General features: G+C 65.3%; 91 protein-coding genes and 1 tRNA gene (1 of these 92 running past the window's edge). 46 read left to right on the plus strand and 46 right to left on the minus strand.

Annotated features, from left to right (window positions below):
* Positions 1 to 140 precede the first annotated feature (140 nt).
* Positions 141 to 1301 (minus strand): hypothetical protein, encoded by a 1161-nt coding sequence (locus NU1_RS14820; RefSeq protein WP_067521762.1) that lies wholly within the window; start codon positions 1299 to 1301, stop codon positions 141 to 143.
* A gap of 57 nt (positions 1302 to 1358) precedes the next feature.
* A complete protein-coding gene (locus NU1_RS14825; protein WP_067521764.1) occupies positions 1359 to 2192 on the minus strand; it encodes a hypothetical protein in 834 nt (277 codons plus the stop codon).
* 133 nt (positions 2193 to 2325) lie between these two features.
* On the opposite strand from NU1_RS14825, the gene NU1_RS14830 reads away from it, so the two are divergent.
* The 6 genes from NU1_RS14830 (at position 2326) to NU1_RS42750 (ending at position 14731) form a co-directional block, all read left to right on the plus strand.
* A complete protein-coding gene (locus tag NU1_RS14830; RefSeq protein WP_067521766.1) occupies positions 2326 to 3651 on the plus strand; it encodes an exonuclease SbcCD subunit D in 1326 nt (441 codons plus the stop codon).
* Positions 3648 to 6833, plus strand: a complete 3186-nt coding sequence (locus NU1_RS14835) for an AAA family ATPase (RefSeq protein WP_067521769.1) — start codon at positions 3648 to 3650, stop codon at positions 6831 to 6833. The genes NU1_RS14830 and NU1_RS14835 overlap by 4 nt, the downstream gene beginning before the upstream one ends.
* 32 nt (positions 6834 to 6865) lie before the next feature.
* A complete protein-coding gene (locus NU1_RS14840) occupies positions 6866 to 8341 on the plus strand; it encodes a hypothetical protein (RefSeq protein ID WP_067521771.1) in 1476 nt (491 codons plus the stop codon).
* Positions 8338 to 9150: a hypothetical protein gene (locus NU1_RS14845; protein ID WP_067521773.1), complete on the plus strand. Its 813-nt coding sequence runs from the start codon at positions 8338 to 8340 to the stop codon at positions 9148 to 9150. The genes NU1_RS14840 and NU1_RS14845 overlap by 4 nt, the downstream gene beginning before the upstream one ends.
* Before the next feature lie 8 nt (positions 9151 to 9158).
* Positions 9159 to 13646, plus strand: a complete 4488-nt coding sequence (locus tag NU1_RS14850; protein ID WP_067521775.1) for a coiled-coil domain-containing protein — start codon at positions 9159 to 9161, stop codon at positions 13644 to 13646.
* Positions 13647 to 14110: 464 nt separating this feature from the next.
* Positions 14111 to 14731 carry a Wadjet anti-phage system protein JetD domain-containing protein gene (locus NU1_RS42750; RefSeq protein WP_212761968.1) on the plus strand — a complete coding sequence of 207 codons (621 nt, stop codon included), beginning with the start codon at positions 14111 to 14113 and terminating at the stop codon, positions 14729 to 14731.
* A 226-nt stretch (positions 14732 to 14957) separates the two neighbouring features.
* Here the strand turns inward: NU1_RS42750 and NU1_RS14860 are convergent, their stop codons facing one another.
* The 4 genes from NU1_RS14860 to NU1_RS14875 all read right to left on the minus strand — a co-directional run bounded on the left by NU1_RS14860 (position 14958) and on the right by NU1_RS14875 (position 23644).
* On the minus strand, positions 14958 to 15437 hold the full coding sequence (locus NU1_RS14860) for a hypothetical protein (protein WP_067521776.1): 480 nt from the start codon (positions 15435 to 15437) through the stop codon (positions 14958 to 14960).
* A gap of 269 nt (positions 15438 to 15706) precedes the next feature.
* Positions 15707 to 17443, minus strand: a complete 1737-nt coding sequence (locus NU1_RS14865; RefSeq protein ID WP_067521777.1) for a hypothetical protein — start codon at positions 17441 to 17443, stop codon at positions 15707 to 15709.
* A gap of 190 nt (positions 17444 to 17633) precedes the next feature.
* Complete coding sequence (locus NU1_RS14870; protein WP_084521405.1) at positions 17634 to 21464, minus strand: HEAT repeat domain-containing protein; 3831 nt, start codon at positions 21462 to 21464, stop codon at positions 17634 to 17636.
* Positions 21465 to 22246: 782 nt separating this feature from the next.
* Complete coding sequence (locus tag NU1_RS14875; RefSeq protein ID WP_067521781.1) at positions 22247 to 23644, minus strand: cytochrome P450; 1398 nt, start codon at positions 23642 to 23644, stop codon at positions 22247 to 22249.
* Between the two features lie 79 nt (positions 23645 to 23723).
* On the opposite strand from NU1_RS14875, the gene NU1_RS14880 reads away from it, so the two are divergent.
* A complete protein-coding gene (locus NU1_RS14880; RefSeq protein WP_157552264.1) occupies positions 23724 to 23984 on the plus strand; it encodes a hypothetical protein in 261 nt (86 codons plus the stop codon).
* Positions 23985 to 24030: 46 nt separating this feature from the next.
* Here the strand turns inward: NU1_RS14880 and NU1_RS14885 are convergent, their stop codons facing one another.
* The 3 genes from NU1_RS14885 to NU1_RS14895 form a co-directional block, all read right to left on the minus strand.
* Positions 24031 to 25113, minus strand: coding sequence for a GAF domain-containing protein (locus NU1_RS14885; RefSeq protein WP_067521785.1), 1083 nt, complete (start codon positions 25111 to 25113; stop codon positions 24031 to 24033).
* Entirely contained in the window at positions 25106 to 26194 is a 1089-nt protein-coding gene (gene pgfA / locus NU1_RS14890) for a cell envelope lipid trafficking protein PgfA (RefSeq protein ID WP_084521407.1), read from the minus strand. The genes NU1_RS14885 and pgfA overlap by 8 nt, the downstream gene beginning before the upstream one ends.
* A 727-nt stretch (positions 26195 to 26921) precedes the next feature.
* Positions 26922 to 27575: a class I SAM-dependent methyltransferase gene (locus tag NU1_RS14895; RefSeq protein WP_245720134.1), complete on the minus strand. Its 654-nt coding sequence runs from the start codon at positions 27573 to 27575 to the stop codon at positions 26922 to 26924.
* A 420-nt stretch (positions 27576 to 27995) separates the two neighbouring features.
* Between NU1_RS14895 and NU1_RS14900 the strand changes: the two genes are divergently transcribed.
* The 17 genes from NU1_RS14900 to NU1_RS14980 all read left to right on the plus strand — a co-directional run bounded on the left by NU1_RS14900 (position 27996) and on the right by NU1_RS14980 (position 47818).
* Positions 27996 to 29162 carry a GAF domain-containing protein gene (locus NU1_RS14900; RefSeq protein ID WP_157552266.1) on the plus strand — a complete coding sequence of 389 codons (1167 nt, stop codon included), beginning with the start codon at positions 27996 to 27998 and terminating at the stop codon, positions 29160 to 29162.
* Between the two features lie 194 nt (positions 29163 to 29356).
* The gene (locus tag NU1_RS14905; RefSeq protein ID WP_157552268.1) at positions 29357 to 29641 is read left to right on the plus strand and encodes a hypothetical protein; all 285 of its coding nucleotides are present in this window, start codon (positions 29357 to 29359) and stop codon (positions 29639 to 29641) included.
* A gap of 255 nt (positions 29642 to 29896) precedes the next feature.
* Positions 29897 to 30142 (plus strand): hypothetical protein, encoded by a 246-nt coding sequence (locus NU1_RS14910; protein WP_157552270.1) that lies wholly within the window; start codon positions 29897 to 29899, stop codon positions 30140 to 30142.
* Positions 30143 to 30201: 59 nt separating this feature from the next.
* Positions 30202 to 32073, plus strand: coding sequence for a cutinase family protein (locus NU1_RS14915; protein ID WP_169815060.1), 1872 nt, complete (start codon positions 30202 to 30204; stop codon positions 32071 to 32073).
* On the plus strand, positions 32073 to 33389 hold the full coding sequence (locus tag NU1_RS42225) for a M23 family metallopeptidase (protein WP_067521798.1): 1317 nt from the start codon (positions 32073 to 32075) through the stop codon (positions 33387 to 33389). The genes NU1_RS14915 and NU1_RS42225 overlap by 1 nt, the downstream gene beginning before the upstream one ends.
* Entirely contained in the window at positions 33389 to 34744 is a 1356-nt protein-coding gene (locus tag NU1_RS14925; protein WP_067521800.1) for a MinD/ParA family ATP-binding protein, read from the plus strand. Before NU1_RS42225 ends, NU1_RS14925 begins: the two co-directional genes overlap by 1 nt.
* Before the next feature lie 92 nt (positions 34745 to 34836).
* Positions 34837 to 35178: a hypothetical protein gene (locus tag NU1_RS14930; RefSeq protein WP_169815061.1), complete on the plus strand. Its 342-nt coding sequence runs from the start codon at positions 34837 to 34839 to the stop codon at positions 35176 to 35178.
* Between the two features lie 26 nt (positions 35179 to 35204).
* Positions 35205 to 35954 carry a DUF8175 domain-containg protein gene (locus NU1_RS14935; RefSeq protein ID WP_067521802.1) on the plus strand — a complete coding sequence of 250 codons (750 nt, stop codon included), beginning with the start codon at positions 35205 to 35207 and terminating at the stop codon, positions 35952 to 35954.
* 15 nt (positions 35955 to 35969) lie between these two features.
* Complete coding sequence (locus NU1_RS14940; RefSeq protein WP_067521803.1) at positions 35970 to 38120, plus strand: hypothetical protein; 2151 nt, start codon at positions 35970 to 35972, stop codon at positions 38118 to 38120.
* Positions 38117 to 39691, plus strand: coding sequence for an SCO6880 family protein (locus NU1_RS14945; RefSeq protein ID WP_084521416.1), 1575 nt, complete (start codon positions 38117 to 38119; stop codon positions 39689 to 39691). Before NU1_RS14940 ends, NU1_RS14945 begins: the two co-directional genes overlap by 4 nt.
* 17 nt (positions 39692 to 39708) lie before the next feature.
* Positions 39709 to 41235 carry a putative type IV secretion/conjugal transfer ATPase gene (locus NU1_RS14950; RefSeq protein WP_157552274.1) on the plus strand — a complete coding sequence of 509 codons (1527 nt, stop codon included), beginning with the start codon at positions 39709 to 39711 and terminating at the stop codon, positions 41233 to 41235.
* Positions 41232 to 41738: a hypothetical protein gene (locus NU1_RS14955; RefSeq protein ID WP_067521807.1), complete on the plus strand. Its 507-nt coding sequence runs from the start codon at positions 41232 to 41234 to the stop codon at positions 41736 to 41738. The genes NU1_RS14950 and NU1_RS14955 overlap by 4 nt, the downstream gene beginning before the upstream one ends.
* Complete coding sequence (locus NU1_RS14960) at positions 41735 to 43111, plus strand: type IV secretory system conjugative DNA transfer family protein (protein ID WP_067521809.1); 1377 nt, start codon at positions 41735 to 41737, stop codon at positions 43109 to 43111. Before NU1_RS14955 ends, NU1_RS14960 begins: the two co-directional genes overlap by 4 nt.
* A complete protein-coding gene (locus NU1_RS14965; RefSeq protein WP_067521811.1) occupies positions 43108 to 43593 on the plus strand; it encodes a hypothetical protein in 486 nt (161 codons plus the stop codon). Before NU1_RS14960 ends, NU1_RS14965 begins: the two co-directional genes overlap by 4 nt.
* Positions 43594 to 43599: 6 nt before the next feature.
* Entirely contained in the window at positions 43600 to 44988 is a 1389-nt protein-coding gene (locus NU1_RS14970; protein ID WP_067521815.1) for a DUF1173 family protein, read from the plus strand.
* On the plus strand, positions 44904 to 46493 hold the full coding sequence (locus tag NU1_RS14975) for a hypothetical protein (protein WP_067521817.1): 1590 nt from the start codon (positions 44904 to 44906) through the stop codon (positions 46491 to 46493). Before NU1_RS14970 ends, NU1_RS14975 begins: the two co-directional genes overlap by 85 nt.
* Positions 46494 to 46513: 20 nt before the next feature.
* Positions 46514 to 47818 (plus strand): hypothetical protein, encoded by a 1305-nt coding sequence (locus NU1_RS14980; RefSeq protein ID WP_067521819.1) that lies wholly within the window; start codon positions 46514 to 46516, stop codon positions 47816 to 47818.
* Positions 47819 to 48062: 244 nt separating this feature from the next.
* Here NU1_RS14980 and NU1_RS44220 read toward each other — a convergent pair whose 3' ends face one another.
* Positions 48063 to 48257 carry a helix-turn-helix domain-containing protein gene (locus NU1_RS44220; protein WP_067521822.1) on the minus strand — a complete coding sequence of 65 codons (195 nt, stop codon included), beginning with the start codon at positions 48255 to 48257 and terminating at the stop codon, positions 48063 to 48065.
* A 248-nt stretch (positions 48258 to 48505) separates the two neighbouring features.
* Here NU1_RS44220 and NU1_RS14995 point away from each other — a divergent pair, with 248 nt between their 5' ends.
* Positions 48506 to 48877, plus strand: a complete 372-nt coding sequence (locus tag NU1_RS14995; protein ID WP_067521824.1) for a hypothetical protein — start codon at positions 48506 to 48508, stop codon at positions 48875 to 48877.
* Between the two features lie 529 nt (positions 48878 to 49406).
* On the opposite strand, the gene NU1_RS15000 is transcribed toward NU1_RS14995, so the two are convergent.
* Together NU1_RS15000 and NU1_RS15005 are read right to left on the minus strand one after the other, a co-directional pair.
* The gene (locus NU1_RS15000; protein ID WP_067521826.1) at positions 49407 to 50198 is read right to left on the minus strand and encodes an ESX secretion-associated protein EspG; all 792 of its coding nucleotides are present in this window, start codon (positions 50196 to 50198) and stop codon (positions 49407 to 49409) included.
* A complete protein-coding gene (locus NU1_RS15005; protein ID WP_157552276.1) occupies positions 50195 to 51940 on the minus strand; it encodes a hypothetical protein in 1746 nt (581 codons plus the stop codon). Before NU1_RS15005 ends, NU1_RS15000 begins: the two co-directional genes overlap by 4 nt.
* Positions 51941 to 52225: 285 nt before the next feature.
* On the opposite strand from NU1_RS15005, the gene NU1_RS15010 reads away from it, so the two are divergent.
* The 7 genes from NU1_RS15010 to NU1_RS15030 all read left to right on the plus strand — a co-directional run bounded on the left by NU1_RS15010 (position 52226) and on the right by NU1_RS15030 (position 58426).
* Entirely contained in the window at positions 52226 to 52558 is a 333-nt protein-coding gene (locus NU1_RS15010) for a WXG100 family type VII secretion target (protein WP_067521831.1), read from the plus strand.
* Positions 52555 to 55110, plus strand: a complete 2556-nt coding sequence (locus tag NU1_RS15015) for a TPR repeat domain-containing protein (RefSeq protein WP_067521833.1) — start codon at positions 52555 to 52557, stop codon at positions 55108 to 55110. Before NU1_RS15010 ends, NU1_RS15015 begins: the two co-directional genes overlap by 4 nt.
* Positions 55092 to 55910: a hypothetical protein gene (locus NU1_RS15020; protein WP_157552278.1), complete on the plus strand. Its 819-nt coding sequence runs from the start codon at positions 55092 to 55094 to the stop codon at positions 55908 to 55910. Before NU1_RS15015 ends, NU1_RS15020 begins: the two co-directional genes overlap by 19 nt.
* A gap of 67 nt (positions 55911 to 55977) precedes the next feature.
* On the plus strand, positions 55978 to 56184 hold the full coding sequence (locus tag NU1_RS41425) for a hypothetical protein (RefSeq protein ID WP_157552280.1): 207 nt from the start codon (positions 55978 to 55980) through the stop codon (positions 56182 to 56184).
* Positions 56185 to 56190: 6 nt separating this feature from the next.
* Positions 56191 to 56415: a hypothetical protein gene (locus NU1_RS41430; protein ID WP_157552282.1), complete on the plus strand. Its 225-nt coding sequence runs from the start codon at positions 56191 to 56193 to the stop codon at positions 56413 to 56415.
* A gap of 17 nt (positions 56416 to 56432) precedes the next feature.
* Entirely contained in the window at positions 56433 to 57422 is a 990-nt protein-coding gene (locus NU1_RS15025) for a hypothetical protein (protein ID WP_157552284.1), read from the plus strand.
* A complete protein-coding gene (locus NU1_RS15030; protein ID WP_157552286.1) occupies positions 57419 to 58426 on the plus strand; it encodes a hypothetical protein in 1008 nt (335 codons plus the stop codon). Before NU1_RS15025 ends, NU1_RS15030 begins: the two co-directional genes overlap by 4 nt.
* Positions 58427 to 58558: 132 nt before the next feature.
* Here the strand turns inward: NU1_RS15030 and NU1_RS15035 are convergent, their stop codons facing one another.
* Positions 58559 to 58897 (minus strand): DUF397 domain-containing protein, encoded by a 339-nt coding sequence (locus NU1_RS15035; RefSeq protein WP_067521841.1) that lies wholly within the window; start codon positions 58895 to 58897, stop codon positions 58559 to 58561.
* Positions 58884 to 59774, minus strand: coding sequence for a helix-turn-helix domain-containing protein (locus NU1_RS43240; RefSeq protein ID WP_067521843.1), 891 nt, complete (start codon positions 59772 to 59774; stop codon positions 58884 to 58886). The genes NU1_RS15035 and NU1_RS43240 overlap by 14 nt, the downstream gene beginning before the upstream one ends.
* 423 nt (positions 59775 to 60197) lie before the next feature.
* Between NU1_RS43240 and NU1_RS15045 the strand changes: the two genes are divergently transcribed.
* The 3 genes from NU1_RS15045 (at position 60198) to NU1_RS15055 (ending at position 61414) form a co-directional block, all read left to right on the plus strand.
* Complete coding sequence (locus tag NU1_RS15045) at positions 60198 to 60620, plus strand: DUF4254 domain-containing protein (protein WP_067521845.1); 423 nt, start codon at positions 60198 to 60200, stop codon at positions 60618 to 60620.
* 140 nt (positions 60621 to 60760) lie between these two features.
* Entirely contained in the window at positions 60761 to 60949 is a 189-nt protein-coding gene (locus NU1_RS15050) for a hypothetical protein (protein ID WP_067521847.1), read from the plus strand.
* 129 nt (positions 60950 to 61078) lie between these two features.
* A complete protein-coding gene (locus tag NU1_RS15055) occupies positions 61079 to 61414 on the plus strand; it encodes a hypothetical protein (RefSeq protein ID WP_157552288.1) in 336 nt (111 codons plus the stop codon).
* A 127-nt stretch (positions 61415 to 61541) separates the two neighbouring features.
* Here NU1_RS15055 and NU1_RS15060 read toward each other — a convergent pair whose 3' ends face one another.
* A complete protein-coding gene (locus NU1_RS15060) occupies positions 61542 to 62747 on the minus strand; it encodes an FAD-dependent monooxygenase (RefSeq protein WP_067521850.1) in 1206 nt (401 codons plus the stop codon).
* A 59-nt stretch (positions 62748 to 62806) separates the two neighbouring features.
* On the opposite strand from NU1_RS15060, the gene NU1_RS15065 reads away from it, so the two are divergent.
* The 3 genes from NU1_RS15065 to fxsT all read left to right on the plus strand — a co-directional run bounded on the left by NU1_RS15065 (position 62807) and on the right by fxsT (position 66885).
* The gene (locus NU1_RS15065; protein WP_067521851.1) at positions 62807 to 63385 is read left to right on the plus strand and encodes a TetR/AcrR family transcriptional regulator; all 579 of its coding nucleotides are present in this window, start codon (positions 62807 to 62809) and stop codon (positions 63383 to 63385) included.
* 691 nt (positions 63386 to 64076) lie between these two features.
* Complete coding sequence (locus NU1_RS15070; RefSeq protein ID WP_067521853.1) at positions 64077 to 64313, plus strand: helix-turn-helix transcriptional regulator; 237 nt, start codon at positions 64077 to 64079, stop codon at positions 64311 to 64313.
* A 10-nt stretch (positions 64314 to 64323) separates the two neighbouring features.
* A complete protein-coding gene (fxsT, locus tag NU1_RS15075; protein WP_067521855.1) occupies positions 64324 to 66885 on the plus strand; it encodes an FxSxx-COOH system tetratricopeptide repeat protein in 2562 nt (853 codons plus the stop codon).
* Positions 66886 to 66894: 9 nt separating this feature from the next.
* Here the strand turns inward: fxsT and NU1_RS15080 are convergent, their stop codons facing one another.
* The 3 genes from NU1_RS15080 to NU1_RS15090 all read right to left on the minus strand — a co-directional run bounded on the left by NU1_RS15080 (position 66895) and on the right by NU1_RS15090 (position 69743).
* Positions 66895 to 67800 (minus strand): 2-hydroxyacid dehydrogenase, encoded by a 906-nt coding sequence (locus NU1_RS15080; RefSeq protein WP_067521857.1) that lies wholly within the window; start codon positions 67798 to 67800, stop codon positions 66895 to 66897.
* A 60-nt stretch (positions 67801 to 67860) separates the two neighbouring features.
* On the minus strand, positions 67861 to 68262 hold the full coding sequence (locus NU1_RS15085) for a DUF4231 domain-containing protein (RefSeq protein WP_067521859.1): 402 nt from the start codon (positions 68260 to 68262) through the stop codon (positions 67861 to 67863).
* A gap of 926 nt (positions 68263 to 69188) precedes the next feature.
* The gene (locus NU1_RS15090; protein WP_212761984.1) at positions 69189 to 69743 is read right to left on the minus strand and encodes an alpha/beta fold hydrolase; all 555 of its coding nucleotides are present in this window, start codon (positions 69741 to 69743) and stop codon (positions 69189 to 69191) included.
* Between the two features lie 511 nt (positions 69744 to 70254).
* On the opposite strand from NU1_RS15090, the gene NU1_RS40315 reads away from it, so the two are divergent.
* Both NU1_RS40315 and NU1_RS40320 read left to right on the plus strand, forming a co-directional pair.
* On the plus strand, positions 70255 to 71802 hold the full coding sequence (locus NU1_RS40315; RefSeq protein ID WP_084521434.1) for a DEAD/DEAH box helicase family protein: 1548 nt from the start codon (positions 70255 to 70257) through the stop codon (positions 71800 to 71802).
* Complete coding sequence (locus NU1_RS40320; RefSeq protein WP_212761966.1) at positions 71799 to 72359, plus strand: hypothetical protein; 561 nt, start codon at positions 71799 to 71801, stop codon at positions 72357 to 72359. Before NU1_RS40315 ends, NU1_RS40320 begins: the two co-directional genes overlap by 4 nt.
* A 732-nt stretch (positions 72360 to 73091) precedes the next feature.
* On the opposite strand, the gene NU1_RS15105 is transcribed toward NU1_RS40320, so the two are convergent.
* On the minus strand, positions 73092 to 73784 hold the full coding sequence (locus tag NU1_RS15105) for a hypothetical protein (RefSeq protein ID WP_157552290.1): 693 nt from the start codon (positions 73782 to 73784) through the stop codon (positions 73092 to 73094).
* Between the two features lie 133 nt (positions 73785 to 73917).
* Between NU1_RS15105 and NU1_RS15110 the strand changes: the two genes are divergently transcribed.
* The gene (locus tag NU1_RS15110; RefSeq protein WP_157552292.1) at positions 73918 to 74313 is read left to right on the plus strand and encodes a hypothetical protein; all 396 of its coding nucleotides are present in this window, start codon (positions 73918 to 73920) and stop codon (positions 74311 to 74313) included.
* Positions 74314 to 74423: 110 nt separating this feature from the next.
* On the opposite strand, the gene NU1_RS15115 is transcribed toward NU1_RS15110, so the two are convergent.
* From NU1_RS15115 to NU1_RS15215, 22 genes are all read right to left on the minus strand, one after another.
* Complete coding sequence (locus NU1_RS15115) at positions 74424 to 75602, minus strand: SMI1/KNR4 family protein (RefSeq protein ID WP_169815063.1); 1179 nt, start codon at positions 75600 to 75602, stop codon at positions 74424 to 74426.
* Between the two features lie 99 nt (positions 75603 to 75701).
* Entirely contained in the window at positions 75702 to 80507 is a 4806-nt protein-coding gene (mobF, locus tag NU1_RS15120; protein WP_169815064.1) for a MobF family relaxase, read from the minus strand.
* Between the two features lie 536 nt (positions 80508 to 81043).
* Positions 81044 to 81373: a hypothetical protein gene (locus NU1_RS15125; RefSeq protein ID WP_067521872.1), complete on the minus strand. Its 330-nt coding sequence runs from the start codon at positions 81371 to 81373 to the stop codon at positions 81044 to 81046.
* A 103-nt stretch (positions 81374 to 81476) separates the two neighbouring features.
* Positions 81477 to 81647, minus strand: a complete 171-nt coding sequence (locus NU1_RS41435; protein WP_157552294.1) for a hypothetical protein — start codon at positions 81645 to 81647, stop codon at positions 81477 to 81479.
* A gap of 87 nt (positions 81648 to 81734) precedes the next feature.
* Entirely contained in the window at positions 81735 to 82190 is a 456-nt protein-coding gene (gene ssb, locus NU1_RS15130; RefSeq protein WP_067521874.1) for a single-stranded DNA-binding protein, read from the minus strand.
* A 586-nt stretch (positions 82191 to 82776) separates the two neighbouring features.
* Positions 82777 to 83031, minus strand: a complete 255-nt coding sequence (locus NU1_RS15135) for a hypothetical protein (protein WP_067521876.1) — start codon at positions 83029 to 83031, stop codon at positions 82777 to 82779.
* A 75-nt stretch (positions 83032 to 83106) separates the two neighbouring features.
* Positions 83107 to 84489 (minus strand): DNA cytosine methyltransferase, encoded by a 1383-nt coding sequence (locus NU1_RS15140; RefSeq protein ID WP_245720135.1) that lies wholly within the window; start codon positions 84487 to 84489, stop codon positions 83107 to 83109.
* A gap of 13 nt (positions 84490 to 84502) precedes the next feature.
* Positions 84503 to 84772, minus strand: a complete 270-nt coding sequence (locus NU1_RS43245; protein WP_245720136.1) for a DNA cytosine methyltransferase — start codon at positions 84770 to 84772, stop codon at positions 84503 to 84505.
* Between the two features lie 105 nt (positions 84773 to 84877).
* Positions 84878 to 85300, minus strand: coding sequence for a DUF8317 domain-containing protein (locus NU1_RS15145; protein ID WP_067521878.1), 423 nt, complete (start codon positions 85298 to 85300; stop codon positions 84878 to 84880).
* Positions 85301 to 85418: 118 nt separating this feature from the next.
* On the minus strand, positions 85419 to 85982 hold the full coding sequence (locus tag NU1_RS15150; RefSeq protein WP_067521880.1) for a hypothetical protein: 564 nt from the start codon (positions 85980 to 85982) through the stop codon (positions 85419 to 85421).
* A 210-nt stretch (positions 85983 to 86192) separates the two neighbouring features.
* A complete protein-coding gene (locus NU1_RS15155; protein WP_067521882.1) occupies positions 86193 to 86843 on the minus strand; it encodes a hypothetical protein in 651 nt (216 codons plus the stop codon).
* Between the two features lie 158 nt (positions 86844 to 87001).
* Positions 87002 to 87583: a DUF7178 family protein gene (locus NU1_RS15160; RefSeq protein WP_067521884.1), complete on the minus strand. Its 582-nt coding sequence runs from the start codon at positions 87581 to 87583 to the stop codon at positions 87002 to 87004.
* A gap of 4 nt (positions 87584 to 87587) precedes the next feature.
* The gene (locus tag NU1_RS15165) at positions 87588 to 87773 is read right to left on the minus strand and encodes a hypothetical protein (protein WP_067521886.1); all 186 of its coding nucleotides are present in this window, start codon (positions 87771 to 87773) and stop codon (positions 87588 to 87590) included.
* Positions 87774 to 87828: 55 nt separating this feature from the next.
* On the minus strand, positions 87829 to 88674 hold the full coding sequence (locus tag NU1_RS15170; protein ID WP_067521888.1) for a bifunctional DNA primase/polymerase: 846 nt from the start codon (positions 88672 to 88674) through the stop codon (positions 87829 to 87831).
* 86 nt (positions 88675 to 88760) lie between these two features.
* Entirely contained in the window at positions 88761 to 90464 is a 1704-nt protein-coding gene (locus NU1_RS15175; protein WP_067521891.1) for a ParB/RepB/Spo0J family partition protein, read from the minus strand.
* A gap of 148 nt (positions 90465 to 90612) precedes the next feature.
* The gene (locus tag NU1_RS15180; protein ID WP_067521893.1) at positions 90613 to 90822 is read right to left on the minus strand and encodes a hypothetical protein; all 210 of its coding nucleotides are present in this window, start codon (positions 90820 to 90822) and stop codon (positions 90613 to 90615) included.
* Between the two features lie 137 nt (positions 90823 to 90959).
* Entirely contained in the window at positions 90960 to 92192 is a 1233-nt protein-coding gene (locus NU1_RS15185) for a hypothetical protein (protein WP_067521894.1), read from the minus strand.
* A gap of 80 nt (positions 92193 to 92272) precedes the next feature.
* On the minus strand, positions 92273 to 92854 hold the full coding sequence (locus NU1_RS15190) for a hypothetical protein (RefSeq protein ID WP_067521896.1): 582 nt from the start codon (positions 92852 to 92854) through the stop codon (positions 92273 to 92275).
* Between the two features lie 44 nt (positions 92855 to 92898).
* Positions 92899 to 93600, minus strand: coding sequence for a hypothetical protein (locus NU1_RS15195; RefSeq protein WP_157552296.1), 702 nt, complete (start codon positions 93598 to 93600; stop codon positions 92899 to 92901).
* A gap of 45 nt (positions 93601 to 93645) precedes the next feature.
* A complete protein-coding gene (locus tag NU1_RS15200) occupies positions 93646 to 94458 on the minus strand; it encodes a class I SAM-dependent methyltransferase (protein WP_067521900.1) in 813 nt (270 codons plus the stop codon).
* A 522-nt stretch (positions 94459 to 94980) separates the two neighbouring features.
* Positions 94981 to 95961, minus strand: a complete 981-nt coding sequence (dprA, locus tag NU1_RS15210; RefSeq protein WP_067521904.1) for a DNA-processing protein DprA — start codon at positions 95959 to 95961, stop codon at positions 94981 to 94983.
* Complete coding sequence (locus tag NU1_RS15215) at positions 95958 to 97064, minus strand: DUF4192 domain-containing protein (protein ID WP_067521906.1); 1107 nt, start codon at positions 97062 to 97064, stop codon at positions 95958 to 95960. Before NU1_RS15215 ends, dprA begins: the two co-directional genes overlap by 4 nt.
* Positions 97065 to 97688: 624 nt before the next feature.
* Here NU1_RS15215 and NU1_RS41440 point away from each other — a divergent pair.
* Complete coding sequence (locus NU1_RS41440) at positions 97689 to 99509, plus strand: NACHT domain-containing protein (RefSeq protein ID WP_169815065.1); 1821 nt, start codon at positions 97689 to 97691, stop codon at positions 99507 to 99509.
* A gap of 678 nt (positions 99510 to 100187) precedes the next feature.
* A complete protein-coding gene (locus NU1_RS41445) occupies positions 100188 to 100655 on the plus strand; it encodes a hypothetical protein (RefSeq protein ID WP_157552300.1) in 468 nt (155 codons plus the stop codon).
* A 15-nt stretch (positions 100656 to 100670) separates the two neighbouring features.
* On the opposite strand, the gene NU1_RS15225 is transcribed toward NU1_RS41445, so the two are convergent.
* The 4 genes from NU1_RS15225 to NU1_RS15240 all read right to left on the minus strand — a co-directional run bounded on the left by NU1_RS15225 (position 100671) and on the right by NU1_RS15240 (position 103393).
* Positions 100671 to 101630, minus strand: coding sequence for a helix-turn-helix domain-containing protein (locus NU1_RS15225; RefSeq protein WP_157552302.1), 960 nt, complete (start codon positions 101628 to 101630; stop codon positions 100671 to 100673).
* A 23-nt stretch (positions 101631 to 101653) separates the two neighbouring features.
* On the minus strand, positions 101654 to 102718 hold the full coding sequence (locus tag NU1_RS15230; RefSeq protein WP_067521911.1) for a tyrosine-type recombinase/integrase: 1065 nt from the start codon (positions 102716 to 102718) through the stop codon (positions 101654 to 101656).
* Positions 102715 to 103161 carry a hypothetical protein gene (locus tag NU1_RS15235; RefSeq protein ID WP_084521438.1) on the minus strand — a complete coding sequence of 149 codons (447 nt, stop codon included), beginning with the start codon at positions 103159 to 103161 and terminating at the stop codon, positions 102715 to 102717. The genes NU1_RS15230 and NU1_RS15235 overlap by 4 nt, the downstream gene beginning before the upstream one ends.
* Before the next feature lie 150 nt (positions 103162 to 103311).
* Positions 103312 to 103393: transfer RNA gene (locus NU1_RS15240), tRNA-Leu, on the minus strand.
* A 387-nt stretch (positions 103394 to 103780) separates the two neighbouring features.
* Here NU1_RS15240 and NU1_RS15245 point away from each other — a divergent pair.
* Entirely contained in the window at positions 103781 to 113131 is a 9351-nt protein-coding gene (locus NU1_RS15245) for a type I polyketide synthase (protein ID WP_067521913.1), read from the plus strand.
* Positions 113132 to 113585: 454 nt separating this feature from the next.
* A complete protein-coding gene (acpS, locus tag NU1_RS15250) occupies positions 113586 to 114008 on the plus strand; it encodes a holo-ACP synthase AcpS (protein ID WP_067521915.1) in 423 nt (140 codons plus the stop codon).
* 270 nt (positions 114009 to 114278) lie between these two features.
* Here acpS and NU1_RS15255 read toward each other — a convergent pair whose 3' ends face one another.
* The gene (locus tag NU1_RS15255) at positions 114279 to 114980 is read right to left on the minus strand and encodes a TetR/AcrR family transcriptional regulator (RefSeq protein WP_067522133.1); all 702 of its coding nucleotides are present in this window, start codon (positions 114978 to 114980) and stop codon (positions 114279 to 114281) included.
* Positions 114981 to 115182: 202 nt separating this feature from the next.
* Between NU1_RS15255 and NU1_RS15260 the strand changes: the two genes are divergently transcribed.
* A protein-coding gene (locus NU1_RS15260) for a DUF7159 family protein (protein ID WP_067521917.1) crosses the window boundary here: on the plus strand, positions 115183 to 115343 show its 5' end (the start). Its footprint extends 1120 nt past the window's final position; 161 of the gene's 1281 nt are visible here — the first part of the coding sequence; its start codon is at positions 115183 to 115185; the stop codon falls past the right edge of the window.

Genomic DNA, 115343 nt, shown 5'->3' on the forward strand with positions numbered 1-115343 from the left:
GGGAGATCCCGCTTCGCCCGCCATGACTAAAGGAATGACGACGAGCGGGTTTTCCGACAGTCGCCGGTGACGGAACCTTGTGATAGGCATGGCCCGCATGGACTCCATGGCCTCCAGGCGCGCCAGAGCCGAAACCTTACTCATCTCGAGCTCCCTATCGAGGTATTGCCGACCGCGCCGATCAGCTCGGCGCGTAGCCGTGCGGCGTGGCGCAGGGCGACGGCCATCTCGACCTGCTCATCGTTCGGCTCGATCGCACCGCGTGCCAGGCCCAAAGCCATTGTCACGGTGTCGATGCCACCCAGCGGCTCGGTCACGATCGACCCGAGCACATCGAGCGAACCCGCCGCCCGTGCCCGTGACCGGCAGAAGTAGGCCATCTCGCAATGGCTGAGGCAATCCGGCCGGTAAGAGGCCGGTACGGCGTCCAGCGCGGCCAGCAGTTCGTCGCGAGGACGCTGTGGACGGCCGCTCTCGTCCGGGGAAAGGTCGAAGGTCAGCCCGTCGGGTAGCAGGTCGAGCAGGTCGCCGATGCGACCGATGCGAGATAGCTGGCGGGCGAGATTGTTGACCTGATTCCGCGCGTCGACAAACGCGCCCGTCGGGCGGTTGGTGAAGTTCTTGGGCCCGATCAGCACAATCTTGTCAGATACGATGTCGGGGTCGTCGATGCCCGCGGCGGTCAGCATGGCACGCAGCGCGAGGATGTACGCGCAGGCCTGGGTCGTCGCCGACTTCACCAGTGCGGCGTCGGCCTGCCCGTCCACAACCGGGAAGCTCTTGATCTCGACCACATACAGGCGGTCGCCGAATTTGAATGCCACCAGGTCCGGCTCGAGATACACCGGGTGGCCGCCGACCTCCATGCGCAAGAGCGGGTGGTCGTACAGGTGGCCGTTGCCCTTGCCGCGGGCGGCGGCCACGAGTAGGGACTCGGTCTTGGTGTAGCGGGCCGAGAGGCTGCTGTCGCCACCGACGTCATTGAGGTCTCGGTATCCGACCTGTGGAATCGGGAGTTCGAGAACCTCGCGGAGGACCCGGAGCAACTCGGCGCAGCCGTTGTCCTTGACCATCTTCTCGAAGCTGTTGCCGCGGGTGATGGCGAAGATGGATCGACCGAAGGGCGTCGGGTATCCGGCGTGGTCCGCGATGGCGGCCTTGTCGGAACCGGAGGTGTCCAGGACCGCTCGCAGTGTGCATCGGGGGTTGTTCTCCAGCGCGGCAAGTGATCTGGCGTTGTATCTCAGACGCGGTGCGGATCCACGCAACGCGTCCAAGCGGATGTCGGGAGCTACCTTCACGGCAGTGTGATTCCTTGGGGAGGAGGGAATGGGGGTCTAGAGGGTTGAACGGCAGAGTCAGCCGTCGGCTTGGTTGAGTCGGGCCTGACGCAGGGAGGAACCGAAGAGCTGCTGCTCATCGCTCAGCTGCTTGCGGGCTCGCCGCGCTGACGCCGCTCGGGTCGCATGGTCGGCGTCGAGGTGAACCTCCAGCTCGGTGCGAGCCGCGGCGATCACCCGGTCGATATCGGGAACTATGAGGGTCGAGTTCGGCGGCATGGCTTCGGGGATATTGGTGGCGAAGCGCCACAGTAGGCGCATCGCGATCGGCGTGGGTTCCGAACCAGCCGACCGCATCCCGAGAATGGCTTCGGCGATTCGAACCGCGCCGGTCAGGAAGTTCACCCTGGGCGAGAGCGGGCCGACGATGCGCTGCTCCAGTGACCAGGTGCTGATCGTGATCAAAGCCCTTGCCGGGGAGAGCAAATCGTGATTGAGCGCTGGGCACAGGTAGTACGGCCGGGAACCGGGAGCTGAGCGGTAGGAGCGTTCCTCGTCGCGGCGCAGGCTCGACAGCTTCGACGCCGATAGATCACCGGGGAAGAATGCTTCGTGGACATCGACGATCAACTTGGGTGCGGCCGGAGCCTGGAGCAGGACCAATGCTCGCTGCACGTGTTCGCGGGCGGGCAGAGCCATCGAGCGCGGTTCGGCTGCCGTCGCCTCTTCGGTCACGACGGTCGCTGCGGGGGGCTCGTCGGCTTCGATGAGGGCATCCCAGGCGCGTTCGGCTCGGCGTAGCTGCGCCCGGAGTTCGCCGGCTCGCTCCGAATCCCGGGCGGTGGACGCGTCGCGGATAGCGCGACGCAGCTCGGCGATGCTCTTCTCCAGTGCGTCCAGTGGGTTGCTCATGGCACCGGAGCGTACCAGTGTTCCAGAGTTTTCCAGACTTCTTCCCGAGTATGGGGTAGCCTCGTGTTGCTCGACTCCACTCGACCGCGGCGGCGCACCGAATGCCCGCCCGCTACCTTCTTCGGAGAACCTCGTGACCGCACGCGTGTTCCATACCTCCGATTGGCATTTGGGCCGCCAGATCGCAGGACGCCATCGACGCGACGCCGAATTCGACGCCGTCCTACACGAAATCACTGAAATCGCAGTCGATTCTGCTCCCGACGTGATCGTGCACAGCGGCGATCTCTTCGACGGTCCCCGTCCTAGTCTGGACGACATGCGCCGCGCCGCGCACGCGCTTCGGGGACTCGGTAAAATCGCGCCGGTAGTAGTGGTGGCAGGCAATCACGACACGTCGTACGTGCTGTCCTTCCTGAAGTTCATGTTGAGCGATCTGGGGACCCGGCCCGATGATGAAGTCCGGGTGCGCTTCGCGACGGACGCTCGACCCGGTAGTCTTCTGGTGGCCGAGTATCCTACTGCGCGTGGGGAATTGGCAGTCCGTATCGGCGCACTGCCATATCTGCATCCAAATCGGTTCGCCTACGAATTCGCCGACCCCGCCACGGCGACGGCGACCTACGCCGAGCGGATGCGGGTCGTGCAGGCCGACGTCTACCGCCGCCTCGCCCACAATCGCGGTCCGCGTGACGTTCTGGTATTCGCCGCACACCTGTTCGTCGAGGGCGCCACGCCGTCCCGCTCCGAGCGACCGATCTCCATCGACTCGGACTACGCCGCCATCGCTACCAATTTGCCGCTGGTGGACTACGGCGCACTCGGGCACATTCACAAACCGCAGCGCATCGACGGGATCGGCTTCCCGGCCCACTACGCGGGTAGTCCGCTCCAAATGGACTTTGGCGAGACTCGTGATACCAAGAGTGTCATCCTGGCCGAGATCGCTCCGGGCAGGGAACCCCGAATCGAGGTCACCCCACTAGAATCCGGTCGGCGGCTGGTCAAGCTCGCCGGAACCCTGGACGAGATCAGACAGACCGCGGGTCGCGTTGGTGATGCCTGGGTGAAGGTCACGGTCCACACCGACGGTCCCACCCTCGCCCTGGCGGAGACCCTCACCGAGATGTTGCCGAAAGCGACGATTGTCGACATCGATGAACTTCGTCCGGGCGCCGAGGTCCACATTCTCGACCACGCGACGACCGCTGCGGACCTGCCCAGTGTCGAAGACTTACTGCGCGAATATCTTTCCGACGGTCGAGTCATGGGACCGGCCCTGGACCGCGTCATGTCCACGCTCTCCCACCTACAGGCGGACCCGGATCCGACCGACCGGACATCTTGCTGCGAGGAGAACCTGCTGACGGCCGCGATCGAAGGCCGCGGCTTCGACGGTATCGATCGATCCGGCGTGCTGACCGGTTCCGAGTCCACGGTCACGGAAGCCCTGTCATGAAGCCTGTCAACCTTGCTGTGCGGGGATTCCGCAGCTATCCCGATCCGGTCACCATCGACTTCACCGGCAAGGGTTTGACCGCAGCACTCGGTGACACCGGTGCCGGCAAGAGCAGTCTGCTGGAAGCGATCACGTTCGCCCTCTTTGGCAAGAGCTCCTGGGACGGCCGCGAGACCAAACATCTCATCGCCGACCAAGCGGTCGCGGGCAGTGTCGATCTCACCTTCACGCACGGAGGCCACCGGTGGCATGTGCACCGCACGATCCACGCCACCAATTCCAATGCGGGACGCCATCATCTGAAGAACATGGATACCGGCGACGAGGTCGACGGCGCGACGCCGGTGACCAACCGCATCGAAGCTGTCCTGCAACTGGGTTACGGCACGTTCCTTCGGGTCGGGCTCCTGCCACAAGGGAAGTTCGACCAGCTCCTGACCTCTGCTCCCAGGGACCGCACCAAACTTCTGCGCGAGCTGTTCGGTGCGGACTCACTGGCATCGGTCCAGGATGTCGCTCGAGACCGTTGCGCGAACTTGAAAGAGCTACTCGCCGTGGCGAAGTCCAAGCGTCTGGACATCCCGACACACCCGGAGGAGACCGCCGCGGAAGCCGGTGCGAAGGCCGCGGCGGCTGAGGACTTGGCGGCACGTCTGAGTGCATCCATCGACGCCATGAACAAACTGCAGGAACAGGTCTCGGCGGCGCGGACCGCAGCCGAAGCGGCGCAGGTGGCGGCGCGGAGACTTGCCGACGGGGTGGTGCACGACGTCGCCGCGACACTGGACAGGCTCGAACCGGTCGCCGAACGGCTCGAAACCCAACGTGCAACCCTCGAACACAGTGCTTCCGAAATCGCGGACCGTGAAGCGGGTTTCGCCGCGGAGATTCAACAGCGAGAACATCGTGGCGAGGGACTGGGTCCACTCACCAAGGCCGCGACGATTCTCGAACACCTCGCAGCACGCGTCGATACCCATCGCGTGGAGCGCCGCAATCTAGATGTCAACACGGCCCAACTCGCCGCCGACGGCGACCAAATTGCCTCGGATGAGGCAGAATTGAACATTCGGATCGAAAAGGCACGGCCGCTGATCGACGCGGCTGCTATGGCCACCGAGGTCGGTCGCGAAGTGCGAAGCCGCGAGGGTGCACTCCGTGGACAGATCGCCGACGCGATGAAGGCCGCACTCGGAATCACCGCCGCGGTCGCAGCGTGTGGGTCTGCGACTGGGGAGCTGGAAGAAGCGAACAAGGCTGTCGCCCGCCTCGAGCAGGAGATCATCGCCGTGGAAGACGCGGTAACCCGCGCCGAGGAGAGACAGAGCGCGCTCGACCTGCACAATCGCGCAGCTCTGGTCGCGGCCGATCTCCACCCGGGTGACGACTGTCCGGTGTGCCAGCAACAGGTACCGGATCCCTTCGAGGCCGGTTCGACCGCAAGCGCCGAAGAGATCCGAAAGGCGAAGGCCGCGACGCGCGATGCCAGGCGGCGGCGCGACAAGATCAGTGATGAGCTCGGGCAGTGCAAGGCAAGAGTCACAGCAGCTTTGCGCGCTGTATCGAATGGTGCGGAGAACCGGTGTGCCGCGGAGTCGGAGGCGCGGCGTTCCGCCGACGCCACGCGCGCGAAGTTCGACGAATTCTCCACTCTTGCAGCACGAGTCGGCGGATCGTTCGACGCTGCCGCCGCCTCCGCCGCCCTCGACGCCGCGATGGGCACACTGGCCGTGCAGTCCGACCGCCACGCTCCGCATCAGCACCTGGCCGAACCGATCATCTCGGCGCTCGTAGCGTGCGATGAGGCGGTCTCCGCCCACCTCATGAAACTACGTGACGCCGAATCACTGGCCACCAACACCATTACGGTCGAACGTGAGCTGCTTGTCAGTCGTCGGAGTGCCTACGCCGCCGCGACCGAGGCTGCCAGTTCATCGTCGTCCCGAGAAACCGATGCGATAGCCCGCACGGCCGCGGACATCCATGCGTTGCCCAGCCGCATACGATGCTTGTTGCCCAGCGAAGTAGTTGAAATAACAAGCGATTCCGTCGAAAAGGCACTATCGGCGGTCGCTGCCGGGAAGTCCGAGATCGAGAGTCTGCTCAGTGCCCTGGAAGCTGGGCGTGTCGCGAACTCCGCCATACTCACCCGGCAGCGCGACCTCGAACAGGAGACCAACCGGCTCCTGGCGCGGCCGCTCGCCACACTCCGAAGTGAACTCGACGCGTGGGGGAAGGAACTGCTCCGCGCGATCCACCATTTCGACCGCAGTCGCCAACATCAGGTACCCCGAACGCCCGCCGAACCGGGCATCTCCGAGGTCCGCGCGTTCGCCGCCGATCTGCTCGAAATCACAGCGGCCGTCGACACCGCCCTGTCCGGTGCCTGTGCCGCCCACGCCGCCGACCTCGAGAAGGCGACCGCCAATCTTGTCGGTGCAGCCGCGCAGCTGGCCGACGTGGCCGACTTCGACGCTGCAGCTGACATGACCACCGCAAAGGCCGTTCACCCGTTCATCGACGCGAGAGCGGTGGCGCGCGGAGACGCTGAGCGGTGGCGTGAGATACAGCGCGCCGTGACGGCCCAGATCCAGCAGGCCGCAGACCTCGACTTCGCGATCGCGGCCGGCCAAGCTCGAATCGAAGCGTTGGACGTGCTGCGACGGGAACTCGTCGACGCCAGGTTCCTCGGATACCTGACGAAGCTGAACACCCGCGCGCTGCTCGGCATTGCGAGCGCACTGCTCGGGCAGCTGACCGACAATCAGTTCGGGTTCGCCGACAACTGCGACATCGTCAGCCGCAACAGCAAGGTCGTCCATAGCGCGAATCGGCTCTCCGGCGGGGAGAAGTTCCTGGCATCGCTCGCGTTGGCGCTCGCCTTGTCGGAGTTGCATTCTCGTAGTGGACCGCGCCTGGGGTCACTGTTTCTCGACGAGGGCTTCGCGACCCTGGACACCGCGGCACTGCAATCGGCGCTCGATGTCCTGCGTGCCCAGACCGGCGGCGACCGCCTCGTCATGGTGATCAGTCACCTGCATGCGGTCGCCGAAGCTGTTGACGATGTTCTCTGGGTCGAGCGACCGATCGGGGGCGGCTCCGCGGCGCGGTGGCTCACCGCGGACGAACGCGACAGGTTGATAAACGCGGATCTGTCCAGCGGTCTGCAAATGCTGGCCTAGCCCGCACTGATAGGGGAGGGGCGAAAACCACGATGTCCGAAGCGAAGGGGCGTGGCCGGGACACTCTCGGCCTGGCGACGCGAGTGAAGGCACTCGCCGTGGCCGATCCGGTACTCGATTTGGAACGACGTAAGTCGTTGCTGACCTCACGAGACTGGACCGGCTATCAGATGGAGGAGCTTGCCCTGACCGCGATCGATACCGTCACTCTGAAGATGGATTTCGAAGACGGCGCCAAGCACGAGGACGTGGTGAGCGCGGTGGCCCGCGTGGCGGGGATCCATATGCCCGACCGCTCCACCGACGAGCACACCGAGGTGGCCAGGTGGGTCCTTGACAGCCTCGTGAACGTCGGAACCGTCGATCGAAGCTTCAGCCACGTATACGGCGTCATGTCGGACGGCTCCTACACGTCACATGTTTTCTCGTTCAAGCTGTTACGCGAGGTCGCCGGGCTCGATGGTCGTCCGCGGCTCCGTGCGTCGGACGAGGCGATCGCGGTGTTGGTGGGCGCGGTCGACATCGACATCGCGTCCGAGCAGGTGGCCGCCGACGCGAAGCTCGACGCATTGGTCAAGCGCGGCAGATTGATCGACGCACACCGCACAGCGGAGACCGCGCTGCGCCTCACCGCGCAGTACGCCGAACACATTCGCACCCAGCTGGACGGTATGCGTCGCGACATTCGCTCGGTGCGCTGGGAACGCGATGTCCAGCGCATCCAATCCGACGCGCTCGCGCATATCGAGGGGTGCATCAAAACCGAGAACACGATCAAGGGCAATGTGATCGGGCTGATGGAAAACGGCACCGAGGACGCGACACCGGCCCAAGCCGCAGACCTGATCACCATCCTAGAGGAATGCCTGCGACGGCACGCGGCGCTGCAAGCGAATCTGCAGGAGGTGGGCGACCGGTTTCGGGCCGAACAGGAGCGGCAAGCGTTCGTGCCGCCCCCTAGCCGTTCCTACGTCGATCTGGGTCACCAGTTGCTGGAGCCCGTCCTGAATCTGCCTGTGCAGCAGGCAGGTCCGTTGCTGGAGCGGTTCGCCACCGCGGCGACGCCACCTCGCCGCCCCACGGTCCTGTTCCTGCCGGACCTGATCACCAGCTTGCTGACCATACCGCCCGAGAGCGACGCCGACGACGGGTTGATTATTGAGCCCGAACTCGACGACGACGCTCTCCTACCCGCGTTCGTAGAGGACCAGTACATCGCCCTCGAAGGTGTGTTGAAGCGCGTGGATCACGACGGAATCCGCCTGTCCGCGCTGCTCGCCGAGGCGCGTGGCGTGGCGGTCGGTGCGTCGGGGCTGAGAAGTCTCGATCACCTTCTCGCCCTGCATGTGCTGGGGCTCTTCGGCGCACCGCGTTCTGATCCCGCACACGGCACCGTACTCGCGGCCGTGGCGGACCACTGTCAACTGGACGACGATGTCTTCGCTGGAGACGACCTGCTGGTGGTTCGCGGTCGAGTCTCCGGTAGGGCGAATGGAGAGGACTCATGAACTTCGACGACGCGGCCGCGGCGAACAAATTGCTCGCCTTCGGATTCCAGTCGGCACTGACACCCAGCCGGAGCGTCGAGTACCAGGGCCTGGTGAAGCGGTGTCGTACTGATCCCGAGTTCGTCCAGTTGGTGCACGCGGTCGCACGGGGATTCGAACTGACGATCATCGCGATAGACAACCGTGCCGGGCTCGTTCTGGGTACCACCGCCGACACCCAATTCGCCGTCAAGGTCGGCGATCACATATCGAAGACCGCCGACCGTCCCATCGCGGCATTGGCGCATTTGGCCATCGCCGCCCTCGCCTTCTATCGGCCCGAGGATCTCGACGACGACGTCCATGTCGGCCGGGTCACGATTCATCATGTCGACGTGATGGTGGAACAGGCCGCGAAGCAGTTGAATCGTCGTGCCGTGGAGGTCGGTGCCGATGAAGGTGTGCCGGTCGACAATCCGAACCTGTTGCAGCTGTGGCGCTACTACCAGCGTCGGAACCAGGTCAGTGCCACCGGTGATGATCGTGCGCTTGCCACCAGTCGGCGGGCCATCATCAAGCGCGTCGCAGAGTACTTGGCGGACAACGGAATGCTGCGTCGCGCTGGGAACGAGAACGGCGGCACCTACAACACCACCGCCAGATACCAGATTCAGGTGCGTGAACTTGCGGGTCAGCAGATGCTCGGCCAACTCGCCGAGCTCGGCGTCACGGTCGGCGCGGACGGCAATCCCACCGCCGCCGACCCCGACACGGATGAATCCGTCCCCCCGGCACCCTTGTCCGAGAACGTAATCGAGCCAGGAGTCTGATCCTCGCAATGTACGAGCTGAACCGTGTCCGTTTGTACAACATCGGCCCGACGAAGGCCCGCTATGACGATGTCCTGCTGGACCTTTCCGACGGCGGTCCGTCGATCCCGGCCGGTGCCTTGATCCCGTCCCCGGGGCAAGTGTTCAGGCGCCCCGCGCTGGCCAGCCTGCTAGTCCTCGAGAACGGCGGCGGCAAGTCGGTGTTCATCCGCATGCTGTTGTCGACCGTGTTGTCCGAGCGGCAGTCCCGCAAAGGCCGGGAAGCCCTACGCGCGTATGTGGTTTCGGCGGCCTCTCCTTCCCATATCGCGCTGGAGTGGGCGAACGTTCGAACCGGTGAGACACTGCTGACGGGTCAGGTGCTCGTGCCGACGTCGGACGGAAAGCTGGAGCGACTGTTCTACTCGCTCAACCCCACCGATGGCACCGGCTTGTCGACGTTGCCGTTCGCGGTGGACCGGCGCAGGCTGTCGATGAACGCATTCCACGACGCGCTGAAACGACTGGATGCGGAGGATCGGGGGCTGCGTCTGGAGGTCGAAAAGCGGCAAGGCGCGTGGGAGGGTCATCTACGTCGACTGGGCTTGGAACCAGACCTGTTCGCCGTGCAGCAGGCGATGAACGTCGACGAAGGCGATGCGGCGGAAGCGTTTAAGACCACCTCCGGCCGCCAGTTCGTCGAATGGCTGTTGAGCAAGGCCCTCGACGCCGAGAACTACGTTGAACTTGGAAAGGCCTTCAACGCGTACGCCAAGAACATCGGTCGCCGGGATCAGCTTCTCCTGGACCGCGACTTCTCCTCGGAAACCGCCGGTGCTGCGAGCAGGCTCGCCGCTGATCATGCCCGGCACACCTCGGCAATCAGCGCGGCCCACACCGCTGCGCTAACCCTGACCGACCTCGCCGGTGCGATCCACACATCGGTTCGGATGTCGGGGGATGCGCGGCACAAACTCGGGGAGGATCGTGATTCGGCAAATTCGAATGTTAAGGCCCACAAGACTATTCGTGACGAGGCCGAGTTGGTGGGCAAGGAGGTGCTGCGTCTGACCCTGCTGCTCCGACTCGAGGCCGCGCGGACCCTGGCCGGTGTGACGAGCGGGCAGCTCGACGACATACGTCTGGATATCGCGGGCTGGACCTTGGTTCCCAAAGTGTTGAAGCGCGCTACCGCCGACGAACAGTACCGTGTCGCCGTTGATCTGCTCGGAGCGGCGGAACAAGCCGCCGGTACGGCCCGCCGACGACGAGACAACGCCGGGGCCCGCTATGCCGGGGCGTTGACCAGTGCCGCGCAGAACTGCAAGAACCAGGCCGAGGATGTCGAGGGCAAGCGTGACGAAGCCGCCGAGGCGGCCGCTGCCGCCGATGGCCGGGCAACCGCCGATGAGCAGCAAGCGGCGAGAAAATCGGGAACCGCCGAACTCCTTGTCGAACAGGCCGACTCCGTTGACGGTCGCGTCGAGGACGCGCGAGCCAGCGGTCTGCTCCACGATGGCGAACTCGTCGCAGAGGCCAAGGATCGTCTGCGCGACAACGCGGAAAGACTCCAATCAGCCGCTATCCGAGTCAGCGAGATGCACAAGGAGCTGGAACGGGAGAGTCGGCAACTCGGCAAAGCGGCGGGAGAGCTCATCGAGCCCGAGGTCAACGCACGACGCGCGGCTGCGGACGCCGCTGGCGCTGCGCGCGAATCCGCCACTGCTGCAGCAATTCTCACCTCCGACGAGACGCTGCGCGCGCTGGCCGAACTCGATATCTCCGAGGCGGTACCCGGCGGAGACCCAGAGTTGTGGCTCGAGGAGAACGCGTCGACCTTTCACAACCTTGCTGCGGCAGCGGCCGCGGCGGCGAAGGACCGTCTCGAGGAATTGGCCGTCGGCAATAGGGCCGATCAGCGGCTCATCGAGGCTCTCACCATGCAAGACGAGGCCCTGCTCCCGCCCCGAGCGGAGGTCGGAGAGCTGATCGATCTGCTCGCAGACGGTGGAGTCAACGCGATGGCGGGGTGGCGGGCGCTGGAGCAGGTGGTGAACCCTCGGCGCCATGCCAACGCCATTCAAGCCTGGCCGGCACTCGTCGACGGAATCGTCGTGCCGGACCTGTCGAGCCTGGAGCGCGCCCGCGAGTTGCTGGCCGAGGCACGGCCACTCCCTGCGACGGCGGTCCTTGTGGCTACCACAGCAGCACTGGAAGCGGAGGTATCGGAGCCGCTGGACGGCTTCGTCGTCGAGCCGACACCGGCACTGCACGATCCGCAGGCGGCGGCGGAGCTGCGAGAACAGGCTCGGATACGCATCGACGAGCGACGTCATCCGATGGACGACCTGATCGAGCGTGAGTCCGCGGCCGCAGAACTGAGACTTCGGCTCGGCCAGTGGATACACGGGCACCCAGCGGGGACGATGGAACGATTGCGCCATACCGTGGCATCGACCGCCGCCGCCGCCCATCAAGCCAAGGCTGTCCTCGACGGTGCCAACGAGCTGCAGGCGCGGGCAGTGGATGCCTATGACCAACATGTAGCAACCGTTGCAGCAGCCGAATCCGCCGCACAGGCGGCGGTCCGTGCGGCCGAGTTCGTCGAACGGCTCGCGACCGACGCGGCGAAAGCCGCCGAAGCCCGCGCCGCGGCCGCATCACTGCTGGCCGAGGCCGCCGGACACCTGGAGACCGCTCGTGAACAACGCGCTACAGCGGGCCGACTACACGGACAGGCCACCGAATTCGCGGTCCGGGCCGAGTCCATCCGCGTCCGGGGCGACGCCCACACCGAACGACTCAGAAAAGTCGTCTACGGCACCGAGCCACTCGGCGGTGGTGTCGACGAAACAGACTTGGCCGCACTCGACATCGCCTACAGCGAAGCCGAAGCGGGATTCCGGGCAGTGATCGTGGGGGAGGATCTCGAGCAGCTGGTCCGGATTGCTCAACAATCGCTGCACGATATCGATGTGGAATTGGGGAGCGAGCCCGAGGAAGCTGTCGATCGGGCGAATTTCCTGGCAGGGACCTCCGAAGCGGGAAGTCCCGACTCGCTCGAGGCGGTGAAGCGACAACTCGGCCGGCACGCCCAGCAGCTGAGCACGGACTACGACGAGCAGAAGGAACAGATCGGCGCCCTGGCAGCCGAGACACGATCGGTCAGTAGACAGAACGAGTTGCCCTGGACTGATCTGGATGCGCAGTGGACACCGACCAACCCTGAGCATGGCACTGAGCTCGTTGCGCAAGCCGCGGCGAAACTGCACGATGCCGACGAGCTGCTCGAGGCGGCAACCGCGTTAGAAAGGACCGCGGAGCAGCGGCTACGAAATGCCGATGACACAGCACGCGAGATGGAGGCCGTGCACCGGGGACTCCGAGCGGCGACTCGAAAACTGCAGATACCGCAAGAGGCGACACCGTTCGCTGGTACAGCCGACGAAGCACAGCGCACCGCCGATGCCGCAGTCCGTGACTACGGGGAGACCGTCGACGAATTGAACGCGGCCGAGGGCGCGGTCCGGGACGCGACCAGCGAATTCCGGAGCACCACCGGCCATCCCCGATTCAATCGACTCAAAGCCCCCATCTACAAACAGATTACCGAGATCGACCAGGTGTCACTCGTGCAACGTGCTCAACAGTGGGCATCGCAGCTGGCAGAACGGGCCGCGAGCTTGACCAGCGATCTCGAGGACTCCGATCGCCACCGGAAGCTGCTGATCGAGCAACTACAGCACCAGGTCAATGAAGCATTGACCCTGCTGGACAAAGCCGAACGACTTTCCCGCCTGCCCGACGAGGCAGGAGTGTGGGCCGGACGCAGGGTCTTGAAGATCGGCTTCGTCAAGCCCGAGCCACAGCTGCTGGCAGCGCGCATCGCGGAAACTGTGGACGACAACGCTCGCAGCCAAGCCGCCATCGGTGGCAGAGACCTGGTGTTGCGCTGTGTGGGGACCGCAGTGCCCCGTGACTTCAAGGTGGAGGTTCTCAAACCCGACTCCGGCGACCGCGCCGAGTACGCCTCGATCAGCGAGATGGCAAAAGTCTTCTCCGGTGGTCAGGAGCTCACCGGCGCGATCATGCTGTACTGCACACTCGCCGCGCTACGGGGTAGCACAAGAACGACCCGGGGCAATCGCATGGGCGGAATGCTGATCTTGGACAACCCGATCGGCAAAGCGAGCGCGGACTACCTCCTGAATCTGCAGATGAACATGGCCGCGGCACTGGGCGTCCAACTCATCTACACCACCGGAAGCATGGAGGACCGGGTACTGGCCACCTTCCCACTGTGCATCCGACTGCGCAACGACGCCGATCAACGAACGGGGACAAGGCATCTGCACGTCGTGGATCGCGTGGTCAACGAGAACGACGATGACCAGGTGACGGGCCGAGTCTCGACCGCACGGCTCATGGTGAAACCACGCGAGCAGGTCCGAGATTCCGATGACAACCCATACATCGGACAGGGGGACCTCGACAGCCAAGTGGTTGGCGAATTGTGATGACCGACTCGGTGGGGAACCTCGAACTGAGCTCGCTCTCGGAGTCGGCGGCATATCTTGTGGCCCTCGTGAACTCGGCGGCGGAACGACGCCTCGAGCAGTCCGCGATTCTGTCGGCATTCGCTCGGGCATGTCCGGGAACAGCCGGAACGGTCCATGGCCGTCGCGTTCTGTCCGCGCTGTTGGACGAGCTTGCCGACCATGCTCTTGTGCAGCTGCCCAAAGGTCGTGACGGCTGGGATGACGTCCAGCCCCCGCTACCGCGATGGCTTCGGGTTCCCTCGGTATCGAAGACAGACGTGAACGTCGAACGTACTCGGGCACAGGTTCTTTGGCGTCGGGAACTCAACTGGGCGGCGTCTGAGAGGCTGACCGGCGGCCAGCTCGACGTCCTCAAAAGGATCAATCGCTGGCTGCGTGACACTGACACTGACGGCGACGGTGCTGGTCGGACCATCGTCCCAATGCGTGAGCGCTCCCTGGAGATCTTTGGTGACGAGAAGCGACTCGACGCACTGCTGGCAACCACCCTCTTCGCGCCCGGTCGACTAACTCTGGCCGCGCTGTTCGCGGAGCGGATTCCCCCGCCCCTGGCATACGAGCGGGTCGGTACCGGCGGCATCGTTCTCGTAATCGAGAACAGCGATACCTTCGAATCCGTCCGCACGGCTCTGACGAAAGACTGTGGCCACGTGAGTTATGTCGTGTTCGGAGGGGGCCACGCCTTTGCGGCGTCGGTTACACGGATCGCAGCACTGGACGATGTCACCGACATCGCCTACTACGGCGACCTCGACCGTGACGGACTGATAATCCCGCAGCGAGCCAACGCAGGTGCTCTCTCCGCTGGACTCCCGCCGGTCCGCCCCGCCCACGGGCTGTACCGACTCCTACTTCGTCGAAACCTCAGGGGTCGATCATTGGGCACAATGCCGACACTCGATGTCGAGCGCTGCGTCTCATGGCTTCCGGAGAACATTCGCCAACCAGTTGCCGAAGTATTTCTCGATGGGGGTCGATTGGCTCAGGAAGCGACGGGAGCAGTCATGCTTCGACACGACGATTCCTGGCGTGCCGACCTCTAATTGGCGAGCCTCACCGGGAAAACGATCCACGACGAACTCTAGACCGCCGTAAACCGGCATTGCCTGCTCACCCGCATCGAGTCGGCCAGCACCAAACATCCGCTCCTGCCGCGGGGGTGAGATCGCGTGTGGCGCAGCACATCCACTCTCCGGCTTGCAAGGAGTGCCGAACGGGGCACAGGTCGCGGGGGGTGACATCTCGGTTAAACATTCCTTGACTGCGGTGTCAGCTAAGCCCGAGTCTCTCTCGGAGTTCCGGACCGTGATGCACCACGTCGGTGTTGCCTGGCAGGGATTTGAAGTCAGACGGGACGAGTCGGCGACCGATTGCTTTCTCCAGACAGCGGAAGCAGACCCAGCCGTCGAGTCCTGAACTTGCCCACAACTCGTCGTGTACCACGTAGAGGTCCGCGTCGGGGCTACTGCACTCGTCGCACCGCATATCCATCGTGTAGGGCGTCCATTCGTACCGGTGAACCGCCCCGTTGTCCCACTCGATCTCGCGCCACCCATGGTCGCCGCGAATCCGCGTGGGGCGTGCCCTACGCAACTCGGCGTAGTCCGCTGTGAGGTCCTGGATCGATGATTCTACGTCGACAAGGTCACCGTCGGGCAGGTTCAGATCCCCGTCGAGTTCGTCGTCGTAGCCCGAGACGGTCAGGTCCCAGAGATTCAAGTCCTGCAGATGAAAGTCGAAGCCGGTCACAAGGGAGACAGTATCGAGCTGTCGGTCGGGAGACGTTCACGCGCGCCGACTTCGGCTGTCGGCACACGATTCTGGTCTGCTGCCCTCTCCTGCGCATCCCTGGCGTCAGGCCCCCTGTGCGCACTGCGCGAGTCGATCCTGTCGGCAAAGTCTATCGGCGAGCCACTCGGTCTGCAGGAAGTCCAGACAGTGGTCTACAGAGGTTGTTCCAGATTCGCTTTCCCGTACCGCGCTGATTATTGCGGTATCGGCTGTGTTGGATAGCTGGTCTACATCATCGGGACCGTTTGCGCCGCATCGTAAAATTCCCGTTTCCACACCCCGGGATCGGTGGGGCGGGGCTGGTCCGCCGCGTTTGTGGCAGATATCCACATCCCTGGCAAGTAGAGTGCTTTTTCCAGGTCGGGATGTTCCTTCAGCTTGGCGCGGAAGTATCGGATGACGTTCTTGCCGCGTTGCGGGTTATGGAATGCTACGGCCATATCGCACTCTTCATTGGTTGTGACACCGAGTTCGAGAAGGTGGCAACGGAATTTCAGGTAGTCACGGAGTTCCTGGAATGAAGTCATGGTGGTGAGGATGATGATCCACGCATGCAGGTCGGCCACGGCGATCCGTTTGTCCACGACCGCGGTGGGCAGCAACTGCAGCATCTCCGGGTAGGACAGTGATGCGCCGTAATTGTGCAGGACAATGCCCAGCGCAACCGTGTGACCGCTATCGGTGTATGTGACTCCGGCGCCGTCGACTATGGGGGTGCCGTTCTCGAGAGCTTCGAGCCGTTTGCGAAGCTGGTCGACGACTTTCGAAACCTGTTGCGTAAAGGCTCTATCCACGCTCGTCGTATTTGCAGGTACTTCCATTGCTTTAACTTCGCCGATGAGCTGCACCCGGCGGTTGATGAGCGCGCAGTCGATGTCAGGGTTGTTCTCACCGGGGATTGCGATCGTCATGGGGCGTGGAGGTTGTGGGCCGATCAGGTGGTGGAACGACTGCCGTAGGCATTCCTGGCTGACGCGCTCGTACAACTCGCCCTTGCTGAGTTGGTGCGAGCCGCGATTGCGGTGTTGTAGGAGCTTGTCGTCAACTGCTTTGAGTAGTGCTCGCTCCATGCCGAGCCGGATCGTTCCCAAGGCAATGGGTGCGATGCCGTCTGTGAATGCTATCCAAGGTCGGGTTTCGAGTTCGGGGGACAGAGCTATGTCAACGAACCGCTTCTTCGCGAACTCGCCAGCCTTTTTTGCCAGGTTTTCGGCGATGAATTCAGATACGGGATCGGTCCATGGTGTGACCACCAAGTCGCTGCCGTCGCTCAGTCTTCCGTACTGTACGGCAATCCCCATGGACCGGTCGATATTGGCGGCAGTGAACTGGGGCAGGGCCGCAAGATAGTGATCATCGGCCTCGATCTGACGCCCGATCTCCGTGCAGATCATTCGGGAGACCCAGTTGTATCGGATGACCTGCGAGCTTGTTCGGGACAGAAACTCTCGCCCTGGCGCCCTTTGCACCGCCATGGACATTCCGTCTGAGGGCACACGGTAGTCATCGGCAGTGTTCGAGGCTGTCCACCATCGGCCGGCATGGAGGAAGTACCGCTGTAGCACGGCGGGATCATCACTGTCGCCGGAGGCGCCGACCGCGAGTACCCACAAAAAGCGGTTGAGCAGGGTGTGTTGCGACAACAAGTGTCGGGCGTCGCTGTTTGCCGGCCACCAGGCCGAGACCGCCGCCTTCGGCGACAAGACAGTCAGCAATCGCTCACACACCTTGGCTGAGCGCTCGGCCACAGCCAGGAAAGGCCGCGGGTCCGGGCTCTCTACCGGGTTAGGCACAACCCCCTGCTGCCAGCTGTGGAGCCAGCGAGACATTCGTTCGGTGTGCTCGCGAGCGATCTGTTGTTCTGCTGGCGGCAAGAAGGCGGCATCGTCGAAACCTGCGTGCACTTGGCTCCCTCCGGGTAAGGGCTCATGCGTATCGAGCACCTCACTCTTGACCGGCGTCATCAGACGTCGACAGTATCGAACGAATGACACTGTCTACCAGTCGATTTCCGAGGCTTCTGGCCGTCGTCGGCGGCGGCCAGAAGCCTCGGGATCCGACGACACCAGGGATTGTTGCCTGGCGCGCATTTTCCGGTCCTTTGGCCGGAATTCTTCGGCTACCGTCAAGTTCCGTGGTGGGGGATCTGCCGATTTATTGCCGCTGTCGTCCTGGGTTTTGGTTCGTGTCGCGGATCGCCAGGATGAGGTGGGCGTTTTTTGCGTCGATGCTCGCGCAGATCAGAGCGGAACCGTCGGTCGCGATCCTGGCGAATTCTGTGATCGGTCGAGCGAGGCCGTGTCGTCGATTCTTGTGGCGCAGCAGTTGCGCGTAATCGGGTGTGCCGCTGAAGGTCACTTTCTGCCACGAACATTTTTCCGGTATTGCGAGGTAGGCGCTGGACTCGGCCTCGTGGGGGAATGAGTCTGCGATAAGACTGGCACAGGCGGAGGTGAAGCGTCTGTTGAAATCCGCTGCATCGTTGCCGAATTCGAGAATTTCAGTTGGTGTGGATTCTTGAGCGAGTGCCCAGGCTTCATGGTCGTGGATGCCGGCTACGGTGGCGGCGGTTCCGGTTACGGTGAATCCGGCTTCGCGCAGGACTCGTCGCACTGTCATGGCACGGTAGGCGGGTTCGGCTACTTCGCTGATCGCGTCCTCGTCGTTGTAGGCGTGTTCCACGATCACTTCGGGCAGTTCGTTCTCGGGAGCCCAGTTGACGAGGGCCTCTATCGCGGTCAATCGGACGTTGCTGCTGGGGTCGCCGACTGCACGCTCGCCCCACGCCTGCCATACGGAACGCTCTTCGGGCCAATGCTGGATCAACAATTTCGCCAGTTCATCGCGGAGGTACTCATCGTCATCGTCGGCCAGAGCGGTCAGCAGGCGCGGCAGTGTGGCGGCCTCGTGCGGCCAGTGCTGCGCCAGCGCACCGTAGGCGTCGAGACGGACTTGTGGGCTCGGATCGAGGGCACATCGGTGTATCAACTCGATCGTGTCGGGTAGATGCGGACACGAATCGGCGATGGCGGTCACAGCCATTGCGCGGATCTCCGCGAAAGCGTGCCCAGCGGCATGACGGCGCAGAATCTCTATGGTGTCGGGCTGCGCCGCGAACTCGGAAATCAGTTGCTGCAGCGCGAGACTGCACACCATCGGATCGCCCCCATTGGTCAGTGCGACAAGTGCCTGCAGGTTGTGGGGGTGATCGAGATACAGCTGAGCAGCCACCCGCCAACTCGTCGAATAGTCATCCGTAAACACTTCGCTGCTGCACAAAGGGCCGGCGCTAGGCCACCACTGTTCATACCAGCCGCGGTAGAGAGGACGATCTATCCACGTGGCGTCGTGCGGGAGAGTCGTGAGAAGTGAAGGTTCGTCCAGCATTCTCCACGATTCTGCGCGGTCGGCTTCGCGCAGCAGGCGAATGACTCCGACCGTCAGTGCGGTGCTGTGCGGTTCGAGCGCGGCGGCGCCGGAGCGGCCCTGAAGGTGGGCGAGGATGTTCAGGGCCTGACGGGTGTGGGCGGTGGGGGTGAATTCTTCCCAGAAGTAGTCGGCGGGATGGTCGCTGGGGGCACATCGATAGATGTACGCGGTGTCGCCATGGTTGAGCAGATGAGCAGCCAACATGGCAGCGAGTGGGGCGGGGACCATGGTCGCCAGCAGTGACAGCACTTCGTTCCACGTCGGGTCGTCGGCGTTGTCGTGAAACAGGCGGATGATCTGCTGGTCGGTCAACTTCTTGTCTGCCCACCGGTGATGAAGGTCGGCGGCGGTGAGATAGTCGAGGAATGCGCGGTGGATGAACCCGTAGATTTCGCCGCCGAGATGCGCAAGCAGGGAGTTGCGTATGCGGAAACGTGCCAGCATTGCGCGTGCGAGCAGGACGGCGCGGTCAGCGGGTAGGTGCAGCGTTCGGCGGAGGTAGGTGTAAAACGCCTCGACCAGGGCTGGCGCCGTGCAGTGGTTGCCCGGGTCGCTCTCGCGACGGCGATGCATCTGGCGCGTGGCCAACTGTAGTAGTTGCAGCTTGTCATGGAAGCTCAGCCCGTAGCTGGATTCGATGTCGGTGTCCGACAGAAGCTTGCTGGTATCCCATTGCTCGACCAACACGGCCACCGCATGCCGCAGCACCGATGCCCGGTCGCGGGGCAGGTCGTGGTGACGAGACATCGACGCCAGGATGGTCAGTAGCATCGGGTTTGCGGCAAGTTCGGCCGTCGCCGGTGATCGGTCGATTGCCCGGCGCAGCCGCTGTGCCATCGCGGTGGCCGCGACGAGATCGCGCGGAAACACTGTCGCCGCCCACGTCCGGGCGAACGTATCGATCTGGTCGTCTGTGAAGTCTTGCACAGTGAAATGGTCGAATCCCGCGTCGGCCAAGTGTTTTTGCCTGTACCCGAGAATTCTCGATGTGACAATGATGCGTGCGCGCGGGTGGCGGCGCGTGAATCCTTCGATCTGCCGGATTGCCCACAGCCGGGTCTGTGGGTCGAAGATCTCGTCGAGACCGTCGAAGACGACGACCGCCCGACCATCGGTGAGCAGATAATGCTCCAGATCGGCTTTGGCGAACCCGAATGCCTCACTGCGGTACTGGGCATCGAGGTAGTCCAGGACAGACTCATGCCGTGGCGCTGTTGACGCGAGGGCGCGCAACTCCACCCATATCGGTAGCCAGCCGGCCAGGTCTGCCAGTGCCGCGGGCGGACGTGCCCATCGGCGGGCCTGCACATCGACGGCGCCGTCATCGATTACAGGGTCGTCGATCACCGCATCCTCGGGTAACAACCAGCGGACGGTGTAGTGGCGGCCGAGGCTGCGTTCGATCGTGGCCTCCAGTGCACCGGTATGGCTCGAACCGGCCAGCCTCACCGCCAACTCCGCGTGCTGGTGACTGAGTTCGAGGACGTCGCCAAAGAGGGCGCAGGGCTGCCCTGCAGTCATCAACGCATGCGTGCGTGGGGCGGATAAAGCCACTGCTCTCCGGATGCCCGGCCACGCCTCGATGATTTGATCCAGTTCGCTCTTGCCCCGAGGCTTTGGAAGCCCAATTCCGGTAGCGGCCTCAGGCCCGGTGCCCGCGGGGTGCGCAATCCGGGATTGGTCTGCGGAGGCTGTCGTGGCCGAGGGATTGGTCATTGCGACGACGGTGTACTGGGCGATTGGTAGCCGAACTGCTGTCGTAGGAACCGGTGCCGTGTCCGGGCTTAGCGCGGGCGGATTGCCGAGCAGGGCCGCGATCTCAAGTAGGACATAGCGGGTGAGAGCGGATTTGCCGGCGCCGGGATTGCCGAGTATGACAACCCGCCGACGCGCGGCCAGGATGTCGACGCCGCTGCGTGGCCTGTTCTCGTCATAGGTGCGCTGCGCGGCCCGGAGATGGTGTCTATCGAGGAAGACAGGGGCGTCCTCAAACGGTATCTGCGCGGTCTCGGCCAATGCGCGCCGCAACGCCATGGGGAGCTCCAACTGTGGACCAGTCGGGCACAGCGAGGGCGAAACGAACACCGATTCCATCCGCATTCTCGGATGGTCGCCATGTTCTGAGGCTGGGGCCAAGACCTCCAGATCCACGCTCGACAACCGTTGCCGCAGCGTAGTGACGTAGTCACGACACATCGCCGAAAACGATGCAGGCCCGGCGGGGATCATCGAGTCGGACGCGGACCCGGCTGCCGCACGTACCGAACCGGGTCGGTCGGTGTCCTCGGCATAGGCCAGATGCCACGCTCTTCTCCAGCGTCGAAGCTCAGCGTCCATGAGCTGTCCGCCAGCGGCTTCGCGGCAGGCACGTAGAAACGCCTCGACGAAGGGCCATCGTGGACGAGCAGTCGGTTTCAGGTTGTCACTGAGGGTCGAGACAGGAAGCATGTCCTGCCGCCGCTGTGCTGCCCGGGAAATCTCACGTAAGGAGGGCCCGCCGCAATCAATTCGGAAACCCCGCAGTTGGTTGATGAACTCCGCCATCGAATCCGGCACCGTGTGAGTGTAATTCGAGGAAGCGACATCAAGCCCTGATCAACCGGCGCTGTCCGGGAGCGTCCGGGCAACGCACCGGACACCGCCCCTGTCCGCCAATGTGGCACCCATGGCACATCCCCTGCTTTCTCACTCACTCGCATCCGCAGTCCGGCTGCCGGCCCGATCTGTGGTTGCTGCTGCGGCTTACCTCCTCGGCCCGAATCCGTTGTTGGTCACGTGGGTGGTCGCCACAGCTGTGATGGTGGTCTTCGTCGGTGTCGTGCTTCCCGCTGTCTGGTCACGCAAGCCGACGCGACGACATGCCGCACTGACCGTAATACGAATCCTTGTCAGGTCTTCGCGCGATGACCGCTGATGTGCTGGCAGCAGGCTGGGTTGCGTCCACGGAGATGGTGTAGCAGCAGCGATCAGCTGCTGAGTCTGGCGTAATCCCCGGACAGACGTCGAGTCGACGACGGACCGTGAGAGCGACCGGGATCTGGGTGCGGAGACTCGCGCCGAGCGCGGGCGCGGCCAGTCTATCGACCGGATGCCGGGTGGGTCCAAGAGCGCAGAGCTGACGAGCTGCTCGTCGACGGTAGCGATCCGGATGCCTCCCATGCGGTTGTGATGGTGACACAGCGCGGTGGCGAAATAGCGGGTCCGCCGTGGGGCGTGCGGCACGGTGTCCGACCAGACTGGCCATCGCCGGGTCGGCGTGGAATGCCTTCGTCGGCGGTGACGCCACGAGCGGTAGATCGGTTGGCTCGGCGGTCCGGATGACGAAGACGCTCATCAGCTCACGCCCTGGGGGACAGGCGGATCCGCAACCCGCGCGGCTTCAGCGTGAGCTGCTCGGAGACCCGTAACCGGAGGTAGGTGGGGTCGGGCGCCAGGTCGAACGCCGACACGATGTGTGCCAGGGTCAGGACAAGTTCGTGGAGTGCGAAGGCGCGGCCGAGACATGCCCGTGCACCGGTGCCGAAGGGCTTGTACACGTGCTCGCCGAGCGGCCGGATACGGTCGGGGCCCCATCGATCGGGATCGAACCGGTCGGCGTCGGGCCCCCATGCCGCTGGATCCCGATGCGCGGCGAGGGTGAGCACCAGTACCCATTGGTCGGGGGTGAACGGGTACCGGTCGGCGAGCATGGTCGGCTGGCGAGGGCGGCGGAAATATCCCGGTGCGACCGGGTACAGCCGCAGGGTTTCGTCGACGACACGACGTAGGTATCGCAACCGCGCCACCTGCTCGAAGTCCAGCCGCAGGGGCGCGGGCCCGCAGTGCTCGGCCAGCTCCGCGCGAATCCGCGCCACGATCTCGGGGCGCCGCGACAGCTCCCACATGGCGAACGCCGCTGCCCCGGCGGAGGTTTCGTGCCCGGCGACCAACATGGTCAAGCATTCCGCGCGGATTGCCTCCGGGCTCATCCGCTCGCCGGTCTCCGGGTCGACGCTGGTCAGCATCAGCCCGAGCAGGTCGGTCGGGTCGGCGTTGCCTTCGCGTCGCCGGGCCGCGATCACGTCGTCGACCGTGGCGTGCAAGAGCGCGATATCCTGCTCGACCTGCATCAGCTGGCGGCGAAAAACGGTGTGCTGCACCGCCGTCGGCAGATTGATTGTGCGATGCACCCACGTCAGTCCGCGCAACATCGCTTCCACGAAGGGATGCGGACCGTCGGCGCCGGTGAACGATCCGAATCCCATGCCGAACGCTGACCTGCCGATGATCTCCAATGTGAGGCTGTTCATGTCCGCGCCGATGTCAGCGCGTCGAGGGTGGGCACGCCACTCGTCGAGTAGTTCGCCGACGGCCGCGGTCATGGTGTCGTGGTAGCGCGCCATGGCGGGACGGGTGAATCCGGGCGCGAGCACGTGGTGTGCCAGTCGCCAGGATGGGGAGTCGTTGTCGCTGGTGAAAAGCCCGGCGGCTACCTCACGCAATGGCAGGAAGATCGGCGCGATCTTCTTGCACCACGCTGCGTCGTCGTTGATCTCCGCGATCAACTCGGCTCCGGACACGATCACGACGGGCTGGGTGAAGACACGTCGTTCGAAGATCGGCCCGAGCCTGGCGGCATCACGAGCGGCCTGTTGAGTGGGGGAGCCCAGGTTCAGGGTTGTCACATCGCCGAGAATGGGCAGCCGCCCGCGTGGATGCGGGATTGCCTCCGGGGCGTCACGACGTGTGCGGATCATGCTGGCCTCCCCTGGATCTCGGTCCACGCGGCGATTCGACTCCCGGCCGCAATGGCGTGCTCACCTACGATTGTCGATCATGCGGCATCTCCGCAGATTCGGCGGATGTTCGGCGCCGCTGGTCGCGTCGTTGACGATGGCAGCGACCATCGCTGCGGTTTTCGCGTCCGCCATGGGCACCGCCGTGGGCGCGGTGATCATGACCAGCAATCTGCACCCATCGGTCGCGATGGCACCGATGGCCATCTCGCCGTTGACGATGCGGCCCGCCCAGCCAGGATCCGAAATTCGCCGATACCCAGCCTGGACGGCGGCGCGCGAGTTCCTGATGTCGGTGTAGGTCGCGGCGCGGTGGTTCGCCGGCCGAGACTCTCGCGAATGATCTGTTAGCCGGCGTCCCGAGACACGGAATCGCTCGCCGAGACTGGATCCAGGACCGCGACGTCGGCGGGATACACGAGTGTGAGGCCGATCGTGGGGAAGAACTCCGGGTCGAGGAGGCTGGCGTGGAAGGTCATCTTCAGCCATCCGCCACCGCCGCGACGGACACGGCCCTGGCCGATGACGGTGCGGCCCTGCTTAGCTTCGTTGATCCATTGGAGCACGTTGGCGAAGTCGTCGGGGTGGATGGCAACGGTTTGGCCGGTCGATACGCCGTGCCCGATGTCGGGGACCAGCGGTGTCAGCCACTTGAGAATGAGCGGGGCGTACGGGTAGGAGATGTCGCCGATCACGCCGAAAGCGTCCTGCAGGCGCAGCGACTCGGTGCCGACACGGTTCTCCAGTAGTTCGAGCCGCATCTCCGCGGTGGTGACGGTGTCGGTGACATCGCGCAGCAGTCCTCGCATGCGCGGCCCTGCGTCGGTCGATACGCAGCGTTGCGCCCAGTGCATGCGCTTGAGCGGACCTTCGTCGATACGGGTGAGCACCGTGCCGATCTTCGCGGTGTCCGGAGTGGCGCGGCGCAGGTCCTCCCACAGCTCGACGATGTCGCGGATCCGGATGATAGGTCGGAAAAAGTCCTGCGGGCCGAAGATCGCGCGGTCTCGGAACTCCTTGCCGGTGTTGGTGAGGTCGAGCCAGCGGTCGTCCAGCAGGAGCCGCGGCGGTAACTCCTCGAGCCCCAGTTCCCATTCGTAGGCGGCGATCGTGCTCGCCCGTTGTTCGGCCTCGGCAAGTGTCGGAGAGAACTGGACCGCGAACATGGGCGCCCCGCTGCCAACACCCCTTACCGGCGTGGCCGCCAAGGTGGGTCCCAGTACCGCGGCCGCGATGCCGGTGTCGAAGACCTGTACCGGTTCGCCGGTGCGTTTGACCTGGGCGGTGGTGTCTTCGACCAATCGCTCTGCCTCGCCCCGCAACGACTGTGCCAGTCGTCGAAATTCGCGGTCTCGCCCGGATTCGGCGAGGATCGTGGGCCTACCGGGGCCCATGGTTTCCACGAGCAAGTCCACCGGGTGTTCACTCATGGTCGGCTCCCTTCTGTGTGCGTGGTGCGGTATCGGGTCCGGTCGGATCTTCGCTGCCGGGCACGGTGCGCGCAGGGCGGGCCGTGCGGCGCAGGATCAGGATTCCCGCGAGCAGCGTGAGTGCGCCGACGACGCCCAGTACTGCAGGCCCGTAGAAACGACCCCACATGATCTGGGTACGGGCGGTGCGGGCGAGATCGAGTGTCTCGGCGAGGGTTTGCTCGTCGAAGCGGGTGTGCGCGTCCAGGGTCGTCACGGCGGCCGGGTCCGATGGTCCGAGGTCGCGGCGGGCCAGTTCCCGATGCAGGTGCGCGCGTATTTCCACGATCATCCCCGACTGCGGTTCCACCCAGATATCGCGTTGGGCGCTGTAGTGCAGGTCGAACTGGATCTCGTCGTCGCCGGGCAGGCCCCAGTAGGAGGCCGGCAGGGTGAGGAACATGTCCGGCTGGCGGGGGAACAGGTTGGTGGGCGCGACTTCGGATCGGAAGTGCAGCAACCGCATCCCGTTCTCATGGCGGGCGCCGTCGACGTAGGTCAGTGGCACATCGACTCGCGCCACGTCGTCGTACATCAGATAGCGCCCGGAGTCGGTGGTGCCGAAGGGAAGTTTGTACTGGAATCCTCGCCTCGGCGTCGTGTCGACTATCCCGGCGGTGATCGAGGTCAGCCCGGGCGGCCCGGTCGGGGACGAGGAGTACCGGTCGAGGGTGACCTTGTCCACGCTGGCCGACACAGTCGCCTCGGCTCCGGTGCGGTCGGCGCGGTACATGCGGGTGGCGCCCTGCATGGTGACGGTCCGGTCGGTGGTGGGGCCGATCGAGGATACGAGCATCGAGATACGCAGCGGGACACCGGTTTCGGTGCGAGCCCGTCCGGCCATAGTCGCTGTGACATCGATGAGTTGGGCGTCGTCGACCACACTGAGGGTGTCGGCGCGGATGTCGGCCGGGATCCGTTGGAAGTGCGGCACCAGAAGGGTGGGCAGCGCGATCGCGGTCGTGATCGCCGCGGCTGCCACTGCGATCGAGGCAAACCCTATCGCCCGCCGTGTCCGGCGTGCCCCCAGCATGCCCTTCATGAACTCGATTTTAGTCCGAGATTGCTGCGCGATTGCGGGACTGGACGCGGAACCACGGGGCTCGCATTATTCCTATTCTGACGCAGGGATTGCCCGGATTGCGAAAATTGTGGACAAGCCGGATCGGCAGGCGAATAATGAACTTCACCACAGCAAGATCACTTGCCATGAATTTGGTCGACCGCCCCGCTCTGGCGGATGTGCCCGGCAGGTGAGTTTGCTGAGCGTACCGCCGCCCTGGCGGTTTGGAGCAGCGCCCCTCTGGCGTCCTCCCGCGCATGGCGTAGACGCGCCACCAGCGGCATCAGCCGTTGTGTGTGCCGCGCGCGCCTTCCGCGATCGGACCAGGGAGGCTTCGATGACCGCAGTCGTCACGTTCTCGGAATCGGAATTCACTTCCACAGGAATCACTCCAGAACAAATACGTGTCTCAAAGTTGCAGACAGTTTCGAAGAATGGTGCCCCGCGAATTCGCAATGATCGACTGGCGGTCACGCGCCTCGCAGCAGGACTCACTCAATCAGAGCTGGCCGAGTTGCTGTGCGCGCATATCTGGCGAGAGACCGGAAACCGCGTCGCTATCGACGCCGATTACGTCTCGCGACTGGAGCGGGGCTTGATCTGCTGGCCCGCCAAATCCACTCGCAATGCGCTGTCCGCGGTGCTGCAGGCCACCTCGTCCGCGCTCGGACTGATCAACAGCCGGCTGGGTGGCGGCCCCCGGCGGCTAGAGCCCTGCGGAGTGCTCGGCGGTCAGGACATGGAAGGCTCGGTAACTTGTGCCAACCCGGGTGTGCGCGGTGACGGTGAACCCGGCCGCCGCCAGGGCGTCGACGATCGCCGTCACCGGCCGCAGGCGAAGCACACCGACCGAAAAGGGCAGTTCGGCCATGTAGTCGGGGTCGCCGAGGCCGAGCACCAGCCGCCCGCCCGGCCGCAATATCCGCGCCAGCTCACCCAGCGACGCCGCCAACGCGGTGTCCGGCACGTAGTAGATCGTGTTCACCGTCCCCAGGGCGTCGACACTGCTGTCCGGCAAGGGAATCCGGTCCATCGACGCACGCAGCAGACGCAGCCGACCCGTCCGCAGCGGCCCGCGGAAGCGGCGGCGCGCATCGGCGATGGCGGTGGCGGACATGTCCACGCCGTACACGCTGCCGTGTTGTCCTACCTGTTCCAACAGCAACCGCAGGCTCAGGCCGCCGCCGAAACCCACATCGGCGACGATCTCGCCGGGCGCGACCTGGAGCGCGGCGAGACTGCCGGTGATCGGGCCGTGATTGCGGCGGTTGAGCACCCAGCCAATAACCCGCCCGGGGACGCCGCGGGGATGGCCGAGCTGAGCCGCGAACAGGCGCATAGCCATATCTGTGATCCCCACAGCGGCCAGTCTGACACGCCGCCGGGCAACGCGCGGGCCGATGACACCCGCTTGGGCGATCATCCGGGCATTCCTCCGGGTGTTCGTCCGGGCGATCATCCGTTCTCACCTCGCCGTCCGGCGAGTCGAATTCAGACAACAGATGATCACACCAGGCCAGGAGAGGAGATGGGCCCGATGACGAGAACCGGGTTGCCAGCGCAATGCCAGTCCCGGCCGATGCAGTTCCGGGGTGAGCTCGGTGCGTTTATCCGGGCGGCCACCGCGTACTACCTCGGCGCATCGGCCGACAACAGTCCGGGGTTATCCGAGTTGGGCAGTCCTGAGGAGCGACCGCGCAGAAATAGCCACGAACCAGCACACGACCCCTTGTGGATCGATCCGCAATTCATCCGCGCGCATTCCAATGGAGATAACGAGATGGCCGCCCCTTCATCCGACTCGGCAGACAACGAGTCGCCACGTCCTGTGTCGCCGGTCGATATGCCGACGCAGATCAACCGATGCCAGCATTCGCACGAAGCCCACGACCATGCGCCACAGTACTGGGCGATCGCCGAACGACTCAATGGCAGCGGGCAGGATCCGACCGTGGTGCTCGACAGTGGGAGGCCGCGAAAGTTCGCGCACCTTCACCGTGTCACCATCGCCCCGGGTCTGGGGATCGCGCAGCGGCTCGGGCCTTTGATCGCGCGTTGTGCCGCCATGCGCCGGATGGTCACCGAGCGAGCTGGTATGGCTTGTGGCGCGCCGATGGAGATCGTCGCCGTCCCGGTACCAGGACCCTACGGCGATACCCGGGCGGTGTCCCTGTGGGCAGGCGCTGCCGGGGAGCCGATGCCACCACTACCGGCAGTCGGGATCGTCGAATGCGATGCTGCGGTCGTGGTCGCCGCATGCCCCACCGCTCGGGCGATCTTGTTCGACGGCCAGTTCCCCGAGGGGCTGGTCCTTCCGGAGATGCTGTCACGTTTCGATCGCTTCGACGACCGATCCGACTTCCTCGCCCTACTGAGCCTGCACAACCCCGTCGATTCCTGGATCGGCTGCGCAACAAGGACTTTCGCCGACGGTACAACTCACCGGCTCCATATCGCAGCACGCGCGTCGGGGCAGGGAATCACCCGTAGCCTGCGCGCGGTGGTATGCGATATCACCAATTCCGAGAGCGCACCGGCGAAACCGGACATGTACTCTAGCGCGCTCAAGCACACGCCGATACTTCCGGGACATGCGGTGGCCCTGATCGACCTCTCCTCGATGGTCGTGCACGACTGGGTAGCGAACAAGGGCGACCGGATAGGCGGGTGGCGACACCACCGCCCCCTGCTCCACCCCGCCGATCAGGCATTGATCATCGAAACCTGCCATGAGATGCGTGTCGGCACCCGAGCCGATGCCAGGATTTGCGCGCGGGTCCGCTTCGACCCGTCCGATCAATGGATCACCCTGGAATCACGGTGGACGCGCATCATCACCGGCGATCAACCACAGGCACTGGTCGACATCGAAGTGGTCGCACCCGTACCAGCCTCGGTTGTCGACCACTGCCCGTGGTGTGAAGAAATAGCGGACGAAGCTGCATGAGCCAACGAAATGCCATGAAATACCCGCAGAAACCATAATCTATCCGAACAGTACGATAAATTTCCTTGCCGTGACATCTAGAATGAGCTAAATTATTCAGTAAGACCTTCTTCGGAGGTCACTCCCGGCACCCGCCGTGCGGAACCGGATGAATAACCAAACATTCCCCTGCGCCCCAGTCGAGCGATGACCGAGTGCTGCAATTCACGGAATGCACGGTAAACCCTGAGAGACCCTCGATGAATTCCGGGCAGATTGGCGACAATCCCGGATCGGCGACGGGTCGGATGGGAGATGATGCGATGAAGATCCTCGACCACGGGTGCCGCCGATCCCATCGGCCCGGCACCGACCGGCCAGTACTGGTCTGGGACCCGGCGCTGAGCGAGCGATTCGAGCGACTCTACGATGAAATGATCGACCGCGAATTGCGATGGCGCCGCCGTGCCAGGCCTCCCCGGATGCTCGACGACGAATAATGCGGACCATCCCTCGATTGCGCGATTATTTCGGCTCGTAAGCCCATACGGTCAACGGGCAGTCGTGAGCTGCCCTCGAATTCAGACAAACAATTTCCGCCCCGTTGCTGCGCTTTCGTTTGGAGCTGACGCAATTCAGGGTGCGGGATCGACTCTGCCGTCAACCAAACGGGTGATGAGAATCCGGCGACGATATTTCCTGGCCGAGAGTCGCATGCTCAGCCCTGCGTCCGGCAGGTGGAATGGAGGTGCGCGGTGACAGATAAACCGTGTATTTACTGCGGCCGTATGGGCCGTGATCGAGTCCTGAATATTCACCAGATCAGCGAACGGACCGGACATTCACCGGACCGGATCAGGCATCTGCGTGCGCAAGGGCATCCCCTGTATTCGCGTGCCTGGAAAAGCGGTGACGCCGCGAACGCCCCGATCTTCCTCGAAGCGTCGGTGGTCGAGGAATGGATCCGGGCACGCAAATCCGCACAGGAGCAGCGGCGATGAGGATCGGCGACCTGTTCAGGAGGAGCCGTGGCCGCAGCGACCGCACACGACGTTGGCCTGTGACGGTGGCGTTGACCGCGGCGTGGGCCACTGGACTGGCACTGACCGCATGCCCTGGATTGGCTGCCCCGGCACTGGCCAGCAGCGAGTCCGGGTGTCCAGCCGTGATGGGGGTGTTCCTGCCGGGGACCTGGGAGACGAACACCGGAGCCGACGAAACCCGCGCCGTGGGGCTGCTGGCCCCGGTCGCGACGACGCTCGCCGAGCGGTACGGCGGCGATTTCGAGTTCCGATTCCCGGCGTATGCAGCGGCCGCGTTTGACGGCATGGCCTACGGCGACAGCAAAGACACCGGCGTGGCCGCAGCACGGCGGGTCATCGGTGACGCAGCGACTCGTTGCCCGGCAACGAAATTTGTCCTGGCCGGATACAGCCAAGGCGCCGACGCCATGGGCGATGTCGCCGCCTCGGCCGGATGCTCGGGCGACCCCGTCAGCGCCGATCGTGTCCTGGCTGTCGGTCTGATCGCTGATCCGCGACAAGGCACCGCGGGCGGCAAACTCGTCGGCCCGCAGGTCGACGGGCAAGGCATCGCCGGCCCCCGCGATAGCGGGTTCTGCGCGCTGTCGGCGGTGACCGCCGAGATCTGCGCGACCGGGGACAAATACTGCGCCACCAACGCCACCGAGAACCCGATCACCGCAGGTATCGGGCAGGCGTTGACCCAAGCAGGAGTCGAGCACAACGACCTCGCCAGCGCACTGACCACGGACCTGTCCACTGCCGATATCACCGAGCTGCCCACCGCCGTCGAACAACTCGGTTCGACCTCGGGCACCGAACTGGGGTCGGCTACCAAGACTGTCACCGACTCGCTGGGTTCACTGGCCGCGCTCGGTAACTGGGTCGAGGACAATCCCTCGGCACGCGCACGCTTGGACCAGGCAGCCGACGGCACCGCGGAGAAAGCCGCCGCCGGAATCCTCGACGGCCTGCGCGAGTCGAACATCGGCGCTGCGCTGGACTCGCTGGCCCAGGTCGGACTCCGCCTGGCCGAGACCCACGCCGCCGATACCGCGGCAGCCACCGCGGCGCAGGCCGCCGACTCGGTCACCCCACTGACCGATGCGGTCACCTCGACTGAATCGGAAACCATCGCCCAGGCCGCGCAGGTGCTGGCGGTGCTCAAACCGTCGGTGGTGTTCGACCAGCTGATGAACGTGGTTGATCACGGACTGGAGTTCGCGGTCGACATCCCCGCCTTGGTCGACGCATTGAACCGGATGCTCGGCGTGCTGGGCGATCCCGCGACCGACATCCCTGGCAAGGTCCGTGCATTGCACGGGGTGATCGGGGAAGTGAACACCCTGTTCGAGCCGCTGGTGGCGCTGGCCGACGGCGTCGACCTGCATACGGTGTCGCGGTTGATCGCGATGATCCCGGACACCACCGGGACCGCGCAGGTCGCCTCGATACTGGTCGGCCTTCTCGCGAATCTGGACGTCAAACAGCTGGCGTCACAGGTCGGGCGGCTCCAGGAGAACGTGTGGGCGCTGGCCGAAACCATCGCCGCGGGAGGCGATCTCCTCGCCATCGGTGCCCGGCTGCTGGAATTCGCCCCCACCGCACTGGGATTCGCCACCCTCGCGGTGCAGACCCTGACCGGTGAATCGACGACATCCTCAGACACCACAAGCACCGACATCGCCAGTGCCGCAAGGACTCTGGTCGCCTCCGCCGGAGGCGGCCAGGACGGCGCGGATGCGGTGGGACAGCTGTTGTCGGAGGGCCTGGAGGCGGTGGAGTTCCTGCTGTCGGGTGTGCATCAGGACTACGGCAACTATGTCGTGGACTCCGATGGCCGGACCGCGGTGGTGTGGCTGACCGACTGGTTCAGCAACCGCATCCGCCAAGTCGTCGTGGTGCGGTGATGGCCGCGCCGTGGGCGGTGCTCGTGCCGGTCGTGGCCATTGTCGCGATGACCGCGTTGATCCTCGGGTCCGGCGACCGAGCACCGGAGCGCGACGGGTGCCTGCCGGACATGCCCCGGCCTGTGCGACAGCCGACCGCGCGCGTGGTGATGCCGCTACCGGAGGGCACCTACTCGGTGTCTTCCGGCTTCGGCCCCAGGGAGGGCGAGTTCCACCAAGGCGTGGATCTGGCTGCGGCACAAGGCACTGCGATCCTGGCCGCCACCGATGGAGAGGTGACCGCGGCCGGTCCGGCGGACGGTTTCGGCAACTGGATCATCGTCGATACCGACTTCGACGGGCAACGGCTCTCCACCGTGTACGGACACATATTCGACGACGACGTGAATGTGTCTGTCGGAGACCAGGTGTCGGCCGGGCAGCGGATCGCAGCGGTGGGGTCGGCCGGGATATCGAGCGGCCCGCACCTGCATTTCGAGGTGGTGCCGGGCGGTCGCCTGCAAGGCGGTGACCGCATCGACCCAATGGCTTGGCTCGAACGCGCAGGCGCCCCCACCTCGACCACGCACACCACCCTCGCCGCCGAGCGGCGCGACGGGCCGGTGTCGTCGCGGGCACGGCTGCGCTGGGCCGCCGCCGCGGGTTTCGACACCGGGTGCGAACCGGTCGCCGTCGCGGCACCGGGGCCAGAGCTACGACCAGGCGTGGTGCCGCCGGAATACGAACCGTGGATTCGCCGCGCGGCAGGCACGTGCCCGGAGATCACCGCACCGCTGCTGGGTGGCCTGCTGCGCCAGGAGTCAGGATTCAACCGGTTCGCGGTGTCCCCGGCCGGCGCAGCAGGTCCCGCGCAGTTCATGCCCGGCACCTGGGCGTCGAACGGCATCGACGGCGACGGCGACGGTCGCATCGAGGTGACCTCGATACCGGACGCGGTGATGTCGGCGGCCCGACACAGCTGCGACCTGATAGAGATCGCGAAATCCGGTGTGGCAGACGGCCGTCTGCGCGGTGACCTCATCGAGTTGTGGCTGAGCATGTACAACTGCGGGCCGGGCGGAACCTTCGACGCCGGCGGTGTGTGCCAGAACGCGGAAACACAGCACTACGTCAAAGCCGTCCCCGAATGGGCGGCCGGCTACGCACTCACCGGTGACACCACCAGCACAAGCTATCGACGCCACTACCGATCCGGCCACCACAGCAGTCCACGGTCTTACCGAGCTGCCCCGTGTTCCGCACGCAGAGCCCGCCGCCTGGCCCCGCATGGCGAAAATGGCACGCCCGCACAGCAACTGGGAAAGGAGGGTTCGTGATGGATACCGAACTCGAGAGTGTTGAGCGCGACGATTACAGCGCTGAGCAGCCGGTGGACCTGCGGCGCCAGCGCCTGCGCATCGGCAGCGACGACGGTGGCCCCGGTATCGGCGCCGACAGCGACGAACCGCGGACACAGGAGCAGGACGAGACCGACCGGGACGACGGTGACGACCCCTACGGCATCGGGGCCGCGAGCCTGGGTGGGCCTGCGGAACCGTCCGCGGATGAGATCGCCGCGGTGCGGGAAGCACGGTTGGCGATGCTGCTCAAACCTGCCCCCGGCGTGCACACCGACCCCGCACAGTGGGGGTGGCGCGGCCGGGTCAACGCACTGGGATTGTGGGTCCGTCCACGCCGCCGCAGCCCGGAAGTGACGTATCGGCAAGCGGTGGAACGCATTCGGCAGCCGCTGGCGGGCACCTCGGTGATCGTGGTGGCCAACCCGAAGGGCGGATCGGGGAAAACCCCGGCGACGGTGTTGCTGTCGGCGCTGCTCGGCCGCCATCGCGGGGGCCGGGTGGTGGCGTGGGACGCACACGAATCCTGCGGCACCCTCGCCGCCCGTGCCGCGCGCTGCCCCGGTCAGCACACCGTGTGGGACGTCCTGGCACATGCCCGGGAGCTGTGCACCGCCAACACCGATGCCTCGGGGCTGGCGCGGTTTCTGCAACGCCAGCCCACCCTGGACGAGGTGCTGGCCTCGGACCAGACCCCCGGCGGCAGTGTCTGCGTCGGCCGCGAGGAATGCGCCGCGATCCTGGCCGTCTTGCGTCGGCATCGGGAAATGGTGGTGATCGACACCGGCACCAACGACCGCGCCGACGGTTTCCGATGGGCGATAGCGCATGCCACCCAGCTGGTGGTGCCGGTGATCGGCCGCCGTGACGTGATCGTCTCGGCTCTGCGCCTGCTCGACGGGCTCGCCGAGGACGGGTACGAGGAGCTGGCGTCGCGGGCGGTGATCGCCCTGTGCGACGCCGGACCGCAATGCCGGGACGTCGCCGACACCCTGACTGCGGCGGGCATTACCCGGATCGTACGGACGCCGTTCGATCCGGTACTGGCCTCCGGTGACCGGATCGTACTCACACGGCTGGCACGCCACTCGGTGCGGGCATGGACTGAAGTCACCGCGACCGTCGTCGACGCCGTCGCGGAAAACCTTGTCGCGCGTCACCTTCCGATGGAATCGGGCTTCGTTCCCGAGGCCCGCTGGGCGGGCGGTACCGACGACGCGGCCCACCATCGGCTGTTGGCCTATGCCCTGCGGGAGGGGCAGCTCTCGCGCACACAGAAGATCCGTATCCCCGCCCCGGCTACCACGGTCGACGACCTCGACCCGGGCTGGTGAGTGGCGTGATCACCCAGCAAGGAGGTGGCATCACGATGAACACGAAAACTCGTGCCAGACAGTGTATCCAGGCAGTAGTCAGCGTCAGTGCGGTGTGCGCAGGTGCGGTGGCGCTGGCCTGCGTGGCGGCGGCTCCGGTATCGGCGCAGATACCGAATCCGTTGGGTGGCATCAAACCGGATTTCGGATTGTTCGACGGCGCACTGGATGCGTCGTGGAAACGGATCGTGGCGTTCCTGTGGGCGCTGGTCGTCATCGGGGCCGCGGTGCGGGTGATCGTCGGTGCGTTCAAGGTCAAACGCGCCAAGTCCCGTGGCTACACCAACGACCTCGCCGAAGGCAGCGAAGAGCTGCAGGACGCGTTGGTCTCCCTTGGCCTGGTCGGGCTCGCGTCCCCGATCGTGGCCACCGTGCTGTTCGTCGTCGGCGGTTGAGACGACCGAAACAGGAGGTCGAAGCGATGTACAAGCACAGGAATCGATTCGCTGCTCTGACACCGGAATCGGTCAACGCACCCACCCCCAACCAGTCGACCGGGCAGAAGGAGCCTCGGGCGCGGCGGATGCTGTCGCGGCGGTGGCTGATCGCGGCGATGGTGGCGATCTCGGTGGGTGCGGTAGGGCTGCTCGCGGCCCACTCGTGCAGTCCACAACCGGGCGGTGACCCCGATCCGATGAACACCGTGCGCGTAGCTCACGGCCCCACTGCGACCACAGAAGGTGTGCCGGTCGGGTATTCGCGTGATCGGGCCGGTGCGGCGACCGCAGCAGTCAACACGATCCAAGCACTGACCCAGGCCGGGCAGGGCCGGCTCCGGATGGCCACGGTCGAACACGCGATCGTCGCGCGCGATCCGGGGCCGGGACTGCGGCGGTCGCTGGGCATCGGCGCGAACCGCGCACCGGACCGCGGTGTGGTCAACCTCGTTCCCGCCGCGGTGTCGGTCCCGGAATTCTCCCCGTTCTCGGCGCGGGTGACGGTGTGGACGGTCGCGGTCTCGCGCGCGGCGATCAGCGACGGCGACCGGGTCTCGGTGATCACCGCGTGGGCCACCCACACCGTGTCGCTGGTGTGGGAGGCCGAGGACTGGAAAGCCAAAGAGCTTGTCTCCCAGGTCGGTCCGACACCGGAGCAGACCGTGGCCCCCGACACGGGGTCACCGCTGAACGGAACCTTCGAATCCGGCTACTACAGCTTCTACGTGAACTGACAGGCGGTGAACAGGATGAGGATACGACGGGTCATCGCCGGATTGGCCGCCATGACAGCACTCGTGGCCGCACTGTTGAGCACCGCCGGTCCGGCCCTCGCCCAGCCGACCACACCACCGGCAGCGGCGACAGGCTCACTGCCGGAAGGTTTTCCGGACGATCTGCGCCGATACGTGGACGGGACCGACGAATTCCGGGCCGCGCCGTGGTTTTCCGGGGCCTGCGCCGACCGCGGCGGCGATATCGGCGCGTACGTGAACGCGGTCATGCCGGTCGAGGACCGGCTCATGTACTGGACCGCAAGCGACGAGCAGAAAACCGTGATGCTGGGAGCCGGTCTGACACCCGGTGAGGCCAGCATCGCACGCCGCATCGTGGCCGAGCGGTCTGAGCCGCCGAAAGAGATGCTGCCCAATGTATTTCCCGCCGGAGATTCTGACTATCGGCTTCCGGAGCCGACCTGCGCGGACGACGTGCAGCGGTGGACGGGCGGCTCGGCGTGGAATACGTGGGGGTTCGAATGGTCCCCGCGCCCGGACGCGCAATCGATGGTCGAGATCGGCAAAGAACTCGGCGATCGCTCTGTTCCCGACCAGGCGTGGATCCAACCGTGTGCCGTGCATTTCAGCTACTGCTCGCACGCCTTCTTCGTCGATTGCGACAACTCCGACCCGGCTACCGGCGATCAGACCCGGTGCCTGGCGTGGAATCGCGCGGTCGGCAACCTGTTCGGCGGCACGGCGGTATGGATCGATGCGAACACCAGCCTCAGCGACCGCATCCAGCAGTTCACCGACGGCGCTTTCGAAGCACAGTACGCGGGCGGCCAAGCCGTGGCCCGAGGGTTCGCGTGGGCGTGGGACAAAGGTGCCGCGGTGGCGCGGTTCGTCACCGATCCGCAGAGCGTGATCGACGACTGGGCCAACAGCTCCCGAGACAGCGCGGTCGAATTGTCCGCCCGCGTGCTCGACGGCCTGGCCAGCGTCGGCCGCTTCGACCCGAGCGCGGACTGGTTCCTGCGCTGGTACGCCTACAGCACCGGGATCGGCATCATCGTCATGGGCGCGATGACACTGCTCGCCCTGTGGCGCGCCGCCGCGAAGGGCGAAACGATCAAGACCATCAGCGGCGACCTGTTCGGCTACATGCCCGCCGGCATAGTGCTGATGCTGTTCGCGCCGATGTTCGCGACCTTGCTGGTCACCGTCGCCAACAACGCGTCCGATTCCATCTCCCGCACGGTCGGTCCCGACATGGGCGAGTTGATCACCAACCTGCAACTGTTCACCGGAGAACTCACCGCCACCGATCTCGCGGGTGGCGTGCTCGTCGGTCTGATCCTGTTCCTGTTGTTGATCGCGGGAGCGTTGGCGGTGTTCTTCGGGCTGCTCATGCACCAGGTGGCGTTGCCGATGCTGGCCGTGGCGTCGGGGATCGGGTTCGGCATGTGGGTGCACCCGCAGTGGCGCAAGAAGGCGCTACGCCCGGTGCTGGTGTTCATCGCGATCGTATTCTCCAAACCCCTGCTGTTCCTGCTGCTGGGCACCGTGACCGGGCTGCTCAACTCCGCCATGACCGAAGGCGGTGACGGGAAACTCGGCGCGCTGGGGCAACTGTGCCTGGTCGTGGTCGCGTTCCTGGTGGTAGGACTCGCCCCCTGGTCGCTGCTGCGGTACGCGCCGCTGCTGCCCTCGCGCGCGGATTCGGCCGGATTCGGACAATCGAGCTCCTTGATGGCCGGAGCGATCGGCGGCGCGGGGACCGCCATGTGGTGGACCGGCCGCGGCGGACCCGGCCGCAACGGAGCAACGGGCCGCCACGGAGGCAGCGAACGGCTCCCCGCCGGTGGTGGAGGCGATGGCGGGGGCGGCGGAGGAGGGTCGGGTTCGCACGGTACTCGAGACGGGGATGGTGGTTCGGCGGGATCGCCGACAGCCGCGCGGTTCGCCGATTCTCTCGGCTCCGACGCCGGAACACGGACCCACCGTGGTACGGGTGCGGCGCGCCGAGTGACTTCGGGGCTGGGCAGCGCCGCGCGGGGCATGGGTAAGGCGGCGATGGTAGCGACTCCGATTGCCGCGCAAGCGGCTTCGGGTGCGTTGAACAAGGCGCGCAGCACCGCCGAATCCGCCCCCGGTGACGCCGAATCCGGGAGCGGGGAATGAGCACCGCCATGCGCACCTGCATCCTGGGCGGGGAGATCGCGCGCCGCAGCTGGCTGGGCCTGTCACGACCGGTCCTGACCGCGTGGGCACTCAGTATCGGTGCGGCGCTGGCGATCTACCTACTCGGCGGCGGACAAGCCTGGACCATCGCCACCGCACTGGCGCTGCTGGCCGTGGTGTTCGCCACCACCATGGAATGGCGCGACAAACCGTCGCTGGCCGCGCGCCGCGCACACGACCTGCGCAACTGGAGCAGAACCCGCCGTGGGGAACACACTTACCGCAACCCTGACGACCCGGCCCACGGTGACCCGGCACTGGATCCCGGATGGGCATTCCCGCCACCGTTGGGCAATACCGCGCCGCTGGCTGTAGCCGGTACAGGTTTGGATGACATGTTCATCGTGCGGACCGCTAATCCCGGTGAGCGCCCGTACTATTCGGTGACCGTCGCGGTCGACGGCATCGCCGACGGGCTGCGCGGTGATGCCGCCTACGCGGCGATGTCGGCGGCGTTCGGGTCGTTCCTGGCGCAGATGGCGCGCACCAGCTCGCACGTACGTGGCCTGCAACTGCTGCATCGCAGCGTCCCGCACGACATGACGCGGCACACCCGCTGGGCGCACACCCGCGTCAAACGCTTGCGTGATGCTCGCCTGCTGCCCGCGGTCGAGTCCTATGGCACGCTCATCGACACTCTGGCCCCGCTCGCCGAAGAACATCGGACGTTCGTGGTGTTGCGGTTTCCGCAGACCGAGGCGTTCATGGCCGACACCGCACGGCTGGCCCGCAGCAAGAACGCACCCATCGCCGGCGGTATCGCCCAAGTCGTGCGCGACGAAACCGAGCGCGCCACCAGGCTTTTGGCCATGGCTGGGATGGGCCGGGTGGACGTGCTCGGGGAACGGCGGATGTGCGCGGTCATCCGCGCCCTGCTGGATCCGAGTTTCGCGATCGACCGCCATCGCAACGCCACCTGGAATACATGCTGGCCCAGCTACATCGGTGGCCGCGACTGTGTAGCCGTCGGCACCGACCCACGCTGGTGGACCCGGGTCGGGCACATCCGGCCCCGCGCGATCGAACCCGTGGCACTGGGACCGCTGTGGCTGGCGCCGCTGCTCACCGGAGTCGACGCCGATCCCGGCGACGACGACATAGCCCCGACGCCCACGATCCGAACCCTGAGCGTCCGCATGGATTTCGTGCCCGCCCACCGCGCCCGCGCGGCCACCAAAGGCGACGTCACCGCCGACCAAGCCCGCAAAGCCAAAGAACGCGAGAAGGGCAAACTCGACGACGGCAGCACCGAAGTCCTCGCCGACGCCTCCGAACGCCGCCGCCAAGACCTCATGCCCGGCTCAGGCCACCACGGCGTCGTCTACACCGCTTCCATCGCCGTCACCGGCCGCGGGCCCGACGACCTCGATCGCGCGTGCCTGCGCGTCACCGAAGCTGCCGGAGAATCCGCGATCACCGAAATCGACTGGTGTTCCGGCGATCACGATGTCGCGATGTTCACCACCCTGCCCTTGGCGCGGGGACTGGCCGCGACCCCGCACACCCGATAAGCGAGGAGGTGCTCGCCATGCCGCTACGACGCCACAGACTCCGAACGCGACCATCCGTTGCCGACGACAACGCGACCGAACCCTGCGCGAGCACGACGCACCGAAACCGATCACCGCGACGGTCGCGGTGGCTGGACCGTCACGGCTGGTACGAGCCACGCAGCGAAGGTGCGTGGAGCACCACCCGCCAAGCCGAAGCTTGGAACCTGGCCACCAGCCGCCGCCGCGTACGCCACGACGGCGTACTCGCCGGACTGAACACCATCTCCGGCGAACTCGAGATCGTCGACGCGTTCGCCGCCTACGGCACCGAGACCTCCGGCATCAACGTGTGCGTCATCGGCGATATCGGGCGCGGCAAATCCTCCTGGATCAAAACCGTGTGCGTGCTACGCCAGCTCGTCGCCGGCCGCCAAGTCGTGGTGCTGGACAAGAAACCCCAAGCCGGCCGCGGAGAATACACACCCCTGGCCCAAGCCCTCGGCGCGGAAAGCATCCGGTTCCGCACCGGCGGCGCCGGTGCGCGACTGAATCTGTTGGACCCGGCGATCAGCGCGGGCGGTGAACGTCGTGGTGGCCTCGACGGTGTCGTCCCCGCCGGGCAGGAAGCCTTGGTGCTGGCCGTGCTGACCGACGCGATGGGCCGCGCGCTGGATGAACGGGAAAAGGCCGCAGTCGGTGCAGGTCTGGGGCTGGTCAACGCCGCCGCCCGCGCACAGGACAGGGACCCGGTGATCCGAGAACTGGCCATGCGGCTACTGGACCCACACGCCGAGGACGGACATGGATTCGGCGACCGCTGGAGCGAGCGGGCCCTGGAATGGGGCCTGGAACCCGGCCTGGCGCTGTTGCGGCTGGCCGACCGCGATCTGCGTGGCCTCGTCGATGCCCCGACCAGCCCGGCCGTGCGCGACGCGCTGGAGACCCATCCGCTGGTCCATATGGACCTGTCCGCGCTACCGACCGACGGACCGGCTTTGCGGGTGGTGATGACCACTGCCAACACCTGGTTAGCGAACAAGCTGGCGGCTCGCTCGGCAGTGCACGAACAAACGATCCTCGTGGTCGAGGAAGGCTGGCACGTCGCGGTCGGCTCCACCGGTGAGGTGTTCCGGTCGAACTCCAAACTCTCACGCGGCCTGGCCCTGTCGACGGTCAGCGCCTTCCACCACCCCGCCGACACACCCCTGGACTCTCCGGCGCGCGCGTTGATGGCCGAGGCGTCGATCGTGGTGATGTTCGGCCAAGCCCGCGCCGACGACGCCGCCGAAACCGTGCGAATGTACCGGCTGCCCGCCGGCACCGAGGACACGCTGATGCGGCTGGGCCGCGGGCAAGCCCTGGTCAAGATCGGGTCCCGCGATCCGATCCTGGTCACCCACATCCGCACCCCGGCTGAAATCGCCCTCACTGACACCGACGCCGCGATTACCGGCAACTCCCGTGGGTTCACTGCTACTGAAGGTTTTCCGGAGACCGGGACTCTGTCGATCGGCGACATCGCCCGGACGCGAACCGAGCACGACGCTGGGGAGCAGCTGTGAATCCGCGACAGCGCATCCCCGCACCCGGGCAGCGAGAACCACTCCTCCCCGCCGGGATGCTGCTCGCCAGCCACTGCGTCGCCGTCGTGGTGGTCGCTGTCTTCGGCGGCGGCGCCGTATCGGGAGTGATCAGCGGCCACGGTGCAAGAATCGTTGCCCCCGAACATATGTCGGCGACGCTAGTACTGCTGGCAATGAACCCTGCCGATCCGGCCGCAGCATGGCCGAATGACCCGAGACCGGGGCCGGCATGGCTGACATGGCTATGCATCGTCGCGGTCGCCACCGTGTGGTGTGTGGGGATCTCCGCCGCGAGCGACTTCTACACACAGCATGTCCGCCACCGCCGCCGCAACGGACTCGCCAGCGCGACCGACCTACGCGTCGTCGGTCTTGATCACCGTGCCGCGGTGGACAAGGCCACCCGCGAATACCCGCAATTGGCGGCCAACACCTCGCCGCGACACCGGCATCGCTGGAGGCGGAGGCGGTGGATGAGATGAGAAGAATTGGGCGGCAACAGAAACCGAACACGCCGCTGGCAATCGACATCGGCGCGCTGGCCGATCAGCCGCGACGGCACGTGTGGCTGCAGCACTGCGACGGAGTAATCGTGCACGGCCCCACCGGCGCGGGCAAAACCTGGCGCGTGGCCTGGCAGCGCGTCATCGACGCACCCGGGTTCGTGCTGGCCACCACCACCAAAGCCGACCTGGTCGCGGCCACCCTCACCACACGTGCGGCCCGTGGTCGGATCGCGGTGTTCGATCCCGAACATCTCACCGGTTGGCCGAACGGCATTGCCTGGTCCATCCTGACCGGCTGCGCCGACCCGGACACCGCTATCCGTCGCGCCGACGCCCTGGCCCGCGCTATGCCCCTGGAGGGCACTCGCAACGGCGCCTACTTCGAGCAGAAGGCCGCGACCATGTTGCGCTGCTGCCTGCACGCGGCCGCGTTGCGCGGGCTCTCCATTCGTGAAGTGCGGGTGTGGGTTTCGGCGCGCACCAACCACACCGCAGTCGACATCCTCGCCGAGTCCATGCCCGACTGGGCCAGCGAACTCGACCAAATCCAGTCCTCGGCCAGCGAATCCAGCGACGACGTCCTCGCCGCCGCCGCGCGACTACTCGAGCCCCTGGCCTCCCCGACCCTGCTGGCCGCAGTGGACGTGCCTATCGACAAGTCCTTCGATGTCGCCGAATTCGTGCTGTCGGGGGCGAACACCCTGTATCTGGTATCCAAGGGCACCACGAGATCGATGGCACCTTTCGTGGCGGCGCTGGCGGCGGAAGTCCACTATGTCGCCGACCGGGCCTCCCAACGCGCACCTGGCAAACGGCTCGACCCGCCGGTGCGGCTGGTGCTCGATGAGATGAACAACGTTGCCCCGATTCCTGATCTGCCGCAGATCATGACCGACTCCGGCGGCAAAGGCATCAATGTGTGGGCCTTCGCCCACAACCAGGACCAAAACGAACTGCGGTGGGGCACCGAAGGCGGCAAGGTGCTGTCGCAGTCCGCGCCCGCCATGCTCGTGCTGCCCGGACTCCGTGGCGTGGAGGAACTCTCGGCGCTGTCACGACTGATCGGGGAACGCCGCCGCTGGGAAGCCACCCTGCATCAAGGCTCCCGCAGTTACGCCCTGCACGACGACACCGTGCTGCGCACCGACGAAATCCGGGAACTGGCCACCGATCAGGCGGTGCTGATCTACCGCAACGCCCCCGCCATGGTGCTGCGACTGCCCAGCGTCTGGGAACACCCGCCCTGGTGCGCCGCCGTGAACCGCTCCATCGAGGCGTTCGACGACGTCGTCGCCGGGCGTAAACCCCATCACGCCGCACGCGGCATTCGGGACGGAGGACGACGATGAAGGATGAAGCGGCACACAATGATCAGGACGTGGCTCGCCCGACTGTGCGGCTGGAGCCCTGCCGGTACCGCTGGCGCGACCTCGACCAGCACGATGCGGCCTTGCTGTGGACGGAATTGATCGAATGGGCGCAATGGCTGCGGCGCCGCTATCAGCTGGGTTCCCGGGTCCCGGCGTGCTGGTACCGCCACGAGCCGGTCGTCGAGGAACTCACCGCCCTGATGGCCGCCCACACCGCCGCCTACTGGTGCGACCCCGACACCGTCGATCTGCCTCGCGAGGACATGACCGCCTGGCACACCCAATGGCTGTGGCCGACCATCGAACGCCTCACCCGCATCAGCGACTTCTCCGGCTGCCGCCCACACCACTGCCGCTACCACGCTCACCCGCAGCCTGTGCACGCCGGTGTGCAGGACTACCTCGACGAACAACTCGCCAGCTGGCCCCCGCGCAGCGCGGCACCCGAGCCCGGGAGGTGAAGCGGTATGTATGCGATCGACGATCAGGTCATCGACCGAGCTCGCATCGGCGACGACTATCTGCAGCCGCTGCTGGCCGCTGTGCACCGCAACCGGTCGCAGCGGCCCCGATGTTTGTGCAGCGCAAGCGAAACCGGTGGCGTCGACATGTACGTGGCACGCGTCGGCGGACGCTACGTGCTCAAAAGGATGCCTGGCACCGGACCCCACCACGCGCCGGGCTGCTCGTCGTATGCCCCACCGGCCGAACTGACCGGATTGGCACCGCTGATCGGCACCGCGATCCGTGAACAACCCAATACGGGCCTGACCCGACTCACCCTGGGTTTCCCGCTCACCCACCGCCCGGCACGGGCAGCCGCCACGACGAGCGATCCCTGTGCTGAAACCGAGGCGGACGAGCACATCGACGAAGCAAAGCTGACGTTGCGTGCGGTGCTTCACCTTCTGTGGGACGACGCAGGCTTTGTTCGCTGGGTGCCCGCCATGGCGGGCCGCCGGAACTGGGCCGCGATACGCCGCCACACCTACCTCGCCGCACACGCGAAGACGACGAAATCCAGAGAACTCTCCGAACTGCTCTGGCTGCCAGAACCATTCACCGTCGCCGACAAGAACGAGATCGCCGCGCGCCGCAGCGCGGTCTTCGCGCCTTTCACCGGCACGACCACCACGCGCCGGCTCATGCTCGGGCTCGGTGAGGTCAAAGACCTCACGCCAGCTCGATTCGGACGACACAAGCTGATTATCAAGCACGCCCCGGACTGCCCGTTCATCGTCGAAGCCGACACCGCCGCCGCTCTGCGGCGCACCCACGCCACCGAACTCGCACTGCGGCAGGCTATTCCGGATTCCAAACTGATCGCGCTGCTCACCTTCGGCGTCACCGCGGCGGGAGTCGCCGTGGCCGACCGCATCGCGGTGATGAATGTGAGCGCCGACTGGATCCCGTTCGAATCGGTCTTCGAGCACACGCTGCTCGCCAGCCTGATCTCCCACCGGCGCAGATTCACCAAAACGTTGCGCTACAACCAGTCGGCGGCCACACCGCTGGCCTCGCTGATCCTCACCGACACCGACCCACCCACCGCCTGCTACCTCACCAGCGCGACAACCCACGGACCGCCACCCCAGCCCAATCCGGATCTCCCGCTAGCGCAATGGATCTGGAACACCTCGGTCGACGCCATGCCCCCCATCCCGCCGCCGATCAGCCGCCCCGTGAACCACACCCGACCACACCGCACCCCGCTCACGCACCCCACCGCCGAGGAGGCACACCACTCGACCGACACAAAGGAGGCCCCACCATGGCCGAAACCCGACACAATGCCGACGACGGGCACTACGACGAAGACACCCTGCGCACCGACTTCCGCCACTACCACCGAATGAACCGGATGCGCGGCTGGGCAATCGTCTGCGACACCGAACGGCAACTGCTCACCCGCGAAATCGACATCGTCACAACCAGATGGGCCACCGCGCCCTCGCCATGGAAAGACCACTGGGACCACCTGGTCACCGTAGCGGCGGACTGGGAAACAGATCCGCAATCCATGCAGCACAGACTCGATCGGATCGCCAGCGACTACGAGCGCAGCGGCACCACCGATCTAGCCAGCCCCATCCAGATCCGCAACCTACTACTGGCCGGCGAGCTGGTCGAATCGCGGCGGATCGACCTCGGGATCGCCTACGACCCATATACTCCCGACCGCGTCGACCAAACTTACGGATACCTCACCAGCTACCGAACCGCCGGCAACACCACCATGTGGGAGTCGCTGCCCAGCTGGTCGACTGCCCGCCGCTGGCTGCGAGCCCGAGCCGGAGACACCGACCCGCGAGCCTTCGTCGATGTGACCGTCACCGGACCCGACCCGGTCACCGGCGCCGCGACCAGACCGCTGATGACCGGCACCGGCCTCACCGCCGCCGAACTCACTGACCAGCTCCACCGCATCGATGAACTGCTCGGCACCACACCGATTCCCGCCGACCCCAGCGCACACTCCTGGCTCGACGAACTGCGCTACGACGTGCTCTGCGACGCCTACCGCGCCACCCTGCTCGAACACCGCAACCCCTGGTCGATAGGCCGCCGCTACGAACACCACCTCCACGCGGACGACCTCCGCACCGAGATCACCGACCACACCAGCCGGGCCGGACTCCACACCGCCGCACCACAACCCGACGGCGACGAGGTGCCCGACCTCGTCGAGGCACGCCTGGACGACATACGGCGCAGCATCGGCGAACACGGCCCCGACTGGACAATCGCGCCACGGGCCAGCACATGGCTCGACGACGCCGTCACCGACGCCCAGCGCCGACTCGCCGACATGACCACCCACGGGCTCGCACTGACCTACACCGACCCGACGCAACCGAACCAACTCACCGCCATCGGCTTCGACGGCGACCGCTGGTACCTCCAACACGCGCAGACCGCGACGGACGGCCGCACGATCACCTACGACACTCCACCACGGACCTATCGCACCTGCAACGAGCTGCTCGCCGCCGCAACAGCCCCAGACGTCGCGACACCACAATCACCGAACCCGGTGACGGTGCCAGAGACCATCAGGCAGCGGCTCCACGAGCTCGACAACGATCTCCACGCACTACGCCACGACCTGACCTGCGTGCGACAACTTCGTGACGCCGTCCGCACCGGCACGCCCTACACCCTGCGGCGAGATCACCACCCCGCCGTGTCCAGCACACGGATCCCGCGACACAGCGGTCTGAGCCGGGACGCGAACCACCTGAACCTGACCGAAACCCCGGACAGCGAAAAGCCCACGCCAGCACCAGAACCCACCAAACCGCCACGGGCCAAGCGCAGGCAGCAGCCCAAGCCGGGCCGACAACACCGACGACGGCTGTGACCAGGCAAGGAGGTCCTCACATGAACACACCCACGCAACCGGACCCTTCCGAGTCCCTGCGCGCGATCCGCACCCTCGTCCAGGCCCAAGACCTGCGCACCGCCAAACAACAACTCCGCCAACTACAGAGCGGTGCCGATGACCCAACATGGGCAATGATCGTGGAGATCGCCAACACCCTCCGGTTCAAGACCCACGCCGTGGCACTGACCAAGCTCCGCAAACTCTGGCGAGACAACGAGCAATTCCGTCCCCTGATCGAAGCCTGCGTACCAAAAGCCAATGAACGCCAACACATTCCACCGAACACCCCAGCGCAATCGTTCGCAGCTACAGGAGATAGAACGAACGCGACCCGGGCGAGCAAGGTCAAGACACGAACCGAACCAGATCGACGGGTCGAGCCGGGCCGCCGAGTCCGCAATCCGAATGCGAAGGTCGTCGACGACTACGAGAAGGCCCTCGCGCGCGACGAGCGCGACGAACCCGGCACACCGCGATCCGAACCCATCATCGACCGCCACGACTACGACATCGACGTCCTCACCCACGTCGCCACCACGCTGTGCGTGTCCTGCAGGCTCGAACGCGCAGCAATCGACCGGCACACCGAACGGGTCCAGGACGGCCACGGCGACGACGGACTGTGCGGCGAATGCCGCAGCCTCGGCCGCCCCGGGCTCCCCGAACTCCCCTCAGGCCATACGCTCGCCGACCAAGTACACGCTCGACTCGACTACCTCGCCGAACACTTCACTGCCGAGGACCGCGGCATCTTCCGACAGGAATGGCGCTACGCCGATCGCCACGCCCGCCCCATCATCAGCGCCTGGGTAAAGGCCAACACCACCGCAGGACCGGAACCAGCCCCACTCACCGCCGAATCGTCAACCCTGAACGACTGGTGCACTCAATGCGGCGAGTACCGCTACATCGCCCACACCGCCGCCGACGAGGTGACGAAACTCTGCATCGACTGCGACCCGCGTAACCAGCAAACACTCGTTCCGGCAGGAAGCATCGAAGTTCGACACAACCAATACGATCGCGAAATACGCGACACAGCAAGCCAAGTCGACGCAGTACGAGTAGCTGACAGCGTGTCGGGTAGAGGCGGACAGAAAGAACGGCCACGGCCTCGCGAGACATCGAAGGGCGCTGCGGTCGGGCAGCTATCACCCACGAAGAGTCCGGCACCGAAGCCTCAGACGACAGGAGCCAATACCCCGTTCGAGAAGGCAAGGGTTGTCGCGCAGGAGCGCCGCCGCGCGATAGGTCGATCCACCGGAGGTGGGATCGTGGCGAAGCGATCGATTCGCCGATAACACTGGCGATGCAGTCACTCAGAGCGTCCTCGGTCGGTCGCGGCGTCGTTCTCGTCGCTTGACGAACTTCGCCACTCGACACAATGTCTGCGGTCGGCCCGACTGTAGGTTCGCATCGAACTGATAGCCGCGTACAGGTCGCCGGGCTTGAACGTCTTCTTCTGTTCGTCGATCCACGTCTGCATCGCGGGATTCACGTGCGCTGAGTACGAGGCAGAACCGACAGCGGCGTTCCGTTCGGTGGTCACAGCATGCCGCGATTCGCTGCGACTTCGCGGTCGACTTGCCTCTCGCTGGGAAGTGAGTTGTAGTACCGCCGCAGGCTTTCGGCGTCGATCAGCACCCTCGACCCGTAGTACCGCGCCGCGAGGTGTCCCTGCCGGACAAGACTGCGGAGGGTGGACTCGCCTATGCCGGTCGCCTCGTACGCTTGGTGCACGCTGTAGCTGATCTGCTGGACTTCTGCCGTATCGATATGGGGGTCCTTCGCACCACATCACCGCCCTTATTTGGGGTTGAGCTGCCGGTCGCTGCGTCGAGGATGCCAGCACGCATCAACACCTGGAGATCGAACGCACGAATCCACACGATGAGGCGGCGGCCTTCGGCCGCGTCCACACGCGGAGGGGATCCGACACGCCGCGGCGATGACGTCGGTACCACCTGGCCGTCGTACTGTCTGCGCTTGTGAACGACGCACCCCGTGAGCAGGCTGATGTCGGCGAGACGATGACGCACTCCCTGGAGTACGCGGTCGCGCGGATCGGTGGGCCTTCCGAGGACTGGCTCAGGGCACAGTTGCGCGCCCGGAAGCTGCCGGGCCGCAAGGCCGGGCGATCCTGGCGCATGACCGACAGCGATATCGCCGAAGCGATCCGCCTGCTGGCGATGCCCGCCCTAGTCGCGACCGCGCCCCCGAATCCGACGGGGCTCTCAGCACGAAGCCGCACGCACCTCGAGCGCGCCCGTGCCCAAACACAGCAGACCACCAACATGGTCGATGGGCTCACCCCGACCAGTCGGCGACACCTGCTCGCCCGGATGGCCAAGGACGGCTGAAAGCTTCCTCGGTGGCCTTCCGTCGGACACCATCGAGGGCGGGTTGCCACGGAGAGGAGGACCGCCGCAGACTCCCCTCACTGCGCTCTTCGGGGGCAACACATGGCGAAGGCGGGTGCCCAATAGCGGGCACCTGCCTTCAGCAAGTCGAGGTTCAACTGGTTCCGGACTCCCCTTTCCGGGGCACAGAAACCACTCAAATGAGCACAGCCGGGTCGCCAGGTCTACGGTCTCGGCATTGGTCATCGCTCGCCATTCCGCCATAGGAACCCCCTATCGCTTCGGGCCATGAGTGTGGTCGGATCCTCCTCCGACTGCCACCGATGCGCTTTCGGTATCCGTCTGCGCGGAATCGACTGTGCCACAATCCAGCCGGAGGGCCAGCAGGCTCAGCGCAGAATTATGTGCCCCCGGCCATTCAGTGGTCGGCGGCGTGGGTCGTGTCCCACTGTGTTCGAGCGGCCGCGATCGCGTCCATGTGGTCGCGGGACAGTCGGCCAGGAGGCGGACATCTGCAGCGCTGCGTCGTTCACGCCCCGCGTTCGTCCTTGATCGCGCGGATGATGTCGGCGACGCATATGTTGATCATCGACGTGAACTTCGTGGCGTCGACGCCGAGGGCTCTCCAGGGTCCCGCGTGCCGGATCGCGTACCGGCCGTGGCCGGGCAAGTCGCGCCATTCCAGGCGGCGGCGGGTGATACCGCGAGGACCGAAGACCGAGCTGCCTTGCACGACGTCGATGGCACCCATCATCGCGGGCTGGACCCGGAAGAACCGTGCGGACCGCACGCTCACCAGGCTGCCGTACTCGGCGGCGGTGGGTGATTTCTGTAGCAGCTGATCGACGTCGTCGTTGCCCGAACCTGGTGTTGCGAGCGGGATTTCGGCGGGGGATCCCGGTGCGGTGTCCGGCAGAGCGGCGACGATGGTGTCGGCCAATGCGAGGGGATCGCAGGCGGTGATGGTGAAACCGTCACTGTCGTCCGGGGTGTCACCGGGCAGTTGCCGCACCACGTAACCGTGGCTTCCGGCGCGGGCAGCCAGGATGCGGAGACGCCCATCCGCACCGCCTGAATCATCTGTGTCCCAACCGTTCACGGTGATCCGCAGGTCGGGTCGCGCGATCGAAGTCAGGACATGGTCGAACGAACCGCGCAATGTGGTGCGCAGCCGCTCGCTGGTTTCGCGCTTCTCACGCAGGTAGTCGTAATACAAGGGGATAGTGCTGGTGACAGTGAACGGCGGCGGGAGCAGTTCGCCGGTCAGGTTCTCCCACAACACGACGAATTCCAGATCAGTGAACGTCCACGTGCGGTTCATGAGTCGGCGACCGGCTTCACGACCTTCGGTGGGGCGCCGTAGGCCTCGAGGATGTGCTCGGTGGAGTCCAGATACTTCGCTCGTTCATGCTGCTTGGCTTGGCCTTGTCCCGCCCCGGCCGCTCCAGCACCGGGGGACATCGGCCCCATCGCACCCGGCGTGGTGGAGGTGGCGCCGGAGGCGAGACCCGCCCGTGTCGAGGTGTTCGAATCACCCTCGGCGGCTGCGGCTCTGGGAAACGATTGAGGGGAGACGGTGGTCGTCCGCAATTCCGGGGTCGGTGAGCTCGGAGTTCCGCCGACACCGGTGGGGATACCCGCCCGGGGGGTCCCGTCCAGCGTCGTTGTTGGGAGTGTGGTGACCGGGACCTGGTCGACGACTGGTTCCGCTATCGGCTGCGTCGCCGACTCGATGCCCTGCTGCACCGTCTGCGTGACCTGCTGCGCGATCTGCTGAGCGGCCGCAATGCCTTGCTGTACAACCTGAGCGCCCTGCTGGATGAGTGTCTGCGCGACTTGCTGCGCGGCTGCGAGCGCCTGCTGTTCCGTTGTCTGCTGCTGCGTATTCTGCGGCTGCTGCGTGGTTTTCGGTGTTTCGGGTGTCTCGGGTTGTGTTGTCGGGGAGGGCGTATCGGTCGGGGTGTCGCCGGTTGGTTGGGTCGTAACCTGCGGGGCTGGTGTGGTCGTCGGTTGTGTGCTGGGTGTGGGCAGGGTGACGAGTGCGGTGTTGTAGCCGATGAGTCCGGTGCAGTAATGGATCTCGCAGGCATGCTGGTAGGTACTCAGCGGCAGTAACGCGGTCTCCTTGCCGTCGAGCATGTACCCCTGCGGGTTACTGGGGAGCGCGGGATCGTTCGGCAGCGGTGGCATGGCGGCTTTGGTCTTCTCCAACCAGTCCGCGATCGTCGCCAACCCGGCACTGACGGTGGTCACCGTGTTGGCCAGTGCGGTGCCGTCGTCCACACGGGCCTGCACGGCACGCCGCGCCATCTCCGCGGATTGGCCGACCCATCCGGACTGGATCGAATACTCGAGTCCTTGACCACCCTCACCCAGGGCGGTGCGGGTGAATTCGTCGACTCCGGCCCCGATCTCGGTTCCCATCCACTGCCAGAACGTCGATACCGCGGTCACGGTCGAGTGATTGATGCTGACACCCAAGTCGTAGAGCGGCTTCCACTTCTTGGAGTACGGATTCTCCGGATCCACCGCCCGCCGGTCATCGGGTTTCGCGTAGTTTCCGATGACGCTCCCCGGACCCATACCGAGTATTGCCGCTGCTGTGGGGTCGATGGCCACGGGATTGATGTTGAGTGGGGGCGCTGGAACATCCAGGCTCGGGCGCGATTGGTAGGAGTCACCGATCGCACCGGAGATGGTGAGTCCTTCGAAGGCCTGCGCGGATTCGGCTTCGGCGTTCTCAAAGACCCGTGCGGCGGCCTTGAACGTGTCGGCCATGTTCCCCAGCAACGCGATATGGGTGGTGAGGATCTTCTCCAATTCGCCGGCCAGGGTGGAGTATTCGTCGGCGAGTTTCGTCCCGGAGGGGAAATCGGCGTGCGGCCCCGCGAACGGTTGCAGGCTCGCCACATCGGCGGTGCTCTTCTGCACGGCGAGAAGGCGACTGACCAAGGCGTCGCATGCCCTCACCCCGATGGCCGCCGCCTCCGGGTCGAATTGCACAGTGCCTTGCGCGATTTCGCCCTGGACATCGCCGAATGAGGGAGTTCCTTCGCCGGCCACCACAATCTCCGCCCTACCCCGATCCCCACCGCGCGCCACCCTCGCGATGCGGTCCGACGGTATCACTGCAGTCGACTTCGAAGAATTCGTGACGCCGCTGGCGGTGGTGTGACATCGGGAGACAGCACCGGCTGCCCGAGCAGGACAAAAATAGCAGCGTCACCGACCCCGGCTACCGCGCAAACCGGTACGTGACCGGCGGGTCCATCGCTGGATCAGGTCGGTTGGCGAGGCGAGGCACGCAGGCGTTTCTGATATTGTCGCCGCGACGGATGACAGGGGGCAATGATGCAGGTGTCGGCGGAGGAATTGCGCAAGGCGGCGGGGGTGTTCGACGGTCTGGTGGAATCGGTGGGGCGACTGCCGGTGATCGAATCGACCGACGGCCCGCTGGCGGGGTGGACCCGGTCGGCGTTCATGGCGGGCTCGCAGACCGCGCCGGAACTCGACCGCATCGAGACGGTCCGGACTGCGGCGATGAAGACCGTCGCCGACCGATACACCCAGTTCGCGAGTCTGCTGCGGGTGTCGGCGGATACCTACACCAATACTGATACCGACGCGGCGGCGTGGTTCCTCGCGATCGGGGACTTCAACAGCGGAGAAAAGCCCGCATGACCGAGGGACCGGTGCCCACGGTCAGTCAGGTGGTCGGCGTGCCGGGCGCTGCGGGCTGGAATGTCGACCTCGCCTCGATCGCCACGAAGGCCGATGAGATCGCCAAAGGCTTGCAGGATTCGGCCACCACCATGGACTCGACGATCGACGCCATGACCTGGTCCGGCGAAGGCCGCAACGGCGCAGACTACCGTTCCAACCGCGAACGTGACCAGATGAACCTGCTCGCCGATCAATGGACCAACCTCGCCATCGTCAGCCGAGCCCACCAAGAAACGCTCGGCGGACTGGTGTCCACCGCGATCACCAATGTGAGAGCTGTGCGCGATGATGGATTCGACGTCGCCGAGGACTGGAAGGTCACCGACCGCTACAACTATCAGAAGGCGTTCGCGGCGATCACCGACGACTCGGCGCTGAGCCAGTCCTACCGAGACACGCTGACAGAAATGCAGACCAGCCGAGGCAACGACGCGACAAACAACACCGTGCTGCTGCAACGCCTCGCCGAGAGCCTGCGTGACGAGGACGCCGCCACCGCCACCGACATCCGCAACACCCTCAACGCCATCGAAGCACTGGCACCAGCCTCGACGACCGAACTCACCCCCACCGCGGCCGAACAAGACGGCAAAGCCATCGCCGACGGCACCGCCACCAAGGAAGAGATCGCTCGAATCTCCGCGCGGCTGGGGGAGATCAACCTCACCCCGGACCAGTTGCAGGCGCTCGAACGCGGCGAGACCGTGAACCTACCGCCGGGCGAGCTGGCCTACCTGCAGGCTTTCTATGGTTACGCCGGCAAGGACGGGCTGCTGGGCCTTTCCGAGCAGCTCAGCTCCGATAACTCCGTCGAGGGACGGGCGTTGCAAACGCGCCTCGCCAATGGGCTGATGACGCTGTCGGATGAGAATGTCGTCGCCAGCGACGGAGCCGGAAATGTGTTGATGAGCGGCGGCTGGAACGCCCTGCCCGCCGATGTCCGGGATCTGGTCAGCAACCGTCGTGAACCCGGCGAGCGTTACCCGGAGGGGTACCAGCGTGATGTCGAACAGTTCGCCGCGCTGGTCAGTGCGGGGGATGCGCAACATCAGCCCGGCGACCGCTTCGCCGTGGAGATGATCGGGCTGGCCTCCAACGAGGCCACGATCTCCCACAACACGGTCACCCTGTGGGCCGATTCCGCCGCCTCCGACACGGCGATGCAGAATCTGATGCGGGCCGGGTCGCGCAATGAGGACGCCATGCACGCGCTGCTCACCGGTACCGGCGAAGGCCTGCTCGGTAGCGACTACAACCGCAATGAGGTGATGGCGCCGTTGATCACCCACGACTGGGACGACGGCGGTGTCGCGTTGGGCAACATGTTCTCCTGGATCGGGGAGGACGCGAAGGTCGAGCCGGGACCGGACGGTTCACCAGGCGAGCCCACCGACGCGAACAAGCGAGCGGGTCAGGCTGCGTTCGGGCTCTCGGAGATCCTGACCAGCACCGAATCCGTCAACGGCAAACCTTTGTTCGAGACGTGGCTCGATATGCCCCTCAACGGCGACCTCTCCGCCGAACGCGACCAATCGCTCGGGCAGGTCAACCCGCAGGCCGTTCAGGCGATGGCCTCGGCGTTGTCGCCGTATGTCGGCAACTTGGTCGAGATGCCCTCTGACCTGGCGGGTACGGCGGGGTTCGGGGATCTCGGCGGTCCGCTCGAATCGGTGCGGTTGATGACGGTCCTCTCTAGTGATGAGACAGCCAGCGCCATTATCAACGGGGCCGGATTAGCCGAATCCATGCGCATGGACGAGGTTTTCGCGGGAATGGAATCCGCGGGCGAGGGCAGACCCAACGGCGGTGAATACGCCAACCGGCTCAACTGGCTGGTCCAGGAAGGCATCAACGCCGAAGCCGGTGAGCGCCAAGGCGATAACAATCAGCGAGCCGAGGACGCGACTACCGCGCTGAACCGTGCCTACACCGCCGCGCAGATCGCGATCGGTGGTTTCGGCCCGCAACAGGCCGCCGCCATGGCGGTCGCGGAAATCGTGCGACCCGACGGGTTGGAACCGGACACGGCCAACCCCCACGGGACACGGACCTTCCCCGGCGTCGGTGACGTCGAAACCGTCTACAACGAGACCACATTCGGCAAAGAGTCGTTCCGCAAGTACACGATCCTGGAGTCCCTCACCCAGCAAGGCGTGATCAGCCTCGACTCGCTGCCACCGGAATTCAAGACCAAGGTCGACGACAACACCTACGCCTTCAAAACCTTCACCGACTACACCAAAGAAAATCCCGAGCGTAGCTTCTACGGTGAGACGAACTCGACGGATCCGATCGGTGCTGTGCTCACGAACGCGGGCATCGACAGCACGCGACTTCAGACATACTTGGACGCCGCCGATAAGAAGGAATACACCGACTCCTACACCGACCTGACCCGTCCACAGCCGCCCAGCGGCCCCCGTCTGAGTCCCGCCGAATCGGTGGATCAGGTACTCAACGACCCGGACAAGGCGAAGAACGAGAACAACACATGGATTCCGAAGCTGTGAACACGCGCGGTGCGGCCCGGATTGCCGCCGCGGTCCTCGCCACGATGGTGTCGGTCGCCGGATGCGGCAGTCCCGACACGGGCACCGACGCCACACCCGAACCCGCCAGCCCTTGTGCGGATGGTTCGGGTGGCTATCGACCACCGGCACAGGTGTGTGAGTCCACGGTGGTGTGGTCGGCCGAGCCGGGAATCGACTTGTACTCCTCGGAAGCGACCTTAGCCCGTGCGGGCGCGGAAGCGGACTTCATTTCCGGCTTCGCTGGGCCGCAATACGCCTACCCCGGATATTCCGACGCCATCGACCCGGAGCGCGCCAAACGCTACAAGAACGACATCTACCGGGGAATACACTCGGGCACACTGCTCACCCATCTCCAGGAGATTCAACCCACTCAGGACGGGTTTCACGTCAAATACTGCGTCGTGTTCAACGAGATCGCCGTCCGTCGCGACGTAGTCGGCGATGACCTCATAGGCTCGTACGACCGAGGGTCCGCTGTCGGTGTCCGGTTCACTCGCGCCGCCTCGGATCCGGGGGCACCCGCCACGACGGCGGCTCCGGCGACCAGGTATTCCCCGGCCCCGGACCGATTGCATTGGCAGGCACCGACATCCAATGTCTTCGACGGCTGGACCGTTTCCTTCCCCGAGGGGGAGGACGTCACCGACCGCGCGGGCTGCGATGCATGGGCGTTGAGCCTGTATCCCGACGCGCCCGAGAAGAACGAGTCGATCGATCTCGCCACCGCGCCGCCGGTCCAGCCTGCCTATCCCGGCTGGCCCGCTCCTCCGGACTGATGACCGTGCGATACCGAATCCCGACAGCCGGACGGCGGCCGCACCGCCTCCAGCGGAGCAGGACACGATGAGTTCGCTGGATCTCCCACCCGAGCTCATGGCCGCGTTGAACACACCGGCGCCAGACCCCGCCACCACGCCCGAACCGGAAAGCGAATCGCCTGGTAAAGACGGCGGGCAAGGTGTCGACCCCAGTTGGGCCGGTGAAATGAGTTACGAGGAGCGGATGTTCCGGGCGGAGAACTCCCGCATCGCCGCAGAACCACCCTGGTGACGTTGAGTGGGGCGAGGACACGCGGCGGCAAACAACGAGCGCGAGGGGCCGGTGTCGATAACCGGCGCGGGTATCGACCCGATGATGGTGGCTGCGCGAACCTCGACCTCCCAGGTCGTTGCCGTGCGAACCCTCACCGCCCCGCCGGTTTCGAAACAGGATCTGGCCGAGGACGAGCGCCTGCTCACCGCACGGTGGTCATGGACGGCGAGAACGCCGAGCGATGGATAGAGCACGGAGGAAGAGCAGTGGGGTCGGTGTGGCGATGGGTGTGGGCAATGGTCGGGGTGGCGGTTGTCGCGCTACCCGGGTGTGGGACCGAGGTGCCGGGTACACCCGAGGCCGCACCGGTCGACCTGTGTTCGGCGCTGTCCCTGGATGAGGCACGAGACCTTCTCGATACCGGAGCGCAGACACACGACGACCGGTCGAAGATCGTGCTGCAGAAGGGAATCGACTGGGATTCCTACTACCAGGGCCCGGTCGCGGAATGCCGATATGCGCCATTGATCGGGGCCAGCGACGGGATCGTGGTGTCGTATCCGCTCGGCGATCCGGCCCTCGATATCGCGGACTTGATCAAGGGTGTCTACGACACCGGGGTGCAGGATATCGAGATCGGGCCCGACAAGGCGGTGCTGGTGCGGCGCGATCGATTGGCGGGGGCCGCGGTCGAACATGGCACGACGCAAGTCGCGGTCAGCTGGCAACGCCTCAGCCTCGACGATGACTCGATCAGCGAGGAGGAGATGACGGACCTGACTGCGAAGGTCGCCGGACGTCTTCCGGAGCGAATGGTGTTGGCCGAGAACGATTCTCCGATCGAATGCGAGCAGGTGCGATCCGCCGACCGGCTCGTGGGCGCGGTGTCGTTCGGGTTCGGAAATATCGTGGACAACATCATGACCTGCGATTTCGCTGGGCCCGACGGGCTGCTGCAGGTCGAGGCGCGGGCAGAGAGCCGAGCTGGTGATATCGCCAGGCGCGCCGAGAGCGCGCGCGATGTACGGCAGGAGGAAGAGGTGACCCCGCCGGTCTCCGACGACGCGGTCACCTTCCTATGGCCTCCCGCCAACGCCAGATTCGAGATCACGACCTTCCTCATCGACCGCGCGGAGATTCGGATCGAGTTCCGGCACACGCAGTACGACCACACCATCGCCACCGAGTTCGACGAGGACAAGCGCACGATCACCGAAGACTCGATCGCCGCGGTGCGGGCATGGGAGCCGCGATGAACACCGGAATGCGGCAGTGGCCGCTCGTGGCGGCCCTCGTTCTCGCGGCCGGATGCTCGACCAGCATCAGTGGTGACGCAATGCCGATCAATGCGGACGGCGATCTGCCATATGCGCGTTCGCTGACCGAGACCGACCGGGATCGGCTCGGCTACTACGCGATGATCCGATCGTTGGATCCCTGTGGCCTCCTGGATATGGCGGCGCTGCGCGATCTCGGCGCGTTACGCCGCTTCGACGCCGAGAACACGGTCAACGGATGCCGGGCCGAAATCGAGGTCGACCGGAGCGATCCCACGCGCAGCAGGCTCGAGGTCGAGCTGTCGTTCGTCGACGACTGGGACCGCACGGACTGGACGACCATCACCGTCGGCGGTCAGTCGATCGGGGAAAGCGTGCAGAACTCGCCGGACCAAGCCCTTGGTAGCAACACCTGCCGAAGCAAGATCCCGTTCGACGGCGAGTACGACCTGCTACTCACGGTATCCCGGCGAACCGACGAGGCCGCGTGTCCTCAAGCCCGCACCATCGTGGCGGCCACTCTGCCGCTGCTGTCCCAGCGGCCACTCCGTGAGAGCTCCGAACGTAAAGCACGGCACGCGATCTCGATGCACGACCCGTGTGGATCATTCGAACCCTTGGCAGCGGCGCACACGATCACCCTCGATCGTAGGACCACACCATGGAGCTGCGTCTTCTACCTCGACGGAGACGATGACCAGGCTAAACGAACCATAACGATGAGTTCGACCGCCATGAGCCGTCTCGAACGGTCCTCCGGCGGCGCCACTGCGACTTCGGTGGCGGGCAACGCCGCGATCCGTTCTCCTCTCGCCACTGTCTGCGAGGTCGAGGTCGCTGTCGGCGATCCTCCCGATGGCAACAACTACGACCCGATCGCGGGCTCGAAATCAGTGACCAGCACCATTGTTGTCAGGGGACCCGACTGCGATTCGGCGGCGGAGCTCGCCGATATCGCTGTCACCACCTACCTACACGGCTGAACCGATGGGGTGGTCATGATCTGCGCCGATGTGCTGGTGACCCTGTCTGGTCTGGCTGGGTGATTCTCGCTTCTCGACGAAACCGACATCCACTTTGCTGTATAGACCGTGTCCACAGTCGGGCGAGGAGGCTCAGAGGGGAAAGTCGAATTCGCCGTCGGCGGTTGCGGCGAGGAAGGCACGCCACTCGTCTTGGTCGAAGTGGAGCGTGACAGGGGCGTCCAAAGCTTCGATGAGCGTGCCGGTGCCGTTGAGGGATACGGTGACCGTACCGTTCGCGCTGGGTCGGCCCGCGCCGACTTCGGAGAGCAGCGTGACCCAAGCGTCCTTGGTGAAGGTGATGGTGCCGTCGTCGGGGCGCTTACTGTGCCTCAGATACACGCGTTCTCCGGCGGGCGCTACCTCAACGCAATTCTCGCCCGCGCCACTGTAACTGGACTTGCGCCAGTGGAGGCGATCACTGTTGCTCACCCGCTGCTCCCTGATCTTCTTGTGCTGCAAGAATTTCGATGCGGCTTTGGATGAAATCGGCGGAGTCGGCCGTCGACAGCGCCGTTCTGCAAAGCCGATCAGCCACCATCCTATACTCCTCGACCAGGTCTTCCTCTTGCACATACAGTGCGCCAGAGGGGTATTCGATATAGCCGATGGATTGAGCCTGGCAGAAGTCGAGGAGCATGAAGTCGCCGTCGAGGCCGTCGTGTACCGCGACGGCAGTGGGCATTACGTGCAACTCGACATTGTCCAGCCTCATCAGCTCGATCAGGTGCTCGAGCTGGCCGCGCATCACCTGCGGACCGCCGATCATCCGCTCGAGGACATGTTCCTCGATCACTGCACGGAACCGCAGGTTGTCTACCCCCGCGAGGCGCTGTCGGGCCATGCGTGCCCGAACGACCTGTGGGACATCCCGGGGTGCTACGCGAAGATCTCCGTCAAGTTGCGCCGTTGCGTAGTCGGCGGTCTGCAGCTGACCCGGCAACAACTGGGGCTCGTAGGTGAAGGCGGCGGTGGCAAGTCCTTCGAGTCCGACGAACGTTTTGAACCATCCGGGCAGTACGTCCCGGAATGGCGCCCACCAGGTGGTTTGGTCGGCGCGGGCCGCCAATGACGTGATCCGGTCCCGGTGTGCAACGCCGACACCATAGAAGGTCAGCAGCTTGTCGACCTCATCGGGTTGTTGCTGGATCTTGGCGGTTTCGAGTGAGTTGATACGCGATTGCGCGCAGCCGAGGATTCTGGCTGCTTCGACCTGGGTCTTGCTGACGCGTTCGCGGGCGACGCGCAGATCGTGGCCGATCAGGAAACGCAGCGCGGACGGGTCGAAGCGCTTATCGGGCTCGGGCATCGGATTCCTCCTTGATGGATGCACGATAGCCAATCGGCACATTCAAGATTGAAACACCGACGGATCTCTCACAGTAGAGATTGTGATCGAGATATATCTGAGCTAGAGTCTGAGTATCAGGAAATGAGACCTGCATCACAGTGGGGATCAGGTAGTCGATGTCTCCGATGCGGGTTCGCTGCGAGAGCAGATGGGCGGACGTGACCGATGCGGAAACGGAGACTGCGGCAACGAACGCAGGTTCGGTCGGCCTGTGGAACTCCTTCGTCTTCCGCCAGACATCTCAGGATTGCCGAACGGCTCGGAGTAGATATCCGGGGCGAGGCGAGCAGGAGAGATGCGCAAATGCGGATTCTGCTGGAAATCAATAAGAACCATGCCGGTGCCGCGCGGTCGGCTACCAGCGACAGGGGATGAGTGCACATGGACCTGTTACCTGCGAAGAACCGCGTCTTGGCTGCCTGCCGGGGCGACATTCAGGAGGACCATCCGCTGCTGCGTTGGGCCGAAGCCCTCGCGGATCTTCATCAGGAGCGGTTGAGTACCGAACCGGTGGCACGCGCAGCGGTCGATCAACGGCGTGCTGCACTGGTGGACAGCATCGATCAATGGGCGAACCGGGGGCTTCCGCCCTCTCTTGGCGGTGCTCGGCTACACACGGAAAGCCTCGGTTCGGTCGTCGACCGCCTTGCCATGTTCACCGCGTGCGCGTACGCGGCGCTGGCCAGTACCTCCGAGTGGGAGCTCTGGGATGCGTGGGAGCGCTTGGCCGAGTTGGCCGTTGGCTACGACGACTTGAAGGACGAAGTCGCTACCGGGCGACGCCGGTTGCCCGGTGGGCGGTGATCGAAACCGACCGAAAGCGGGTGCACAACAATGAATTTCAGACCAGTATCCCCTGATCAAGAGCCTTTAGTTGGAAGTCCCGGACAGCAGGTCCAGCATGCGGGGAGGCGAGCGTGATGTCGATGGTATGGCCTTTTCTCATGGGTGTTGTTCTCGGTGGCCTGGTGGTATGGATCCTCATCTTGGCCCTTGCTGCCATCGACTCTCCCCGCACGGCGACCGCGCGGCACGAGGGCTGGACGGTGCGGAGCATCCAAGCCCGAATCGAACGTGAGCAAAACGAACGGCAACGCCGCGAACCCGGCCTCGGGTATCGGCGTGCTGCGTGAGGCTGAGGAACACAGTGTCTGCTTTCGTGGCATTGGCGATGCGAAACACCGCCGGGCCACGGCGATTCCGGAACAGCCGCAACGACAGGACAGGAGCACATGATGGTGAGCCGATGGGCGGGCGCCGATATGCGGCTGCGCGCCTACGGAATCGTCCTCAGTGATGAGCCGGGACTGCGAACCGATGCTGATGTCGGCGCGATCCGTACACTCGCTCGTCGTAATGGCATGCATCTGTGCGCGATTTCGGTCGTGGGCTCCGATGCTGACCTCAGCCTTCTGCTGGCAAGCTTCCCCTCGTCCGGAATCGGTGCGGTTCTCGTTCCCAGCGTGCGCCAATTGATGGGCTGGCTCGACGCCCTGCGTGCAGAAGCCGATGTGTGGACCGTTGCCCCGCGGGGATATTGGCCGAGGCGAAGCTCCGGCAAGGCTTGCAGCTTCATCTCGGCATCCGCTGTGAATTGATCCACACTCGTCCGGCCAGCCGGGGACGGCCGCGGTGTCGGCCGTTTGGCCGCCGCGGACTGGGCACGGCTCGCGAAGCGCGACTTCGCGCTCGAACTTCTCAGTAGAAGCATTCTGTGTCAGTGGGTTACCCGTCGCCGCGTATACGGGTGGTGTAGTCCGGGACCGTCATCGAGTCGTGCAGCCGTATACCTCTGGTGTTGAGCTTGGCCACCGCACGGCTGAGTGCGGCAGGCAATGCGTTGATGAGCCGGGCACCCTGGGTGAGTGCCCAGACCCCGGTGGCGGAGGCCGGAACGATTGTCTTGGCCGTGCGCAGGGCGAAGGCCCGGCTGCCCGCCACCGAGTCGGCCATCGCGGCCTCGTAGGCGGGGAAGGCGATGATGTGGTCACCTTGGGCTGCGGCGAGTTCCCCGGCGAGGGTGTAGGCGCCGAGCACGGCCAGGCTGGTGCTGCCACCGACTGCTGGTCCTGGGCAGTAGGCGGCGTCGCCGACGAGGGTGACGCGCCCGCGTGACCAGTGGTCGGTGCGTAGTTGGGTGATCGAGTCGAAGTAGAAGGCCGGGGTGTGGTCGAGTTCGGTCAGCCAGCGGTCCACCTGCGGCGCGATGCTGGTGAATGCCTCGCGGATCAACTCCTTCTGTCGCGAGACGTCGCGGTGATGGTAGTCGAGAGGTTGGTCGGCGCGGAACAGGAACGTCAGGCGGGCGTCGGGAAGGTGCTCGGCGGTGTAGATCCCGGTCACCCGGCCGATATCGAGGTAGCTCACGAACTCGCCGACATCGGCGAGTTCTCGTGGTGCCGAGATCACAGCGAAGTAGCCACCCAGATAATGCTCGGCGACCTCACCGAAGATCAGGCGCCGGACATTCGAGCGCAACCCGTCCGCACCGATCACCAGATCGAACACACGCTCCGGCCCGTTCTCGAAGCCGACTCGGCCGTCTTCGGAGATGTCGGTGATGGAATCACCGAACAGGTATTCCACATCGTTTTCGGTGGCACCGTAGTAGATCTCGCTCAGATCGTCGCGCATGATCTCCACGTGCCGGTCCGACGTCGCGGAGAACAGTTTGGCCAGGTTCAGCCCGACCGTGCGCCGCCGGGTGTGGATGGTCATCTGGTCGGTGGCGGTGGCCAGCTCCAAGATCTGGGGCAGTACGCCCATCTGTTCGGAGATCGTCATGGATGGTGTGAATAGATCCACCGCGTGGCCACCGGTCTTACGCAGGCCCGGTGCCTTCTCCACCACGGTGACGGTGAAGCCGTATCGGGTCAGCCAGTACGCCAGAACAGGACCGGCGATGGAAGCACCCGAGATGAGGACCCGCATGTCGCACCCGCTTACTTAACGGAAGGTAGAATTGCTTACTTAACGGATGGTAAGTCATTGTGGAGGTCGTGACAACGGATACCAAGCAGCGGATCCAGGCGGTGGCCAGAGAGTTGTTCGCCCAGAAGGGTGTGACGAACACCAGCCTGCAGGACATCGCCGATCGGCTGTCGATCACCAAACCCGCGCTCTACTACCATTTTTCCTCACGCGAGGAACTGGTGCGCAGCATTGTGGAGCCGCTGTTGGCCGATGGTGAGGCCGGGGTCGAGGAGTTGGAGCAGACGCCAGACGTCCAGGTACGCACGGCGTTCGAGGTGTTCTTCGACTTCCACTTCCGTCATCGGGATGTGGTGCGGTTCCTGCTGGTCGAACCAGCCGCGCTGGCCGAACTGGGGTTGCTCGATCGCGTTTTCGACTGGCGGGAACGGCTCGCGACGATTTTGCACGGCCCTGATCCCACCGTGGCGCAGCAGATTCGAGCCGCGGTGGCACTGGGTGGCCTAGCCGACGCGACCGTCCTGTTCCCCGATGTGCCCGAGGCGCAGCTACGAGAGGTGGCGGTAGAGGCAGCGCTGGGTGCACTCTCATCGGCGCAAACCCCAGGTTCGGGCCGCCGAACACGACGGCGCAGTTGAGCTTCTCGCTCACACGCCTGACTGTTTGATGCCGCGCGAGGCTGGGTCCCATTCCCTTCGGAGCATCGGTTGGGGGAGGCTCTGTCCTCGCCACACACCCGGCGCCTTGCTGCTGAACCCGGTTGAAGGCTTGCTGTGTGCCGTAGGCCGCCCATGCCACCTGTTGTGCTGCCTCATCGACTCGCGCCTGTGCGGCTTACTTCTTCAGCGGTGGGAACCGCTGCCATCCGCTTCCACAGCGGATTCGAGCGGCGGCAGCCTCTCATAGGTCCGAGCTTAATAGCCTTGCCACGCGGCCTGATTCACCGAAGCGTCGTCAAGTCGATGCTCGGACAGATGTAGCTGCTCGCCTCCATGGTCGGACAGAACCTTGATCCGCATCCCGGCCCGCCTTCTTCACGCGACCACCCCGATCTAAGCGTGACTGAACGGTCGAAGCGGGGGTGACGATACAAAGTCCTCTCCAAACCCATCGGCTTCAGACAGTTCGGCTGTTGCACAGCGAGTTTCGGCAAGTACGCTACGCCAGACACGACAGTCCGGCGATCGGTTCCAGAGAATGCTAGCGCGAAATATGCTGGGGTGGTGTGGGATTCAACACGACACGCCTTCGGGCGAATGCTCGCGGCCCCACGCGAATGCTACTTATCGTCTGTCGACTCATAGTCATCCGAGCCCGAGGCTATGAGAGGTGGGTCCATCCTCCGAGTCCGTCCAGCCGCATCGTGCGGCGTTCGGCGGCAGGGTGCGACAACTTCGGGCCGCGCTGGGCTTGTCCCAGGAGAAGCTCGCCGACATCGCCGGATTGCACAGGACCTATGTCGGGTCGCTGGAACGCGGTGAGCGCAATGTTTCCCTCGATCAAATCTACCGCTTGGCCAAGGGCTTGAACGTCCAGGTGTCCGACCTCTTCCCAGTCGACATGTAGTGGGTGCGGGATGGCGGCCGAGGTGCGGGATTTCTTCATCAGCTATACGGGTAGGGATCGGCCGTGGGCGGAGTGGATCGCCTGGCAACTGGAGGCCGACGGCCATTCGGTCGCCTTGCAGGCCTGGGACTTCCATCCGGGCGAGAACTTCGTCGTTCGAATGCAGGAGGTCCTCGAGCACTGCACGAGGACGGTGTGCGTCGTCTCCGCCGCGTACCTCGAGTCGCGGTATTGCATCGATGAATGGACCGCGGGGTTCCTCAAGTCGAACGATACGCAGGCGCGGCTGCTGCTGGTACGGGTGGAGGACTGCACGCTACCGAGGCTGTTGAGAACCCGGATCGCCATCGATTTGTTCTCGCTGTCGAGCTCCGAGGCACGCGAGAAGCTGACGGTCGGCGTGCGAACCGGACGTCGTAAACCGTTGGCCGAGCCGCGACTTCCCGATACCGGCCGATCGCCTCGCTTCCCGGTCCCTCGGATCTGCAACCTGCCCAGCCGCTCAATGAAATTCGTCGGCCGCGACGACATCCTGATCGCCCTCGATCGCCAATTGACACACCAGTTCACCGCTGCGGTGATTCAGCCGACGACGATCGCGGGTATGGGCGGGGTCGGCAAGACACAGCTCGCGTTGACGTTCGCGCACCGGAATTCGGCCCGATACGAGATCATCTGGTGGATCCCGGGCGAGCGTTCCATGGTGGTGAGCGAGTCGCTGCATCAGTTGGCGACCAGGCTCGGCGTGCAGGGCGCCGGCGGAGCGAGCGACAGCATGGGTCCGCTGTGGGATTGGCTACGAGCACACGATAATTGGCTGATCATCTACGACAATGTGGAGGATCCGCGGGACCTCATGCCGTTCCGCCCTCCGGATACCAGGGGACACGTCATCGTGACATCCAGAAATCCATCATGGCGTGGCTACGCGGCAACGTTCAAGCTCGACGTGCTGAGCCGAGCCGAATCCATTCAATTCCTGCTGTCGCGTACAGATTTGACAGATCGCGACGCCGCCGACGAGATAGCGGGTCTCCTCGGGGATCTGCCGCTCGCGCTGGAACAGGCAGGCGCCTACATCGAGGAATCGAACATCTCGCTCGCCGCGTATGGCGAGCTGTGGCGTTCCAGTGCCGCCGCGCTGGTGCGGCGTGGGAGATCGGCGAACTACGAGGACACCGTGGCCACCACATGGGCCGTGTCGCTGGAGAAGCTGCGCACCGTCGCGCCGAACGCGGAGTTGCTCCTGAATCTGCTGTCGTACTTGTCCGCCGACAGCGTGGGCCGTGCCCTCCTACCGAAAGCCGCCTCGACAACGCCGGCGGTTCTGCGGGCGAGTCTGGTCGATCCCCTGGACTACAACGACCTCGTGTCCGCCCTCACTCGGTACTCCCTGGTGACCGCGTCCGAGACCGACCTGTCGACACACCGTCTGGTCCAACTGGTAATCCGAGACGGCTTGAGCCCAGCCCAGCGCCAGGAGTGGTCGGGCGCGGCGATTCGACTGGTGAACGCGGCGTTCCCGAAAGATGTGGCCGATATCGATAATTGGGGTGAGTGCTCCCGCTTGCTGCCCCACGCGCTCACCGTCCTTGACCACGGTGTGCGGGAGAAGGCCGAACTCGCCACCGCCAAGGCATTGGTTGAACGTGTCGCGGGGTACTTGGCGATCCACAATCAGTACGGTCAGTCCCAGCTGCGCCAAGCCCGATGGATCTCGCAACGCACCGTCGATATCGCCACCGCGCTGGGCGATGAGGATTCCCTGTCGCTGGCAACCAGCCTCAACAGCCTCGGCCTGGTGCAACGCGACCTCGGCGAGCTGGACAAGGCGCGTGACGGCCACACCCGCGCACTCGACATCTTCACGCGTCTTCTCGGCAATCGAGATCCAGCCGTTGCCGCCACATTGAACGCGATTGGGTTGGTCAACCACGCATCCGGTCACCTTCCCGAAGCCGAAGTCGCCTACCGCGAAGCACTGGCCATCAACGAGCAGACCTACGGCCCCGAACATCCCGCCGTCGCACGCACTTTGAGCAATCTCGGTCGCGTTCATCGCGCCATGCGCCACCTGGACCAGGCGCTCACTGAACAGGAGCGCGGCCTATCGATTCGCGTGGCCAACTACGGCGACCGACATGCCGATGTCGGGTGGAGCCTCGACGGTCTGGGACTTACCAAGACGGCGCTGGGGATGCTCGAGGCCGCTGAACACGACCATCGTCGAGCCGAAGCGATCTTCACCGCCACCTACGGCGACAATCACCCTTACACCGCGCGGTGTCTGGACGGCCTCGGGCGAGTCCTGTTCCTCAAAGGTGACGCGGCCGCGTCTCGCGAGGTGCACGAGCGTGCTCTGCACATCCTCGATAGCTATTACGACCCGCAGCACCCGCACATCGCGCGGTCCCTACGTGGTCTCGCGGAGGCCCACGTCGGGTTGGGTGACAAGACCGAAGCCGTCCGGCTGCTGGCTCGAGCCTATGAGATCGACAAACAGGTATTCGGCGAATCTCATCCTTTGACACGGCGATTGGATGCAGAAATCAAGACGTTGGAAGCCTGCTGACGTACCCGCTTATCGGGCCACGACATTCTCCGGCTCGTCCCCGTTCAGCATTCTGACCAGTTGCGCGCGGATACGCCGATACGAGCTCGGCAGAAACGACGGCACCACCGAGGCGACGTGAGGGGTGATGATCACCCCAGGCATACGCCACAGCTCATGATCAGTCGGCAGCGGCTCCGGATCGGTCACATCGAGCACAGCGCGAATCCGATCCACTTTCAGCTCCGCGACAAGCGCATCGGTGTCGACCACCGCACCGCGGGCGACATTCACCAGGATGCTCCCGTCACGCATCCGCGCAAGAAAACGCTCGTCGACCATCGCGGTGGTCTCCGTATTCAGCGGCACCGCCACCACAACGATATCGGCGGCACGCAGCAAGTCCACGACATCCGCCGGCCCGAAAACGCCAGGCCGACTCGCACTTGCCACGACCGCGACGTCGACATCGAAAGCCCGCAGCAGCGCCGCCACACGCTGTCCGACCTGCCCGTACCCGAGAACGACAGCCCTGCTGCCACCCAGTTCTCCTGCCATCCGCTGGTCCCAGCGCGCCTCGAGTTGATCGCGATAAAACCCAGGGAAGCCGCGAACGGTGTTCAAAATGCCCCCGAGCACCCATTCCGCCACCGGCCGTGCATTGACACCCGACGCGTTCGCCAACAACACCCCCGGCGGAAGCCCCCCAATGATCCAGTCGTACCCGGCACCGAGGGTCTGAACCAACTGCAACTTCGGCATCCGCGCCATCTCGCGCGCAGCCCGCTGTTTCGCCCACCATGGGGGAACGAACACCTCGGCACGCTCGAACCCGGCAGGAAGTTCCTCCGTACCGGGCCAGAAGATCAGCTCCACACCCTCAGGCACGCCTCCCATGTGCTGGGCGGCGTCGGCATGCGGTACCAGAACGTGCATGACCTAGACCTTATCGCCGAACGCCGCGCGATCAGGTCAGTTGGAGCGAAGGACCGGTTGCTACGGCGTTGTCGGAGGCGGGACGGATCGTTGCGATTCGTGCTCGTCGATCCACCGCAGATTCTGTTGTGAGAGAAGCTGTTCCAGCCGCTCGGCGAGTACGGTTCGCCGGTCGCCGTCACGGTAGTTCCCGGCGTGGGCGAGATACAGATACTTTTCGCCCTTGAGCGCTTCCGCGATCGATCGATACCCGAGCCAATTGTTCTGCCACTGGAACAACTGCTGCGCGCCCTCCGCGATCACCACCGTTGCGGCGACAATGGCGGTAAGCCAGTTCCATCCCGGGACAACGGCCAGCACCGGAACCATCCCGCCGACCACGATCTGCCCGAACTTCACTCGCTTGTACATCTGTTGCGCGACCGAACTCTTGCCCCGGTACCACGCCAACTGGTCTTGCAGACGCTGCCACGTGGGTCGCCCTCGTCGCCCTCCATGTCCCGCAGTGTAGGACGAGTGTCATTGGGGAGTCGGCGAATTCGGGCAGACGGTAGGAAGTCGACACTCGTGAACACCACGCGGCGTGGCTGGGCAAGCGCCCCCTCGGCGAAATGGGCATTGCGGCAGCCTGCAAGGTTCGGGGACATAGAGAGCGACGGCGGGTTCGTCTCGAGGTGAACGTCGCCGGGTAGCGCTATCGGGGTGGAGGCGAAGGCCCGGCGTCGGGCAGCTCGCGAGCTGGTCACGACCTATTAAGAGACCCGGGCGGGGAGCTGATCAGGCAGATCGAGCACACTATAGTCCGGTTGACCGGCTCGGCAAGGCCGCTAACTGGCCGATGCCTTGGCAACATCCGGCAGCCGGAAGGACAGGCGAAGCGATCATCACCGCACGCTCGGTGCCCACACGGGAGATTGTGCACTGCAACTATTCTCGTCATCTAGACCGGATAGTCCGGCCTCTTTCAAGCCCGAGTAGCGTAACAATCCGCTTAAGTCTGCTTCGGCGGACGAATTGCTCGCAGCGATCGATGAGATGGCATAATTCGACAACATCGCGCTGAAACATATGTCGGTCGTGCTCATCGGATCAACCGCTCTATCTCCAGCTGTGCTCTGCTGAGAAGCGCGCAGCGAAGTGCAACGCCCGCAACTACTTTCGGATCAAACACCGTGCTGGGTGGGCTCGGGCCGTTCGGTTCGTGTAGGTCGCAGGGCGGATGAGGGGGATCCATGGCTCTAAGGACAACGTCGGCTCCGAAGCGCCGGCAGCGGCACCTGCAACCAGCACCGTGATCATGCGCAAGGGTCGACGACGGGGCGAACGGCCCTGCTGCAGGCGTCTTCTGCGGGCTGGAACTGGGAATGTAGATGATCGCACCGCCTGCGCTATCTCCGCGGTGCTCCCATCACCGCCGTGAGAATGCGCGCGACGCCGTCCGGATCGCTCACGTGTGGGCAGTGGCCCGTGTCCAGGACTGCCGCATGCACTCCCAGGCGGCGCGCCGCGACATCAGCACACCACCATGGTTTGAGTGTGCGATCCAGTGAGCAGGCGACGTACGTCGATGGGATCTCCTCGACCAGCGAAATCGGGTGGGCGTAGGCGTAATTGGGGATGAAGCGCCGCAGTGTCGTCAGCGCCCACGACTGGGTCGAGGGCGGACAGTCGTGAAACAGGAACCGGACAGCGGCCTGGTGGTCGTCGATTGGATCCACGCCGAGCCATTCGGGATTGACGATCTCGGTCGCCACCTCCCGCAACTCACTGAGCAGCGAGCAACGTCCATCGGGCACCATTGAGTCGAGCCACACTTGATGTTTCGCGCCGAGCGCTCGCGCGGTGGCGGGGAGGAGCAGCCCTGCCCCCCCGAGTGCGCGACCACCACCGGCGAGCCTTGCAGGTCGATCTGCCCAGCTACCGCGTATGCATAGTCCTCGCAGGTCAACTCGTCACTGCTGTCCAACTCATCCGCATGTGTCCGATGACCCGTCGCGGCCAGTCGCGCCGTCAACAGATCCCAACCGGCAGGTCCCTGCGAAGTGCCATGTATGAAGAACGACATCCGTCATCTTGGCCTCCTCCTCTCATCCGGCGGTGGCGAGACGATCGCAACACCAGCACCACCGATCGCGAGACCGACAACGATGTGCAACGGGGATTGGTAACACGCTTATCTCCAGTCAAGCAGGCCCCGCATCCGTCATCTTCGAGTATGGACTTAGCAGGTGCCCTCGAACCCGTTCTCGTGCAGTCCGATTCGAGACGACCTTCCGGGCGTGGCGACGAGCCGGGCGTAACGCTTGTGGTGCCGGCTTCCCTTGGCACAGCCCGATCAGCTTGTTGGAGCTGTCGGTGGTTCGGCGTACTGTGCCCGGCATCTGCGAAACTCAAGCAGGGACCACGGGTTCCCGCACGGGGAGCTCATGAGACCACTGCGGGTGAACAGTTCGCATGAAGGGAAGCAAGGTGGTTCGGGATAGTGATGCGCTCGACCGGTTGAAAGCGTTGCCAGTCCAACATGACCTAAGGCCGCACCAGGCTCAGCTGATTGCCCGGGTCGAGCATGCGATAGCCTCGGGAACTCGCACCTTGACGGTGTACATGCCACCAGGCACGGGAAAGGCCAGAACAGCATTTCGGCTGATCGACCGACTCGGGGAATCCGGAGTAGCCAATCGAGTCTTGTATCTCGCTCGCGCCAGAGCAATGGCGCTCCAAGCCGTCGATGTGGCACGGCGGTTCACCGGGCCAGGGAATAGCAACTACCTGAGTAGGTGTCGGATACTTTCCGGAGCTGAGGGACTTGCCTCGACTGCTTCGATTCATGAGGAGGATCGAACCTCTGAATTGCTCTGTGTCTCGTCGCTTTTCGAATTGAATCGATCTATCGCAGATGGCCAATCGAACGAGAGCCGTGATTTCGACTCAAGGACGCTGGATTCGGGTGACATGTTCGATCTCGTCGTCGTAGATGAATGGAGCGGTGATGAATTCGCTGGATACGATCGCGTCGCCGGATTCTTGGATAACATGACCGATGTAGTCATCGTGCGATTCGCTACATCGTCTGGTGCTTCGATAGAGGATCGAGAATTCGAGTACACATTCGATCAAGCACTGGCAGAAAGCGTCGTCGTCGATCACCGATCTATCCGAGCCCTGCCGTCGTTCGGCTGGGGTAAGAAAGCCCCGGTCACCGACGGAAGAATCTTCATTGTCTGCGCAGACGAGGACCGGCCGGAGGGTTCTCAACTCCACTCCGAAGTGCTCAATTCGGGCTTCGATTCTAGAATCTACTTTGCTAGCACGGCTAGCGTGGATGATCCTGTTGCCGAGGTTCAGTTCGAGATGCGGAAGGGCGACATTGTCATATATTGCCTGTCGCCGAACAGTGTCGATGACCCGCGCCTGCAGGGTGATTTGGACAGACTCTTTGCGCGCCGTGGTACCACTCTATTATTTGCAATTCTCAAGCCATGCGCTATACCTCAATCGCTCTCTGGTCACGCCGTGGTCGACGCGACCGACAGCCTTGATGGGGTGGTCAACACCTTGAAATGGGTTGATATCGTCGACCTGCCTGACCTTCGACCAACGGAATTCTCTAACCTAATAGGCGAGTTGCTGTTGCGAATAGGGTTTTCGCTGAAAAAGCAGCCTGAATACTTCGACACAGGAATCGACTTCCGTGGCGTCTATCACGATCGCCTCGGGCTCTCCGATCCAACCGAGTACGTCATTCAGGTGAAGTACGGACAGAGCGACCGAATCTCGGTTCGAGACCTCTGGATGGCCGCAGATAGTGCACGCAATACGGCCGCACATATACTGCTAGTTACCAATTTTCAATTGACGAGCCTGGCAATGGCCAGCCTTGTTGATGCCAATAGTCAGCATGCGAAACTGCGCGTATTCGATGGCTTGCGAATCAAGAACTTGCTGCTGAACGAGCCTGACCTCGTGGCGAAATATTTCCCAGCGAGCGAGGTTGGTCGGTGACCATTCTGGGAGGGGCTCGAATCGACGTACCCGGGATCCGTCGACGTCTCACCACATGCCCTGCGGGGAGGCTGGGGTGGCAGGAGTATGAAAATGTTGGAGTACAGGCGTTGACGTATCTGCTGGTCCCCCCGCTCTCGCGCCCGCAGGTCCAAGCCAAAACCCTGTCAGGAATAGATCGTCGCGACGCCATTTTTCCGAACCGGATAACAGATTCAAGGAGTCCATGGGGCCTTCTCTACCAGGAGCTAAAAGCAAGACTCATCCTAGTGGAGTTCAAGAACTACGACCGAATCGAAATCGGAAAAGACGAAGTCGACCAGACTCGAAATTACATGAAGACTGCAATGGGAAGATTGGCCATCGTTTGCTGCAATAAATTGCCTTCCGATGCCGCATTGAGACGTCGAAACATTGTATTTTCTGACGAAGGTAAGGTGATATTGTTTCTGACAACTAGCCACTTATTAGAGATGATCGACATGAAGGAACGCGGAGAGGATCCATCCGAATTCATTATCGACAGCTATGAAACATTCCTCATTCAACATGAGTGAGGACGTAGCGCAACGCTATGGTTCGTAAATCCGGTTACGCGCGCTGGCTTGTGGCACTACTACTTGTTTGACGGAGAAGTTGCGCGAGTACACCAGGTGTGCGAGTGATGGATCGAACTGTTGGAGGGGAACGAGGCGCCCACCCCCCATAGCGGTTAGGCATCTCCGTCAGGCCGAATGCCGTTGCGGCCCCCGATGTTAGCGATCGTCATCGGTGGTGCGGCCTGGCAGGGTGCAGTGCGCGTTGTGGGTGCCACGCGCCACAAGGTCCTCTGCGCCGACAATCCAGTCAGCCTGATGTCGACCCGCGACCGCGATCAAGTGATGGTTGGCTCAGAGTGTGCAGGCCGCCACTCTGGAAACCTCAATAGTCGCCGGACCGGTGGTGTGTCCGTCGCGCAACCTCCATTTCAGCAGAAATCCGCAGTTCACACGGGTCCGGGATGTTGTGGATGCTGTACGTGCCGCCCCGGGAGATGGACGCCTCCGGCGTCGAGGTGATTTACTGGTATCACCGTGCCGTGCAGCGGCTTTGGGTGTTTTGTGATCAGTCTGGCCCGTAGGTGGAATCGACTGCGGCGCTGATCGAACGCATAAGTGTCGGGGTGAAGCGATCGACTGGTGGGAACGTGGCAGCCAGACTCAGCACTGAGCATCCGCAGTGGGTACCGGGTCCGGACCGCGTGTACGACATCGTCGTTGAAGCGTGAATCCCTGCTGGAATCGGCTGGATTACACCTCGTTTCGGAGCTGACGTATGTTGTCCTCCAGCGCCGCTCGAAGTTCGTCGGGGTCGCCGCCATCATAAGGAACAGTGCCGCTATCGAGGCGATGGATGCCCCTGGCGAGTTCACGGATCGTGCGATGGATGAGTGCCTCCGGCACAGCGACCATTCCGGGGAGGCTGCTGGAGCGCTCGGTCATGATTCCCCAGGTGCAGATCAGTGCGATCGCTTGGTGCATGGTGTCCGCAGCGTTCTCGTCGAGATTGGGCAGGTCTGCCGTGGCCGCGAGTTCAGCGACGATCGCCAGGCCGGCACTGGTGCGCCCGGCGATGGCGGTCGGCACCGTATGGGTTGGCGGCAGGGTCAATAGATCGGAACCCGGCTTCTCCGCTTCGAGAACAGTCGACATCCGGCGTGCCATCTCGCGGATCGTGTGGTCGTCGAACTCGCGCTGGGCTGTGGCCTCGCTGACCCTCAGGGTCGCGGCGACAGCGCTGACACGCATCTCGATCTCGTGCCTGACGGGGTCGCGCGAGCAGGTGAGGCCGAGGTGGCGGGACTCGTCCAGGAAAACGTCAACTCTGCCGTCCAGCCACGTCTTTCGAGGACTCACGGGCCACAGTGTGCCAGAGCGACAGCGAAAGCTGTCGGACTCAGGGTCAGCGAATGGGCTCGGCGTGGAGTGGTCGACAATATCCAAGGTTGGGGCGCGCATTATGCCCAGTTGTGGCGGCTGGGCGTCGTTCCCAGCGGCCAGGACCGGACACGCGTAATGACGGCTGTTTCATCCTGGCCCGTCGTCGCGAGTGTTCGTGGTGGTGTACTTCTCGGCTATGACCGATGCGGAGCCGGCCTGGCTGCCCTGCGCGCGGGCGGCGCTAGGTGAGGCGATCGCAGGCGACCACGTGCAAGCGGCGCGCCATATTGTGCGGATGATCAACGTCGACGATGTTGGCACCGCGCTGATCGGTGCGCCGCTGATGTGGATCGACACTCTCTTCACCACGGTCGGTCGCCCGCCGACACCAACGTATGTGCCGGTGTTCGTCGCCGGTGCCAGCCCGGACCAGTTGTGGGCGTTGCGGATGGTGGCCGCCCGCGCGAACGGCGATATGGATGCCGCACGAAAACTGTTCGCTGAGGCCGCATCCGCAGACAGCGACTACCTCACTGAGCGGTTGATGGCTCTACTCGCGCTGGTGGCCATGAAGCTGGGCGGAAGACTTTAGCGGGGCGCGTCCTCCAGCAAACGGTCACTCTGACGTCGAGACCGCGCTGCTGATCCTGAGTCAGCACCACATCCGTGCCGTCGGCGATATCAGCGGTGACTGTTCCCAGATCATGCGTCCCGTTCGGTGTTCGATGGGCGATTGGCGATGCCCAAGCCCCGAAGGCGATCGCAAACGGTGAGTAGGTGTTCGCGGACGGTGCCGTAGGAGATGGCATAGCCGGGGAAGGCTCCGGGGATGAAGGCGTCGTCGAGCAGTTCGCGCACCATGCCGGTACCGGTGTCGATTCCGTAGACGCGTCCCTCGTGTACGGAGAACGGGACGGCGGGGACGCGAAGAATGCGTTCGCGCACCGGAGGTTTCGGCGGTGGTCGATGCCCACCTGTGCGGGTCGCTTCGCCGGCGAGGCCGCCGAAGTAGTCGTCTTCGATGTGCTGGGCGTGGGTGAGGGCGTTGTGCCAATGGGTGCCGTCACCGAGGTCGTCGACGGCGAGCACGCGGCCGAGCATCGGTTCCGGGGTGGAGAGGCCGTCGGTGATCGACAGCAGTTCCCGATGCTCGGGATGTAGGGCTCCGGCGAGGTCGCGGTCGAGTGCGTCCAGACGCGCCGGGTCCGCGCCGCGGTTGGGCTGTACGGGCTGGTCGGGGTAGGCGTGGACGCTCAGGTCGACGAGTTTGGCGATGATGTCGGTGAGGGTGGGTGGATCGATGCGGATGTCGCGGTCCCAGGTCTCCGAGTGGGGGCCGAGCACTGCCTCGTCGGTCAGTCGGACGATGAACCGGAGCTCTGCCATCAGGTAGGAGTGCAGGTCGCCCCAGATGCCGCCGCCGAAGTCGACGTAGAGGGAGAAGATCGATCCCGCTGGGCCTTGGGCGGTGTCGCGGAGAAGCAGGCACAGACGGTCGGCGATCGGCAGGTAGCTGCTGGCGTAGTCGTCGGGGATGCCGAGTCGTCGTGCGGTGTCGGGTCCGATGTCATCGACGAACCAGTGCAGCGATTCGACAGCTTCGTCCCAGCGCGGCCCGATACCGAGGTCACCGGTTCCGAGGAGATCGGTGCAGAGGTCGTACCGGTTCCAGCCGTCGGCGATGGACAGGAATTCGCGATACTGCGGGTCCAATCGGAAACCGAGCCGGTCCTCGGCATCTCGAAGCTGCTGCTCGGTAGCGCCAGGATTCGGCAGGGTCAGCGGATACCGCTCAGGATTGAGGCGCGCCCTGCGGCGATGTTGCTCGAGAAGGAGATCGAGGAATTCGCGCCAAGTGCGGCCTCCGACCGGTTCTGCCACGGTGCCTCCTTGCATAGTCGCAGGAACTTCACCTCAAACCCTAGTGCGGCAACTTTCCTGCAAACTTCAATGGGGGAACTCATTCGCGACCTGCGGCAATCACATACCGCGACGACGTGGTCGCCGGGCAGCACTGGCAGGTTGGATGCGACGGCGCGCCGACACGGCGGTCTTTCGGGGAGCCGGTGAACGCGGCGCGGGGGTGGTTGGGGGTGCGGGTGGGGACGTTGCAGATCCCGAGATAGCGCTGCGGTGGCGCGACTGGGCCTCTGTGATTCGAGTGCGGAGTTCGCGGGCGAAGTCGGCCAGATTGTCGTCGCGGCCGGGGTAATTGGGTATCGGCCGGAACTGGGCGGTGTAGGGCAGGTCGATCAGCGCGCGAAACTCCCGGTTCTGGGGTTCGGGGTTGGGGGTGTGGTCGAGGATCCAGGCGCCGGTGTAGTGGTGGTCGTGTGCGGTGTCGGCGAGGCGGAAACGGCGGGTTTTCGGTGTGGGTTGTGGGTCTGGGAGGTGGTCGAGGATCCAGATATCTGCGCGGTCGCGGAGTTCTCGTGCTGTGTCGGGGACGAGCAGGAGCGAGGCGCCTAGGTCGTTGCCGTTGTCGGTAGCGATCGCGGCGATCAAGGCAGTGGTGTCGAGGCGGTGGGCGGCGGCGAGGGCGATGGTGTCCAGCAGGGCATTCCAGTGTCGGGAGTTGGCGGCTAATCGGTACAGGACCGCCGGCATCGCGCGGTAGAGCGTGCGCTCTGTGTGGGTGTCGGCGAGTTGTTTGACGTAGGTGTGGTAGTCAGCGTGCATACGGGCCAGACGCTCGGCGCTGACCGGCGTGGGCTGACTGCGGGCGTCGGCTTCTTGTACAAGCTCTGGCTCGGTGGTGAGGGTCTCGATGGCGTTGATCCGCGTGATGAACGCGGTTGAGTCGTAACTATCGGTAGCGGTAAGGGTTTCGGCTTGGCCGAGAACGGTGGTGGGGTGGTGGAGCCGTTGACTTTCTTTGGGGTCCGGGAGATTGCGGGCCGCGACTGGCGGCAGCTTCTGACGATTCTCGGTGTCGGGCAGGGTGGTGTCGGCGGTGGGGCCGAGGAGTCGTCGTCGCAGTTCGCGGGCGTAGTCGACAAGTTCGGTGTCCACACCAGACCACGGGGTGGGTACCGGAAGGTAGGGGCCTGGGTACGGGGCGTCACGCAAGGCGCGGAACCGTTGTGCGGCGGGCGTGGTGAGGACGGGAAGAGTGTTGAGGCGATCAATGGTGTCGGTGAGGGCATGGCCGTGTGTGGTGGTGAGGGTTTCGAGGGGCGCGACGGTGATCGGGTTGGGGATGGGCGCGAGGCGTTGTTGGATCCAGCGGTCGGCGCGGCCGCGCAGGACTGCGGCGGTGTCGTGGGCAGTGACCAGGGATTCGCCGAGGTCCTCGTAGTTGTTGGTGGCGATACTGGCAACCAGCTCTGCGGTGTCGAGGCGGTGGGCGTCGGCGAGAGCGATCGTGTCGAGCAGATCCTGGTAGGTCGGTGACTGTTTCGCGTCGTGGAAGAACATGACCGGCAACGCGCGGGTGAGCAGATACTCGGCGCGGGCGTCGGCGAGAAGCTGGTAGGCGTGGTGGTAGCTGGCGTGGATGCGGCGGTCGGCGGCGGCTTGCTCGGCGCGCATGATGTCGATGGCGGAGCGGTTGTCGTCCTCGCGGGCCAGCACGCGGGCGAAGCAGCGGAGCGGTTCTTGCGGGTCGTCGGGTTGCTGGTCGCCGGAGATGTCGACGAGGGCGTCGGTGGCCACATAGAGGCGATTGAGTTCCGATCCACGGGTCAACCCGACATAGGCCAGGGCTCGGCCGAGGACGTCGTTGAGCAGCAGATAGGCGCGTCGGACGGTGATGCCCTGAGCGCGATGGACGGTAGTGGCGTAGCCGAGCTCGACGTGTTCGCCGAGGTAGTCCGGCGGCAGCAGCACACAACCGCGGTGGTTGGTGCCGGTGACGGTGATCGAGCCATCGGTGTGGACGCGGCGGACGCGCCACAGATCGCCGTTGTTCACCTGGCTACCTTCCCGCTGTCCGCCGATGATCTTCAGGAGCGGGTTGTTGGCGCGAGTGACGACGATGTCGCCGGGGAATCCGGAATGCCCGTCGGACAACAGAATCCGACCGAAATCGGTGCGGACCCGTCCTGTACTGATGTGGGCGGCCTGGGTGGCGGCGTTGAGCGCGGAGACGTCTTTGAGGGTGGCCGCGATCATGACTGAGGAGATTCCGGCGTCGGCATCGGCCAGATGAGCGGTGAGGATCGCGTCGCGAAGTTGATCGCTCATGCCGTGGGTGATGCGGCCGTGGTCCTGGTAGAACTCCCACGCATCCTTCACTTTTCCGGCGCGGACGGCGAGGGTGGCTTCGGCTTCTGCCGGGTCGTCGAAGCGCACGAGCTCGGTCAGCTGTGGTGCGCGGGTAGCTCGGGCGATGGTGCGGATGATGCCGCCGGATTCGACGGCGGAGAGTTGTTCGGGGTCGCCGACGCCGCGGATGATCGCGCCGTGGGTGGCGGCTACCTGCCGGAGTGCGTCGAGGTCGAAGGTGGCCGCCATGGCGGCCTCGTCCACCAAAAGCATTGTCCCAGGCGTCAATCCGGTGGGCACGCCGAAGCGGATCTGTGCGAGGAGTTTGTGCAGAGTGCGGGCCGGGGTGTGCAGGCTGGCGCCGAGTTCGCGGGCGGCCGACGCCGATGGCGCGAGTGCGATGACGGTGCGCCCGGACGCCTGCCATGCCTCGGCGACGGCTTTCATGGCGGTGGTTTTGCCCGAGCCGGCCGGTCCCACCGCGACCGCGAACTGTGTGTCGATGGTGCACAGGTAGCGGGCGATCGCTTTCTGGCCGGGGTTGAGGTGACGGGATTCGCGGGCTTGGACTCGTGTGATCGCCGTGTCCACATCGCGAGTGGAGACTGATTCGGTGGTGGGGGTGTGGGCGGCGTCGAGCAGGCGGGTTTCGGCGTCGAGGACCGCGGTGGAGGTGTAGCGGATGGAGCCGGTGGTGGTGAAGATGTTCTCTCCGGACGCGCGCGCCATCGCGGCCGGGACCGGGTCCGGGTCGATGCTCAGCTGGATCGAATGGGCGTCGCGGACCAGCGCGATCACGTGGTCGACCGCGTCGCGCTGGGCGCCATCGGAGGCGAAATCGCACACCCCGAGCCGCTCCTCCACCGCCGAGGCGATGTTGGCTTCGGTCCACGTCGCCCGCCGCCGAGCCACGGTCTCGGCGACCTCGACCGCGATCGCTGTCGGGTCGTAGACCGCACGTCGGTGCGCGGCACAGATCTCGTCGATCCGATCGAGAAGGGCAGCGTCGGGCTCGGGTGTGAGCCGTGCGGTCAACCGGGTGTGGGCCTCAGCACGAGCCGGCAACGAGTCGAAAATGCAGCGGTTGAGCTGGGTGTCGATCGCGTAGGCGAGGTGTTGCGGGGACGCAGCCAACACTGCGGCGGCACCGCCGAGCTCGACACCGACGGCGATCGCGGTCTCCTGCGGGTCGAAGGGGCGGGGCGCGTCGGGGTGGTTGTGTTCCCACCGCAGTCGGTCGACGAATTCTTGCCCGCTGTGGTGGCCGAATACGGCACGGAAACGGGCGTCCCATTCGGTGATCATGCGCCGCAACGTTTTCGGCAGCGGTTTGTGCTGGCGGGTTTCCAGCGTCGCCTGCTGGGCGAGTTTGTACTGGGTGACGAGTTTGGGATTGTGCCCATGGGAGTCGCGATAGGCGGCGGCGAGTTGCTCGAAGCGGGCGAGGATGTCCGCACGCCGGGAGAACTCGGTGTTCATCTCCTCGGTGACGCCGACGACTTCGAGCACAGGCTGCTTGCCGCGACCGCGAGTGCGTTCTTCGAAGCGCCAGCCCATGCGCCGCTTCATCTTTCCGACGAGCGTGGCGTTGTAGCGACACGACAACGACACCGCCGCCGCGTACAACGCGCGTGCGTCCAGGGCAGACCACTTGCCGTCGGAGCCGAGGACCCGTCCCGAAACGACCGCGTGCGTGTGGGGATTCATGTCCCCGGCGCGATTGTCGAAGTGGGTGAACGCGGCGATGATGAGCCCGGTGGCGTCGATCTGCATGACACCGTTGGCGCCGCGCCGAGTTACCGCGTATCGGGATTCGGCGTATTCCAGCACTTCCCGGACGGCTTCGATGTGGCACTGCCAGATCTCACGGCGCACCTCGTCCGAGCCGAGTCCCCACAGGATGGAAACCGATTTCTGCGGGGTGAACACGAGGTCGAACCCGGCCACCGCCTTGCGCGTGCGAGCCTTCTCCGCCGCGAGGGCCTGGTCGATCTCGGCACGGTCGGGAACATGGCCGAGGAGTCGTGTGAGGTGTTCGCGGGCGGCGTCGGTGCGCAGGATGGTGCGCTCGTCCCAGTTCGGGCGGCGTCGCTGGGCGAGGGTGAACTCGTCGAGTTTGCGGTCGTAGAGGTCGCGGATCGGCGACGGTTCTGTGGAGTATTCGTAGAACATCCGGCCGATTTGCGCGGCCTCGACGGCTTGTTTCGCGGTTCTTCCGTCGGATATTGCCGAGGCGATGATGGCATCGGCATTCGGGTGCAATCCTTCCCCGAACAACGCTTGCATTTGCGCTTCGGTGACATTTCCTGAGAGGCCGAGTTCGTGCGCGCCTCGACCCATCCACACACCCGGCGGAGTGCCGTGTTCACGGTAATAGTCGGTGAGGTCACGAGTGCGGTCGCGCAGACGATCACCACTGGCCACTTGCCTGGTCAGGTACTCGTATCCGTCTCCGGCGTGTAAGCGGTGAAGCGTCATCACCTCTTCGAAGATAGCGCGGAATTTAAACTCTAAAAAGACATTACTCCCGAGTAAGCATGTGAATGCAAGAGGTGTGTAGGAGGGGAGATAAAAGCCCATATGGGGAGTAATGGTGAAGGATTCCGGGTGGGATTTAGAAATGAATGGAAGGAATGGGAGTGTGGAAGGAGAAGGAAAAGCTGGAATGAAATAAATCGATAGCCGCAGCACGCGACGGCCCGGGCAAGTGGACTGTGCGGGCGGGGCGTGAAGGGAGGTCCGCGATGGCGGAGACAGGGAATGCGCGCAAGTGGGCGCACACGGTGATGGCGGGCATGCTCGCCGAACAAGCTCGATCCGTGAAGGCGAACGAATCGGACTTGGTGGCGTTCCGTAAGCAGTACGGGCGGCTGAGCCGGGCAGCGGCACGGCGAGACGCGGCGATCGCCGCAGCGCACGCGCGATATGAACGGATCGCGAGCGAAGCCGAGACCGCCGCTGGTGCGGCATTGGCGCGGCTGCACGAGCGGGGAATGAACGAGTCGCAGTTGTGTGCGATCACCGGGCTCGGTGCGGGCCGCCTACGTCAACTGATGCGAGGCGGCGGTACGGCCCGCACCGAGCCCGATACGGACTCTGGGGCCGGCGGACGGGAGTTACCGGTAGTAGTCGCGGTCGTCGAAGTGGATGAGAGTGGCGCGGGGGATCATCCAGTGCAGGCCGGGCAGGGCGAAGATGCGCAGTGCGATGGGTGATGCCCACGCGCCGTGCTTGAACGCATAGGCCCAATGGCCGGCCAGCCAGACGGCCAGGCCCAGCGCGAGCCAGGGCAACTTGCCGGGGATGGAGCGGGCCGGTGCGAGCACGATCGCCAGCAGTGAGTCGATCGCGAGCAGGAACCCGGCGATGCGGGCCAGGGTGGGAAAGGCCCACCACAGCAGCAGCGCGGCGAGTGCGGCGACGGCCGCGATCCAGATCAAACCCATGGCGGGATTTCCTTCCTCTGTAGCGGGGTTCCGCGCGGGGCGGCTGCGTGGGTTGGTCACCGCCGCGCGGCGCGCGTTCGGTCGTAGTAGCGGGCCTGGCCTATCAGGCGCTCCTCGTGCTCACACAGGGCGTGTGGATGGATGCGGCATCGAGCAGATCGTCGCGGGCGACGCTCAACTCGCGGACCTGACGAGACAGACTCAACACCGCCCACCACACCGCGGGTACGACCGTGGCCGCGGACAAGGCAGCAGCGGATTCGGGGACAGTCATCGGTAACCACCTCCCAACGGGTGGTCGAGTGGGAAGATCTGCAGGGGGCCGCTCACGGTGGTGAGCGACCCCCTGCCTGATCCGCGGTCAGAAGTCGGGCTGATCCCCGGCACCGGCAGCGGCACCGACCAGAGCGCGGCCACCGCGGCGGGTGCTCGGCTGCTGCTCGTCCTCGCCCGCGTCACGGACGTGGACCTCGGCGGTGGTGAACCGCAACGAGACGGCGATGTCGTCGACCATCAGCTCCGTGATCCACTGAGTGACGCCGTTGCGGTCCTCGTAGCTGCGCTGACGCATCCGACCGGTGACGATCACCCGCATGCCCTTGGCGAGGCTGGCCGCGACATGATCTGCCATGTCGCCCCACACCGAGCAGCGCATGAACACCGCGGCCCCGTCGCGCCATTCGTTGGAGGCGCGATCGTAGACACGCGAGTTCTGCGCGACGGTCAGATTGGCGACGGTCTGGCCGCTGGGCAACAGTTTGTGCTCCGGATCGGCGGTGAGGTTACCGACAACGGTGAGCGTGATTTCTCCAGCCATGACAATGCACTCCTCGAATGAGAAACGGAATTGGATTGACCGCCAACACCTCCCGACCCCGCGATCCGGATAACTCCGTGATCGGGGTGGTGCCTGGAGGGCTGGCGATCTGCGGCTGTGCCATCAGGGGTGTGCCGGGCCCGTAGGGCCGGCGGGGGTTCTGTGGGGCGGGGTGGGATCGCCGCGCTTTTTGCGGCGACCTGAGCGCCAGCGAAGGCTCGTCCCACCCCGTTCCACAGGTTCATCGGCGGGTACCCGGCTCGCCCCTGATCCCCTTGGGGCAGATCGCCAGCACTCCGGACACCAGCTCGACCTCCCAACCCCTCCCCGCCTCAACGCCACCGGTTCGCGGCAGGATTTATGGGCAGGTCGATCGACGAGAACTCCCCCGCCGCCACATTTCGCCTCGCGGCGTGGCTGCGAGACCGGACTTGGGGAATGAGCCGTTAATCGTTGCGTTCGAAGTTGGCGACGATCGTTGCGATCGCATCGGGGATGCTGGAGGTCGGGATCGCATTGTCGAGACGATCCATCTCGTCCTCGGACAGGAACCTGCCAGCCCAGCTCTCGGCCTGTTCCCTCGTGATCAGCTGCCAGGACGGCCGCCTCGGGACCGAGGCCGGTGGGGGATGTCGATGACCTCGTCGACGGCGGTGGTGGTCTCGGCCAGTGCGAGCGCTTCGTTCCAGAGGTGAACGGCGCGATCTTTGAGTTCGAGCACATCCTCGGATTCCAGGTTCATGGAGGCGGTCGCCGAAGTGATGGCTTCGTCGGTGAATGCTCCGGCTGCGTCCAACGCGGCGATCAGACGTGCGAACTGCATGGTGTTGTTGGTCGGCATCGGGGCTCCTGCGGGTAAAGTCGGAGTGGTCCCGGGCAGGTAAGGACTGCTCGGGACCCACTGTGTGTGCGGGGGTTACGCGGCGAGTGGGGTCGCCCATCGTTCGAGCTGTTCGCCGGTGATTGCTTCGACGAGCGCGCTGACGATCACTTCGGCTACGGGCGGTGTCACGGCGTTGCCGTATTGGCGGACGCGTTCGCGTTTGTTGCCCAGCACGACGTAGCTGCCGCGGAACGCCATGGCCAGGCCGATCTCGTCGGGTTCGAACATGCGGAAGCGCACGTCGTCGATGTCGAGCTCGGTCAGGGTCTCGGGATTGACCAGTGCGAATCGGTCGCGGGTGGAGACTGTGGGTACCGGCTGGACGATCGGGCGCGCGGAGCCGTTGCTGTAGTAGGGCAGCAGCAGGGCTTCGCGGGCGTGTTCGGGGACCGCGTCGGGGGTGACCAGGCCGTGGTGGTTGCCGCTGGCGGTGACCGTGGCCAATGGGTGGGTGGCCGGGCGCGCGTCGGAGGACCCGCCCCGGAGTTCGGCAATGAAAGGCAGGAAGGCGAGCCCGGTTTCGGCGCGGGTGGTCTGGGTGCGCAGCGGCAGGCTGGCCGGTTGCGCTTCTTTGCCCTCGCGGCCTTCGCACGGCACGACCAGTGCGTGGTTGCTGCCGTCGGCGACGATGGTCGCCAGGGGATCGGTCAGCGCGATGGTGCGGGCGCGATCGGAGCGCAACAACGCAAGGAACGGGGCTGGAATCGCGAGCGCATCGTTGTCGCGGGTAGTACGGGTGGGCAGCGGCGCGGTGACTGGGCTGGCCGCGTCGCGCCAGGTGCCGCCGGCAGGGACCGCGAGCGGGACCGCGTAGCGCTGCAACCCTGCCCGGATGCGGGCCATCGTCTTCTCGGCGAGCGGGCGTTCACGATCGCCGATGCGCTGGCCGGGTATCGACCAGTCGATCACACTCGCGGCGGGGTAGGCGGGCGGCTCGACGATGGCGTTGCGGCAGGTGACGTGGGGGCAGCGGTAGATGTATTGCTGGCGGTAGCGGCCCATGTCGGTGCCCGGGGTTTTGAAGACTTGCAGGGCGTGGATCCATTGATCGCAGGTGGGGCAATAGGCCAGTGGGCACAGCCATTTTGACCAGTCCGGGGTCCTGCCGAGCTTCTTGTCCCAGTAGGCGACATACAACCGGTCGCGCGACTGCGGTGCGACCGGGGTGCGGGCGGGTTGGGCGTGCATGGAGTTCAACGCGATAACCCGTGTCTCGTAACCGAGTTCGCGGATCGAAGCCAGCCAGTGCGTCCATTTGTCCCACGCACGGACATCGATCACGTTCTCGACCACTCCGGCGCGGATACGTCCACCGCGAGCGATCACCGCGCGCAGGTAGAGCGGGACTTCTTCCATGAGGGCGCGGCTGCGGTCGGCCTCCTCGTCGCGCGGGGTATCGAACAACTCACCCTGCATGGTGGCGTCGTAATCACGCTTCTTGCCCCCGCGCGACGCTCCACTGCGGGCACTCCGGCGAGGCCCAGAAGATATCGGCGACAGGCAAACTCGCGACGCGCTTGCGGCCGTCCTCACTGCTGAGGTCGCCGCAGAAGTGATCGGCCCTGGGGAAGTTGGCGGTGTGGGATTCGATGGCGCGGTCCCAGTGGTTCGCGCCGAAGAACACTTCGACATCGGGGACCTGGTCCATCGCCTGCGAGTCGCCACCGGCACCGCAGAACCACGACATGGCTTTGAGCATTGGTGTTGCCTCCCTTCGCATCTGGATGTGTGAGCGGACACGTCGAAGGCCGGGCAGGTAAGGACTGCCCGGCCTTCGACGTGCGGGAATGGGGTCGGTGAGCGGCTAGAAGGGGTTGTGGTCGTGCACGGGCAACAGGTGCCCTGGCGGGTAGCCGAGCAGGGGTTCGAGCGGGTCGGTGAGCATCGGCGTGCCGCCGGCGTAGTTGCCGCCGTGCGCGGTGAAATAGACGGCCGGTTCGCTCGGATCCAGTTGCAGCGGCGTCAGGTACGCGTACTTGAGTGGCGGTTGTCTGCCGTCGAGCCGCCAGCGGTATTCGATATGCACGACCACCGCCGGGGCGTACGTGCTGAGTCGGCTCTGCCGCCACAGCGGCATCGGCAGCACCCGCCCGCCGTCGGTCTCATCGACGATGCCGACCACGGTGAGTTGGTCATGGCTGGCCGTGATACCGGTCTTGGTGCCGTGCAACGACCGGTAGATATCCACCCGTAGGCCGAGCACCTCCGACCAATGCATGCCGGACATGCGTGAATTCCCTTCTCTTGGTGACAAATTGGAAAGGGAGCGACACAGTGCGGGGCCGATCCCATGACAAATCGAGGCACGGCAGCAATCCAGGATTTCCGGTGCCCGAACGGAACGGCTACGACGGTGGTGCGTAGCGGCAGGTGACCGCCTGCCCGAGGTGTTCGCCCGCGCATTCCGGGCTGGGGTCCGGGATTCGCTGGTCCTGTTGCTCGGATTGCCGTGCACAGGTTTCGAGTTCGTCGATGTCGCTGCCGACGGTGGATTCGTAGTATTCGAGGACGGCGGCGTGATTGTCGGGATCAGGCAGTGCGGCGGCTTTCCACATGCGCAGGAACAGCCCGACCGCGGCAGTAGTCAGGGGTGCGGCGAGGCTCGAACGGTGGGTGAGCAACAGGACTTCCACCGCTGTACCGGGGCGGGTGTCCTCGCCAGCGGCGACTCGTTCGAGAAGCTCGCGACAGTGCGCGCGCAGCAGCATCTCGCAACACATGCGCGCATTGGTCAGCTGCATCAGATAGAACGCGTGGAACAGCACGTCGGCGTGGGCGGGATGGCGCTGCTGGGCTGCCGCGATCTCCACCTCGGTCCACTGGTGCTGTTCGGCGTAGTTGCCACATGTTGCGGCGACTTGGCGAAACATCAGCTCGGCAGTGGCGGTGCCGATGGTGTCGAAATCCATTGCTATTTCAGTCCTTTCGACAAAACGCAGAGGCGCAACGGTCGGGTGCGCGGCCGGGTCCATCAGAAGATGTGTGCGTGAGAGCCGGAGATGACCACCACGAGTGCCAGGGCGGCCGATCGAATTCCGGCATGACAGTGGGCCTTTCACGAGGCTCGGGATGAGGCAGCCTTTCCGCGGTGACAGCGAAAGGCGTGCTCGTGCCGACGGTCAGATCAGCGACAGCTGTTCGGGTGGTTCGCTCGGGCGGGGTTCGGCGGCGGTAGGTGCACGCCGCGCGGGTGCGGGCCGGCGAGTGGCGTACTGGCATTTCACGGGCGTGCCGTTGTGCACACCGCAGCAGGTCAGGTCGGGGTCTTGGACGCGGTCGGGGCGGCGCAACCGGTGACGCAGGTCGGCTTCCAAGTCATCGATCTGCCTGCCGACCAATGCCTCATAGTGTTCTTGATCGGCGATGTGACCGTCGCGATCGAGGGGCGGCAGTCCGGCCGCGCGCCACATCCGCAGATACAGCCCTGCTCCGGTGCTGGTCAGCGGGACAGCCAAGCATGCTGCTCGCAGAACCACCACGACTTCGGCGGCGGTCCCGTCGCGGGTGTCGTGACCGGCGGCCACCCGCTCCAAGATTTCGCGGCAGTGAGCGCGGAACAGGATTTCTCGGCGCATCAGTTCGTGTTCGTGCTTGAGCAGCACAAAGCAATGCCACAGCTGATCGGCTGCGCCACGGTGACGGCGTTGGGCCGCAGCGATTTCGTCTTCGGCCCAACCGATTTGATCGAAGATCGGCGCACACTCGGCGGTGAGGTCGGCAAAGATTTGCGCGGCAGTCGGGGCGTGCTTTTCCAGGGCTTGTGCGGCCATGACGGTGCCTTCCTTGCGGTGCCGGGTTGTATGAGATCGGGCACCGGGTCGCTACAGACGGCCCGGTGCCCTCTTTGCTATAGGGCGGGATTCACCAGGTGAGGGCAGGGGCGTGCAGAACCACGCCCGCAACCTGGCGGATCGAGGCTCGGGTGAGTTCAGTAGGGTTTGCCGCGGATGACGGTCCAGGTGACTGCTTGCAGGACAGTCGGGGCGATCGCGTGGTCGTGGGCGACATGCCGGTAGAGCTTGGCTGCGGCGTCGTAGAAGCCGACGCGGCGCAGGCAGCGGTCCGAGTCGGGGATTCCGGCGGCGCGGGCGGACCAGACGTCGATGGCGACGGCGTCGGGGTCCCCGAGGATCGCGGCGGCGAACGCCCGGGTTTTCGGTGCGGTCGCGGAAAACGTCGTCCACGGATCGGCCACTTCGAGAGCGGTGCGGGCACGGCCGACGTTGGCACCGATCGCTCCGCGTACCTCCCCGGTGGTCAGCAGCGCGCGGGCGAAACCGATGGTGCGTGCCCAGGGCGTGCGAGGTGAAAGGTGCGCGAGCACGATGGCGGCCGCCTCGACGGCGACCTCGCCTTCGGAACTGAGCTGGGTGGCAACAGCGAACGCGTCGGGATACCAGCGGCGTCCGGCGTCGAGATCGTGAGGCGTCGCGGCGGCGAATACCCGAGCGATGTTGCGGGTGATGCGGCTGGGTGAGAGCCCGGCCGCGGTGATCGGGTCGCAGGACATCGGGTCACCGTGGGGGTGGATCGGTGACGGCGAGGTCGACCGTTTGGGCGATGGTGTCGACCGAGCTCGTGACGATGAATACGGCTGCGGTGCTGTCGATATCGAGCTGGATGTCTCTGGCCAATCGGGCGGCGGCGCGGGGAGTCGCAGCGGTGAGGTCGATTTCCCAGAGCACACGAAAGTCGGGCATGAGGACTCCTCGGGAGCGGAAGGAAAGAACGCGGGAAGGAAGGGCAGCGGCGGGATCAGCGCCGTCGGGTGAGACGGCGGGGTCTGTTGGCGCCGATGGCGAGGCCGCTGGTGATGGTGCGAAACATTTCGCGGGTGGTGAAATTCTGGATTCCGATGTGGCCTTGGGCCGCAGCGGCAAGAGCGTCGCGGATGAGCAGCTGGTCGAGTTCTCCGCCGGCGACAAGCCGGCCGAGAGTGAACGAGGCCCGGAACAAGGTGATGTTGCGTACGCCAAGTTCAGCCGTGCGGACCTTGTGGGTTTCGGCGGCGACGATGGCGTTGAGGTAGGCGTCGAGACTGTATGGCGGGTTCGACACCAGACTGGGCGGGGAAAGTGGCGGTGGCGCAAGCAGTTCGACCAGCCAGTCCGGCAGCATCACCGGTGGACGGGCGGACACAATGCGGTAGGAGTCTGGTCCGATCCGCGATCCTGGGGCCACGACATAGCCGCCGTGGCCCCGCGAGTCGATTCCGGCACCGATACGAGAGGCGGTATTGGGCAGACGCATGCCGGCGGGAACCCCGTAGTAGAGGTGGCGGCCGTGCGGCGTCGCCACAGCGAAGGTGATCAACGATGCGCGAGCCGCTACGCTGGCGGCGAGCTGGTAGAGGGTATCGACACCGTCGCGGTCGTGGCGGGTGTCGAGGTCGAGCACATGCAAATCGCTGGGGCCGGTGGCGATTCCAATGTTTCTTCTGGAGTTGCGGGGCCAGAGGGTTTTGATGCGGTCTTCGTCGATGGTGGCTTCGTGCGGCCAGTTGTTGATGGCAGGGGTTTTCGAGTTCGGTCGCAGTGGGAAGACGTGCCAGCCGCGGTGGGCCGCGTCCAGGGCGGAGTCTCGGAATCTATTGGGGCACAACGGGTACTCCTCCGATTACTGAGCGCGCCGGGCCTGGCCCCCGGAGGGCGGAAGGGCCGGTCCGGCGCGCTGCGGGGATGGGGCGGTCAGGAGTCGATGTCGATGCTGTCGGGATCGAGGTCACCGGCTGCGGCTTGCTCGACCGAGGTGAGGACATGGCCGAGCGAGGCCAGGAAATGCAGATAGCGCGACACACCGGCGTCGCGGTACTGCCAGGCGCTTTTGGTAACCTTGCCTTCGTAGGCGCCCAGCACCAGCGCGAGCACGATTACCTGGCAGCGTGGGGGTTTGGCCGGCTCGATCGCCGTGAGCAAGGCATGCTTTCCACCCTTCACTCCGAGCAGCCCGTACGCGAGACGGTCGGCATCGGGGCCGAGCAGCAGATCGGGCTCTTCGGCGAGGGCCTGTGCGACGAACTCCCACACCGCCGCGGGCGGAGCCGTTTTCCGGGACAGGAACCGGGTGAGGAACTCGCGGCGCGCCTCGAGGGCGGCGTGGCCCTGTTTGTTGAGTTCATCGCGGCGATGCTTCGCCGCAGCCTCCTGCGCCCGTGCCGCTTCCGCCGCGGCCTGGGCCGCTGCCGCTTGTTCGGCTGCTGCACGGCGGCGAGCCTCAGCAGCCTCGGGATCGACTGGTTCGGCCGGGTCGGGCTGCGCGTCGGGGCCGATACCGGGTTCCTCCGGGATCGGTTCGACGAAGTCGCCAGCGTGACGGAATCCGGACTCGTCGAGGCGGTCGGCGCGCAGGTAGTATTCCGGAGCCCACAAATAGCCGCGCTCGACGCTGTCAGCGTGGCGAAGCCCTTCGGCGGCAACAGCATTCGGATGGTCCTTGGTGGCGGGGTCGATGCTGTCGGGGTCGACGACCTCGCCGGTGTCATGGTCGATGAGCACCTCGACCTCGGTGGGCTGGCAATAGACCGTCCACAGGGCGGGAGCGGCGTGAATCTGCGCGACGCTGACCTGCGCGCCGTCGCTGGTGCGCAGCCATTCGGCGGCGATGAACCCGTCGTCGTCACGGGGGTCGCGGCTGTGCACGCCGAAGCCCTCGGCGGCATAGGGCAGCGATTCACGGAACCGATCACGGGATTCCTCGCGCTCGGCGGCGATCCGGCGCACGTGATAGGTGAACATCGACCGTGGTGCGGCCAGCAGACGCGCCACCGCGTCGGTGTCGTCGACGTTCTCGTACACCGCGAGTACGGCGGCCTGCTCGAAATCGAGCTGGTGGGCATCGATGGCCGCACACGCGGTCTGGCTGCGGCCGACGGTGACCGCGAGCTTGACCTGCTCACGCCGTTGCCCGATCTCCTCGCTGATGCGAGTCAGCGAGGCACCGAAGTCGAACATGCGCGCCATCCCTGCGGCACGGTCACCGTCGGTGAGCGCGATCCGATGATCGTTGACCCTGATCTGCTGCGAGGTACGGCAGATCTCACGTTCGGCCGGATCGGTCTGCGGTGCGGGCGTCACCCACACCGGGACCGTGGGAACCTTCAGCTCGATGGCGACCAGCGTGCGGATCTGGCCGTCGACCACGGTGATGGTGCCGTCGGATTCGCGGTGCGCCATGATCGGAATCTCCACCCCGCGTTGAATCGATGCCTTGACCTCGGGATAGTCATCGAGGTCGAAGGACTTGCGCACGTTCTCATCGAGAACCAGCCGCTCCGGCGGCAGGAACAATGCCTCAGCGGCAATCGAATCGCCGAGGCCAGTGGCAGGTTCCTCGATATCGGATTGGGCAGCGGCAACGGTGGTTTCCGTGGTGTCAATTGTCGTGGTGGTCATCGAAACTCCTACTAGAAAAGCGACAGGCGGTTACCAGCCCAGAGCGTGGGCCGGTAACCGCCTGAAATCGGAAAAGGATGGTTGGATCGGCGAATCATGCTGCGGGACAGCGAATTCCCGCGAGGACGCGCGACCGGTAAGGCGAGTGTTACTTCTTTTTGTCGCGGGTGGTGACGTTGATCGGATGGAGCGACCAGACCCCGTCCTCACCACGGACGAACAGCCAGTATTTGCCCGACCATCGGGGCTCGCTGGCACGCCAGGCATCGATGGTCTTCGTGTCGAGGTGCGAGACGGGTCCGGCGGATCCGAAGTGCCGCTCGTGTTCATAGTCGGTGCGGGACAACGTGTCGATCATGGGAACGAACCTCCTGAGAGAACAGGCGAGGCAGGCGACCAACGGTCGCGATGCCTCGCCTGGCCGGAAATCGGCTGGAGCGGTGTGGATCTGGGGCGAACAGAGTGCAATCGCACGCTGGTACAGCGTGATTGACCTCATGCGAGGGTCATGGCCTGGTAGGCGAGGTCATCGAGGGCGTTTGCGCGGTCGGGGTCGGGGATGGTCTGCGAGTAGCTGGTGACCGCGTTGGCCACACCCGCAGCCGTCAGCTGGCCCCCGGCGATGAAATGCGACAGGATCTCGGTCCGTTCGCTCTCGCTGAACCCGAGCCGTTTCGCCAGCACGTCGAGGGTCTTGTCCGGTTGCGTGACCGGAGCACCGGCGGTCTGCTCCAACTCCTCGACGCGGGCGGCGAAGAACTCCGGCGACAACCACTCCGCGACACGGTCACGGGTTTCGGCGGTGATGACCGCGAGCTTCTTACGCAGCGTGTCTTGGGACCACGACACCGTCCCGGCATCGAGGCGTTCGCCGACGTGACGGTGGGTGTGGGCGAACATGGGGATGGTCAGCCCGTTGCCGCAGATCTGCACGACCAGTTCCGGGGTCAGCCGGACCGCGTGATGGCCGGTTTCGTCGTTGCTGAACCGGAATCCGGCGAACACCACCGGCTCGGCACCGAGCGCGTATCCCTTCCCCTCGCGGGCGGCGATCGGTCGCCAGCGGTCGAGATCGCCTGCCACACGGCGGCGTTCGGTCTCCAGGTCCGGGTTGGAGAACGCGCTGCGGTAGTTGGCCAGGAACTTCGGTGCCAGCGCCGACATCTGCGGGGAATACACCTTGGCGTGCATGGTGGAATCGGTCAGATCGCAGGCGCGGATCTCGGTGTCGGCCCCTGCGGCATGGACGCCTTCGAGGACGGCGGTGAGCACATCGAGGTTGTCGATAATTCCGTACCGGTCGGACACGAGAGCACGAAGTATGCCGGGCTGATTCTGTTGGGGTGGGGTGAACAGCCGCAGCAGAAACGATCGATCGTCGGGTTCGGGCAGGTCGGTGTCGGTGTGGCCGTGCAGCCAGCCGTTGACGTTGCCGTCGTAGAGATCCAACCGCTCGCGTTCACGCAATCGACGCAGGTAGCGCACCGGGATGCCGAGTTTGTCCGCGATCTGCCCATCCGCCGCGCCGGTGGGGCGGTACAGGCCGTCGACGGCGGTGACGCCCCGCTCGTCGACGACCGGGGTGACACCGAAGAGTTCGACCATTCCGTCGTGGGCGCGAATCGAGGACGCCGATGCGACGACATCGACCTTGGCGGCCTGCTGCTCTTGCAGCAGCGGCACCAAATCCTGCAACGACAAATGACGGGCATAGCTGTCCAATGACATGAGAAGTTCGTCCTTTCATGGGAGGGGATCGACTGTGGTGGGAGAGAACAGTCGAGGCTGTGCATCGGTGCCGAGAGCGGTCAGGAGCCGGTCTTGTGGCGCACGGCGGTGAGCAACGCATCGGCCCCGTCGGCGGCAATGCGGGCCTGGCGGTACCGCAGGCGTGCGATGTCCTTGCGCATTTCGGCCAATTCCTGGGCGCGCGAGGCACGTTCGCATCGCTGCGCGGCCCGCGCCTGCTGGTACTGCGCTACCCGCAGGTCGGTGAGGAAACGGTGCGACAGCGCGGCCAACACGGTGTCCACCGCTTGCTGCACGTGTGGGGGCTGGTTCGTGAGCAGCCGACCCACCTCGATCACCAGGTGTCCGGGTTCGCCCAGGCTGAGCATCGATATCCCGGGCCGGTGATCGCTCCAGCTCGGGTAGAACGCCGCGGTACTGACCGGCGCCCCCAACCAACGGCCGTTCACGAACAACCCGAAGAACCGGAACACGATCTTGGGCCTACGCTCCTGCCCATCGTCGCCGAGCACGGTGTGTTCGGCCATGTCGACGAATACTCGCCCGCTGACAGGGACTTCGTCGGTGGACTCGATGGTGTAGCAGGTGCCGTGATCGGAGGAGTTCTCGTAGGTTTCCTCATCGAAGGAAGGAAGAGACATGGTAGAGGTAATCCTTTCTGACAGAGTTGATTTCGGTCGACAGGTCACGGTGTCGCCGCAGCTGGTTCTGGTGTCCAGGACTCGAGGGCGCTACCGGAGGGCAGGTCGGTGATCTCGATCGAATCGACCGTCTCGCCGTGTGCGCGGTTGTGCGCGACGATCTCCTCCGGTGTCGGCGTGTGCGCCGTACAGGCGTGCGCGACGGTGAGGAAGGGAACCATCGATCCGCAGACGGTGATGCGGGTCGCGGCGAGGACACCGTGACCGAAATGCTCGGCCAGCTCGCAGCGCGGCGGCAGTGCCACAACGACTTTCGCGCCCACGCTCAGCTTGTGCGGGACGCGGTCGTCGCGCGCGATCCACCACCCGCCACGGTGGCGGCGCACCACATAGTCGAGCGGAAGCCGCGCGGTGAGCGCGCGGGCACCGTCCGCGGTGAGCGGCCCGGAAACCGTGACGCGTACCTCGTCACCGCGATCGGCGACGGTGAACGCGGAATCGATGGTGTAGGTCGCGGTGCGGCGCTCGCGTCGCGCGTCGGTGCAGTCGCGGGTGAGAGCCCCGCCGGAGGAGATCCGGCGTGCCGGGCGGCCGAGTTCGCGGCGCGCGGCGGCGGCGAGCTGGGCTGACCAGCTGGCCTCGGAGATCGGCGGATCATCGCTCTGCCGTGACAGCGTGACGTGCAGCAGCGAGCCTTCGCGGTGCACGACCACGGTGCTGCCTTGCGGGTTCTGGTATACCGACATCGAAGAAGACCTCCATGAGTGAGTGGAAGAGAGCCGTGGGTTGCGTCAGCTGGCCTGGTGATCGATTCCGCGTAGGTCGCGGGTCGGGCGCAGCACGGTGGGCGCGGTGAAATCAGCGCACACGAGTTCGGTCGGCGGTGGACGATGCCGCCACTGGTTGCGGTAATAGGCGGTATCGATACCGCAGGTCGGTCGCAGCGTGATACCGGTGGAGGCGCAGAAGCGGGTGTATTCGGCATCGCCGGTACCGAAACGCATTGCGGTTCGGCCGCTGTAGGCGAAGGGCGCCGACTGCTGCGGGATCAGGAACACCCCACGAGCCGCGATCTGGGCAGCCACCGCGATCGTGTGGTACTCGCAACGGGAACCGCGATACCCGGGCGCATCCGTGCAGCGCGGCACCGGGCCATAGGGCGGGTTGGAGACCGCGGTGTCGAAGGGCCGCAACCGCATTGGCGGCACCCGCAACAGGTCCTCGCAGATCCAGACCGCCTCGGGCAGCACCCTCAGCCCGACCCGCACATACTCGGGATTGCGCTCCACACACACGATGTCGGGCACCGGCAGCCCTTCGAACCGGTGAGCGAACATCAACGCCCGATGACATGCGAACGCCAGTGCACCGATCCCGGCCCCCAAATCGATGACACGTGAACCGGATACGTGCAACGTGAACTCCGATGCCAGCTCCGACGGTGTGAAGAACGCTCCGTCACGGCATTGGCTGGTCCGCTGCGCGGATTCCTGCCAATGCTCGAGAACGAACTCCTTCTCCTCCTCGGACAACTCTCGCTGCAGATCGACCAGGCGACATGCTTCCCGATGATCGGCCTCGGCCTGTTTGGTCAGCTTGGACATGCAAACTCCCTGAAAGAGAACGACACTCACCGAACCGACCGCCCTGCGGGGAACGTGGGAATGCGGGAGACGGCGGGGTGAAGGATGGGGACGGCTGGTGCGGGCCACGACGACATGCCCACGCCAGCCGACGACAACACGCCCAGGACCGGCCACACCCGCCACGGCATCAGGACTGGACGCAGTCGTGCGGGGGTGGTCGGTGGGGCGCTACACGCGGACACCGGTGGCGGAAAGGACGGTCAAGCCGTTCCGCTGACGACCCGTGCCAGTGTTGTGACGGTTCGTGCCCTGCGGTGGGCGGCGCGGTGCGGCTTGACCGTCCGCGCCGCCGGTGTAGCGTGCGCCCGCCCCACCGACCACCCACACGACGCGAAACCGACACGCACGCAGCCGATCACGCCATTGCATCACCATAGCCGTGGTGCTGTTCGATCAGCCTCACGACGGGCGGCGGAACCACAGTGCATGCTTCAGATCATCGACGGTGGGCGCGGCGGCACCACACAAGAATCTGGTGCCTTATGGGACATCCACCGAAGTCGTCATCGATCCCCCTCCTTCGGGCGCACGCGGCGTAGGGGCAGGGACCTCGACGGTATGGGTCCACGACGGTTCGACCACGGCCCGGCGGACGTCGTCGGCGCAGGTCACCAACTCCGCATCACCATCGGCGATGAACCGATGGCAGCCCGCCGACGCCGCCGAGGTCACCGGCCCCGGAACCGCGAGCACCGGCCGACCGAACCGCCCGGCCCAGCGCACCGCGGACGCCGTCCCCGACCGCACACCGGCCTCCACGGCGACAGTCGCGGTCGACAATGCCGCGATGAGCCGATTGCGGGCCAGGAAACAGTGCTTCCTGGCGGTGACACCGGGCGGGTACTCGGTGACCACCAGGCCGGTATCGGCGATCTCCGCGAGCAGCCGGTCGTGCTGCACCGGATATGGCCGATCCAGACCGCACGCCAGTACCGCGACGGTCACCCCGCCGACCGCCAGCGCAGCCCGATGAGCTGCGGCGTCGATACCGTACGCGGCTCCGCCTACTATGGTCCGGCCCGAACCCGCCAGGTCACCGGCGATTTCGGTGGCGACGTGGTTGCCGTACGCGGTGCTGGCGCGTGCTCCGATCACCGCGACCGCACGGTAGGTGACCTCGCGCAGCGACCGGTCTCCCCGCACCCACAACGCCAGCGGCGCCACGTCACCGACATCGCCCGAGCCAGGCGGCAAGCATTCCAACAGCTCCCGAGGCCACTCGTCGTCCTCGGGCGTCACCAACCGGCCCCCGAGCCCCTCTACCACCTCCAGGTCTCGGGCTGCGGCCTTCAGCCCACCGGCCCCACGAACGAGGACATCCTGATCTACCGGCAGATCGCCAGATTGCAGCATCAGAGCTGCCCGGCTGGGGCCGACCTCGCCGACCAGCGCCGTCAGTGGCTGGCACGGACCCGATGCCGCGCGAGACAGCAACGCCCACGCCAGACGGTCGATACTCACCGCGCGACCTCCATGCTGGAATCGCGTGCCGCGCTGCCAATATCGATCCGCAGATCGGCAGCGACCTCGATGCCAGAATTGACGAGCCGGTTCAACCGCGTGGGATCCATCGCGGTCTGCAATGCGGTGTCGAGCAGGACCGCCATCCGGTGTTCGGGATCTGACGCCAGCGCCTGCCTGAGAGCGATCCCTGCCAGCGAGCCGTCGCCACGCAGATACGCATGGAACGCCAGCAAGGTCGCCGCCTCGGCCCGGTCCGGATCGGGCAGAGCGCGGGTCAGGACACCCCACAGGTACTCCGCGGCGTGTGCGTGCACGCCACCCGCCACGCCGAACATGCTGTCGCGGACAGCGGGATCACGCAGCGCGACAGCGACTTCGGCGATCGTCTGTGCGGGGAGCGGGATCCCCTCACGGGCGTGGGTGATGACCGACATCACCTGCCACAACGCCATTCTGGTGTAGGCATCGGGATTGTTGATCACGATTGCCCGGACCAGCCGCCGCTGCGCATCAGCAGCGGCGTTCGGCAAGACGGCCGATACCTGTTCTCGCAGCGCCTCGTCGACAGCGATCGAATCCGCCAAGTCCTCTCGCGACGAGTGCAGCACACGACCGTCGTAGACGTGCTTGGCCGCCACCTGCGACGCCGACGGATCCGGCAACAGACCACGGAGCTCCGGTGAGTCGATGTTCCACCATTGCGCGGCTTCGCTGATGCGCGGCACCGCCCACGCTCCAGGAAGTGCGACATCGAAACCGGCCAGGTCGTGGCGCAACGCATCAACCAGCGGACGCTGCTCGGCTGCACCGCCATCAGGACCGCGGCCGGGACGTGCGATGCGGTCATCGACGATCACCACGAGTGCGGCGACAGCACCAGACCTGCGGCAGACGCCGGTAACCCGCTCGGCGAGTTGGGAATACTCGTCAGTTGATGGGAGCTCGAAACGGGCAGCGACATGTACCTTGAGCGGGTTGCCCGGCAACGCCGGTCGCAGCACGACAACCACGAACGACCGCTCCGGGACGAATCCCAACAGCGCGGGCACAGCGGCAATGAACTGACCCGGTTCCTTGAGCAAAACTTCGGACGACGACATAAGCGGACTCCTCAATGAGACAAGCCCGACAGCGCAGCGTGGACACCACCGAAATAACCGATGTCCGCGCCGCGCCTTCGGGGCGGTGGGCGCAACGCGTCGACACCGGCGGCGTCAGTGGGCGGTCAAGCCGAGAAACCCATGCCCGAGCCGCGGTCGATCTATTGGCACCCACGGGTGTTCGCACCCGCGCGGCTTGACCACCCACGCCGCCGGTGTAGCGTGCGCCCGCCCACCGCCCCAAAGCGCGCCGCGCGAAATCTCATCCAACTCAGACACCTCAATTGGCCTGGACCGAGTAGCAACTGGTTCCCGTCGCCGGTGACTTCGGCTGTGCGAGCACGATGTCGCGCATGGCACTTGCGGCGATGTGACCTCAGCCTGTGCTCAAGCGTCGCGTGTTGTCGGCAGCTGGTGGCACACTGGGCCTTTGTGACCGGTAGCGTGGAGACGGCAGCGATCAAGGTCGGGGCGGGCCTGGCGGGAACATCGACCCGATGGGGTTGGCAGAAGCTGCGCCCAGACTGCTCCAGGCAAGGATTGATCCGTGCGGCGAATGATCTGGCAGTCGAGGTCAGGCAGAAAGAGGAACAGTCGCGAAATCAACTTCGTGGCGGAGCGGGGATGTCCATCGACTTGGAGTTCCAGACGTCGGATGGGTCATCATCGGATCCCGCAGATCTACTGGAGCTGAACACGATCGAGCAACGCTATGAAAACCTCGCCAGCCCGCGTCGATTGGTCATCCTAGGAGAACTCGGTGCCGGCAAGACTGTGACGCTGAACCAGCTCGTACTCGATCTTCTCGCACGCCGGTCGGCACTTTCAGACTCCGGGCGATACGACACTCCAGTGCCGGTCCGCGTGGGTCCGTCCGGCTGGGACGGAAAACAACCATTCTCGGAGTGGATGGCGATTCGACTGACGACCGAATACCAGGTCCCACGATCAGTCACGGCCGCTCTGATGAGGAAGGGGTATGTACTCCCCGTTCTCGATGGCTTGGATGAGATGGACTCCGACGATACCGATCCAGTACACGCCCGCAGCGCACTGGAACTTCTCAGCACTACCGCCCCGTGGAGTTCTCGGCCTTTAATTGTGTCGTGCCGTACGAGCGCATTCTATCGATTGCGCGAATCCGGTGGGATGCCACTCGTTGATGCGAAGATCTACGTCTTGAAAAGTCTCGACCCGTCGAATATTTGGGTCCAGCTCGAAAACTATCGTCAACGATTCGATCTTCCTTCAACTCGTTGGGAGACCGTGCTCGATAACATTGCCGAAGAATCGGATGGTTCGCTCGCTCGCACCCTGCGTACGCCGCTCATGCTTGGCCTTGCAGCAGATCTGCTGCGAAGTGGAGATCAAGAAGCAGTTTCTTCTATTACGGTACCAGCGGCGCCTGAAGAGATCGAACGGTCGCTCCTGAGTTCATGGATCCGAGTTGCGGTTGGGGGAATCGATGAGTCTGACCGAGCTCGCTCATATGGTGCAGCTGCGGTGGAGGGGTGGCTCGGCAACCTGGCCGCACATCTTGATCGTGAGCAAACGGCGGGGCGTGATGGTCAGGAAATAACACTCGATCAGTTTTGGCGACTGGCTGGGCGCGGAAAGTGTCTGGCGGTTCATACTGCCTTTATACTTGCCGTGTCATTGATAGTTGCGGGTGTTCTCTCTCTGTTTCCTACGGCAAGTGGATTTGAGTGGAAGTTAGTGATGACTTTCGTGCTCATCTTTGCTCCGATGGGATTGGTTCTATACGGGCTTGACTCTGGTTTGCGAATCCACGCTCCAGGGTTTCGAGGCGTATCGGAGCGCTTTGCTTGGAAGGTTCCAGGGCACCGCCGCTGGCGCCGAGGTTTGCAAAGCGCTTCGGTAATTGGCGGATGCGCCCTTGCCTTCTTTGCGGTTATAACTGCGATCGCTTGGCTGCTCACCCCGGAAGCTGCGGTACGAGAAGTTGCCGCCGCATACCTTCTCCTCTCCAGCTTGGCCGTCGCATTCGGAATCATCGCTGGACTTATCGTTGGTTTCACCACCACCTTCGAAGAACGTGTTGCACTGGGGCGAAATGAACGCCGACCAATTCGTGAGGGCCAAGTGGCTGCATTGCTCTCAGGCGCGGCGGCCTTCATCATCTTCGGTAGCGCGGGGGCAGTCGCTGCACCTGTGGTAATTGGGAACAATGCCAGTGCAATACAGTCCGGTGTGCAGTGTGCGGTATGGATGGCGTTCGTCGTGTGGTTTGTTGTCGGATTCAACGGCCAGAGATTTCTGGCAGCGTCTCTGATATGCAGAGTAAACGGAAAATTCTGTGGTCGTCCAGCGCAGTTCTGTAATTGGGCTCGCACGGCGGGTATCCTTCGAGTGGAAGGGGCAGGCTACCGGTTCCGGCATGCAATGTTGCAGGAATGGCTCGTTTCGAAAGCTCGCGAAAGCTAGCGTGTCGACAATCCGCCACGACCACGAAGCGAGTAGTCGGTTCGTAACCGTCCGCGCGGATCGCTCGAATCGGTACCGTGAATTAACGGTCGCCACTGTAAGCCCGGCCGCCGAATCCGACGGTGTAACTCGGCGTGGGTAGGCTTTCCGCTGATCGACTCCCGCTGAGGCCAGCAGCGAGAGCTGCATTCCGGAAGCTTCGCGGTGGTCGCCGCAGACGCACTTGGGGATCCCCTGTGCCAGGCGGGTGACCGCGTAGCGCGACAGTCATGTTCTGTTGTGCCAGAACGTTTCGTTGGTACTGGAGCTGTCGCGCGTGAGCTTGGTGGCGTCGCCGCCAGTTGGCGGCGACGAGTCCGTGGGTGACCGTGCGGACTGGTGGAGTGCTGGAGGTCCGGTGCTGCGCTGCCAGTGGAAGCGAGATTGTTTGGGAATACGCCAGTTCGATGGCGGTTCGGGCATAGGGTCAGCTGGCAGTCGGCTCCGATCGTGGTTCAAGAGGGGATGCAGATGCACGGTGTGGGACATGCTGTGGTGGTGGGCTTTTCGGCTCTCGTGGTGATGTCCGCGGTGAGCTGCGGGACCGGTGAGAACCGACAGGCTGTCCAGTCGCCGTCAGCGCCCGTATCTGTGGCCAGTTCTCCGGAGGGGACATCTGCCGCCTCGACGACCGCGTCGGTGGCATTGACGGAAGTGGATGCCGATCACTACACCGGGCAGGCGTTTGGCACGCACTTCACCGATGCGTCGGGGCGGATCGCGTGCAATTTCAATCCTGCGCAAGGCGGGTGTGTGTTCTCCGCGCCGGATCATCGGGCGGCGGATTCGGTGCCGGTGTGCGCGGGCAGTGATACGCCGATGCCGTACGCGGCGATCGGGTGGCGATCGAGTGAGGAGTTGACCACTCAGGTGCCATCGACGTGTCGGATCGCGAACGCCTTCTTCAACTCACCGGCCGCGGTCGCCGCGGACGGTCGGTTCACCGATGCGGCCTTGCCGTTGAATTCTCGGATCACGATGACGTTGGGGTGGCCGGACACGTCCAACACGATCACCTGCACCTCGACCGCGACCGAGTTCCGATGTGTGCACGGCAAATCCGGACATGGGTTCGTGGCCACCGCAACGGCTATCGAGATCTTCTGATTCAAGGCGAGCCAATCACGCTCGGCCACCACCGATCTGCGCCGATCGGTCGACGGTCGCCGACGGGATGAGCGATACCAACTTGGCACTGGGTGGGTCGTTCTCATCCGAGACTGGTTCGGCGGTCATTGGTGTGGTCCTGGCGGCGTGGTCGGATTGGAGGCGACGTGCTTGGGTCAAGATTCGGCTGACTGTGGATCGGCTGCGGTCCATCTCTCGTGCGATGCGAGTCGGGCTCCACCCGTCATCGTGGTGGTGCGCGAGAACCTGAGCTACCTCGGCCGGGTCACGGCGGCGCGCGGGATCGTTGGCGCAGACCAGCTCTGCGAGATCGATCCACTGCTGCCCGGGTGCGGCGGTCAGCTCAGGCGTGCGCACGGCGATGTGCGTATCGTTGGTGCCGGGCGATGCTTCGGCATCGACGCGTTCGTGCGGGGTGAGGTTCGTATCGCGATCAAGGTCAAGTACCCCGACCGCATGGACGGCTCCGTGCGCACGCCGGGGTGGGGCTTGCGCGAGTGCGAGCAGGGCGACAGTTGCTTGTGCCATTGAGCCTTCGACAATCAAGGGAAACAGCCATGCTTCACGTTCGGATATGGCAGCGAGCAGGGCGAGATCGCGTAATGCGGTGAAGGACAACCAGAACGCCCCGGCCGCGATCAATACAGTCATCAGGGTCGCGAGCAGATTCGTCAGGCGGGCCCCTGCGTGCGCACGGTACAAGACCGCGACTCCGTGCACAGCGGCAAGCAGAGCGATCGGCGGAACGATCGCGACCGTCGCCGAGATTTCTGGACGTGCGGACGCATGTAGCGCCGCGTGGGCCGCGTTGCCGGTGACGCTCATGGTGACGGCGATGACGAGAACACACCAGAAGAAGCGGCGTGCTCCTGTGGACAGGTCCGGGTCTGGCGAAGCAGCGGACGCGTGCGTGTGGGTGTCGGTGCGCACGGATGTGTGATGAGCGATGGTCATGCGGTATCTCCAGGAGGTCTGAGTCAGCGTGCGGGCGCGGCGGTGATGCGCGGAGGCGATGGGAAAGCGGGCACGAGAGGGTGCGGCTCTCCGGTCATGACTGCGACGACGGCGGCGATTTCGGGAAGATTCGATTTGACGTAAGTCGCGGTGGTGCCGGACTTTTTGTCCTCGTGGCTGGCGAAGTAGCGAGCGACAGCGAACCCGAAGTTGCGTTCGACCCAGGTGAGGGTGGTGTGGCGGAGCCAGTGGATCGTGATGCCCTGGACGGCTACCCACGGCAGTTCCTCGCCGATACGGGCCCAGAGGTGGTCGTAGCGCCGTGAGGTGATCGGCTTGCCGTTGCGGTAGCGCAGCAGCTGCCCGGATTGCGGTGCTTTGCGATCGCGGGCGTGCTGGAGCATGTGGCGCATCAGAGTGGGGGACACCGGCTGCCAGCGTTCGGTGTCACCCTTCTCTCGAAGCCGGATCAGGCATTGGTCGGGATCGAGGTCGGCTGGTCTCACCGAGAGCGCGCCACCGCGTCGGCACGCGGTCTCGGTGTGCAGGCGCAGAATCAGGCAATCCAGTTCCGGGTCGTCGCCGGTGGAGGCCGCCGCCGTGTTGATGTCGGCGAGCTGTTGGGGCGGGATCGCGTAGCGCCCAGCGGAACGGCGTGCCGGTTTCGACACCTTGCGAGCGGGATTGTCTGCGGGGCGGATCCAGCAGCGTTCCTCGGCGAACCGGTACACGCATCGGGCAGCTCCGACGAAGTTCTCGACCGCTCCGCGGCCTGAGCGCGAACCACCCGCTTGCGCACCAACTTTGACCTGTTCGGCCATGGCCGTGAGTTCGTGTTGGGCGGGTTCATCGAGGCGGCGATCGCCCCATTCGTTCAGTAGCCGGTGGAAGTGGGTGTTATAGGTACGCAAAGTACCCGGCGTCAGGGTCGCCCGCACCAACGGGATCACCTCGGCGAAGGTGGGTGCGAGGATCGGATCGCCGATGAGATCTGTTGGGGCGATGCCCATTTGAGACAGCAGCAGACGGGCGGCGGCGACGGTTTCGGCGCTGGGGCTGGGTCCGGAAAGTGAACTGGGGACGGTCATGCGCGATCACCTCGCACCAGCTCGGACCGGACCGGTTCGAGTAGCGAGTGCAGGGCACCTGGTGGGAAGAGCGCCATCTGACCGTGTGCGGGATAGGCGGCGATCAGGAGGCGGTCGCCGATGTACAGGTTCACACGTCGGCGCATTCGGTAGGGCACACGGAGGTAGCCCTGCCCGGTGATCGTCACCGCGCTGTGGGTCGTGGTCCGGATGAGCAGTGCGCCATGCTCGGTCGGACGAATGTCGACCGGGGTACGCGGTTCCCACCCGAGAGCTTCGACCGTGCGTTTGTCGGAGACCCGGCCACCGTCGGATACCGACCCGAGACCGTAGACCACAGCGGCCCCACGTTCCGGCGGTACCGGCAGCGGGTCGAGGGGCCCGTGGATGAGCTGCTGCAAGGGAGCAGGGGAGGGAACGATCGGGGCGATCACGCCGATCATGAGAACCACCCCCACACCGATGGTGTTGGACGGGCGGCTATTTGCAGGTTGCCTGGCAGTAGCGGGCATCCCCGCATCGCGGGTGCGGGCGCGTGCTCAAGTGCACTTTCACACGCTGGGACAATGTTTGACAGATCTGTCAGGTTTTCGTGCGCGAGGGGGGACTTGAACCCCCACGTCCGTGGACACCAGAACCTAAATCTGGCGCGTCTGCCAATTTCGCCACTCGCGCTGATGGTACGACCGTCCAAACTCTACCGGGCTGAACATGGATCGCGAAGTACCCGGGGGTGTGGCGTACTGGTCGGTAACCCTACCTGGGAATATAACAATTCGATAACTGAGAACATGAGGGGGGCTCAACTTTCCTTCACTGATGTAACCGCGTGGACCTGGGGGTTCAAACATGAGGCGGGGTCATGTTTCTGATCGTTCTGGTACGTGTGTGCATGAATACTCCGGGGTAGGGGGTCTGGCATAGGGGGAAACATGAGGAACTCCTCATGATTTTGTGGAATCCTCGGCTCCACCAGGGCCGGTTGGCCGAGGGAAGACCTGCGCAACGAGAGCGCGGCCCCGTCCTGCGGGGGCAAGCCGCTACGAGAAGGAAGTCGACGCTTTGACGATCAACGAGAGCACCGGGACCGGATCCAAGGCGAGGGTGGCGCGTAAGGCCTCGGAGGGCGGGGTCAGATCGTCGCTGCTGGATAGGTTGCTGGGCGGTGTGCCGTATGCGCTGGCCTTCGGTGGACAGGGTGCTCAGTGGTTGCGCGAGCTCGAGGAGATCGGGCGCGACAGTGCACTGGAGCCGGAACTCACCGCGCTGGTGAACGATGCGGCGCGGCGGCTGGAACCCGTTGCTGCGCAGCTGCTCGTAGTCCGGCCGGTTGGTTTCGACCCCATTGGTTGGATGCTCGAGGAAGAGATCGCCGATCCCGAGCAGGGGGATGTGTCGGCGGCTCCTGCTCCGCAGGTGCTGCGGTCGGCCGCGGTATCCATGCCGGGCGTCTTCCTCACCCAGGTGGCCGCATTGCGTGCGTTGAGGTTGCAGGGCCTCGATATCGCCGCACAGGCTCCGGTCTCGTACGTCGGGCACTCGCAGGGTCGCCTGGCCGCCACCGCCGCCGCGGCGCACGGACAGCGCGACGGGGAAATGCTCGCCCTGGCCCAGCTGATCGGTGCCGCCGCGAGTCTCGTCGCCCGCCGTCGCGGGCTGGTACCGGTGGGCGAGCGCATGCCCATGGTGGCCGTATCCCACGTCGACCCCGACAAGCTGCAGGCCGTTATCGAGGAACTCTCCGCGGGCGTGGAGCCGAGCCAGGCCGCCGTGCTGTCGATTCGCAACGGCCGCCGCCGCGCGGTGCTCTCGGGTCCCGTCGCGCAGCTGGATCGGGTGCGGCAGCGCTGCGCCGAGATCAGCGCCGACCAGACCCGCGACCGTGACGCCAAGAAGCGTGGCGGCTCCGTCTTCGCTCCCGTCTTCGAGGACATTCCGGTCGAGGTGGCCTTCCACCACCCGGCGCTGGCCGAAACCGTCGAGCTGGTGAGCGAGTGGGCCGGACAGTGCGGACTCGATACCGAGCTGGCCGCCACCCTCACCCAGGAAATCCTGGTCGACCCCATCGACTGGGTCGCCACCGTCGATGAAGTGGTCGCCAGTGGCGCACAGTGGATTCTGGACCTCGGTCCGGGCGATCTGCTCTCCCGCCTCACCTCCGGCTCGCTCAAGGGCACCGGCGTCGGCGTCCTCGCCGCCTCCACCCGCCCCGGCCAGCGCAGCCTGTTCACTCCGGGCGCGGCACCCGAAATCGCTCCCGCCTGGGCGGAATTCGCACCCAAGCCGATCCGCCTGCCCAATGGCCGCGTGGTCGTCGAGACCGCGTTCACCCGTCTCACCGGCCGCTCGCCCATCCTGCTGGCGGGCATGACCCCCACCACTGTCGATGCGAAAATCGTTGCCGCCGCAGCCAATGCGGGCCACTGGGCCGAACTCGCGGGCGGCGGCCAGGTCACCGAGCAGATCTTCGCCGATCGCGTCGAGGAGCTGAAGACGCTGCTGCACCCGGGTCGCGCGGTGCAGTTCAACTCGCTGTTCCTCGATCCCTACCTGTGGAAGCTGCAACTCGGCGGTAAGCGCCTGGTGCAGAAATCCCGTTCCGCCGGTGCGCCTTTCGACGGCGTCATCGTCACCGCCGGTATTCCGGAGCTCGAAGAGGCCGTCGCGCTTATCGAGGAACTCACCGAAATCGGCATAACCCATGTGGCGTTCAAGCCCGGCACCGTCGCCCAGATCCGGGCCGTGCTGCGCATTGCCGACACCGCGCCCGACTACCCGGTCATCATGCATATCGAGGGCGGCCGCGCCGGTGGTCACCACTCCTGGGAAGACCTCGACGACCTGCTGCTCGAGACCTATTCCGAACTGCGCAGCCGCACGAATGTGATCGTTTGTGTGGGCGGGGGCATCGGCACCCCCGAGCGCGCCACCGAATACCTCACCGGCGCTTGGGCACAGCCCTACGGCTACCCGGTCATGCCCCTGGACGGCGTACTGGTCGGCACCGCCGCCATGGCCACCCTCGAGGCCACCACCGCCCCCGAGGTCAAGCAGTTGCTGGTCGATACCCCCGGCACCCCGAACTGGGTCGGCGCGGGTACCGCCACCGGCGGAATGGCTTCCGGCCGTAGCCAATTGGGTGCCGACATCCACGAGATCGACAATGCGGCCTCGCGCACCGGTCGCCTGCTGGACGAGGTCGCCGGTGACAGCGACGCGGTCGCCGAGCGCCGCGCGGAAATCATCGAGGCCCTCGACCGCACCGCCAAGCCGTACTTCGGCGACGTCGCCACCATGACCTACGTGGAGTGGCTGGAGCGCTACGTCGAACTGGCCGTGGGCCTGGACCGCCGCAAGGATTTCGACTGCGGCGGCGATTTCACCGACGCCATTGCCGACGCCACCAGCTCGGTATGGCTGGACATCACCTGGCGCAATCGCTTCGCGGAGATGGTGCGCCGCACCGAATCTCGCCTCAATGCGGCCGATCGCGGCGAAATCGAAACCCTCTTCGCCGACGACTCCGTCTTCGAGGAGCCGGTGCGCGCCCTGTGCACACTCAAGGAGCGCTACCCGGCCGCCACCGCCACCGTCCTGCACCCGGCCGATGTGCCGTTCTTCATCTCGCTGTGCAAGACCCCCGGCAAGCCGGTCAACTTCGTCCCCGTCGTCGACGGCGATGTCCGTCGCTGGTGGCGCTCGGATTCGCTGTGGCAGGCCCATGATCCGCGCTACAGCGCCGATCAGGTGTGCGTCATCCCGGGCACCGTCGCCGTCGCGGGCATCACCCGCGTGGACGAGCCCGTCGGCGAACTGCTCGACCGCTTCGAGCAGGACGCCGCCTACTCACTGGTCCGCTCGGGCAGTGTCCCGGCCGCCGTGGACGGTCGCCGCCGCGCCGAAATCACCCAGGGCGCAATCGATACCGTAATCGCCGCCCCCGATGTGGAATGGGCCGGACGCACCACTGTCAACCCCGTCCACCGGCTCGGCGACGTGCACGAGTGGACCGCGGACGGCAAGGGCGCCGTGCACCCGCGCACCGGTGCGACCCTGATCGCCAGCACCGGACCCGAAACCGACAGTGCCTACGTGGAATTGACGGTTCCGCTGCTCGGCCGTGACGCCGTGCGCATTCGCATCACCGTGCCGGTCTCCGTCTACAACGGTGGCGCGCCCGTGGTCACCGCGGACGATGCCGAGGCCGCCATGTCGGCGCTGCTCGGCGTCGCGGCCGGACAGTCGCTGCCGGAGGTCAAGACCTTCGACGGCACCAAGGTCGCGCACGTCAATCTGGCGTGGACCTCCGACCTCATCGCCGATCACGCGGGTGTCACCGGTTCCGGACTGCCGGAGCACCTCAGCACCATCGGCCGCACCGTGCCCGACGTACTCGTAGGTGCCTGCTGGCCCGCCGTTTTCGCGGTGCTCGGCGCCACCCGCACCGCCGAGGGCACGAGCGTGATCGAAGGCATGCTCGACCTGGTCCACCTGGACCACCAGATCAACCTGGTCGGCCAATTGCCCGACGGCGCAAGCGTGCTGGCCGTGCGTGCGGAGGCCGGCGAGACCCTCGATACCGACCTCGGCCGGGTTGTCGAAGTACGAGTCAAGATCACCGGCATGCTGGACAAGCCGGAAACCGGTATGTCCATGCCGGTTATCGCGACCCTCACCGAGCGCTTCGCCATTCGCGGCCGCACCGGCGCCGGTGAACTCACCGATCCGCCACGTGCCGCGGGCGCGCTGACCGCCGACGCCGCCGACACCCCGCGTCGCCGCCGCCGCGATGTCACGCTGACCGCACCGCGCGCCATGGCCGCCTTCGCGCAGGTATCGGGCGACCACAACCCGATTCACACCAGCGATGCCGCCGCCAAGCTGGCCGGACTCGGCAGCCCGATCGTGCACGGCATGTGGCTGTCGGCCGCCGCGCAGCACGCCGTCTCGGCCATCGACCCGACCGATAAGGTGCCGCCGCGCACCATTACCGCGTGGACCACCCGCTTCCTCGGCATGGTCCGCCTGGGCTCGCAGATCGACGTGCGCGTCGAGCGCGTCGCGGTGGATCGCGGCAGTGAGATTGTCGAGGTGTCCTGCCGGATCGACGGTGACCTCGTCATGACCGGCACCGGCCGGATCGCACCCGCCAGGACCGTGTACGCCTTCCCGGGCCAGGGCATTCAGACCAAGGGGATGGGTCTGGACGCTCGCACCCGCTCCAAGGCGGCCAAGGACATCTGGGACCGTGCCGATAAGCACACCCGCGACGCCCTCGGCTTCTCGATCCTCGCCGTGGTACGCGACAACCCGACCTACCTCAAGGCCCGGGGCGTCGAATACCGGCATCCGCAGGGCGTTCTGCACCTGACCCAGTTCACCCAGGTCGCCATGGCGACCCTCGGTGTCGCGCAGGTCGCGGAGCTGCGGGAATCGGGTGCGTTCGTGGAAGGCGCGATGCTGGCCGGACATTCGGTCGGGGAGTACAACGCGCTCGCCGCCGTCGCCGGGGTGCTGCCGCTCGAGGCCGTCCTCGAGGTGGTGTTCCAGCGTGGGTCCGCCATGCACGAGCTGGTGCCCCGTGATGCCCAGGGCCGCAGCGACTATCGGATGGCCGCCATCCGTCCGTCGCAGATCGGCGTGCCCGATGCCGCGGTGATCGATTTCGTCGCCACCATCGGTGCCAAGGCCGGTGAATTCCTCGAGGTCGTGAACCTGAACCTGCGTGGTTCCCAGTACGCCATCGCGGGTACCGTCGCCGGACTCGAGGCCCTCGAAGCCGAAATCGAGCGTCGCCGCGCCGAAACCGGCGGTAAGCGCGCCTTCGTGGTGGTGCCCGGCATCGATGTGCCGTTCCACTCCACCGTGCTGCGCGCCGGCGTGCCGGAATTCCGGTCCAAGCTGCGCGAACTGCTGCCGGAGGATCTGCATCCGGAACTGCTCGTCGGCCGCTACATTCCGAACCTGGTGCCGCGACCGTTCAATCTGAGTCGCGAATTCATCGCCGAGGTCGCCGAATACGTGCCGTCCGAGCCGCTCGCCAAGGTGCTCGCGGACTTCGACACCTGGGCCGCCAACCCGGTCGAACTGTGCCGTGTGCTGCTGATCGAACTGCTGGCCTGGCAGTTCGCCAGCCCGGTGCGCTGGATCGAAACCCAGGATCTGCTGTTCACCGATACCGCCCACGGGGGCCTCGGTGTCGAGCGCTTCATCGAAATCGGTGTGGCCGCAACGCCTACCGTCGCCAACCTGGCGACCAATACGCTCAAGCTGCCCGCGTTCTCCAACGCCACGGTCGAGGTGCTCAATATCGAGCGCGAAGCCGCCGTCGTATACGCAACCGATACCGATCCCGCGCCGGTGGAGGAGCCCGAGGAGACTCCGGCCGCCGCCGAAACCATCACCGCCGCAGGCGCTCCCGCCTCGGTCGCGGCCCCGGCCGCGCCGTCGGGTGGACCGCGCCCCGACGACATCGCGTTCACCGCCGCCGACGCCACCCGCGTACTCATCGCGCTGTGGACCAAGCTGCGCCTGGATCAGATCGGTCCGGTCGACACCATCGAGGGCCTGTGCGACGGCGTGTCCTCGCGCCGCAATCAGCTCCTGGTCGACCTCGGCTCCGAGCTGTCCCTGGGTGCCATCGACGGTGCCGCCGATGCCGATATGGGCGCCCTGTCCGCCACCGTCGAGCGCCTGGCCCGCACCTACAAGCCGTTCGGCTCGGTGCTGTCCGATTCGATCGGCGACCACCTGCGCAAGGTGTTCGGTCCCTCCGGGAAGCGGCCCGCCGCCATTGCCGAACGCGTCAAGAAGGTGTGGGAACTCGGCGACGGCTGGGCCAGCCACGTCACCGCCGAGGTATCCCTCGGCACCCGCGAGGGCGCTTCCGTCCGCGGCGGCGACCTGGGCGGCCTGGTTTCCGGTGCGCTGGGTGACGGTGCGTCCGTGGACGCCGCCATCGACGCGGCCGTGCAGGCGGTGGCCGGACGCCGCGGTATCGCGGTCTCCATGCCGTCCTCCGGTGGTGGCGGCGGCGCGACCGTCGACGCCGCCGCGCTGGGCGAATTCACCGAGCAGATCACCGGCCGCGACGGCGTTCTCGCCACCGCCGCCCGGGTGGTGCTCGAGCAGCTCGGCCTGACCGAGCAGCTGTCCGCCCCGGCGGCCAGCGACGAGACCCTGGTTGATCTGGTCTCCGCGGAACTCGGTTCCGATTGGCCGCGCCTGGTGGCGCCCGCCTTTGACGCCAAGAAGGCCCTCCTCATCGACGACCGCTGGGCCACCGCCCGTGAGGATCTCGCGCGGCTGTGGCTGGGCAATGACGCCGATATCGCCGACCTGCCGGTTGACGGATTCATCGGTGCGGGCGAAGCCGTTGCGGTACAGGCGAACTGGTGGCGCGAACGCGCCATGGGCGAAGCCCGCTCAGTGCTGGCCGGACTCTACGGCCGCATTGCCGAGGCCGCTGTCGAGGTGAGCGAGCCGGGTGAATGGTCCGGCGAGATCGCGGTAATCACCGGCGCCAGCAAGGGTTCCATCGCGGCCGCGGCGACCGGGCGACTGCTCGGCGGCGGCGCGACCGTCGTCGTCACCACCTCCAAGCTCGACGACAACCGGATCGGCTTCTACAAGCAGCTCTACCGCGACAATGCCCGCAATGGCGCGGCACTGTGGGTGGTGCCCGCGAATATGGCCTCCTACACCGATATCGACGCGCTCATCGACTGGGTCGGCAATGAGCAGATCGATAATGCCGGTGGCGCGAAGATCCTGGTCAAGGAGGCCATGACCCCCACCATGCTGATGCCGTTCGCGGCACCGCGGGTGGCCGGTGACCTCGCCGACGCGGGTGCGCGCGCCGAAATGGAGATGCGTGTCCTGCTCTGGTCGGTGGAGCGCCTCATCGGCGGGCTGTCCAAGATCGGCGCTGATCACGATGTGGACGCCAAACTCCATGTGGTGCTGCCGGGTTCACCCAACCGCGGTCTCTTCGGTGGCGATGGCGCCTACGGCGAGTCCAAGGCCGCCCTCGATGCCGTGGTCGCCAAGTGGCGGGCCGAGAAGTCGTGGTCGACCCGGGTCACCCTGGTGCACGCCCTGATCGGCTGGGTGCGCGGCACCGGCCTGATGGGTCATAACGATCCGCTGGTCGAGGCCGTCGAGAAGGCCGGCGTGCACACCTGGTCCACCCAGGAGATGGCCGACGAGCTGCTCAAGTGGTGCACCGACCGGGCCCGCACGGTCACCGCCACCGGACCGCAGCAGATCGACCTGACCGGCGGGCTGGCCAGTGCCAAGCTGGATCTGTCGGCGCTGGGTAAAGAGGCCGCGGAAGCGGCCGCGGCCGAGGAGGATTCGGCCGAGCAGGTCGCGACCATCGCGGCGCTGCCCGCCCCGCCGACACAGCTCTCCTCCGCACTGCCCGTTCCCGAATGGGGCTCGGTCACCGCCGATCTCGACGATATGGTCGTGATAGTCGGTGCCGGCGAGCTCGGCCCCTACGGCTCGGCGCGCACCCGCTTCGAGATGGAGGTCTCCGACGAGCTGTCCGCCGCCGGTGTCCTCGAACTGGCGTGGACCACCGGTCTGGTCACCTGGGAACAGGAGCCCAAGGCGGGCTGGTACGACACCGAAACCGGGGACTATGTAGACGAATCCGAGCTGGCCGAGCGCTACCACGACACCGTGGTGGAGCGCTGCGGTGTGCGTCGCTACGGCGACGACGGGGCCATGGTCGACAACACTGCCCCGTTGCTCACCTCGGTGTTCCTGGACAAGGACCTCACCTTCGTCGTCAATAGCGAGACCGAGGCCCGCGCCTTCTACGCCGCCAGCCCGGAGCAGACCGTCATCACGCCGGTCGAAGGCACCGGCGGGGGCGGTGGGGCGGGGGCCAACACAGACTGGCAGGTTATCCGCAAGGCGGGCACCGAGATCCGGGTGCCGCGCAAGGCCAAGCTGTCGCGCACCGTCGGCGGCCAGATCCCCACCGGCTGGGATCCCACCAAGTGGGGCATCTCCGCTGATATGGCGGGTTCGGTCGACCGGGTGGCGCTGTGGAACATCGTCTGCACCGTGGACGCGTTCCTGAGCTCCGGCTTCAGCCCCGCCGAACTGATGAACTGGGTGCACCCGGCCATGGTCGCCAATACCCAGGGCACCGGTATGGGTGGCATGTCGTCCATGCGCTCGCTCTACATCGACAACCTGCTCGGTGAGCCGCGCGCAAACGACATCCTCCAGGAGGCGCTGCCGAACGTCGCTCTGGCACATGTGGTTCAGAGCTACGTCGGCTCCTACGGCGGCATGGTCCACCCGGTCGCCGCCTGTGCGACCGCGGCGGTCTCGGTCGAGGAGGGCGTCGACAAGATCCGCCTCGGCAAGGCCGACCTGGTGGTGGCCGGCGGATACGACGATCTCGGTATCGAGGGCATCGTGGGCTTCGGCGATATGTCGGCCACCGCGGACTCGGCGGCCATGAGCTCCAAGGGCATCAGCGACCGGTACTTCTCCCGGGCCAACGACCGCCGTCGCGGCGGATTCGTCGAATCCCAGGGTGGCGGAACGGTTCTCCTCGCTCGCGCCAGCGTCGCGGCGGAGATGGGGCTGCCGGTACTCGGTGTGGTGGCCTTCGCGCAGTCCTTCGCCGACGGTGTGCACACCTCGATCCCGGCCCCGGGGCTCGGCGCACTCGCCGCCGGACGCGGTGGCCCGGAGTCGAAACTCGCTGCCGCCCTGCGGAAGCTGGGCGTCGCCCCGGACGAGGTCGCCGTGATCTCCAAGCACGACACCTCCACCGCGGCCAATGATCCCAATGAGTCCGAGCTGCACGAACGCCTCGCGACGGCCATCGGCCGCTCCGAGGGCGCACCGCTGTTCGTGGTGTCGCAGAAGGCCCTCACCGGGCACGCCAAGGGGGGCGCGGCGGCCTTCCAGCTCATCGGCCTGTGCCAGGTGCTGGAACAGGGCATCATCCCGCCCAACCGCAGCCTCGACTGCGTGGACGACAAGATGAAGGCCTACCCGCACCTGGTGTGGCTGCGCGAGGCACTGAAGTTGGGAGATCGCTTCCCGCTCAAGGCCGGTCTGGTCACCTCACTCGGCTTCGGGCATGTGTCCGGACTGCTCGCGATCGTGCATCCGCAGGCGTTCGTACAGGCCATCGACCCGGAGCGGCGCGAGGAGTACCTGCGGAAGGCCGAGGAGCGCAAGCTGAGTGGTCGGCAGCGGTTCGTGGAGGCCATGTGCGGCGGCGACGCCCTCTACGAGCGTCCGGCCGACCGTCGTCTCGGCGGCGACGGCACCCCGGCCAAGCAGTCGCGGCAGCTGGAAGCCGACATGCTGCTGTCGCGGGACGCACGACTGGGTACCGACGGGGTGTACGTCGCGAGTTACGGTCCCGCCTGCAGCTGACAGTGGAAGCCGCTGCCGCGCTGAGTAATTCAGCGCGGCGCGGCCCCGTAGCAGCCCCGTCATTCCGGCGTGTACGCAGCCCCGTCATTCCGGCATGTTTATGGCCGGAATCCACACCTGCGATCAGTAGTGGATCCCGGCCAAAAGCACGCCGGGATGACGGAGCTGCCGCGCTTTGGATGGCAGTGCGGCGGCGCTTTGATGACGGAGCGGCGGCGCTTTCGAGGGCGGGCGGCCGCGCTTCGATGGCGGACCGGCCGCGCTTCGGTGAAGGAGTGGCCGCGCTTCGATGACGTGCTGGCCCCGCTGTATAGCGGCGGATACGACGGTTCCGCTGGTATGTTGCAGCCGAATTGGTGACCGCCCCCACAAAGGGTCGCACCGTGTTCACGTCCGCTGAACGGACGGCGGCGGCCTGTGTGGTCGCCGTAATCGACGGAGGAGCTGCAAGTCTGTGACGATCCTGGGTATCGGCCTGGACCTGGTGACCATTTCCGAGTTCACGGAGCAGATGAAGCGTGCCGGAACCACCATGATCCGGGAGAGTTTCACCGCGGGGGAGCGGCGCTACTGCGAGAGCAAGGGCACCGACCCGGCACGCAGTTACGCGGCCCGCTGGGCGGCGAAAGAGGCCGTGATCAAGGCGTGGGCCAATTCGCGCTTCGCCCGCAGCCCACAGGTCGGTGACAACCCGTATCCGCTCATCGAGGTCGTGAACGATGCCTGGGGGCGGCCGAGTATCAAATTGCACGGCCTCGCGGCGGAATTCCTGCCGCGCGTCCGAGTTCACCTGTCGCTCACCCACGATGGGGATACGGCGGCGGCCATGGTGGTGCTGGAAGATCCGGGCGAACTGGCCGATCTCATCGAAGGCTGAGCGACAATCCTGCCGGGCAGGCCGACATCCTGGCGTGCGCCGTCCTGGTCAGCTCGGCGTGCGCACCCCCTGTCAGCCTGGTGTGCGTCGTCCCTGCCAGCCTGGTGTGCGCCGCCCCTGTCAGCTTGGCGTGCGCCGTACCGGTCATCCCGGCGTGCTTTGGCCGGGATCCACGTTCCGTAGTGCCGCAACCTATCTCGGTGGATTCCGGCCGAACGCATGCCGGAATGACGGGCGGGATTACGCCTGAAGCACCGTTGGTCGCCGCAGCTAGTCGCCGCCGCGCTGTCCGCCGGTGCGCGATTCCTTCTCCGCGATCAGCAGATACGCGACCATGAGTCGTTTCAGCTCCGATACCGCGTCCTCGTGGCTGAGTCCGTCCTGTACGGAGAAGTTCAGCATCGAGTACACGACGTGCACCAGCACCTGCGCCATCATGGCGCGCCGGGCCCGCGGGGTGCGGGGCATGAGCGGGCGCAGCATCTGCGCGACCGCGTCGGCGAATTCCTTCTCGTGGATCGCGCCGGTGGCCCGGGTCGACGGGGTCGACTGCATGGCCAGCCACACCTCGCGCCGTGACGGATCGGTCATCCACAGCTGCGCCAGGTGGTCCACGAAGCTGTTCATGTACCGCAGCCAGTCCATGGACGGGATTTCGCCGTGGAAGTTGGCCAGCTCCTGCGAAACCGCCACCAGATCTTGACGATTGAGCTCGCAGACGATCACGTATTTATTGGCGAAGAACTGGTAGAGGGTGCCGATCGGGACTTCCGCGCGAGCCGCGACCTCCTCACAGGTGAAGGATTCGAAGCCGACTTCGACGAGCAGTTCCCTGGACGACTGGAGCAGTGCGTCGAATTTCCGTTTGCTCCGTTCCTGCGTCGGGCGGCGACGGGGCATCAACTCTTGCGGGTCGTCCTGCAACTCCAACGCAGGGTCGGGCCTTCGCGTTGCCCTCGCTCCCGTGCGCATTTCCACGTTCAACAGGCTACTGGTAGCGACACGCGGATGACACGCGGTGGTGTCCTGCGTGTTTACAAGAGGCCCAACAGTTATGACCAATCCACACCGAGTGTGGCGCCGAACACTCATTGCAGCTGCTCCAGCGGCTGGACTAAAACGCGCAAGGCGGAAGGCTGAATCAGTGGTTGTTCCTGCGGTTGTTCGATCCGCGGTGACGCTCGGTGTTTCCACCGAGCGTGGCACCGTCCATGCGGTGGCGCTGGCAGACGACGGCGACAAGTTGTCCGAGCGGGTACTGCTGCACATCACCGGAAAGGTCGGCGGCGAGACGAAGGCCGATCTGGCCGCCGCCGTCGAGGCGGTTATGGATGC

Origin of the sequence: Nocardia uniformis NBRC 13702 (assembly GCF_001613345.1) — a bacterium.
Lineage (GTDB): Bacteria > Actinomycetota > Actinomycetes > Mycobacteriales > Mycobacteriaceae > Nocardia > Nocardia uniformis.

What these genes read in the sequence shown, in the direction of transcription:
- NU1_RS14825 (WP_067521764.1), bottom strand. Translation starts at nt 2,192, where the DNA reads ATGAGCAACCCACTGGACGCACTGGAGAAGAGCATCGCCGAGCTGCGT.
- NU1_RS14835 (WP_067521769.1), top strand. Translation starts at nt 3,648, where the DNA reads ATGAAGCCTGTCAACCTTGCTGTGCGGGGATTCCGCAGCTATCCCGAT.
- NU1_RS14840 (WP_067521771.1), top strand. Translation starts at nt 6,866, where the DNA reads ATGTCCGAAGCGAAGGGGCGTGGCCGGGACACTCTCGGCCTGGCGACG.
- NU1_RS14845 (WP_067521773.1), top strand. Translation starts at nt 8,338, where the DNA reads ATGAACTTCGACGACGCGGCCGCGGCGAACAAATTGCTCGCCTTCGGA.
- NU1_RS14850 (WP_067521775.1), top strand. Translation starts at nt 9,159, where the DNA reads ATGTACGAGCTGAACCGTGTCCGTTTGTACAACATCGGCCCGACGAAG.
- NU1_RS42750 (WP_212761968.1), top strand. Translation starts at nt 14,111, where the DNA reads ATGCGTGAGCGCTCCCTGGAGATCTTTGGTGACGAGAAGCGACTCGAC.
- NU1_RS14865 (WP_067521777.1), bottom strand. Translation starts at nt 17,443, where the DNA reads ATGACGCCGGTCAAGAGTGAGGTGCTCGATACGCATGAGCCCTTACCC.
- NU1_RS14875 (WP_067521781.1), bottom strand. Translation starts at nt 23,644, where the DNA reads ATGATCCGCACACGTCGTGACGCCCCGGAGGCAATCCCGCATCCACGC.
- NU1_RS14880 (WP_157552264.1), top strand. Translation starts at nt 23,724, where the DNA reads ATGCGGCATCTCCGCAGATTCGGCGGATGTTCGGCGCCGCTGGTCGCG.
- NU1_RS14885 (WP_067521785.1), bottom strand. Translation starts at nt 25,113, where the DNA reads ATGAGTGAACACCCGGTGGACTTGCTCGTGGAAACCATGGGCCCCGGT.
- pgfA (WP_084521407.1), bottom strand. Translation starts at nt 26,194, where the DNA reads ATGAAGGGCATGCTGGGGGCACGCCGGACACGGCGGGCGATAGGGTTT.
- NU1_RS14900 (WP_157552266.1), top strand. Translation starts at nt 27,996, where the DNA reads ATGGCCGCCCCTTCATCCGACTCGGCAGACAACGAGTCGCCACGTCCT.
- NU1_RS42225 (WP_067521798.1), top strand. Translation starts at nt 32,073, where the DNA reads ATGGCCGCGCCGTGGGCGGTGCTCGTGCCGGTCGTGGCCATTGTCGCG.
- NU1_RS14925 (WP_067521800.1), top strand. Translation starts at nt 33,389, where the DNA reads ATGGATACCGAACTCGAGAGTGTTGAGCGCGACGATTACAGCGCTGAG.
- NU1_RS14935 (WP_067521802.1), top strand. Translation starts at nt 35,205, where the DNA reads ATGTACAAGCACAGGAATCGATTCGCTGCTCTGACACCGGAATCGGTC.
- NU1_RS14940 (WP_067521803.1), top strand. Translation starts at nt 35,970, where the DNA reads ATGAGGATACGACGGGTCATCGCCGGATTGGCCGCCATGACAGCACTC.
- NU1_RS14945 (WP_084521416.1), top strand. Translation starts at nt 38,117, where the DNA reads ATGAGCACCGCCATGCGCACCTGCATCCTGGGCGGGGAGATCGCGCGC.
- NU1_RS14950 (WP_157552274.1), top strand. Translation starts at nt 39,709, where the DNA reads ATGCCGCTACGACGCCACAGACTCCGAACGCGACCATCCGTTGCCGAC.
- NU1_RS14960 (WP_067521809.1), top strand. Translation starts at nt 41,735, where the DNA reads ATGAGAAGAATTGGGCGGCAACAGAAACCGAACACGCCGCTGGCAATC.
- NU1_RS14965 (WP_067521811.1), top strand. Translation starts at nt 43,108, where the DNA reads ATGAAGGATGAAGCGGCACACAATGATCAGGACGTGGCTCGCCCGACT.
- NU1_RS14970 (WP_067521815.1), top strand. Translation starts at nt 43,600, where the DNA reads ATGTATGCGATCGACGATCAGGTCATCGACCGAGCTCGCATCGGCGAC.
- NU1_RS14975 (WP_067521817.1), top strand. Translation starts at nt 44,904, where the DNA reads ATGGCCGAAACCCGACACAATGCCGACGACGGGCACTACGACGAAGAC.
- NU1_RS14980 (WP_067521819.1), top strand. Translation starts at nt 46,514, where the DNA reads ATGAACACACCCACGCAACCGGACCCTTCCGAGTCCCTGCGCGCGATC.
- NU1_RS15000 (WP_067521826.1), bottom strand. Translation starts at nt 50,198, where the DNA reads ATGAACCGCACGTGGACGTTCACTGATCTGGAATTCGTCGTGTTGTGG.
- NU1_RS15010 (WP_067521831.1), top strand. Translation starts at nt 52,226, where the DNA reads ATGATGCAGGTGTCGGCGGAGGAATTGCGCAAGGCGGCGGGGGTGTTC.
- NU1_RS15015 (WP_067521833.1), top strand. Translation starts at nt 52,555, where the DNA reads ATGACCGAGGGACCGGTGCCCACGGTCAGTCAGGTGGTCGGCGTGCCG.
- NU1_RS15020 (WP_157552278.1), top strand. Translation starts at nt 55,092, where the DNA reads ATGGATTCCGAAGCTGTGAACACGCGCGGTGCGGCCCGGATTGCCGCC.
- NU1_RS41425 (WP_157552280.1), top strand. Translation starts at nt 55,978, where the DNA reads ATGAGTTCGCTGGATCTCCCACCCGAGCTCATGGCCGCGTTGAACACA.
- NU1_RS15030 (WP_157552286.1), top strand. Translation starts at nt 57,419, where the DNA reads ATGAACACCGGAATGCGGCAGTGGCCGCTCGTGGCGGCCCTCGTTCTC.
- NU1_RS43240 (WP_067521843.1), bottom strand. Translation starts at nt 59,774, where the DNA reads ATGCCCGAGCCCGATAAGCGCTTCGACCCGTCCGCGCTGCGTTTCCTG.
- NU1_RS15045 (WP_067521845.1), top strand. Translation starts at nt 60,198, where the DNA reads ATGGACCTGTTACCTGCGAAGAACCGCGTCTTGGCTGCCTGCCGGGGC.
- NU1_RS15050 (WP_067521847.1), top strand. Translation starts at nt 60,761, where the DNA reads ATGGGTGTTGTTCTCGGTGGCCTGGTGGTATGGATCCTCATCTTGGCC.
- NU1_RS15055 (WP_157552288.1), top strand. Translation starts at nt 61,079, where the DNA reads ATGCGGCTGCGCGCCTACGGAATCGTCCTCAGTGATGAGCCGGGACTG.
- NU1_RS15060 (WP_067521850.1), bottom strand. Translation starts at nt 62,747, where the DNA reads ATGCGGGTCCTCATCTCGGGTGCTTCCATCGCCGGTCCTGTTCTGGCG.
- fxsT (WP_067521855.1), top strand. Translation starts at nt 64,324, where the DNA reads ATGGCGGCCGAGGTGCGGGATTTCTTCATCAGCTATACGGGTAGGGAT.
- NU1_RS15080 (WP_067521857.1), bottom strand. Translation starts at nt 67,800, where the DNA reads ATGCACGTTCTGGTACCGCATGCCGACGCCGCCCAGCACATGGGAGGC.
- NU1_RS40315 (WP_084521434.1), top strand. Translation starts at nt 70,255, where the DNA reads ATGAAGGGAAGCAAGGTGGTTCGGGATAGTGATGCGCTCGACCGGTTG.
- NU1_RS15110 (WP_157552292.1), top strand. Translation starts at nt 73,918, where the DNA reads ATGACCGATGCGGAGCCGGCCTGGCTGCCCTGCGCGCGGGCGGCGCTA.
- mobF (WP_169815064.1), bottom strand. Translation starts at nt 80,507, where the DNA reads ATGGGCTTTTATCTCCCCTCCTACACACCTCTTGCATTCACATGCTTA.
- NU1_RS15125 (WP_067521872.1), bottom strand. Translation starts at nt 81,373, where the DNA reads ATGGGTTTGATCTGGATCGCGGCCGTCGCCGCACTCGCCGCGCTGCTG.
- NU1_RS41435 (WP_157552294.1), bottom strand. Translation starts at nt 81,647, where the DNA reads ATGACTGTCCCCGAATCCGCTGCTGCCTTGTCCGCGGCCACGGTCGTA.
- ssb (WP_067521874.1), bottom strand. Translation starts at nt 82,190, where the DNA reads ATGGCTGGAGAAATCACGCTCACCGTTGTCGGTAACCTCACCGCCGAT.
- NU1_RS15135 (WP_067521876.1), bottom strand. Translation starts at nt 83,031, where the DNA reads ATGCCGACCAACAACACCATGCAGTTCGCACGTCTGATCGCCGCGTTG.
- NU1_RS15140 (WP_245720135.1), bottom strand. Translation starts at nt 84,489, where the DNA reads ATGCAGGGTGAGTTGTTCGATACCCCGCGCGACGAGGAGGCCGACCGC.
- NU1_RS43245 (WP_245720136.1), bottom strand. Translation starts at nt 84,772, where the DNA reads ATGCTCAAAGCCATGTCGTGGTTCTGCGGTGCCGGTGGCGACTCGCAG.
- NU1_RS15145 (WP_067521878.1), bottom strand. Translation starts at nt 85,300, where the DNA reads ATGTCCGGCATGCATTGGTCGGAGGTGCTCGGCCTACGGGTGGATATC.
- NU1_RS15150 (WP_067521880.1), bottom strand. Translation starts at nt 85,982, where the DNA reads ATGGATTTCGACACCATCGGCACCGCCACTGCCGAGCTGATGTTTCGC.
- NU1_RS15155 (WP_067521882.1), bottom strand. Translation starts at nt 86,843, where the DNA reads ATGGCCGCACAAGCCCTGGAAAAGCACGCCCCGACTGCCGCGCAAATC.
- NU1_RS15160 (WP_067521884.1), bottom strand. Translation starts at nt 87,583, where the DNA reads ATGTCCTGCGACCCGATCACCGCGGCCGGGCTCTCACCCAGCCGCATC.
- NU1_RS15165 (WP_067521886.1), bottom strand. Translation starts at nt 87,773, where the DNA reads ATGCCCGACTTTCGTGTGCTCTGGGAAATCGACCTCACCGCTGCGACT.
- NU1_RS15175 (WP_067521891.1), bottom strand. Translation starts at nt 90,464, where the DNA reads ATGACCACCACGACAATTGACACCACGGAAACCACCGTTGCCGCTGCC.
- NU1_RS15180 (WP_067521893.1), bottom strand. Translation starts at nt 90,822, where the DNA reads ATGATCGACACGTTGTCCCGCACCGACTATGAACACGAGCGGCACTTC.
- NU1_RS15185 (WP_067521894.1), bottom strand. Translation starts at nt 92,192, where the DNA reads ATGTCATTGGACAGCTATGCCCGTCATTTGTCGTTGCAGGATTTGGTG.
- NU1_RS15190 (WP_067521896.1), bottom strand. Translation starts at nt 92,854, where the DNA reads ATGTCTCTTCCTTCCTTCGATGAGGAAACCTACGAGAACTCCTCCGAT.
- NU1_RS15195 (WP_157552296.1), bottom strand. Translation starts at nt 93,600, where the DNA reads ATGTCGGTATACCAGAACCCGCAAGGCAGCACCGTGGTCGTGCACCGC.
- NU1_RS15200 (WP_067521900.1), bottom strand. Translation starts at nt 94,458, where the DNA reads ATGTCCAAGCTGACCAAACAGGCCGAGGCCGATCATCGGGAAGCATGT.
- NU1_RS15215 (WP_067521906.1), bottom strand. Translation starts at nt 97,064, where the DNA reads ATGTCGTCGTCCGAAGTTTTGCTCAAGGAACCGGGTCAGTTCATTGCC.
- NU1_RS41440 (WP_169815065.1), top strand. Translation starts at nt 97,689, where the DNA reads ATGTCCATCGACTTGGAGTTCCAGACGTCGGATGGGTCATCATCGGAT.
- NU1_RS15225 (WP_157552302.1), bottom strand. Translation starts at nt 101,630, where the DNA reads ATGACCATCGCTCATCACACATCCGTGCGCACCGACACCCACACGCAC.
- NU1_RS15230 (WP_067521911.1), bottom strand. Translation starts at nt 102,718, where the DNA reads ATGACCGTCCCCAGTTCACTTTCCGGACCCAGCCCCAGCGCCGAAACC.
- NU1_RS15235 (WP_084521438.1), bottom strand. Translation starts at nt 103,161, where the DNA reads ATGATCGGCGTGATCGCCCCGATCGTTCCCTCCCCTGCTCCCTTGCAG.
- NU1_RS15255 (WP_067522133.1), bottom strand. Translation starts at nt 114,980, where the DNA reads ATGCGCACGGGAGCGAGGGCAACGCGAAGGCCCGACCCTGCGTTGGAG.